Below are 88585 nucleotides of genomic sequence, written 5' to 3'. Positions count from 1 at the left end.
GGAGCGAGCCGGCAGGCCGGGGCTTAGCTGTTGGGCAGCAAGCGGCAGGTGATGCTCTTGATATAACGGGTTTCCGGGATTGCCGGGTGTACCGGATGGTCCGGGCCCTGGCCGCCGCGTTCCAGCAGCTGGATATTGCGGTCCAGGTGGCGGGCGCTGGTGAGCAGGATGTTCTGCAGGTCGTCTTCCGGCAGGTGCATCGAGCACGAGGCGCTGACCAGGATGCCGTCTTTGCTCAGCAGGCGCATGGCTTGCTCGTTCAGGCGGCGATAGGCGCCTTCACCGTTCTTCAGGTCTTTCTTGCGCTTGATGAAGGCGGGCGGGTCGGCCACGATCACGTCGAAACGCTCTTCGGAGGCTTTCAGTTCCTTCAGGGCTTCGAACACGTCGCCTTCGATGCAGGTCATCTTCTCGGCAAAGCCGTTCAACGCCGCGTTACGCTCCACGCCGTCCAGGGCAAAGGACGAAGCATCGACGCAGAACACTTCGCTGGCGCCGAACGCCGCTGCCTGCACGCCCCAGCCACCGATGTAGCTGAACAGGTCCAGCACCCGCTTGCCCTTGGCATACGGCGCCAGGCGCGCACGGTTCATGCGGTGGTCGTAGAACCAGCCGGTTTTCTGGCCTTCCATCACCGGCGCTTCGAATTTCACGCCGTTTTCTTCCAGGGCGACCCACTCCGGCACCAGGCCGAATACGGTCTCTACATAACGCTCCAGGCCTTCGGCATCGCGGGCCGCAGAGTCGTTCTTGAACAGGATGCCGCTTGGTTTCAGGACCTGGACCAGCGCCGCGATCACTTCATCCTTGTGCTGCTCCATGGCCGCCGAGGCGAGCTGGACCACCAGGATGTCGCCGAAACGATCCACCACCAGCCCCGGCAGCAGGTCGGAATCGCCGTAGACCAGGCGATAGAAGGGTTTGTCGAACAGCCGATCGCGCAGCGACAGGGCCACGTTGAGGCGGTGCACCAGCAGCGACTTGTCCAGGGGCAACTTGATGTCGCGCGACAGCAGGCGGGCGCAGATCAGGTTGTTCGGGCTCATGGCGACGATGCCCAGCGGTTTGCCGCCGGCAGCTTCGAGGATGGCCTGGTCACCGGCCTTGAAGCCATGGAGCGGGGTGGCCGCCACGTCGATTTCGTTGCTGTAGACCCACAGGTGACCGTTGCGCAGGCGTCGGTCGGCGTTGGCTTTAAGGCGTAGGCTAGGCAGGGACATGACGTCGCTCCGGGGAAAAAAGAGCGGAATTATAGCGGGAGTTGGCCGTCCCCGGCGTGCGATGTTTCATGTAAGTGATTGTACACTTGGCCCATGGCGTACAAGTTTTCCGCTAGAATCCTTCCCTAGCCCGGAGTGTGTACCCATGTCCCAAGAACTTTCACCCGAACAGATCCAGCAGGCCCTGCAAGGCATTAGCGTGCCTCCCCAACCGCAAATCATGGTGGATTTGCAGATGGAGCAGTACATGCCTGACCCGGATCTGGAGGTGATCGCCCGGTTGATCAGTCAGGATCCCGGTCTCTCCGGTGCGCTGCTGAAAATCGTCAATTCGCCTTATTACGGCCTGTCGAACAAGATCGCTTCGATCCAGCGCGCGGTGAACCTGCTGGGCAGCCGCTCGATCATCAATTTGATCAACGCGCAGTCGATCAAGGGCGAGATGGCCGATGAAACCATCGTGACCCTCAATCGCTTCTGGGACACCGCCCAGGATGTGGCGATGACCAGCCTGACCCTGGCCAAGCGCACCGGCGCCCAGGCGGTCGATGAGTCCTATGCCCTGGGGCTGTTCCACGATTGCGGCATTCCGCTGATGATCAAGCGTTTCCCCGACTATATGTCGGTGCTCGAGCGGGCCTACGCCAATGCCGGTCCGGGGCAGCGCGTGGTGGACACGGAAAACACCGAGCTGAACACCAACCATGCCGTGGTCGGCTACTACACGGCCAAATCCTGGCGCCTGCCGGAGCATGTGACCAACGCCATCGCCAATCACCACAACGCCCTGGCGATCTTCAGCGACGAGTCGACCCGCAACAGCCAGTTGAAAAACCTGCTGGCGATCCTGAAAATGGCCGAACATATCTGTGCGTCCCATCGGGTCCTGGGCAACGAAGCCGAAGACCACGAATGGAACGCCATCGGCCATCTGGTGCTCGATTATGTCGGCCTGTCCGACTATGACTTCGAAAACCTCAGAGAGAACATCCGCGAGCTCGGCGTGAACTAAGTCCGAGCACCGTCGTCGAGCCCCTTGCCATGCCTGAATTACCTGAAGTCGAAACCACCCGGCGCGGCATCGCGCCCCATCTGGAAGGCCAGCGGGTCAGCCGTGTAATCGTGCGCGACCGCCGGCTGCGCTGGCCGATCCCGGAAGACCTCGATGTGCGCCTGTCCGGGCAACGCATCCTGCTCGTGGAGCGGCGGGCCAAATACCTGTTGATCAAGGCCGAGGTCGGGACCCTGATCAGTCACCTGGGCATGTCGGGCAACCTGCGCCTGGTGGAGGCCGGCTTGCCGGCGGCCAAGCATGAACATGTGGATATCGAGCTGGAGTCCGGGCTGGCCCTGCGCTACACCGACCCACGCCGCTTCGGCGCGATGCTCTGGAGCCTGGACCCGCTCAACCACGAATTGCTGGTACGCCTCGGGCCGGAGCCGCTCACCGAGCTGTTCGATGGCGAGCGGCTGTTCCAGCTTTCGCGCAAGCGTTCCATGGCGGTGAAACCGTTCATCATGGATAACGCGGTGGTGGTCGGGGTCGGCAATATCTACGCGACCGAGGCCCTGTTCGCTGCCGGGATCGATCCGCGCCGTGAGGCCGGGAGCATTTCGCGGGGACGTTACCTGGCGCTGGCGATTGAAATCAAACGCATCCTGGCGGCGGCCATCGAGCGGGGCGGCACCACCTTGCGCGATTTTATCGGCGGGGACGGCCAGCCCGGCTATTTCCAGCAGGAACTGTTCGTCTACGGGCGTGGCGGCGAGCATTGCAAGGTCTGTGGCAACGGCTTGCGCGAGATTCGTCTGGGGCAGCGGGCCAGCGTGTATTGCCCACGTTGTCAGAGCTGACCTGACAAGCGCGCACAGGCTGTTATAGTTAGGACTTTGCCATCCATTGCTTTGCTGAAGGATAGTGCCATGAACCCGTTTCGCACCCTGGCCCTGGTTGTGGCCCTGAGTTTTGGTCTGCAGGCGTTGCCGGTTCTGGCGAACGATGGCACCAGTGGCGATCCTACCTACACGATCCAGAATCCACCGGCCTACGCAATGATCGCCGACTTGATCATCGCCCGTCCCTTGCTGGTAGGGGCGACCCTGGTCGGCACGGCGGTGTTCGTGGTGTCGTTGCCGTTCACCGCGTTCGGCGGCGTCAAGGGCATGGGCAACGCCGGCAAGTCACTGGTGCTCGCGCCTGGGAAAGCGGCCTTTGCCCGTTGCCTGGGCTGCACGGCCGAAGGTTTCGACGGCGATCAGTGACAGGCGTCGCCGCGCCCTGTAGAAGCCGTCTTGCTCAACGCCCCTCAGAACGACGCGGTCTTTTAGGAACTGCTTGTCGGGACGCCGCATCGCAGCAATGGGAGCCCTGAGTCTGGCGTTGTTCTTGCTGACGCCATCGCCAGCAAGCCGGCTCCCACAGGACCGCGTCTCACCACAAAAATATCGTGCTGCCGAGATCTCTGTGGGAGCTGGCTTGCCAGCGATGGCGGCCGAATAATCACCGCAGGACTCTAGGGCCTCATCGCCAGCAAGCCGGCGCCCACGCCGTGGTTGCGGGCTGTGCCGATCAGGCCTTGCCGGTGATTTTCCGGTACTTGGTCATCAACTCGTCTTCGGTTTCCGGATGGGCTTCGTCCAGTGGGATGCAGTCCACCGGGCAGACCTGCTGGCACTGCGGCTCGTCGTAGTGACCGACGCACTGGGTGCACAGGTTCGGGTCGATCACGTAGATCTCTTCGCCTTGGGAAATGGCGGCGTTCGGACACTCGGGTTCGCAGACGTCGCAGTTGATGCAATCGTCGGTGATGATCAGGGACATGGGCACTCCGGCCCGGACGGCAGGCCCGGGCGACATGAAAACTAATGCGTCAATTGTGCCGCATTGGCGCGCGCAGTGCACGCGCACCCGTCGAGGCAAGCGTAATCGCCAGCCTCGAGAGTGTCTGCAGCGGGGTTATTTCTTGAAGCGCAGGGTCAGTGCGTCGGCCACCGCCGGGTGGACGAACTTGGTGATATCGCCGCCCAATGCTGCGATTTCCCGGACCAACGTCGACGAAATGAACGAATAACGTTCCGACGGCGTCAGGAACAGGCTTTCGACGTCCGGGGCCAACTGACGGTTCATGTTCGCCAGCTGGAATTCGTATTCGAAGTCCGACACGGCGCGCAGACCGCGCAGGAAGACGTTGGCGTTCTGTTCCTTGGCGAAATGCGCCAGCAGCGTGGAAAAACCCACCACTTCCACGTTGGGCAGGTGCTGGGTGACCTCACGGGCCAATTCCACCCGTTGCTCCAGGGGGAACAGCGGGTTTTTCTTCGGGCTGGCAGCCACGGCGATGATCACGTGGTCGAACAGGCGCGCGGCGCGCTCGACCAAGTCGCCATGACCCTTGGTTATCGGGTCGAAGGTACCTGGGTACAACACTCGGTTCATCGCGTCGTCCTGGCGGGTATCCGTTTGCGGGAGTCGGATGGTATCGCAGCCTTTCCGGTCGGCCAAGTCAGGATACCGGGAAGAAAGCACTATAGACGCGACGAATAGTCCTCTTTTTCACGGGTTTTTCAAGCGCTCCGCGAGGGCAGTGGCCAACTGTGCTGTCAGACCGTAGACCGAAAGCTGTGGGTTGGCTCCTATGCTGGTGGGAAACAGCGAGCCGTCGTGGACCGACAGATTACGCAACTGATGGTGGCGCCCCAGGCTGTCGGTGACCGCGCTTTTCGCCTCTTCACCCATGGCGCAACCGCCCATGACGTGGGCGCTGCCCAGGCGCGTGCGGTAGAGCTCCAGGCTCAGTTCGTCGATCAGCTCGCGGGCCTTGGCCAGGGTGTTCACGTAGTCGGCATCGGCATGCAGCGGCAGTACCGATTGGGCGCCCGCCGCGAACTGGATCTCGGCCATGCTGTGGTAGGCCCGGCGCAGGCCGTCCCAGGCGTAGGCGGACACCTGATAGTCGAGCACCGGCGTACCGTCGCCCCGCAGTTCCACGCTGCCGCCGGGGCTGTCCGGGTGGAAACCGTCGCGCATCAGCGCCAGCATCATGTGGGTGTGTGGCAGTTGTTCCATGCGCAGGGCGCTTTGCGCACCGAAGCCGCCGAGCAAGGTGCTGGCCAGCGCCGGTTGCAGGGGTGGTACTTCGAGCTTGTAGGACATCGGCCCGGTGACGCCGGCATTCCACTGGAAATGGTCGGAATAGATCGACTGTGGGGCGCCGTAAAACGGATTGATGACCTCGGAAAATTGCCCGGCGGAGAAGTTCACCAGGTGCAGGAAGGTCCGTTTACCCAGCTGACCACTGGGGTCCGGTGCCTTGGAGCGCAGCAGCAGGCCTGGGCTGTTGATGCCACCGCCGGCGAGCACGTAATGCCGGGCCTTGACCCGGATTGTCCGGCCATTGGGGGCCACGCACCGCTCGTCCATCGCCACGCAGAGCAGGCCGGTGACCTGGTCGCCTTCGATCTGCAAGCGTTCGGCCCGGGCCAGATAGAGCAATTCGCCGCCTTTCTCCAGGGTTGCCGGAATGGTGGTGACCAGCATCGACTGCTTGGCGTTGGTCGGGCAGCCCATGCCGCAGTAGCCCAGGTTCCAGCAGCCGCGGACGTTGCGCGGGATGACTTTCCAGCTGTAGCCGAGGGCTTCGCAGCCGTTGCGGATCACGTCGTTGTTGGCATTGGGTGGCATCACCCAGGGGGCGACGCCGAGGCGTTGCTCCATTTTCTCGAACCAGGGCGCCATCTCGGCGCTGCTGTGGCCCTTGACGTTGTGTTCCTTGGCCCAGTGTTCGAGGGTCTGCTCCGGGGTGCGGAAACTCGAGGTCCAGTTGATCAGCGTGGTCCCGCCGACGGCGCGCCCCTGGAGGATGGTGATGGCGCCGTCCTTGCTCATGCGGCCGATGCCTTCCTGGTAGAGGCTGGTGTAGGCCTGGTCTTCGAGCATCTTGAAGTCGCTGCTGGTTTTCAGCGGGCCTTCCTCGATCAGCAGGACCTTGTAGCCGGCGGCGCTGAGGATTTCGGCGGTGGTGCCACCACCCGCGCCGCTGCCGATGATGGCGACATCGGCCTCCAGCGTCAGGTCCTGCTCCAGGCGGGAGCCGTCATAGGTTTTCCAGCCTCGGGCCAGGCCTTCGCGAAACAGATCGGGTACGGGCATGTGCAGCCTCTTTTATTGTTGTTGTGCAAGGTCTATGTAGGCGCGAGCTTGCTCGCGAAAAAATCGTCAACGATAACGTCGTGTATCCGGACGATTGCGGTGTCTCGGCTATTTTTCGCGAGCAAGCTCGCTCCTACACAGGGGGCTAGACTTTCGGTGGTCCGGGATAACCACAGTGGGCCCAGGCTTCGGCGCGGTTGTACCAGGCCATCATCACCAACTGCAGCAACGACGCGTGGCCCATGCGCAGCAGGCTCAGGTAGCTGTTTTCCCAGCGGTCGAGAAAGGCGTGGATCTGCGCGTCGCTGGCATTTTCCCAACTGCCCCAGATACCGGTCAGCGGCCCGCGGGTGATGCCCATGCCAAGGACGTCGAACAGTTGCCGGGTCAGCTTGAGCATTTCCGGTGACAGGTGGGCGAGGCTGTAGTCCAGGCTCGTCAAGGTCTGGTCGATGGCGGCGGGTATTTTCACGGCCGCGACGGCGCCTTCGAGCATCGCCGGGATCAGGGCCTGCAAAAATGGCAGGTCGTTGCTCTGCAATACGGCAAAACCACTGGCCGGACGGCCGGCCGAGCAGCCACTGAGGCTGGCGGCCAGCCCGGCGGTGCTGAGAAAGGCGCCGGCGCAGAGGCCGATTTTCAGCACGCCGCGACGGCTCAGGATGGGAGATTCAGACAGGCTTGGCATTCTTGTTATTCACCTGGGCAGTGGAACATCAACGAACGAAGAGTTTCTGGATCAGTTTCTGGATCGATTTGCCGTACGGCGGATAGATCAGCCGCGCCGCGTTGAAGCGCTGTTTGGTCAGCACGCCCTTGGCCTTGCTGAAGGTCAGGAAACCTTCGTGGCCGTGGTAATGGCCCATGCCCGAGGGGCCGATACCGCCGAAAGGCAGGTCTTCCTGGGGTACATGGAGCAGGGTGTCGTTCAGGCAGACGCCGCCGGAATGGGTTTCATCGAGCACCCGTTGCTGTTCAGCCTTGTTGTAGCCGAAGTAGTAGAGCGCCAGGGGGCGAGGTCGACGATTGATGTAGGCAAAGGCTTCATCCAGGCCCTTGTACGGCACGATGGGCAGCAACGGGCCGAAGATCTCGTCTTGCATCAACGTCATTTCATCGTTGACGTTCAGCAACAGGCTGTGGCCCATGCGCCGTTGCTGGTTCTGCTCGAACAGCGGAATCAGCAGCGCGCCCTTGCTGGTGGCATCGCTGAGGTAGCCGTTGAGCCGGGCCAGTTGGCGGTCATTGATGATGCTGGTGTAGTCCGGGTTATCGACCAGTGTCGGATAAAAACTGCGCACCGCCTGGCGGTAGGCTTCGACGAAGGACCCGACTCGCTCTTCCGGCACCAGCACGTAGTCGGGCGCCACGCAGGTCTGGCCAGCGTTGAGGGTCTTGCCGAAGGCGATACGTTCGGCGGCGTCCTTGAGGGGCACGTCCTGGGAAACGATGGCCGGCGACTTGCCGCCCAGTTCCAGGGTCACCGGAGTCAGGTTTTCCGCCGCGGCGCGCATCACGTGCCGGCCGATGCTGGTGGCGCCGGTGAACAGCAGGTGATCGAACGGCAGCTTGGAGAAGGCCATGCCGATTTCGGCTTCGCCGAGTACCACGCAGACCTGATCTTCGGGGAACACCCGGCCCAGCAGTTCCTTGAGCAACAGGCCGGTGGCCGGGGTCGCTTCGCTGAGTTTGAGCATCACCCGGTTGCCCGCCGCCAACGCCCCCACCAATGGGCCGATGCTGAGGAACAGCGGGTAGTTCCAGGGCACGATCACGCCGATCACCCCCAATGGCTGGTAGACGACTTTGGCCGAAGCCGGCTGGAAGGCCAGGCCGACCCGCCGACGTGACGGTTTCATCCAGCGCTTGAGGTGTTGGCGGGCATGGTGGATGCCTTGCAGGCTGGGCATGAGCTCGCCGAGCAGGGTTTCATCGGCGCTGCGGTTGCCGAAGTCCTGGCTGATGGCGTCGATCAGCGCCTGACGTTCGTCGCTGAGCATCTGGCGCAGGCTGTCGAGCCCTTGTCGGCGTTGCTCGGCGGGGGGCATGGGATGCGCGGCATAGGCGCGGCGTTGCGCTTGAAACAGGCGCTGGAGTTGGTCCAGTTGCTGCTGCGATTCCTGCAGATAGGCGATTTCGGCAGACATGGCGCGCTCCAGGGTGTGTGATTTTATTTTTAAACGAATGTTTAGAGCTATTGCTCCATAAAGTCAACAGGGAGTCTCAGTGCAATCTGATAGCGGCTGAGAATCATGGCGATTTATCCGCGCTCGGATAGGCCGTAAGATGGCCGGTACCGTCTTCTGGAAGTAAAGCTGAAGTCATGGCCCCTCGAATAAAAACCAGCGAGCGCATCGTCCAGAACAGCCTGGATCTGTTCAATCAGCAGGGCGAGCGCAGCGTCAGTACCAACCATATCGCGGCGCACATGGACATTTCGCCGGGTAACCTCTACTACCACTTCCCTAACAAGCAGGCGATCATTGCCGTGCTGTTCGCCGAGTACGAAGCCCTGGTCGACAGCTTCCTGCGTCCGCCCCAGGGGCGCGCCTCGACCATCGATGACAAACGTTTCTATCTCAAGGCCCTGCTGGCGGCGATGTGGCGTTATCGTTTCCTGCACCGCGACCTCGAACACCTGCTGGAAAGCGATGCCGAATTGGCCGCCCGTTATCGACGTTTTTCCCAGCGCTGCCTGATCCAGGGCCAGGCGATCTACGCGGGGTTTGTCGAGGCCGGCATCCTGGGAATGGACGCCGTGCAGACCGAGGCCCTGACCCTCAATGCCTGGATTGTCCTGACCTCCTGGGTACGCTTCCTGAGCACCACCCGCGAGAACGCCCATTACCTGAGCGAAGAATCGATCAAGCGTGGGGTCTATCAAGTGCTGGTGCTGGAGTCGGGTTTTGTCACCGCGCAGTCGCGGGCGGCGGTGGACAAGTTGCTCAACGAATTTTATGTGCCGTTGGCCCAGGCCCTGGAGGATGTGTCGGGGCCCATGCCCATCATGTAGGAGCGAGCTTGCTCGCGATGGGCATCAACGGTAACGCGGGGTACCTGATACCCCGCGGTGCTTGGACTACCATCGCGAGCAAGCTCGCTCCTACAGTAGTTATCTCTTACCCCTGTATGAGGAGTTCGCTATGCCCCTTGCGCAACTGATCAGCCCCCAGCAACTGGCCGAACGCCAGGCTCGGCCCGGGCTGGTGATCCTGGATTGCCGTTTTGCCCTTGAAGACCCGGACTACGGACAGCGCAGTTATGCCCAGGGGCATATCGAAGGCGCGCACCACGCCGACCTGGAGCGGGACCTGAGTGGTCCGGTGACCCGCGGCGTGACCGGGCGTCATCCGCTGCCGGACCCGACGGAGTTGGTCGAACGCCTGCAGGCCTGGGGCATCAGTGCCGACAGCGAGGTCGTGCTGTATGACGACGGTCCCGGCATGTACGCCGCCCGCGCCTGGTGGTTGCTGGCCTGGCTGGGGAAACGTGACGGCGTGTTCCTGCTCGATGGCGGCCTGAAGGCCTGGCATGCGGCCGGTCAGCCGCTGAGCCTGAATCCGCCGGCTGCTGGCCGTGGCGCCTTCGTGGGAACGGCGGATGTTTCGTTGCAGATCAGCGCCGAACACTTGCAGCAGCGTCTCGGGCAACCGTCGATGACCCTGCTGGATGCCCGTGCCTTGCCGCGTTTTCGCGGTGAAGTGGAGCCGATCGACCCGGTGGCCGGGCATATTCCTGGTGCCTCATGCGCGGCGTTCAACGAGAACCTCGATGCGGATGGGCGGTTTCTCTCGGCGGATCAGCTCAAGCAGCGTTTCGCCGCCAAGCTGGGGGATCGCTCGCCGCAGGAGTTGGTGGCGTATTGCGGCTCCGGGGTGACGGCGTGTCACAACCTGTTTGCCTTGTGCCTGGCGGGTTATCCGTTGGGAACCTTGTATGCCGGGTCTTGGAGCGAGTGGATTACCGATCCGCAGCGAGCCGTGGCGACGGGCGACTGATTATCCAGGCGGCTGAGATTTGTCTACCTACACGCCGGACTCCGTCACCGGCTTAATCCCCTCGAGCGTGGAGAGATGCACGCTGTAGAAACCTCTTTGATAAAACGCAGACAGGAGATTTTTATGGGACAGGCCGTGTTGAATAATAAACTCGATCCCAGGCCGCCAGGGGGGATGGACGAATCGGCAGGGACGGGAACCCCTGCCGAACCACGATACAGCGGGGAGATGGAACCGCTCGCCAAACACCTTGAAACACTGGCGAGCAATAACCATCAGAAGATGCTCGCGCTGGGTCGTAGTGTGTTGTCGGACAAAAGTGTCGAGACCTACGAGGCGTTCGAGGTGCGGGCGCTCGAACTGCATCAGGCCTCCCTGCAGCTGATTCAGGATGCACTGCACCCCACCTCGACTATTTCGACTCAGGCGCAGCTTATCTTCCGCCAGTTTGATGCCGGTGCACTCGATCAATTAGCTGATGAACAACTGGGCCGTTTTTCGGACAGCATTGACCACCTGCTTGGCTTGGTCACGGGCAGCGCCTCCTTAAATAGCCGTGAGCTCGGCCTGCGTCTGGTTCGCGAAGGGATGACCGACTTCGAAGGCTTTCTACAGAAGGCCGATGAGGAGATAGTCCAGTCCCTGGTCTCATCCAGGGGCGAGAGCGGGCGGCTGGCCGAGGTGTTGGAGCGGATCTATGCCAGGGACATAGATCTGGGGTCGGACCTGGACTTGGATACAGGCGTCGCTTTGGACATTGATACATGGGCCTTGCGAGGCCCTGAGTTCAAAGAGTTGGCAGACAGTGCCAGAAACACCTCGGAGCCCGGTGATGCGTTCTTGCACGGGCGTGAGATTGAAATGCTGGAAGACTGGCAAGTGGATCCGCAACTCGAAGCCGAGGTTTTTGCCTGGACCCATGATCAGCCTGATGGCTATTCGGATGGGCAGATAACCGTGCCTTTATTGAATGATATTGCCACGTCGCTTAGCGCTGTTATCTACCCTGAATATGCTTGATCGATAGCCCGGCGTGGCGCGTTCCGGTCAGCTTTCCCTATCGGCCAGCCATTGCGGAATGCGCCGCTCCAGGTAGTAAGTCAGCTTGCCCGGCGAACCGTCGACGAACCCGACATGCCCGCCTTTGGCCTGCAATTCGAGTTGGGTGCCGGGCGCCAATTCGTCCGGCTCGGGCAGGCTGTGGGGAAACACGAACGGGTCGTCCTTGGCCTGGATAATCAGCGTCGGGGTGCGAATCGCCCCGAGGAAATAGCGGCTGGAGGCGCGGCGATAATAATCTTGCGCATCGGCAAAACCGTGCAGCGGCGCGGTGACCCGGCCATCGAAGTCCCAGAAGGTCCGCATGCCCGTCAATGGCCCCAGATCGCTCAGGGTCGCCAGGCCCTCGATGCGTCCGTCGTGCTGGAACTGGCGCTGCTTGTTCTTGATGTAGGCCAGCATCTCGCGCATGAAGTGCGCCTGGTAGATCCGCGAAAAGCCCTGGCCGATGCGGTCGGCGCACTGGTCCAGGCGAAACGGCACCGACACCGCGACGGCGCCTTGCAGGCCGCTGTCTTCGCCACTTTCCCCCAGATGCTTGAGCAGCACGTTAGCGCCCAGGGAGTAGCCGACGGCATAGAGCGGCGCCAGCGGGCGCAGGGCCTTGAGGTGGGCGACCACCTCCGCCAGGTCCTCACTGGCCCCGGAATGGTAACTGCGTGCCAGCCGATTGGGCTCCCCCGAACAACCCCGCCAGTTCAGCGCCACGCTGGCCCAGCCCTGGTTGCCCAGCGCCTGTTGCAGGCCGGCGACATAAGGCGAGTTCGACGAGCCGGTGAGCCCGTGCAGGACCAGCACCAGCGGCGTTTCGGCGGCATGCGGGCCGTGCCAGTCGAGGTCGAGGAAGTCGCCATCTTCAAGCCACAGGCGTTCGCGCCTGCGGTCGAGGTGGACGGTCTTGCGCCAGAGCGGCCCCCACAAGGTTTGCAGGTGCGGGTTACCCAGGCCCGGGGCGGGGGTGAAGGTGTGGGGGTTCTTGGATGACGGCACGGGGTGGTGTAATTGCCTGTGAGATCAGTCGGGACTTGGGCTCTGACACCTCGCCCCGCTGGTTTGCAAGGGCTGGTGTGAGGATTCGAGCTTCACGTTAGCGCATAACCTGAGGTTACGGCTATGCGGCATGACTATCCGTTGTTTGAGAGGCGCGACGGCGGGTCGATCCTTGTGTTGCTGGCGTCCAGCGCGCGAACCTGGCAACTGGGTCCCTGGACCTGAAGATCAGGCAAGGCTTGCTGAGTGACGCTCGGGCCGGTACTGGTCACCACCCAACTGTCGGCCGCAAAGTGCGCGTTCAAGGCGGCCTTGATCATTTCGCGGGTCAGCCGCTGGGCCTGTTCGGCGTAGTCCGTCAGGCTCAGGGGCAGGTCGTGACGAGCGATCACCAACAGCGCCTGCAGGATGTCCGCATTGCTGGCGCCATCCAGCGCCATGTCACCGCGCAGGCTCAGCTTGATGTTCTGCAGTTCCTGCTCGGTCGGGCCTTCCTCCAGCAGTTGTTCGAACATCCGCTTGACCCGCCGGATCACGGCTTCGCGGTATTCGGGAGGGGTCGAGAGGCTGATGTGGAACGGGCCACGGGCTTGCCAGTTCTTGAGTTGGGCTTGTGCTGAATAGGTGACGCCATGCCGTTCGCGCAAGGCATGCATCAGACGGCTATCGAAGCCGCCGCCAAAAATCAGGCTGGCGACGTAGAGGGCGACGTAGTCGGGATGCTGTCGAGGCGGGGCGATCTGGGCGAAATCCAGATGAACCAGGGTGGTCGGCCGTTCGATATGGGTGGTGCCGACGAGGCTGTCTTCAGGCTGGGCGCTGGCGGTTTGTGGCAACGCCGGACCTTTGGGCAAGGCGTCGGAAATTTTCACACTGATGATCTGCGCCTGCTCCAGTGAGATATCCCCGACCAGCACGATGATGGCGTTGCCCGCGCTGTAAGCCTGGTTGTGAAAGTCCCGCAGTTGCTCGGCAGTGATTTTTTCGAGACTTTCCCGGGTGCCGTAGAGGGGCCGGGCATACGGGTGCCTGGGGTAGAGCGGCGGTGCAAGGCGATGACTGACCCAGGTGTCGAAGGCGACGTCCTGGCGCATCTGTCGGTCGAGGATCTCGCTTTTTACCCGGCGAATGGCATCGCCGGTGAAGCTCGGCTTGCTCAGCACTTCGCTCAACAACTGCAGGGCCGGGGTCCGGATGGTTTCATCGCTGAGGCTGCGCAGGCTGACAAACCCATGGTCGCGGTCGATGCCATTGCCGAGCTGCACCCCCAGGCTGTCGAACGCGGTCAGGATCGCGTCGACATCCTTACCCTCCGACCCTTCGTTGAGCAGGCTCAGAGTCATGGCCGCCAAGCCGGGTTGCTCGTCGTCGTAACGGCTGCCGGCGGCAAAGCTCACGGCCACATCGAGCAACGGCAGGCCATGGGTTTCAACGAAGAGCACCTTGCTCCCATTGAGGGTTTTCCAGCCGCGAATAACGCGGGTCGTGGGGGTGGGCGCCAGGTGTTGGACTTCGCTCAGCGATTGCAGGGGATTGACGCTCGACGGTTCGGCGCCGACGGCTGCCCGGGGCCCTTGGATCGCCAGGGTGGTGATGAGTGTCAGCAGGACGCCGGATAACACCGGATTAGCCTTATTCATGCGGGGTTCTCCCAGGGTTGGCCAGGGCGACGCTGAGTCGCTCGCGGGTCAAGTAGGTTTGTGCGGCGTGTTGGATATCCAGGGGCGTGACGGCCTTCAGGTGCTCTTGTTCTTGTTCTTCCAGGGCCCACGACAGGCCGGCGCTTTCCAGGCCGCCGAGCTTCTGCGCCTGGTTTTCCAGCGAATCGAGGGCAAAGACCCGCTGCGCCATCATCCGGGTGCGCGCGCGTTCCAGCTCCTGCGCGCTGACAGGCGTCTGTTTGAGCTCGTCGAGCAGTTGCCACAGACGTGCCTGAATATCGTCCAGGCTGGGGTTTTTCTGGGTGTCCAAGTCGACGAAAATCTTCAACAAGGCATCTCCCCGGTTGAAGGCCTCATAGCGGGAGTGAGCCCGGGTGACCAGCTCTTCGCGGAACTTCAACTGCCTGAAAATCCGCGAGCCGGAGCCGACGCCCAGCAATTCGTTGAGCAGGCGCAAGGTGTGGGCGGTCTGCGGATCGGCGGCGGTGACCAGGCTGGGCACGTTGAACGCCATGATCAGGCTGGGAAACTCATTGCGGGTCTGCAGCGTGATCCGCCGTTCGCCCGGCTCGTTCAGCTCCAGCGGGCTGCGGATCTCGGGCAGCGTTCGGCTGGGCAGGTCGGCGAAGTAGCGCCGGGCCAGGCTTTCGACTTCCCCGGGGGTGATATCGCCGACCACCACCAGGGTGGCGTTGTTCGGCGCGTACCAACGGGCGTACCAGCGTTGCAGTTGCTCGACGTTCATGCGTTGCAGGTCGTGTTGCCAGCCGATGGTCGAGGTGCGATAGCCGCTGGTGGTAAAGGCGATGCTGCGCATCTTTTCGTCGAGTATTTCCCCGGGGGTGTCGTCGACGTTCTGGAACCGCTCGTTTTTGATCACCTCGATCTCACGCCGGAAGGCGGCTGGGGACAGTTGAGCGGAACTCATCTGGTCGGCCATGATTTCCAGCGCAACACCCAGCACATGACGCGGCATCAGGTATTCGTAGGTGGTGGCGTCATGGTTGGTGAAGGCGTTGATCCGTGCACCCAGGCGCTCCATGATCTGGAACGCCTGGGTCGGGCAGACTTTGCTGCTGCCCTGGAACAACAGGTGCTCCAGGGCATGGGAAAGCCCCGATTCGCCGGGCGGTTCGTGACTGGAGCCGACTTTGTACCAAAGCTGGGTCGCCACGACGGGGGCTCGATGATCTTCGCGCACGATGATTTTCAAACCGTTGTCGAGCATCAGTTCGTGGGTGCTGGGGGAGGGCGAGGCGAGGGCAATGACCGGCAGCAAAAAAAGCAAACCGAGAGCACGCCGGGAGGAGGGCCGTTTCATCCGTCAGGGTCCTTGTGAATGTCAAAGGAACACCTTGATCCGGTTGAGGGATAAGCGGGCGGTAGCGGGATAGTGAGGGCGGTCCGAGGCTCAGCTCGAACCGCCGCTCAGGTTATTGGCCGGCGACGCTGCGGTGCCACAGCGCGTAGTGGACGCGTCCGGACTTCTGCTCGCGGTGCAGGCGCCAGTTGCCCGGCAGGCCGAGGCCTGAGGGCGCGTTTTCGCTTTCGGTGTAGACCCAGGCGTCATCGGCCAGCCACTGGCGTTCTTCCAGCAGCGCGCAGATGCCGGGCAACAGGTTCTGGTTGAACGGCGGGTCGAGAAACACCAGGTCGAACGCCGTGGCCGTCTGGGTTTCCAGGTAGCGCAGGGCGTCGGCGGTCTGCACCTGGCCGACGCTGCAACGCAGGGTGCCCAGGTGCTCGCGCAGGTTGGCCACCGCCAGGTTGCTGGCATCCAGCGCCTGGCCCATGGCGGCGCCACGGGACAAGGCTTCGAGGAACAAGGCGCCGCTGCCGGCGAACGGGTCGAGCACCTTGGCCCCGGCGACATAGGGCGCCAGCCAGTTGAACAGGGTTTCGCGCACACGGTCCGGGGTCGGCCGCAGCCCCGGGACATCCGGGAAGCTCAGGCGCCGGCTGCGCCATTCGCCGCCGATGATACGCAGTTGATTCACACCGTTATGGGGGTGAGCGGGTTTCTTGCTGGGACGCGATGGGCTGGCCATTAATGCTCCGGGACCCCGAGCGGCTGCTCGGCGGGTTTGTCAGTCGGTGGCGGCAGCGGCTTTTGCGGTACCGTGGGGCCTGCGGTGACGACGATCATCTTGTCGACACTCAGGTGTTTGTTCATGGCGGTCTTGATCTGCTCGATGGTCAGCGCCTGGGTCTGCTGGACGAAATTTTCCAGGTAGTCGAGCGGCAGGTCATAGAAACCCATCAGGCCCAGTTGGCCGACGATGCTGCTGTTGCTTGCGTTGGAGAGCGGGAAGCTGCCGGCCATTTCGCGCTTGGCGTCGTCGAGTTCCTTCTGGGTCGGGCCGTTTTTCAGGTAGTCGGCGACCACGTCGTCCACCAGCTTGAGGGTGCCTTCGCTCATTTCGGCGCGGGTTTGCAGGTTGATCTGGAACGGACCGCGCACCTGCATCGGCGAGAAGCCCGAATAGACACCATAGGTCAGGCCACGTTTTTCGCGGACTTCGCTCATCAGCCGGGTACCGAAGCCGCCACCGCCGAGGATCTGGTTGCCCAGGGACAGGGCCGCGTAGTCCGGGTCGGTGCGGTCGATGCCCTGTTGGGCCATGAGGATGGTGGTCTGCTTGGACGGGAACTCGATATGCCCGACGCTGGCTTTCGGTTCCTCCGGCTGGGCGATCTTCGGCAAGGCCGGGCCCTTGGGCAGGGCACTGGAGACCTGGGCGGCGATGCCTTCGGCTTCTGTGCGCGACAGGTCGCCGACCAGTGCGATCACCACGTTGCCGGCCGCGTAGGCCTTGGCGTGGAAGGCGCGCAACTGCTCGAGGGTGATCGGCGGGATGCTCTGGGCCGTGCCTTCGCTAGGGTGCGCGTAAGGGTGATCGCCATACAGGCGCTTGGACAGGTCCAGGCTCGCCAGCTTGCCGGGGTTCTGCTTCTGGTATTCGAAACCGGCCAGCAGCTGGTTCTTGATCCGTGCCAGGGAGTCGGCGGGGAAGGTCGGCTTGCCCACCACTTCGGCGAACAGCTTCAACGCCGGCTCGCGTTTGTCCGGGGCGCTGAGGCTGCGCAGTGAAGCAATTGCCATGTCCTTGTAGGAACCGTTGCTGAAGTCGGCGCCCAGCCCCTCGAAGCCCTGGGCGATGGCGCCGACGTCCTTGCCGGCCACGCCTTCGTTGAGCATGGCGTTGGTCAGGGCGGCAAGGCCGGCGGCGTTGCCGTCCTGGCTGCTACCGGCGGCGAAGGTCAGGTTGAGGTTGAACATCGGCAGTTCATGGGCTTCGACGAACAGCACCTTGGCGCCTTCGGCGGTTTTCCAGGTCTGCACGTTGAGGGTGCGGTGCGCCGGTGCCTTGCCGTCCAGCTCGGCCAGGGATTGCAATTTATGGCTGGACTTGGCCGCGTCCAGGGCCTGGCTGGCCTGGGAGTTGCGCGAATCGAACAGATAAAAGCCGATACCGCCCGCCGCGACGGCAAAGGTCAGGGCGAGCAGGACGAAACGTGGCCCCTTGGACTGACTCATTGGGCGCTCTCCTCGGGCAATACATGGGCGACGCTGAGGCGCTCGCGGGTGAAATAGGTACGGGCGGCGTTCTGGATATCCTGCGGCGTGACGCTTTGCAGGTCGGACAGCTCGGTGTCCATCATTTTCCAGGACAGGCCGACGGTTTCCAGGATGCCGATGGCGCTGGCCTGGCTGGTAATGGAGTCACGCTCGTAGACCAGGCCGGCGATCACCTGGGCACGCACGCGCTCCAGTTCTGCGGCGCTGGGTGCCTGGGTTTTCAACTGGTCGAGCAGGCGCCAGAGGCCGGCTTCGGTATCGGCCAGGGTCTTTTTCTTCTGGCTGTTGGGGGTGGCCGAGAGCAGGAACAGAGTGTCGCCACGGGTGTAGGCGTCGTAGCTCGACGAGCCGCCGGAGATCAGCTCTTCGCCGCGCTCCAGTTGCGACGGCAGGCGGGCGCTGTAGCCACCATCCAGCAGGGCGGCGATCAGGCGCAGTGCGGTGACCGAACGCTTGTCTTCGGCGGTGGCGAAGCTCGGCACGTTGAAGGCGAGCATCAGGCTCGGCAACTGGGTCTTCACGTGCAGGGTGATCAGGCGTTCGCCCGGCTCATCCAGTTCCCGCGGGATTTTTGCCGGCGGCGTGTCACGCCGGGGGATGGCGCCGAAATAACGTTGGGCCAGGGTTTTGACTTCGTCCGGGGTGACGTCGCCGACCACCACCAGGGTGGCGTTGTTCGGCACATACCAGGACTGGTACCAATGGCGCAGCTCCTCGATTTTCATGCGGTCGAGGTCGGCCATCCAGCCGATGGTCGGCGTGTGGTAGCCGCTGGCCGGGTAGGCCATCGCCTTGAAGCGCTCGAAGGCCTTGCCCATGGGTTTGTCGTCGGTGCGCAGGCGGCGTTCCTCCTTGATTACCTCGATTTCCCGGCTGAACTCGTCGGCCGGCAGGCGCAGTGTGGCCATGCGGTCGGCTTCCAGCTCCAGGGCCACGCTCAGGCGGTCGCGGGCCAGGACCTGGTAATAGGCGGTGTAGTCGTCGCTGGTGAAGGCGTTTTCTTCGGCGCCCAGGTCACGCAGGATCAGCGAGGCTTCACCCGGGCCGACCTTGGAACTGCCCTTGAACATCATGTGTTCCAGGGCGTGGGACAGGCCGGTCTGGCCCGGTGTCTCGTAGCTCGAACCGACTTTGTACCAGATCTGCGAAACCACCACGGGGGCGCGGTGATCTTCGCGGACCACGACCTTCAGGCCGTTGTCGAGGGTGAATTCGTGGGTGGGTTGCGGGTCGGCGGCCAAGGCGGCCAGGGGTAGACAAAGCGTGCTGAGCAACAGGCCAGCGGCACGGCGGGCTAGAGCATTCATTCGTTTTCAAACCTGTAGTACGGCCCGCGTGATCTTAGCGTCGGCGGGCGAGGAGGTGCTAGGATACTGCGTTGCGCGCGAACAATCTGGTCAAAAGGCAGTCTGTTACGCATCAGAATATTATTTTGCCGGCGCGCCACCTTGGCGCGTCGCTACCGTGAGATAGCCGTCCTCCATGTTTGGTTCCAACGACGACAAGAAGACCCCAGCCCCGGCTGGCGAGAAAAAAAGCCTGTTCGGATGGCTGCGTAAAAAACCGCAGGAAGCCGTCGTCGAACAGCCACAACCGACCCCTGAGACCACGCCCGCGCCAGTGAGCGAGGCGTTGCCGGTTGCCGCCGAGCCGTTGTCGGTCAGCGCTGCGCTGGTTGAAACACCCGCCGCCGCGCCGGTTGCCCCGGTGCATGAGCCCTGGCTGAGTTTGCCGGTGGCCGAAGAGCCGGTCGCCCTGGTCGAGGATGTGCAGGCCCCGCATATCACCCCGCCGATTCCGCTGGGCGCCGTGCCGCCGGTCGCCGAAGTGGCTGCGCCAGAGCCGTTCGTCGCCGAACCGCTGCCCGCGCCGGTCATTGTGCCGGTTGCCGAAACTCCAGCTCCGGTAGTCTCTGCACCTGCACCTGCACCTGCACCTGCACCTGCACCTGCACCTGCACCTGCACCTGCACTGGCACCTGCACCTGCACCTGCACCTGCACCTGCACTGGCACCTGCACCTGTCCTGGCACCTGCGCCAGTCGTGGCGCCCGTGGTTGCGCCAGCTCCGGTGGCTGTCGTGGTGGCCGAGCCTGTGGTCGCCGAACCGGCCAAGCCGGTCAGCGAAGAAACCAAGGTCGGCTTCTTCACCCGCCTCAAGCAGGGCCTGTCCAAGACCAGCGCCAGCATCGGCGAAGGCATGGCCAGCCTGTTCCTGGGCAAGAAGGCCATCGACGACGACCTGCTCGAAGAGCTGGAAACCCGTCTGCTGACCGCCGACGTGGGCGTCGAAGCCACTTCGGTGATCATCCAGAGCCTGACCCAGAAGGTCGCGCGCAAGCAGTTGACCGACAGCGATGCGCTCTATGCCTCGCTTCAGGCCGAATTGACCGCGATGCTCAAGCCGGTCGAACAGCCGCTGAACATCGTTTCGCAACAGAAGCCTTTCGTGATCCTGGTCGTAGGCGTCAACGGCGCCGGCAAGACCACCACCATCGGCAAGCTGGCGAAGAAGCTGCAACTCGAAGGCAAGAAAGTCATGCTGGCGGCCGGTGATACCTTCCGTGCGGCGGCGGTGGAGCAATTGCAGGTCTGGGGCGAACGCAACCAGATCCCGGTGATCGCCCAGCACACCGGCGCCGACTCGGCCTCGGTGATCTTTGACGCGGTACAGGCGGCCAAGGCGCGCGGGGTCGACGTGCTGATCGCCGACACCGCCGGTCGCCTGCACACCAAAGACAACCTGATGGAAGAGTTGAAGAAGGTCCGTCGGGTGATCGCCAAGCTCGATGTCGAGGCGCCCCACGAAGTGCTGCTGGTGCTCGATGCCGGGACTGGGCAGAACGCCATCAACCAGGCCAAACAATTCAACCAGACGGTCCAGCTGACCGGCCTGGCATTGACTAAGCTCGATGGGACCGCCAAGGGCGGGGTGATCTTTGCCCTGGCCAAGCAGTTTGGCCTGCCGATTCGTTACATCGGCGTCGGCGAAGGCATCGACGATCTACGCACGTTCGAAGCCGAACCCTTTGTCCAGGCCCTTTTCGCTGAGCGGGAGCGTTCATGATTCGTTTCGAACAGGTCGGTAAGCGCTATCCGAACGGTCATGTCGGCTTGCATGAACTGAGCTTTCGGGTGCGTCGTGGTGAATTCCTGTTCGTGACCGGGCATTCCGGCGCGGGCAAAAGTACCCTGTTGCGCCTGCTTCTGGCGATGGAGCGTCCGACCACCGGCAAACTGCTGCTGGCCGGGCAGGACCTGGGCCAGATCAGCAACGCGCAGATTCCGTTCCTGCGGCGGCAGATCGGCGTGGTGTTCCAGAACCACCAGTTGCTGTTCGACCGCACGGTGTTCAACAACATCGCCTTGCCGTTGCAGATCCTCGGCCTGTCCAAGGCCGAGATCGTCAAACGCGTGGATTCGGCCCTGGAGCGCGTGGCGCTGTCGGACAAGACCGACCTCTACCCCGGCGACCTCTCCACCGGTCAGCAACAGCGCGTCGGCATTGCCCGCGCCATCGTCCATCGCCCGGCCCTGCTGCTGGCGGACGAACCCACCGGTAACCTCGACCCGCGCCTGGCGGCGGAAATCATGGGCGTGTTCGAAGACATCAACCGCCTGGGCACCAGCGTACTGATCGCCAGCCACGACCTGGCTCTGATTGCTCGCATGCGCCACCGCATGCTGACCTTGCAACGCGGCCGATTGATCGGCGACGGGGAGGCTGGAGAATGAGTGCCACCCGCAGTCCGAAAGTGGCCGAACGCGTAGCGCCGAAGGCCTCCGAGCCGCAGAAGCCGAAGAAAAAACGCGACGAAGACGACGGCCCGGATTTTGGCACCTTGCTGCACGCCTGGATCGAAAGCCACCGCGCCAGCCTGGTGGACAGCCTGCGCCGCCTGGGCAAACAGCCGATCGGCAGCTTTTTCACTTGCCTGGTGATGGCCGTGGCCCTGAGCCTGCCGATGGGCTTGTCGTTGCTGCTGAACAATGTCGAGCGCCTCGGCGGCTCCTGGCAGCGCGCCGCACAGATTTCCCTGTACCTGCAACTGGATGCCAGCCCGACCGAAGGCGAGCACCTCAGCGAACAGATCAAGGCCATGGCCGGCGTGGCGGATGCCGAGTTCATCAGCAAGGAAAAGGCCCTGGACGAGTTCCAGCAACAGTCCGGCCTGGGCGAAGCCCTCAAGGAATTGCCGCAGAACCCCTTGCCGGGGGTGGTGCTGGTGACGCCGAACGAAGTCGACAAGGCGACCCTGGAGGCATTGCGCCAGCGCCTCGCCGAGTTGCCCAAGGTGCAACAGGCGCAACTGGACCTGGTCTGGGTCGAGCGCCTGGCGGCGATCCTCAAGCTGGGCGACCGGTTTGTCTTTGGCCTGACGGTGCTGCTGGTGTCTGCATTACTTTTGGTGATAGGCAATACCATTCGTCTTCATATTGAAAACCGCCGCACCGAGATCGAAGTGATTAAACTGGTCGGCGGCACTGATAGCTATGTGCGTAGGCCTTTTCTCTATATGGGCGCGCTTTATGGCTTTGGTGCCGGGCTTTTGTCCTGGGGCGTGCTGGCTTACGGCTTGAACTGGCTGAATGACGCAGTGGTCGGGCTGGCCGGTCTCTACGGCAGCAATTTCGCCCTGGCCGGTGTGCCGGTTGCCGATGGTCTGTCATTGTTGCTTGGGGCAGTGCTCTTGGGGTATATCGGTGCTTGGATTGCGGTCGCACGGCATTTACGTGAGCTGGCACCGAAGTAGTTAATGTCAGATTAATGTGGTTTCGTTTGTATTGACCGTATCGGTGGTTTAGGGGACTTGTCCTACGGTTCCCGGTCAATTTTCGCAGTGCATCACTGCACGAGTTATGTGAGTCGGAGGTTTTTTCGTATGACCACTTCTTTGCAACCTGTCTACGCGTTGGCCCCGGGTGCGAACCTGGAAGCCTACGTGAACACGGTGAACAGCATTCCATTGCTGACGCCGGAGCAGGAGCGTGAACTGGCCGAGAGTCTCTATTATGAGCAGGATTTGGGGGCGGCTCGGCAGATGGTGCTCGCCCACCTGCGGTTTGTCGTGCATATCGCCCGTAGCTATAGCGGCTACGGTCTGGCCCAGGCTGACCTGATCCAGGAAGGCAACGTCGGCCTGATGAAGGCGGTGAAGCGTTTCAACCCGGAAATGGGTGTGCGCCTGGTGTCGTTCGCCGTGCACTGGATCAAGGCGGAAATCCACGAGTTCATCCTGCGCAACTGGCGCATTGTGAAAGTGGCCACCACCAAGGCCCAGCGCAAGCTGTTCTTCAACCTGCGCAGCCAGAAGAAACGTCTGGCCTGGTTGAACAACGAGGAAGTCCACCGCGTGGCGGAAAGCCTTGGTGTGGAGCCCCGTGAAGTGCGTGAGATGGAAAGTCGTCTGACCGGCCAGGACATGGCCTTCGACCCGGCGGCGGAAGCCGACGACGACAGCGCGTTCCAGTCTCCGGCCAACTACCTGGAAGACCACCGGTATGACCCGGCGCGTCAGTTGGAGGATGCCGATTGGAGCGAAAACTCCAACAGCAACCTGCATGAAGCGTTGGAAGTGCTGGATGAGCGTAGCCGCGACATTCTCTACCAGCGCTGGTTGGCGGAAGAGAAGGCCACGCTGCATGACCTGGCGCAGAAGTACAACGTTTCGGCCGAGCGTATTCGCCAGCTGGAAAAGAGTGCGATGAACAAGCTGAAGCTGTCGATTGCCGCTTAAGCGCTGACGCCATGAAAAACGCCCCGATCTGATCGGGGCGTTTTTGTTTGGGGGAGCACAGGGCCCATTGTGGCGAGCGGGCTTGCCCGCGCTGGGCTGCGAAGCGGCCCTGAAATCGTAGAACTCGTTGTATCTGACACAACGAGGTGATTGGTTTTGCGACTGCTACGCAGTCGAGCGCGGGCAAGCCCGCTCGCCACAAAGGTGTGTTCCCGCAACAATCCAGGATTTGTCGATTACAACGCCCAGGGCGCCTTGCGCGAGTTGTTCAGCCCCACCAGGTACTCATCCCCACCCAGCTGGCTCATCTGCTGGCGAATCCAGCCCGCCCGGCGCGCCACATAGGTGCTCGGATGACTGGCGCTCCACTCCCGCGGATTGGGCAGCACCGCCGCCAGCAAACTGGCCTGCTGGCGCGACAAGGACGCCGCGCTCACGCCAAAGTGGTGCCGCGCCGCTGCTTCCGCGCCGAACACACCGTCGTCCCACTCCACGCTGTTCAGGTACACCTCGAGAATCCGCTGCTTGGGCCACGTCAGCTCGATCAGCGCGGTAAACCAGGCCTCCAGCCCCTTGCGAAAGTAACTGCGCCCCGACCACAGGAACAGGTTCTTCGACACCTGCTGGCTCAAGGTGCTGGCGCCGCGAATCGAGCCACCGCGCTCGTTGTGCTCGAAGGCCGCCTGGATCGCATCGAAGTCGAAACCCCAGTGTTCGGGGAATTTCTGGTCTTCACCGGCCATCACTGCGACTTTCAGCTCGTCGGAGATCTGCTCCCAGGGCTTCCAGGTACGTTGCAGGTCGATAGGCTCGCCGTCGGTCCAGGACTCGATCTTGCGCTCGACCATCAGCGCGGTACCGGGCGGCGGCACCCAGCGAAACAGCAGCACCAGCAGCACACTGCCAATGGCGAACCATTTCAGGACGATGAGAAGGCGGCGGAAAAGGAATTGCAGCATAGAGATGGCTTGGCCGGGGCGTGGGAGCGGGCCATTATACAGACCCTGTGCCCCCTGAATGGAGTTCGTCATGTTGCGTGGTTTTCTGCTGTTGGCCGCCTTTTTCGGTTTTACCGGCGTCGCCCTCGGTGCCTTTGCCGCCCACGGCCTGAAAGACCGCCTGAGCGCGGAATACCTGGCGATCTTCCACACCGGCGTGACCTATCAGTTGGTGCATGCCCTGGCCCTGTTCGGTGTTGCGCTGCTGGCGACCCATATTCCGGGGCGTTTGGTCACCTGGGCCGGCTTTTCGTTCGCCGTCGGGATTATCCTGTTCTCCGGCAGCCTGTATCTGCTGACCCTGACCGGTATCAGCAAGCTGGGCATCATCACCCCGTTCGGTGGCCTGGGCTTTCTGATCGGCTGGTTCTGCCTCGGTCTGGCCGCCTGGCGCCTGCAGGCGGCTTGAGCTGACCGCCAGGTCGACGAATGGCTTGGGTCGCCCGGACTGATCGGGCTAGAATGCTGACCCCTAAAAATGATGGCAGCCCGGCGCATGCGCATTCAATTGAACGGTGAACCCTTTGAACTGCCCGACGGCGAAACCGTCGCGGCGTTGCTGGCCCGGCTCGACCTGGTCGGGCGGCGGGTGGCGGTGGAGCTGAACCTGGACATCGTTGCGCGCAGCCAACATGCCGAAACCGCCCTGCGTGAAGGCGATCAGGTCGAAGTGGTACACGCCATCGGCGGCGGTTAACCCAAACCCCGTGAAAACTACTGCGCTCGGTAATACTGCGTTAAAAACAGGCTCGGACTGCTCATTTACAGCCAGTAAACTCCGCGTCCTCGCCTGTTTTTGCCTTGTCTTCCCTTCGCTCGCTACGTTTTCACGCGGTTTGTTCCATTTAAGGACGATCCACCCTGCAAGCCCTCAACCTTTCAAGAGGATTTCCGAATGAGCACTGTTCGCAGCGACAAGCCCTTCGTGCTGGCCGGCCGTACCTATCAGTCGCGCCTGCTGGTGGGCACCGGCAAATACCGTGACATGGAAGAAACCCGCCTGGCCATCGAAGCCTCGGGTGCCGAGATCGTCACCGTGGCGGTGCGCCGGACCAACCTGGGCCAGAACCCGGGTGAACCGAACCTGCTGGATATCCTGCCGCCGGATCGCTATACCATCCTGCCGAACACCGCCGGTTGCTACGACGCCATCGAAGCCGTGCGCACCTGCCGCCTGGCCCGTGAGCTGCTGGACGGCCACAACCTGGTGAAGCTGGAAGTCCTGGCTGACCAGAAAACCCTGTTCCCCAACGTGATCGAAACCCTCAAGGCCGCCGAAGTGCTGGTCAAGGAAGGCTTCGACGTGATGGTCTACACCAGCGATGACCCGATCATCGCCCGGCAACTGGCGGAAATCGGCTGCATCGCGGTCATGCCGCTGGCCGGCCTGATCGGTACTGGCCTGGGGATCTGCAACCCGTACAACCTGCAGATCATCCTCGAAGAAGCCAAGATCCCGGTGCTGGTGGATGCCGGTGTCGGTACCGCGTCCGACGCCACCATCGCCATGGAGCTGGGTTGCGAAGCGGTGCTGATGAACTCGGCCATCGCCCACGCCCAGCAGCCGATCCTGATGGCCGAAGCCATGAAACACGCCATCGTTGCCGGCCGCCTGGCCTACCTCGCCGGGCGTATGCCGAAAAAACTCTATGCCAGCGCCTCCTCGCCGCTGGATGGTCTGATCAAGTAAGAGCCTTTGATGACTGAATCGAACGACACGCCAATCCAGCCGGAAGAAGGCGAAGAGCGCCAACACCGCCGCATCAAGAGTTTCGTGATGCGCGCCGGGCGCATGACCGAAGGCCAACAGAAGGGCCTGGAGCAGGGCACGCCGCTGTTCGTCCTGCCGCTGGCCGATGCGCCGGTGGATTTCGACCAGGTGTTTGGCCGCTCGGCGCCCCGCTCGCTGGAAATCGGCTTCGGCATGGGCCATTCCCTGCTGGAGATGGCGGCGGCAGCGCCGGAGCAGGACTTTATCGGTGTTGAAGTGCACCGTCCGGGTGTCGGCGCGTTGCTCAATGGCGTGCTGACCCAGGGGCTGAAAAACCTGCGGGTCTATGACTGCGACGCCATCGAAGTGCTCAACCGCTGCGTGGCGGACAACAGCCTGGATCGTCTGATGCTGTTTTTCCCGGATCCGTGGCACAAGAGTCGCCACCACAAGCGGCGTATCGTCCAGGCGTCCTTTGCCGAGCTGGTGCGCAGCAAGCTGAAGGTCGGCGGGATTCTGCACATGGCCACCGACTGGGAACCGTATGCCGAGTACATGCTGGAAGTGATGAATGTCGCGCCGGGTTACCGCAACCTGGCCGAAGACGGCAAATGCGTGCCGCGTCCGACCGAACGCCCGATCACCAAGTTCGAGCGCCGTGGCGAGCGACTGGGGCATGGGGTGTGGGACCTGAAGTTCGAGAAGCTGGCCTAAACCATTGTGGCGAGCGGGCTTGCGACAATACCGGTCAGTTAAGGAAGTTTGAAGTCGAGCACGGTCTTGTGGCGAGCGGGCTTGCCCGCGCTGGGCTGCGAAGCGGCCCTAAAACTATTAATCGCGGTGTATCAGGTACACCGAGGTGCCTGGGTTTTCGGCTGCTGCGCAGCCGAGCGCGGGCAAGCCCGCTCGCCACAAATTTTGGCCAGGCTGGGGATTGTCCTTGGCTGACTGGCATGGGGTTACCCGTTTGCCCTTTTCCCTGGCTCAGCGCCGATCCGCCACCACGCCGATCAACACCAGCACCACCAACAACACTGGCGCCAGGCTGTAGTTGTTGAACTGGCTCAAGCCGCGCACCACCCACGGCGTGGCATAGATCAAGGCCGCGCCGCTGCCGATCATGCACAGCAGGGCCAGCAGCGGGACGCGCAAGGCGCCGGCGATGCTGCCCAGGCGTTGATCGATCCAACCCTTGATGTCCGCGCCAAACAGCACCAGCAGGCAGCCCACCAGCGCCAGGGCGATTTCCGACAGGTTGCTGCGGCTCCAACGCGATACCGTGGCGAGCAGGTCGAGTACCAGGTCCATGGGGTTTCCTTAGGTCAAAAAGTATTGCAGCAGGTCGTTGAGAAACAGCTGCCCGCGGGCCGTGGCCGCCAGGCGTGACGGTTCGACCTGCAACAGGCCACTTTGTTCGGCTTCGGCACGCGCTTCGTTCAAGTTGTCGAGACTAAGCCCGGTACGTTGCGCAAACAAGACGGCGTCGACACCCTCGGTCAGGCGCAGGGCATTCATCAGGAACTCGAACGGCAGCTCTTCGTTGGCCAGGGCTTTCTCCCCGGCCTGGAAGGCCTTGGCCGGGTTCAGGTAGTCCTTCGGCAGGCGGGTTTTCCAGGTCCGTACGATGCGCCCGTCCGGATGGCTGAGCTTGCCATGGGCCCCGGCACCGATGCCGATGAAATCACCGAAGCTCCAGTAGTTGAGGTTGTGCCGCGCCGCCCGCCCCGTCTGGGCATAGGCCGAGACTTCGTACTGGGCGTAGCCGTGCTCGGCCAGCAGCGCCTGGCCGGCTTCCTGGATATCCCACAGGGTGTCGTCTTCCGGGAGCACGGGCGGCTGATTCCAGAACACCGTGTTCGGCTCCAGCGTCAGCTGATACCAGGACAGATGCGTGGGCTTCAGGGCAATGGCCTGGCGCAGGTCGGCCAGGGCATCCTCCAGGGATTGATCCGGTAAACCGTGCATCAAGTCCAGGTTGAAGTTGTCGAACCCGGCCTGGCGCGCCATATCCGCTGCCCGCACGGCTTCGCCGCCGGTGTGGATACGGCCGAGGGCCTTGAGCTTCTCTTCCTGGAAACTCTGGATACCGATCGACAACCGATTGATGCCCAGCTGGCGATAGGCGATGAATTTTTCCTGCTCGAAGGTCCCCGGGTTGGCTTCCAGGGTGATTTCGATATCACCGGCAAATGGAATGCGCGCCTCGACGCCCTTGAGCAAGCGTCCCAGCGCCTGGGCGCTGAACAGGCTGGGGGTACCGCCACCGAAGAAGATCGAACTCAACTCACGGCCATACACCGCGTGCAGGTCCTGGTCGAGGTCGGCCAGCAGCGCGTCGACGTACTCTTCTTCCGGCAGCACCGGGCTGGCGGCATGGGAGTTGAAGTCGCAATACGGGCATTTGCGCACGCACCAGGGAATATGGATGTACAGCGCCAGGGGCGGCAGTTGCGGCATGGCCGCCCGGGGTGTTGGCGCGCTGCCGTGGATCAGCGGCGGCGCGGAGTCGGGCTGGGTCATTTCAAGCCCAGGCGCTGGCGCAACAGGACCATGGCGCGGGCGCGGTGGCTGAGCTGGTTCTTTTCAACGGGACCCAGTTCGGCGCTGGAGCAATCACGCTCCGGTACCCAGAACAGCGGATCGTAGCCGAAGCCGTGTTCACCGCTGGCGGCGCGGAGGATGCGCCCGTGCCACAGGCCTTCGCAGAGGATCGGCAGCGGATCGTCGGCATGTCGCACCAGGGCCAGCACGCAGACGAACTGCGCGCCGCGCTCAGCCTCAGGAACGTCCTTCAAGGCGTCGAGCAGCTTGGCGTTGTTCGCCGCATCGCCCTGGCCATCGGCATAACGGGCCGAATAGATGCCCGGTGCGCCACCGAGAAAGTCCACCGCCAGGCCCGAGTCGTCGGCCAGTGCCGGCAGGCCGGAAATGCGTGCGGCATTACGGGCTTTCAGGATGGCGTTTTCGACGAACGACAGACCGGTTTCTTCCGGCTCGACGCTGCTGAACTCACCGATCGAGCGCAGTTGCACCGACCCGCCGAGCATGGCCTGGAGTTCTTTGAGTTTGCCGGCGTTGTGGCTGGCCAGTACCAGTTGGCTGAAGTTCATCATTCGCCTGGGAAAAGTTCCTGATTGAAGCTGAAAGTGTGGGCATCACCGGCGACGGTGACGGTAATCTCGAAAATGCGGTTTTCCGGCTGCGGGACCGGGTACTGCGCCAGGTAGTAGATGGCGCCCGGCTCGGTGATCTGCTTGAAGTTCAGCGCGACGCTCTTGCCGGTCAGGTCCTTGACCTTGCCGCTGACCTGGGCGACCAAGGGTTTGTCGGCCTTGACCACCGAGACATTGATCACGCCCTGGTCCTTGCTGCGCACCAGCTCCACGCCCCGGGCCACGTCCGGTTGGATGTAGGTGGAGTTGAAGGTGTTGTAGTGCACGGCGATGTCACCGAACACTTCCTGGCGATCGCCCTTGATGGCCTCAGCGGCCATGGCCGTGACGCCGAAACAGGCCGCCAGCAGAAACACAGCTGAACGCAGCATGGTCATTCTCCTCGAAAACGTGCGATTTATACCGCGATCCGATGATCGGCGAGACCTGGACTGCTGACGCGATAAATGCCGATCTCACCCAATAGATTAGGCCATAGCTTACTGGCCCACCCATGGCGGTGCTGTTGATCCACGGCAAGCCGGTTGATCACCTTGGCCGAGCGTTCGCTGCACAGGGCCTCGAAGTCTTCGAAGGTGCAGAAGTGGATGTTCGGCGTGTTGTACCAGGTGTACGGGAGGAAATCGGACACCGGCATCCGTCCCTTGCTCGCCAGGTACCAGCGGCAGCGCCAGTGACCGAAGTTGGGGAAGGTGATGATGCACTGACGGCCGACCCGGAGCATTTCGTCGAGGATCTTGTCCGGGTAGTGCACGGCTTGCAGGGCCTGGGTCATGACCACGATATCGAAGCTGTTGCTGGCAAAGTTGCCGAGGCCCTTGTCCAGGTCCTGCTCGATGACGTTGATGCCCTTGGCCACGCAGGTGGCGATATTCTCCGGGTCGTTTTCCAGGCCATAGCCGGTGACCCGCTTGTTGTCGCGCAGCCAGGCCAGCAGCTCGCCGTCGCCGCAGCCGAGGTCGAGCACGCGGCTGCCGGCGGGGATCCAGTCTTGGATGATTTCCAGGTCGGCTCTCATGGCGTCCTCACAGCGTAATTCGGTTCATGTAGTTGCCGAACGCCTGCAGGTAACGCGGGATCGGAATCAGGAAGGCATCGTGGCCTTGCGGTGCGTCGATTTCCAGGTAGCAGACATCCTTGCGCGCGGCCATCAGCGCATCGACGATTTCCCGTGAACGGGCCGGCGAGAAACGCCAGTCGGTGGTGAAGGACATCACGCAGAAGCTGGCGGTGGCGCCGGCGAAGGTGTGTGCCAGGTTATCGCCGAAGTTGGCCGCCGGGTCGAAGTAGTCCAGGGCCTTGGTCATCAACAGGTAGGTGTTGGCGTCGAAACGTCCGGAAAACTCCTCGCCCTGGTAACGCAGGTAGCTCTCGACCTGGAATTCCACGCTATGGAAGTCGTAGTTGAGCTTTTCGCTCTTGAGGCCCCGGCCGAATTTCTCGCCCATGGAGTCATCGGACAGGTAGGTGATATGCCCGACCATCCGCGCCAGCATCAGGCCGCGTTTGGGGATCACGCCTTGTTCCTGGAAGGAGCCGCCATGGAATTCCGGATCGGTGAGGATCGCCTGGCGCGCCACTTCGTTGAAGGCGATGTTCTGCGCCGACAATTTGGGGGCCGAGGCGATGGCGACGCAATGGCGCACGCGATCGGGGAAGGTGATGCTCCATTGCATGGCCTGCATGCCGCCCAGGCTGCCGCCGATCACGGCGGCCCATTGGTGGATACCGAGGCGGTCGGCGAGGTGGGCCTGGCTGTGGACCCAGTCTTCCACGGTCAGCACCGGGAAATCGGCGCCGAAGGGCTTGCCGGTCTCCGGGTTGATGCTGCTCGGGCCGGTGGAACCGTTGCAACCGCCGAGGTTGTTCAGGCTGACGACGAAGAACTTGTTGGTGTCGATGGGCTTGCCCGGGCCGATGCAGCTGTCCCACCAACCGGGCTTGCGCTCGTCGGGGCTGTGGAAGCCGGCGGCGTGGTGGTGACCGGAAAGGGCATGGCAGATCAGCACGGCGTTGCTCGCCGCGGGATTGAGAGTGCCGTAGGTTTCGTAGATCAGGTCGTAGGCCGGCAGGGAACGGCCACAGGCCAGGGCCAGGGGCTCGCTGAAATGTGCCGTTTGCGGCACGACCAGCCCGACGGAATCGTGGGGAAAGACAGTGGACATCGACCCTGCTCACGCTTGAATGAGGCGTAAGTCTAATGAGCAAGGGGGTTAGCGGCAAGCAGGGAGACTGTGGCGCCTGGATCGCGAGCAAGCTTGCTCCTACACGTTCTCGGTCGTACACCGCTGGGTGGTTCGACACAGGCACTGTAGGAGCAAGCTTGCTCGCGATGAACGATAACGCGGACTACCCGCCCGCTCACCGCTATCAGATCAACCGGAACAGCACTTCCGGCATGCCGCTCATGACCGCCAGTGGCGGAATCACATAGCTCTGGATCAGCTGGATCACCAGGAACGCCAGGATCGGCGAGATATCCAGGCCACCCAGGTTCGGCACGATCTTGCGGAACGGCGCCAGGGCCGGGCCGCTGATCTGGTACACCAGCTCGGCGGCCGGGCTACGGCTGTCGGGTGCGACCCAGGAGAGGATCACGCTGATGATCATGGCGTAGAAGAACACCTTGAGGAACAGCGAAGTGATACCGATGACCGACCAGATCAACAGGTAGGCGACATTACCGGTGACGCCATAGCTGAGCAGCAGGATCACCGCCATCAACAGCATCTGCACGATAATCGCCAGCACCAGCGAGGACATGTCCAGGCCGAACAGGCTCGGAATGATCCGACGCAGCGGCTTGAGCAGGGGCTGGGTGGCCTTGACGGTGAACTGGCAGAGCGGGTTGTAGAAGTTGGCTCGGACCAGTTGCAGGATGAAACGCAGCAGGATCACCAACAGATACAAGCTGCCCAGGGTTTGAATGACAAAAATGGCAGCGCTATTGAGTGCAAACATTAAGGGTTCCCTCGAGGATTACTGACCGAGTTGCTCAGCCATTTCGGCCGAACGGTGGGCGGCGGCGCCGAGCGCCTTTTCTACCAGGGCTTCGAAGCCCCCGGCCTGGAAGGTCTTGATCGCGGCTTCCGTGGTGCCGGCCGGCGATGTCACGCGGCGGCGCAGCTCGGCGGCTTCAACGTCGCTGGCGACGGCCATATGGGCGGCACCCAGGGCGGTCTGCAGGGTCAGTTGGCTGGCGATATCACGGGGCAGGCCGAGTTTTTCGCCGGCGGCAGTCATGGCTTCGATCAGCAGGAAGAAATACGCCGGGCCGCTGCCGGACACCGCGGTGACCGCGTCCAGTTGCTGCTCTTCGCTCAGCCACAGGGCCGTGCCCACGGCCGACAGCAGGGTCTGTGCCTGTTGGCGCTGTTCGGCGGACACCTGCTCGGTGGCGAACAAACCGCTCACGCCCTGGCGCAGCAGCGCCGGGGTGTTCGGCATGCAGCGCACGATCGGCTGCTCGCCCAGCCAGTGGTTCATGCTCGCGCATGTGATGCCGGCGGCAATCGACACCACCAGCTGGTTGGGGCTGAGGCTTGGACGCAAGGCTTCGCACACGGCTTTCATGGCTTGCGGCTTGACCGCCAGGACCACCACGTCAGCACCGAGGATGGCCTCGGCGTTGTCGGCGAACACTTCGATACCGTGTTCGGCCTGGACCCGCGCACGGGTCTCGGCGCCCGGGTCACTGGCGCGAATCAGCGCGGCGTCCAGGCCCTCGGCCCGCAGGCCGCCGATCAGGCTGGCGGCCATATTGCCGGCGCCGATAAAAGTGATTCGGTTCTTGCTCATGACGGATCCTTAAAACGAGTGTGTGAGGCCATTTCAGGCCTGGCCATAATCGCGGGCGCCAAACAGTGCGGTACCGATCCGCACCCAGGTGGCGCCTTGGGCAATGGCCGACTCGAGATCGTGGCTCATGCCCATGGAAAGTGTGTCGAGCGGCAGGTTGAGGCTGTCTTGCAAAGTCCGCACGGTGGCGAACGCGGCGTCTTGTTCGGCACGCTCTTCGGTCGGTTCGGGAATCGCCATCAGCCCGCGCAGCTTCAGGTTCGGCAAGGCGCTGATCGCTGCGGCCAGTGCCGGCAGGTCGGCCGGAGTGCAGCCGGATTTGCTGGCCTCGCCGCTGACATTGACCTGGATGCAGATATTCAGCGGCGCCAGGTCGGCCGGGCGCTGTTCGGACAGGCGTTGTGCAATTTTCAGGCGATCCACGGAGTGCACCCAATCGAAATGCTCGGCGATGGCGCGAGTCTTGTTCGATTGAATGGGGCCGATGAAGTGCCAGCACAAGGGTAGGTCGGTCAATTCCAGCTGTTTGCCCAGGGCTTCCTGCAGGTAATTCTCGCCGAAGTCCCGCAGGCCCGCGGCATAGGCTTCGCGCACGGCGGCGGCGGGCTTGGTCTTGCTCACGGCGAGCAGGCCGATGGTGGCGCCGTCACGCCCGGTGGCCTGGGCGGCGGCAGCGATGCGGGCTGCAACGGCGGTGATGTTGTCTGCTATCGTGGTCATTCAAATTCGCCAGCAGGTCAAAAGTCTGCGGCATTCTACCTGTATTGGGGAGTCTCATGGATATCACCGAGCTGCTGGCCTTTAGCGCCAAACAGGGCGCGTCGGACTTGCACCTCTCGGCGGGCCTGCCGCCGATGATCCGGGTCGACGGCGATGTGCGGCGGATCAACCTGCCGGCGCTGGACCACAAGCAAGTCCACGACCTGATCTACGACATCATGAACGACCGTCAGCGCAAGGACTACGAGGAGTTCCTGGAAACCGACTTCTCCTTCGAAGTGCCGGGCGTGGCGCGCTTCCGGGTCAACGCCTTCAACCACAACCGGGGTTCGGGCGCGGTGTTCCGGACCATTCCCTCGAAAGTCCTGACCATGAGCGACCTGGGCATGGGCGAGGTGTTCCGCAAGATCACCGAGGTGCCGCGCGGGCTGGTGCTGGTGACCGGGCCGACCGGTTCGGGCAAGTCGACCACCCTGGCGGCGATGATCGACCACCTGAACAACAACAAGCACCACCATATCCTGACCATCGAGGACCCGATCGAGTTCGTTCACGAATCGAAGAAGTGCCTGGTCAACCAGCGTGAAGTGCACCGTGACACCCAGAGTTTCTCCGCGGCCCTGCGTTCGGCCCTGCGGGAAGACCCGGACGTGATCCTGGTGGGTGAGATGCGCGACCTGGAAACCATCCGCCTGGCGCTGACCGCCGCGGAAACCGGTCACCTGGTGTTCGGTACCCTGCACACCACCTCGGCGGCCAAGACCATCGACCGGGTGGTTGACGTGTTTCCGGCGCAGGAGAAGTCCATGGTCCGCTCCATGCTCTCGGAGTCCTTGCAGGCGGTCATTTCCCAGAGCTTGCTGAAGAAGGTCGGTGGCGGGCGTATTGCCGCCCACGAGATCATGCTCGGCACCCCGGCGATCCGTAACCTGATCCGCGAGGACAAAGTGGCGCAAATGTACTCCTCGATCCAGACCGGCGGCTCGCTGGGCATGCAGACCCTGGACATGTGCCTCAAGGAGCTGCTGACCAAGGGCCTGATCACCCGGGATAACGCCCGGGAGAAGGCAAAGATCCCGGATAACTTCTAGCGCGAACCCTGTGAGCTTCTACGCTGTCACACAGGTGTCTGCCTGATGTAACGCGGAGAAGTTCATGGAGTTCGAGAAACTGCTGCGCCTGATGGTCGAGAAGGGCGCGTCCGACCTGTTTATCACTCCGGGCCTGCCGCCGTCGTTGAAGGTCAACGGTCAGATCCTGCCGGTGACCCGTGTCCCGCTGACCCAGGAACAGACCCAGGACGCGGTCTTCGGCCTGATGACCGAGCGCCAGAGGCTCGACTTCACTCACCTGCACGAATGCAATTTCGCGATCCATCCCAAGGGCGTGGGGCGCTTTCGTGTGAGCGCGTTTTACCAGCGCAGCCAGCCGGGTATGGTGCTGCGGCGCATCGAGACACGGATTCCCGAGCTGGCCACGCTGAAGCTGCCGCCGATCATCGAGCAACTGGCGCTGCTCAAGCGCGGGCTGGTGATGCTGGTCGGGGCGACCGGAACCGGCAAGTCGACCACCCTGGCGGCGATGATCGGCCATCGTAACCAGCAGGGCAGTGGCCATATCGTCACGGTCGAGGACCCCATCGAGTTTGTCCACGAGCACCAGAACTGCATCGTTACCCAGCGTGAAGTGGGGATCGACACCGATTCCTACGAGGTAGCGCTGAAAAACACCCTGCGCCAGGCCCCGGACCTGATCATGATCGGCGAAGTGCGCACCCGGGAGACCATGGGCCATGCCCTGGCCTTCGCGGAAACCGGGCACCTGTGCCTGGCGACCCTGCATGCGCCGAATGCCGACCAGGCGCTGGAGCGGATCATCAGCTTCTTTCCCGTGGACCGGCACCCGCAGCTCTGGATGGAGTTGTCACTCAACCTGCGGGCAATTGTCGCCCAGCAGTTGATTCCGACGCGGGACGGTCTCGGGCGGCGCGCGGTGGTGGAGGTGCTGCTGAACACGCCGCTGATGGCCGACCTGATTCGCAAGGGCGGGATCAAGGAGCTCAAGGCACTGATGAAGCGCTCGACCGAACAGGGCATGCAGACCCTGGATCAGGCGTTGTATGCGTTGTATCAGGAGGGTGTGATCAGCCACCGCGATGCCTTGGCGCACGCGGATTCAGCCAATGACCTGCGGCTGATGATCAAGCTGGAGAAGGGCGCGGGTGGCGAGGCTAAGGACAATCTGAGCCTGGGGCCGGTGTGACGGGGTAGGGGGTTTTGTTGTGGTGAGCGGGTAGCCGCTCACCACACGCAGATCAGCGCTGCACAACCCGCATATGGTTCTGCTCTTTCGGGATCACGCGCTTGGCGATCACGTAGTGGCTGTCCCAGTACGGCTTCTTGAGGGTATCGATGGTCACCGACTTGCCGCGACGCGGCGCGTGGATGAACCGGTCGTTGCCCAGGTAGATGGCGACGTGGTTGACCTTGCGGCTCTTGAGGGTGAAGAACAGCAGGTCGCCGGGCTTGAGGTCCTTGCGCGCGACTTTCTGCCCGTGGCCGGCGGCCATGGCATTGGAAGTACGTGGCAGATCACTGGCCGCTACGCCGTTGAAGGCATACTTGACCAGGCCACTGCAATCGAAGCCCTTGCTCGGGCTGCTGCCACCCCAGCGATAGGGCGTTCCCAACACGTTTACCGCACGGCTGAGCACGGTGCTGCTCTGCTTGGCGTTCGGTGCCGCCGGATTGATGGCGGCAACGGTATGATGCGCCTTGCCATGGCTGTTGTGCTTGCCAGGGCGCTTGACCACAGGAGCGGTCAGGTCGGTTGCATGGGCAACGGTAGCCGGTGATTTGGCAGTGTGACCGTTGACGGAAGGAAGACGTTGCTCACGGTTGGTGGCGTGGGCGGCCAGTGGCATTAATAGGCAGATGGTTAGCCATGTCTTGAAAAATGGTCGCATTAGGCAAGGCTCTAATAGGTAATCGCGCAACTTTATAACAGCTTTTTGGTCACTTCTGGGCCCGTTTGTCGAATCAATACAGGGGTTTAAAGTGGCCCGCGGCCGCAAAAACCGACCCATGGGTCACGTGAAAGTCAGGCCCTGCAAGGCTTTCAGCGATTTTTGGTAAGGGTTTGTTACACGCTTTGAGACAGTAAAAAAGTCACACGGTTTTACGAAATATTTATCTATTGGGCTTGGAGAGGGCGTTGATGAACACCTATCGGCAGGACGGCACACCGGCGAATACCCATAACGTTTTACTCGGGTATTTGCTGTGGATTTTTGGTTTTACCGGTTCTCACCGCTTCTATTACGGCAAGCCGATCACCGGGACGATCTGGTTTTTCACCTTTGGGGTGTTCGGGATCGGTTGGTTGATCGACGTGTTCCTGATTCCGAGCATGGATCGCGAGGCGGACCTGCGTTTTACCGCTGGGCCGCTGGATTACAACGTGGCCTGGTTGCTGCTGACGTTCCTCGGGATTTTGGGCGTGCACCGGATGTACCAGGGCAAATGGCTGACCGGGTTGCTCTATCTGTTGACGGGCGGGTTGCTGGGGTTTGGCGTGTTGTATGACTTCTGGACGCTGAATGACCAGATTTCGTTGAGGAACAATGGGCGGGGTTGAAAACGGGGTTCTAATTGCAGGAGCGGCCGGTCGACGTTCGATTGCTTGCGATGGAGGTCCAGGCGGCGCGGGGCATCAGGTGCTCCGCGTTATCGTTGAAATCTATCGCGAGCAAGCTCGCTCCTACAGGGTACGCGGTCAAATGTAGGAGCGAGCTTGCTCGCGATCAGCCGTCACGCGGTACTACGCCTGGTGCGTGATCCGTCCATCCATCAGCGTATAACGCACCGTTCCCGGCAACGCATGGCCGATAAACGGGCAGTTCTCGCCCTTGGACAACCAGTGCTCACCGGCCACGGTCGAGGTGCTTGGATCGAACAGCACCAGATCCGCCGCCGCCCCCACAGCCAGCTTGCCCGCCGGCAGGCGCAACGCCTCGGCAGGACCTGCGCTCAAGCGTTGTAGCAGGGTCGGCAGGTCCAGCAGGCCATCTTCCACCAGGGTCAACGCCAGCGGCAGCAGCAACTCGACGCTGCTGATACCCGGCTCGGTCTCGCCGAATGGCGCCAGCTTGGCATCCCGCTCATGGGGTTGGTGATGGCTGGAGATGGCACTCACGACACCGGACTTCACCGCCGCACGCAAACCGTCGCGGTCGGCGCGGGTGCGCAGCGGCGGTTGCACGTGATACAGACTGGAGAAGTCGATCAGCGCTTCATCGGTCAGGATCAACTGGTACAAGGCGACATCCGCCGTTACCGGCAAGCCACGGGCCTGTGCCTGGGCGATCAGGGCCACGCCGCGGGCACTGGTCAGTTGGCTGAAGTGCGCACGCACGCCGCTCTGCTCCACCAGCAGCAGGTCCCGGGCCAGGGCCACGGTCTCGGCGGTTTCCGGAATCCCCGGCAAACCGAGGAAACTGGCCGTCGGGCCTTCATGGGCCAGGCCGCCGTAGGCCAGGTCACGGTCCTGGGAGTGGAAAATCACCGTCAGGTCGAAGGTCGCGGCATATTCCAGTGCCCGGCACAGGGTGCGGGTGTTGCGCAAACTCTCCAGGCCGTTGCCGAAGGCCACGCAACCGGCGTCGCGCAAGGCCACCAACTCGGCCAACTGCTCGCCTTCCAGCCCCTTGCTCAGGGCGCCGATGGGGAACACCTTGGTGTTGCCGGCTTCGCGGGCGCGGTCGAGGATCAGTTCGGCCACCGCCGAGGTGTCCAGCACCGGTTTGGTCTTGGGTGGGCAGCACAGGCTGGTGACACCACCGGCCGCCGCCGCACGGGTTTCGCTGCTGATGCTGCCCTTGCGGCTGTAGCCCGGCTCGCGCAGGGAGACGTTCAGGTCCACCAGCCCGGGGGCGGCCACCAGCCCTTTGGCGTCGATGACTTCAACGGCGGCGAAACCCGTCGGGGCGGCGCCGATGGCAATAAGCTTGCCGGCTTCCAGGTGCAGATCGGTCACTTGATCCAGGCCGCTGCTCGGATCAATGACGCGGGCGCCGAGTATGCTGAGTTTCACTGGGCGTTCTCCTGCTCGAATTGGCGCTGGGCGGTCTGCCCGCTCATGGCCATGGACAGCACGGCCATGCGTATGGCGATGCCATAGGTGACTTGGTTGAGGATGACCGAATGGGGGCCGTCGGCCACCGCCGATTCGATTTCCACGCCACGGTTGATCGGGCCCGGGTGCATGACGATGCAGTCCGGCTTGGCCCCGGCCAGGCGCGCGGTGGTCAGGCCGAACAGGCGGTAGAACTCGCCTTCGCTGGGCAGCAGGCCGCCGGTCATGCGTTCACGTTGCAGGCGCAGCATGATCACCACGTCGACATCCTTCAGGCCTTCGGCCAGGTCGGTGTAGACCTTCACCCCGTATTGCTCGATGCCGATCGGCAGCAAGGTCTTGGGCGCGATCACGCGGATATCCGGGCAACCGAGGGTCTTGAGCGCCAGCATGTTCGAGCGCGCCACCCGCGAGTGCAGGATGTCGCCGACGATGGCCACCGAGAGGTTTTCGAAGCTGCCCTTGTGCCGACGGATGGTCAGCATGTCGAGCATGCCCTGGGTCGGGTGCGCGTGGCGGCCGTCGCCGCCGTTGATGACCGCGACCTGCGGGCACACGTGTTCGGCGATAAAGTGCGCGGCGCCAGACTCGCCGTGGCGTACCACGAACATGTCGGCGGCCATGGCCTCGAGGTTGCGCAGGGTGTCGAGCAGGGTTTCGCCCTTGCTCGCCGAGGAGGTGGACACGTTCAACGTGATCACGTCCGCCGACAGCCGCTGGGCGGCCATTTCAAAGGTGGTGCGGGTGCGGGTGGAGTTCTCGAAGAACACGTTGCACACGGTCTTGCCGCGCAGCAGCGGGACCTTCTTCACCGCCCGGGCGCCGACTTCGAGAAAGGAGTCGGCGGTGTCGAGGATTTCCGTCAACAGCTCGCGGCGCAGGCCGTCGAGCGACAGGAAGTGGCGCAGCTGGCCCTGATCATTGAGCTGCAGGGGGCGCTTGGCGTCTAGAGGCGTCATCGCAAAGGACTCTTTTTTAGGTGCTTAAAGGGCCAGGTCTTGAAGTTCAAGTTGGAGCGGCGCGGGGCCGGACAATTTTACCCGTTCCGTGGGCGCCAGCGACAGTGTTGCGCCGACCACATCGGGGCGGATCGGCAATTCGGCAGCGTCGAGGTCCAGCAGGCTGACCAGGGTCACGCTGGCCGGGCGGCCATAGTCGAAGAGTTCATTGAGGGCGGCGCGGATGGTCCGGCCGCTCATCAGTACATCGTCGATCAGCACCAGGTGCTGGCCTTCGATCTCGAACGGCAGCTCGGACGGGCGCACCTGCGGGTGCAGGCCGTTCTGGCTGAAGTCGTCGCGGTAGAAGGACACATCCAGGGTGCCCAGGGGCGAAGTGCTGTCGAGGGCCTTGAGCAGCGCCTGGGCCACCCACACGCCGCCGGTACGGATGCCGATGAAGCGCGGCTCGGCAATGGCGCGCTTGCTCAGGTGGGCGTTGAGATCGACAGCCATCTGGCTGATCAGGTCGGCGGGATTGGGCAGGCTCATGGTTGTTCCTTCAAGGGCCCTTGCGGGTAATCAAGGCGAGGTTGAAAGGTTCGGGCGCCGCCGCTGGTCAGGATTCGGCGGGCGTCGGGTGTTCTTCGATCCAGCTTTGCAGCAGCAGTTTGGCCGCGATAGCGTCCACCGGGTTGTCGCGATAGGTGCCTTTCTGGCCGCCACGGGCCATGCGTTCGCCCTTGGCCTCGAAGGTGGTCAGGCGTTCATCCTGGGTGAAGAACGGCACGTTGTAGCGACCGTTGAGCCGACGGGCGAATTTCTCCGCGCGGGCGCACATGTCGCTGGGGCTGCCGTCCATGTTCAGCGGCAGTCCGACCACCACGGCGTCGGGTTTCCACTCCTTGATCAGGGCTTCGACCTGGTCCCAGTCGGGAATACCGTTCTGCGCCCTCAGGGTGCACAGCTCGCGGGCTTGTCCGGTGATCATCTGGCCGACGGCGACGCCGATCTGTTTGGTGCCGTAGTCGAAACCCAGCAGCAGGCGGATGTTGGCCATCAGGCGTGGCCCGCCTGGCTGGTGAGCAGGCTGAGGTTGATGCCCAGGTGCGCGGCGGCGGCGGCCAGGCGTGCATCGCTGTCGGTTTCGAAGAGGATGTCCGCGGAGAACGGGCAGGTCAGCCAGGCGTTGTCGGCCAGTTCCGCTTCCAGTTGCCCGGCTTCCCAGCCGGCGTAACCGAGGGCGATCAGGCTGCGGGATGGGCCCTCGCCGTCGGCAATGGCGAACAGTACGTCCTGGGAGGTGGACAGCGCCAGGCCTTCCAGTTCGACAGTGGCCTGGTAGGTCTTGCCGATGGGGTGCAGGACAAAACCGCGGTCGGTCTGCACCGGGCCGCCGGTATAGATCGGCACATGCTGGCAGAGGGCGGGCGACTCGGTGTCCGGGCGCAGCTGTTCGAGGATATCGGCCAGGCTCAGGGATTGCGGGCGGTTGATCACCAGCCCCATGGCACCCTGCGCACTGTGCTCGACTATATAAGTGACGGTCTGCGCGAAATTCGGGTCGGCCATGTGTGGCATGGCGATCAGGAAGTGATGCTTGAGGTACGTCGGCGTGAGGTTTTTCATGAGCCCTAGTGTGGCCGTGGGCGAGCGAGCTGACAAGCCGTGTGACGCGCGGACTTGTTGTACGGCGGATTCTGACAGGGACACAACCTATGGGAGGGTGGTGCCTTGGGTCAGTTGCTGGAAAGCTTGTCGCCCGGGGCAAAGCGCCAGGTACGGATGATCTCCAGGCGGTCGATGTCCGACAGATCGCCGGTAAACGGCGCGAACGGCGCGGCCAGTCGTACGATACGCTGCGCCGCCTGGTCCAGCAGCGGTTGCCCGGAAGACTCCAGCACCAGCACTTCATACAGCGAGCCGTCGCGGTTGATCGAGACCATCAGCCGCAAATTGCCGTAGATCTGCTGGCGACGGGCTTCTTCGGGGTAATTGAGGTTGCCGATGCGCTCGACCTTCTTGCGCCAGTCATCCTTGTACCAGGCGCCTTTGTCGCGCATGGTCGAGGCCGCGCTCAAGCGATGAATCCGCGGGCGCTTGGCGTACAGCTGTTGTTCCTTGGCCAGTTCCGCTTCGAGGCTGGCGATGTCACTGGTCAACTGCGAACTGTCGAACGTCGGTGCCTGCTCCTGGGGCGCCGCCTCGGTCTTGACCTGTTCGTGCTTGATGACGGCTTTCTTCGGCTTCGGTGCCACGGTGGTGACCACGGCCTTCGGCGCCGCTTCGGTGACTTCCTGCTTGGCCGGCGGTGGCGGGGTGACCTGGTTGATGCTGTTGTCCTGGAACGGCGCGACCTCGGTAGTCTTGGGAATCGCCTTTTTATCCAGGGTGCCGCTGCCTTGCTGGTTGTCCTGGGCGAGGAAATCGGCCTTTTCCGGCGGTTTCACGCTCTTGAAGGTGGACAGGGTGATTTCCAGCGTCTTGCTGATCTGCTTGGGCTCGACGAAGCTGAAGCCCACGCCGAGGAGCAGCGCGAGGTGGATCAGCGCGGCGAGGAAAAGCGTGAAGCCGAGCCGATCCGCCGGGCGTACGCCGGCGCGGGACAATTCAGGAGGCAGATCGGCGGGAAGCGTCATGACCAGGAAACCAACATCGCACGTATCGAAAGCCCGGCATGATAACGCAATGTTGGTTTTTTCTCGGCTGTTCTACATCAACGGGCTTGCAGCTTGCGCTCAATGGCATCCATCAGCAGGCCGCCGATGTCCGTGCCAAAGGCGTTGTCGATCTCGCGGATGCAGGTCGGGCTGGTGACGTTGATTTCCGTCAGGTGCTCGCCGATCACGTCCAGGCCGACGAACAGCAGGCCTTTTTCACGCAAGGTCGGGCCGACCTGGGCCGCGATCCAACGGTCACGATCGGTCAGCGGACGGGCTTCACCACGACCGCCGGCCGCCAGGTTGCCACGGGTTTCGCCGGCGGCGGGGATCCGTGCCAGGCAATACGGCACCGGCTCGCCATCGACCATCAGGATGCGCTTGTCGCCGTCCTTGATGCCCGGCAGGTAGGCCTGGGCCATGATCTGCTGGGTGCCCAGGGCAGTCAGGGTCTCGAGGATCACCGACAGGTTCGGATCGCCGACCCGGTGGCGGAAGATCGAGGTCCCGCCCATGCCGTCCAGCGGCTTGAGGATCACGTCACCGTGTTTGGCGGCAAATTCGCGCAACACATCGGCGCGGCGGCTGACCACGGTGGCCGGTGTGCACTGCGGGAACTGGGTGGCGAAGAGTTTTTCGTTGCAGTCGCGCAGGCTCTGCGGCTTGTTGACCACCAGCACGCCAGCGCGCTCGGCCTGTTCCAGCAGGTAGGTGGAGTAGACGAACTCCATGTCGAAGGGCGGGTCCTTGCGCATCAGGATCACGTCCAGGTCGCTCAAGGCCGTGTCGGTCTCGGCTTCCAGCTCGAACCAGTGCTCGGGGTTGGCGAACACTTTCAACGGGCGCATGCGACCCCGCGCCACGCCGGCGTCCTGGTACAGGTCCTGCTGCTCCATGTAGAACAGGGTCCAGCCGCGGGCCTGGGCGGCCAGCAACATCGCCAACGAACTGTCCTTTTTATAGGAAATGTTGGCGATGGGGTCCATGACAATCCCGAGACGAACGCTCATGGGCTATATCCTCTATGGGCCGTGATGGCCGAAATGACTTGAAAAAGTGGCGTCAGAGTGGCGCTACGCCGATTCGCGGTCAAGGAAAAACCACCTGTCCCGGTGGGGCCGGGGGTGGTTGATAGATTGCATCTTGAGACTGTGCTAAAAAGGCTCGCATGCCGCTCGAAGCGCTTACACATCAAGGGCTTCGCGCCTCAATACCGGTTAGATGCAGTCAATCGAGTCGCTGTGGCGATGGTAGAGCAGATATGGAACAGCATTCCACAGCCTTGAAAGTGATGGTCATCGACGACTCCAAGACGATTCGTCGAACCGCCGAGACGCTGTTGAAACACGTGGGTTGCGAAGTGATCACGGCCATCGACGGTTTCGATGCGCTGGCCAAGATCGCCGATCATCATCCGGGTATCATCTTCGTCGATATCATGATGCCGCGCCTGGATGGCTACCAGACCTGCGCCCTGATCAAGAACCATCGAGCGTTCAAGTCCACGCCGGTGATCATGCTGTCCTCCAAGGACGGCCTGTTCGACAAGGCCAAGGGGCGTATTGTCGGTTCTGATCAGTTTTTGACCAAACCGTTCAGCAAGGAAGAACTGCTGGCTGCGATCAAGGCCCATGTGCCGGGGTTCGCGGCGGTAGAACAAGCACATTGACGGGAGGCCGGTTGGCCGCCCGCCTTATAAGCAGTGGGGAACACCATGGCACGTATCCTGATCGTCGATGATTCGCCGACTGAAATGTACAAACTGACCGGCATGCTGGAAAAGCACGGTCATGAGGTGCTCAAGGCCGAGAACGGCGCCGATGGCGTGGCCCTGGCCCGCCAGGAAAAGCCCGACGCGGTGTTGATGGACATCGTCATGCCGGGCCTCAATGGCTTCCAGGCTACCCGGCAGCTGACCAAAGACAGTGAAACCAGCCATATCCCGGTGATCATCATCACCACCAAGGATCAGGAAACCGACAAGGTCTGGGGCACGCGCCAGGGCGCCCGCGACTACCTGACCAAGCCGGTGGAAGAAGAAACCCTGATCAAGACCCTGAACAGCGTCCTCGCCGGCTGACGGCCCGCGCCCATGAGCCCGTCGCAGACTGCCTTCCAGCTGTTGCTGGAAATCGACCAGCGCTGCCGCGTACTGGCCGCCGACCTGCCGTCGCAACAGGCGCGCCAGGACATCTGGAGCGGCATCGGCTTTCGCCTCGGCGAGCACTGGTACGTGGCGCCCATGGGCGAAGTCAGTGAAGTCCTGCATGAGCCGCGGCATACCCAGTTGCCGGGGGTGAAACCCTGGGTCAAGGGCGTGGCCAACCTGCGCGGGCGCCTGCTGCCGATCATGGACCTGTGCGGCTTCTTCGGGCATGAGTTGTCGGCGTTGCGCAAACAGCGGCGGGTGCTGGTGCTGGAATACAAAGACGTGTTCGCCGGCCTGATGGTCGACGAAGTGGCCGGCCTGCAACACTTTCCCCTGGGCGGCCAGCAAGGCCTGGCGGTAGCGCCGCCGGACGCGGCGGTGGCACCTTTTGTCCAGGGCCGTTTCGAGCGTGAACGTAGTTGGTGGGTATTCAGCCCGTTTGCCCTGGCGCAGGCGCCGGGGTTCCTGGATGTGGCCTTACAGGCAGGGGCCTGATCGATGACAAACGCTAAACCGGGCAAACCGCTGGAAGCTTCGCGCAGTCGTTCGCAGATCATCGTGCTGTTTATCGCCCTGATCGTGTTCATCATGCTGCTGTTCGCCAACTTCGCCTACCTGAACACCCAGTCCACCTACGACAAGCAGTACATCAGCCATGCCGGCGAGTTGCGGGTGCTGTCCCAGCGCATCGCCAAGAACGCCACGGAAGCGGCGTCGGGCAAGGCCGCGGCGTTCAAGCTGCTGAGCGATGCCCGCAACGATTTCGCCCAGCGCTGGGGTTACCTGAAAAAAGGCGACCCGGCCACCGGCCTGCCCGCCGCGCCGCCCGCCGTGCGCACGGAAATGCACGCCGTGCAGCAGGACTGGGAAAACCTGCTGAGAAACACCGACGCCATCCTCGCCAGCGAACAAACCGTGCTGTCGTTGCATCAGGTCGCCGCGACGTTGGCCGAGACCGTGCCGCAGTTGCAGGTCGAATACGAAAAGGTCGTGGAAATTCTCCTCCAACGCGGTGCCCCGGCAGCCCAGGTGGCCATGGCCCAGCGCCAGTCGTTGTTGGCCGAGCGGATCCTCGGCGCGGTGAACACGGTACTGGCCGGCGACGAAACCTCGTCCCAGGCCGCCGATGCCTTCGGTCGCGATGCCGCCCGTTTCGGCCAGGTCCTCAATGGCATGCTCCAGGGCAATGCGGAGCTGAAAATCACCCAGGTCGAAGACAAGGACGCCCGGGCCCGACTGGGAGATATCGCCGAGCTGTTCGAATTCGTCTCGGGCTCGGTGGATGAAATCCTCGAAACCTCGCCGCAGCTGTTCCAGGTCCGAGAATCCGCCGGGAATATCTTCAGCCTGTCGCAAACCCTGCTGGACGAAGCCTCGCACTTGGCCAACGGTTTTGAAAACCTCGCCGGCGAGCGCTCCCTGGACACCATCGGCGGTTATGTCCTCGGCCTGCTGGCCCTGACCTCGATCATCCTGATCGGCCTGGTGATGGTCCGCGAGACTAACCGCCAACTGCACGAGACCGCCGAGAAGAACGAACGCAACCAGCACGCGATCATGCGCCTGCTGGATGAAATCGAGGACCTGGCCGACGGCGACCTGACCGTGACCGCTTCGGTCACCGAGGATTTCACCGGGACCATTGCCGACTCCATCAACTATTCCGTCGACCAGTTGCGTGATCTGGTGGCCACCATCAACCTCACCGCCGGCCAGGTCGCCGCCGCCGTGCAGGAAACCCAGGCCACCGCGATGCAACTGGCCGAGGCTTCCGAGCACCAGGCCCAGCAGATTTCCGAGGCCTCCACCGCCATCAGCGACATGGCCGAGTCCATCGACCAGGTCTCGGCCAACGCCGCCGAATCGTCGGCGGTGGCCGAGCGCTCGGTGGAAATCGCCAACAAGGGCAACGAGGTGGTGCACAACACCATCCATGGTATGGACAACATTCGCGAACAGATCCAGGACACCGCCAAACGGATCAAACGCCTCGGTGAGTCGTCCCAGGAAATCGGCGACATCGTCAGCCTGATCGACGACATTGCCGACCAGACCAACATCCTCGCCCTCAATGCGGCCATTCAGGCTTCCATGGCCGGTGATGCCGGGCGCGGTTTCGCGGTGGTGGCCGATGAAGTCCAGCGCCTGGCGGAACGTTCGTCGGCGGCGACCCGGCAGATCGAGACCCTGGTGCGGGCGATCCAGACCGACACCAACGAGGCGGTGATCTCCATGGAACAGACCACCACCGAAGTGGTGCGCGGCGCGCGCCTGGCCCAGGACGCCGGGGTCGCCCTGGAAGAGATCGAAGGGGTGTCCAAGACCCTGGCGGCGCTGATCCAGAGCATTTCCAACGCGGCCCAGCAACAGACTTCGTCGGCGGGGCAGATTTCGCTGACCATGAACGTGATCCAGCAGATTACCACCCAGACTTCATCCGGCTCGACCGCCACCGCCGACAGCATCGGCAACCTGGCGAAAATGGCCAGCCAGCTGCGGCGCTCGGTCTCCGGGTTTACCCTGCCGGCGACGCAAGCTGCGCGTGAAAACAGTTAGTGGAGTCGTCATGAGCGATCAGCACGACTATGTGGCCCTCGAATGGGTCAAGGGCGAAATCGCCGATACCCTGAAACAGGCGCGCCAGGCCCTCGATGCATTCGATGAGCCGACCCATTCGGCCCAGGACATCGCCGAATGCCTGGAGTGCATTCACCAGGTCCATGGCAGCTTGCAGATGGTCGAATTCTACGGCGCGGCCCTGCTCGCCGAAGAAACCGAAGCCCTGGCCCTGGCCGTGCAACAGGGGCGGGTGGTCGATCTGCCGGAAGCCCTCAAGCTGTTGCGCCAGGCCCTTGGCCAGATGCCGTTGTATCTGGACCGGGTCCACAGTGCACGGCGGGATCTGCCGCTGGTGGTGCTGCCGCTGCTCAACGACCTGCGCAGCGCCCGCGGCGAAAGCCTGCTGTCGGAAACCAGCCTGTTCAGCCCGGCCCTGCCAGAGTTGTCGCCGCTGGACGAGGCAAGCCTCGCCGAGTTGACCCCGGCGGAACTGCCAGCCTTGTTGCGCAAACTGCGGCAAATGCTGCAGACCGCCCTGGTCGGCTTGCTGCGTGAACAGGACGATGAGACCAACCTCGGCTATATGGCCAAGGTTTTTGCGCGCCTGGAAGGCCTGTGCCTGGAGGCGCCGCTGGGGGCGCTCTGGCAAGTCGCTTCGGCACTGGTCGAAGGCATGCTCGCCGGCGTCATCGCCAACAGTCCGGCCCTGCGCAGCCTGCTCAAGGACTCCGACAAGGAACTCAAGCGCCTGCTGGAACAGGGCATTGCCGGGATCAATCAGCCGGCACCGGAAGAATTGCTCAAGAGCCTGCTGTTCTATATCGCCAAGGCGCGGCAGCCGACGGCGCAGATGCTTGCCCTGAAAGAACGTTATGGCCTCGACGAGGCGCTGCCGGATACGGCGGTGGTCGATGAGGAGCGCGCCCGCCTGGCCGGCCCGGACCGCGATGCCATGCGTTCGGTGGTGGCGGCGTTGTGCGAGGAACTGGTGCGTTGCAAGGAGCGCCTGGACCTGTTCGTACGCGGCGACCGCCAGCACACCGATGAACTGTCGAGCCTGCTGGCGCCCTTGCGGCAGATCGCCGATACCCTGGCGGTGCTCGGCTTCGGCCAGCCGCGCAAGGTCATCATCGACCAGACGGCGGTGGTCCTGGGGTTGGTTCAGGGCCAGCGCGAACCGAATGACGCAGTGCTGATGGATGTGGCCGGGGCCTTGCTCTATGTCGAAGCGACCCTGGCCGGAATGATCGGCACCGTGGAACCGGAAAGCCGCGAAGAAAGCCGCCTGCCCACCACCGACCTGACCCAGATCCACCAGTTGGTGGTCAAGGAGTCGCGGATCTGCCTGCAACAGGCCAAGGACCTGATCATCGAGTACATCGATGCCGACTGGGACCGCGAGCGCCTGCAGCCTTTGCCGGAATTGCTGACCCAGGTCCGTGGCGCCCTGTCGATGATCCCTCTGAGCCGGGCCGCGAGCCTGCTGGAAACCTGCAATCGTTATATCCACGATCATCTGCTGCACGAGCCGCAACCGCCGTCCTGGCAGCAACTCGACCGCCTGGCTGACGCCCTGACCAGCATCGAGTACTACCTTGAACGCCTCGGCGAAGACCACGAGGCACCGGGCGAACGGGTGCTGGACCTGGCCGAGGACAGCCTCGACGCCCTGGGTTATACGCCTGCCGAGCAGGACGTTCCGGTGCTCGAGGATGTGCTGAGCCCCAACGAAGCCCTGGTGATGCAGGACTTGCAGACGCTGGACAACCCGCAGGTGGTGCAGTCCCTGGCCGATGTCCTGGCCAGCCCGGTGTCGGCCCTCAACCCGCCGGCCCGGCAGGTCCCGGGCAGCCTGCTGCCGCCGCCGGGTGATGAAGCACCGGTTGACGATGAATTGCGTGAAGTGTTCCTCGAAGAATGCGCCGAAGTGCTCGATGTGCTGCGCGAGTACCTGCCGCGCTGGGCGCTGAATACCGAGAGCAAGTCGGCCTTGACCGAGTTGCGTCGGGCTTTCCACACCCTCAAGGGCAGCGGCCGGATGGTTCGGGCGCTGGTGCTCGGCGAACTGGCCTGGGCCGTGGAGAACCTGCTGAACCGCGTGCTCGAACACAGCGTCGAGGCCGATGCTCCGGTTCATCAGTTGCTCGACGATGTGCTGCAGGTGTTGCCGGAACTGGTCAGCGAGTTTGCCGGACAGGCCCAGCGTCAGCGCGACGATGTCGACCTGTTGGCCGCCCGCGCCCATGAGTTGGCGGGGTCGACCGAGGCCAGCCCTATGGAAGGGGGAGAAACCGAGGATGAGTCCATTGATCGGCAGTTGCTGGATATTTTCCGCAACGAGGCCGAGACGCATCTGGACAGCCTCAACCATTTCCTCGAACAAGCCACCGAGCATGTGCCGCTGGCCGCCAGCGACGAATTGCAACGGGCCTTGCACACCCTCAAGGGCAGCGCCTACGTCGCGGGGGTGCGGCCGATCGCCGAACTGACGGCACCGTTTTACCATCTGGTGCGTGAATTCAAGGCCCACCTGTTGCCCCTGGACCTGGACGAGGTCGAGTTGCTGCTCGAAGCCGAGGTCCTGTTACACCAGGGCCTGAAGCAATTGGCGGACGATCCGCTGGCCGCCATCGACGGTGCCGCACAGTTGATCCGGCGTGCCGAGACGCTGCTCGCGGCCCGGCTGGAGTCAGTGTTCAGCGCGGCCAGCAGCACCAAGCGCGACCCGCAGTTGATCAACAACTTCCTGGCCCAGGGCATGGATATCCTGCTGGACGCGGAAAACCTGCTGCTGCGCTGGCAGCAGCACCCTGGCGAGCGCCAGGAGCTCAACGAATTGCTGGACGAACTGACCACCCTCGGCCAGGGCGCCCACAGTGCCGACCTGCACCCGGTGGACGAACTCTGCGAAGCCTTGCTGGACCTGTACGGTGCGGTGGAGGAAAGCAGCCTGGCGGTCAGCGAGCGGTTTTTCCATGAGGCGCAAGGCGCCCATGAAGCGTTGATCAACATGTTCGACGAGCTGGCCGCCGGCCAGGAAATCAAGGCGCAGCCGGAACGGCTCAGGGCACTGCGCGAGCTGCTCGACGAGGCCCTTGACCCTTCCGCCACCGGCTTGATCAAGACCGACGGCAGCCGTGCCCTGAGCATCGCCGAGCTGGGGGCCGCCACCGCCGAGGCGAGTCTGGCCCTGGATGAATTGGACCTAGACGATGAGATCGTGGTGATCTTCCTCGAAGAGGCCACGGATATCCTCGACAGTGCCGGGCTGGCCTTGCAACGTTGGCTCGACGACCCGGACAACGCCGCGCCGCTGCTGTCCCTGCAACGGGACCTGCACACCCTCAAGGGTGGCGCGCGCATGGCCGAGATCGGCCCGGTGGGTGATCTGGCCCACGAGCTGGAAAATCTGTATGAAGGGCTGGTGGACCGGCGCCTCAGCCATTCCCCGGAACTGGCGTCGCTGTTGCAGAAAAGCCATGACCGTCTGGCGGTCCTGCTCGACCAGCTCAAGGGCCATCAGCCCCTGGGGGATCCGAGTGCGCTGATCGAGTGCTTGCGCCTGTTCCGCCAGGGCAGCACGGCGCCGCAGGAAGTGAGCGAAGCCGTCGACGCGCCAGTGTCTGTGGCCAGCAGCGACCCGGAACTGTTGGAGATCTTCCTCGAAGAAGGCTTCGATATCCTCGAAAGCTCCGGCGCGGCCTTGCTGCGCTGGCAGGCTGAGCCGGCGAATCGTCAGGACGTGGAAACCTTGCTGCGCGACCTGCACACCCTCAAGGGCAGTGCGCGCATGGTGGAAATCGTGCCGATCGGCGACCTGGCCCACGAACTGGAGTTTCTCTACGAAGGTCTCTCGGCGGGCCTGCTGCAACCGGGGATTGAGTTGTTCTGCCTGTTGCAGGCCGGCCACGATCGCCTGGCGCAGATGCTCGATGCGGTGCGGGCTGAACAACCGGTGTTGCCCGCCGATGCGCTGATCCAGGATATCCAGGCGTTTGGCCGGCAGTCGCCGATCAATCTGCCGGTCGTGGCGCCGGTGGTCGCGCCAGCCGCGCCCAAACCCGAGGCACCGACGGTCGCGGAGGCCGAGCGGGCGGCCCAGGACATGGTCAAGGTGTCGGCGGATATGCTCGAAGACCTGGTCAACCTGGCGGGCGAGACCTCGATCTTCCGTGGCCGTATCGAGCAGCAGGTCAACGACGCCCGGGTTGCGCTCAACGAAATGGAGACCACCATCGAGCGCATGCGTGACCAGTTGCGGCGCCTCGACACCGAGACCCAGGGCCGCATTCTCAGCCGCCAGCAGGTGGAAGCCGAGCGCCTGGGCTATGAAGAATTCGACCCGTTGGAAATGGACCGGCACTCGCAGTTGCAGCAACTGTCGCGGGCCTTGTTCGAGTCCGCCTCCGACTTGCTGGACCTCAAGGAGACCCTGGCCGGGCGCAACCAGGACGCGGAAAACCTGCTGGCGCAGCAGGCGCGGGTCAACACCCAGTTGCAGGAAGGCCTGATGCGCACGCGCATGGTGCCGTTCGAGCGCCTGGTGCCGCGCCTCAAGCGCATCGTCCGGCAGGTGGCCGGGGAGCTGGGCAAGGAGGTCGAATTTGTCGTCGGCAATGCCGAAGGCGAGATGGACCGCAATGTCCTGGAGCGCATGGTTGCGCCCCTGGAGCATATGCTGCGCAACGCCGTCGACCACGGCCTGGAAAATGCCGAGGGCCGTCGTGCCGCCGGCAAGCCGGAGCAGGGGCTGATCACCCTGGACCTGTCCCACGAAGGCGGCGACATCGTTTTCGATATTCGTGACGACGGCGCCGGGGTGCCGCTCGAAGCTGTGCGGCGCAAGGCGATCAAGCGCGGGCTGCTGGAACCGGACATGCCCATCAGTGACCGCGATGTGTTGCAGTTCATCCTGCAACCGGGCTTTTCCACTGCGGAAAAAATCACCCAGATTTCCGGGCGCGGCGTGGGCATGGACGTAGTGCACGAAGAGGTACGGCAACTGGGCGGGACCATGCGCATCGACTCCATTCCGGGGCAGGGTGTGCACTTCCAGATTCGTCTGCCATTCAGCGTTTCGGTGAACCGTGCGCTGATGGTGCAATGCGCCGACGAGCAATATGCGGTGCCATTGAACACCGTCGAAGGCCTGGTGCGGGTGCTGCCGGGTGAGCTGGAAAGTTATTACCAACTCAGTCCGCCGCGCTACGAGTACGCCGGCCAGACCTACGAATTGCGCTACCTCGGCGAGCTGCTGCAAACCGTGGGTAAGCCGAAGTTGCTGGGCCAGAACCTGGCGCTGCCGGTGTTGCTGGTGCACTGCAACGATCAGCGCATGGCGTTGCAAGTGGACGCCCTGGCCGGTTCGCGGGAAATCGTGGTCAAGAACCTCGGGCCGCAGTTCGCTGCGGTGCCGGGGCTGTCGGGGGCGACCATTCTGGGCGACGGTCGCGTGGTGCTGATTCTCGATTTGCTCGCCCATGTGCGTAGCGCGTTGGCGCGGCCGCCGGTACAGGCCATGTCCAGTGGCAGCGGCGCCGATGCCACGCTGGTGCGCCCGACCCTGGTGATGGTGGTGGATGACTCGGTCACGGTGCGCAAGGTCACCAGCCGCCTGCTGGAGCGCAACGGCATGAACGTGCTGACGGCCAAGGACGGGGTGGATGCCATGATGTTGCTGGAGGAGCACACCCCGGACCTGATGCTGCTGGACATCGAAATGCCGCGCATGGATGGCTTCGAGGTGGCGACGCGGATTCGCAACGATGAGCGTCTCAAGGACCTGCCGATCATCATGATCACCTCGCGCACCGGCCAGAAGCACCGCGACCGGGCCATGGCCATCGGCGTCAACGAGTACCTGGGCAAGCCGTACCAGGAGTCGGCGTTGCTGGAGAGCATTGCCTATTGGAGTCAGCTTCATGCATGAGCACAGCACCAGCAGCCTGACGGGGTTGATATTGCCCCTGGCGGACCGTTACCTGCTGCTGCCCAATGTCGCGGTGGCGGAGCTGATCGACTACCAGCGCGGCGAGCCGGCCAGCGATGCGCCGCCGTGGTATCTGCGGCAGGTGACGTGGCGCAATCAGCAATTGCCGCTGATCAGCTTTGAAGCGGCTTGCGGCTCGAAGCTGGTGGTGGGGGATCGGGCGCGGATCGTGGTGCTCAATGCTTTGGGCGGGCGGCCGGAATTGAAGTTTATTGCGTTGGTGCTCCAGGGGATTCCGCGTTCGTACAAGCTCGACAGCCAACTGAGTTTTGTCGATGTGCCGCTGTGTCGGTTGGAGAAGGCGGCGGTGCAGGTCGGCGAGTGGGTGGCGAAGGTGCCGGACCTGCTGGGGTTGGAGCAGTTGGTGTTGGAGTCGGGGTTGGCTTGAGATCCACTCAATCACTATGAAGTGTCTTGTCTGACCGCTCGCTAGCAGCCCGAATCAGGCTTGCGAACTGTTGATCCGCCGTGGCGATATCTTCAAGTTGACGCTGCTGATGAAAGCACTCGTATTGCACTTCTGCGTGTTGCCTGGCCATTTCTTGAGAAATTTGGCCTGCGTTGTCGAGAATGTCACGGTCGTTTAGGGTTAGGAAACCATCGAGTTTTTTCACCCAGCTATTCATTGTCATGGGAATGCGGCGCATCGCCTGACCTTCGGCAAACACGAGGTACTGCTCAATCAGGTTGTTCAAGGCACTGAGTTCTTCTTCCTTGAGGTAGTTTTTGGCATTGGCGATATCCTGCTTGCGTACTTTAGCGCCACGCCAGTTAGTCAGGCCCATGTGGGGTTTGCTACTGTCCGCTCGGCTATGCACAAGCTCGGCAGCCGTTTGGCCGGTGATAGCCCAGTGAACCTTGTTCTGCACTGATTTGAAGAAGCTAATGCTGGCTTCCTGAGTGGGGTCGTAATCCACGCTGGTGGCATAGATATCGGTGATCTTCTGGTAGAAGCGCTTTTCGCTGGTCCGAATATCTTGGATGCGCCGCGTCAGCTCTTCAAAATAGTCGAAAGGCTGATTGGGATTCTTCAGGCGCTCATCATCGAGCACAAAACCTTTGACGATGTACTCGCGCAACTGCCGGGTAGCCCATTGGCGGAATCGTGTTGCCATGTGGCTTTGCACCCGATAACCCACTGAAATGATGGCATCCAGGTTGTAGTGTTGAAGGTTACGCTTTACCTGGCGTGTGCCTTCCTGACGAACTACTAAGAAATCCTTAGTAGTTGAGTTTTGATCAAGCTCACCCTCCCTGAAAATATTTTTCAGGTGCATCAGGACGTTTTCTGGCGTGGTGCTGAACAGCTCGGCCATCAATGCCTGCGTCAGCCAGACGGTTTCATCGACAAATCGCACGTCGAGCTTGGTTTGCCCGTCTTCGCTCTGATAGATGATGAATTGCGAGGTGTTGCTATCCGCGCTCATGACTCAAGCCCTCCCTTGATTCGCCGCTTTTCCAACACCTGCGCTGATTCAGGGTGGAATGAGAATCTGGCGATTGTCCTAGACTTTCCCGAGCACAAACCACCACCTCCAACGATAAAGATATGACAAAAGGTGTACCGATAATCACCGGCGAGCCAATGAAGAGGCCAATGTCTTTTGTTTTTTGACACTGTCATGGCTTTGAGCATGCCCACTCTCTGGGTGAGCATGCTCTATGTCACATCAATGGCGGATACAGAGTATCCCGGGTGGCATTCCTACGCAGAGCACGGGGATCATCAGCTTATGGGCCTTTGGTTTAACGCCGAATCCACGAATGCCCGCGCCATCTCGATCAGGTGCACGACGCCCAGCACCACCTTTCGATTTGACCCACTGAGGTTTTCCACCGCTTCGTAGGCGGTAGCGGCTGCCGCTTCCAACAGCTCATAAGCGGTGACGAGGGATTCTTCGGAACGCACATCAACCCGGATCTGATACAGGCTTTCAGGCAGTTTGCAGGGAATGGGCGGTTCTGCGGGTGGCAGGTTGTAGTGAGCGAATATGCGCTCGATATCGGCGTCTGTCGGGTTAAGTGTGACGGGTGGATCGGGGGTGATCTTTGACATGGTTCTAAGCTCTCTCAACATGGGTTGAGCTGCTACTGAGTCGCGACTAAACGATGGGGTGGCAGCTGTACGCAGGTTAGTCGACCGGCGAGCTAAGAAACCGGCGCACCCGAAGGTGCCCTGCGCACAGCCACCATAAAATACAGGCAATAAGATGCACCTGAGACGGTGGCGCGTTGCGCCTTAACTCAACACTGGGCGACTAAACCCGATCACTGAATTGGCAGTGACGAACGAAGACTAGACCAGGTGTTTTGGCAGGCGCAAGCCGCCGGGATTTTCTAGGAAATTTCACTCAAGCGAAAGAGCCAAGTCCTCGTTTCGCCCCCGAAAACCGTTTGCGATTGCCATCAAATGGCCCTTAATCAGTCCCAAAAAGGGACCTGTCGTTCCCTTTTTGGGACTCTTTGGCGCGGCCATGCAAACCCTCTCCAGGCGGCCGTTCGTGAATTTCTATGGTTTGGGAATTTTCACAACCTTGATGTCATCGATGTCTATCTTACGAGACACGCCGGGCCCATCCCCGACAACCGCACCGACCAAGATATGGGCTCTGTTACCGTAGTAGCCAAAGCCGATTCTATGACTTTCGAGCCACTGGCCGGTTGGAGTGTGCTCATCTATGAAAAATGTGCTATAGCCCAGCGATATGTTCGCTGCAATCGCCACCGCGATCGATGTTGCTTCCTCGGGCTCCGGTGGGTGAACGCGGTATTTGACGGATGTTAAAAGCGTCCCTTTCTCCTCGCCAGGAAGGGTCAACATCTTGGCGAGGGAGGGCAGAAACGTGTCAGGGGGTCTCCATTCCAGCTTGCCGGACCAGAAGGTATTCGGGCCTAGCGGGCCTTCTTCCGTTTTGAGTATCCCATCCAGAGAGCCAACATCATTTTCCCATCCGTTCCTGTCTCCATTTTCGAAATCGGTTCCATAGTCTTCTTCATCAACGTTCATATGCTTTCTCCGGTCATGGGCGCTTTTGACCCTGCTCGTGGAGCTAGACATTGGAAGTCACAGCGCAGTTTTTAGTAGGCGCTGGAGACGGTCGTGTGGCTACTGTCAGAACTGACAGGGTGAAGCGATTAACCGACAAACGGTTTGCATTGTCGCCGCCCTCGAAGCCTTGATCATGCCCAGCGTCGATCACTTCTATTCATCGGGATCATCGGGAACTCGCACAACCTTGATGTCATCGATGTCGATCTTACGGGACACGCCGGGACCGTCTCCGTAATTCGTACCGATCAAGATATGGGCCCTGCTACCGGAGTAGCGAAGTAGGGCGTCACCTGTTTGGCGCCACTCGCCGGTTGGGGTGTTCGCCTCTATCCAAGTAGTGCTAGAGCTCTCCGATATGTTCTTTGTAATTACGAGCGCGATCGCTGGTGAATCCCCAGGCTCCGGGGGGTGAACGCGGTATTTGATGGATACGAAAAGGCTGCCTTTCTCCTTCTCTCCGACTGGAAGGTTCAACACCTTGTAGAGAGAAGGCTGAAAGATGTGTGGGGGTCTCCATTCCAGCTTGCCGGACCAGTAAGTGTTCGGGCCGAACGGGCCTGCTTCTGTTTTGAGTATCCCATCTGGGGATCCAACCTCATTTTCCCACCCGTTCCTATCTTCATGTTTGAACTCGGTTCCATAGTCTTCTTCATCAACGTTCATATGCTTTCTCCGGTCATAGGCGCTTTTGACCCTGCCCATGGAGCCAGACATTGGAAGTCACAGCGCTGTTTTAGTAGGCGCGGGAAACAGTCGTCTGGCTACTGTCAGAACTGACAGGTTGAAGCGGTTAACCGACAAACGGTTCGCATGGGCGGAAGCTGCCTTGAGGGCCTCTTCGTGCCCCAGCGGGGACAAATCTCCCCGGTCACTTCATTAGAATCCACCCCATACAAGAACCATTACCCTGAGCGTAACGATCCGCCGCTGGGCTTGATTGATGCCCTGTCGATTCACTCCTACTGTCTACTCCACGAAAGCGAACCCGTGGAGTGAGCATGACAACCCCCAATTCCCCCGACTCGCGCTGGACGCGGCGGCGCACCGAGAAGCAGCGTCGTCTCGAGCAGGTGCGAGCCCTCGCCGATGGTGTGGTGTTGCCGACCGACAAGATCGTCGCCGCCCTCGAAGCCCTGATCATGCCCGGCGACCGGGTGGTGCTGGAGGGCAATAACCAGAAGCAGGCCGACTTTCTCTCCCGCTCCCTGGTGAAAGCCGACCCGGCCAAGCTCCACGATTTGCACATGATCATGCCCAGCGTCGGTCGCGCCGAGCACCTGGACCTGTTCGAGCGCGGCATTGCCCGCAAGCTGGATTTCTCCTTCGCCGGCACCCAGAGCCTGCGCATCAGCCAGTTGCTGGAAGATGGCCTGCTGGAAATCGGCGCGATTCACACCTACATCGAACTCTATGCCCGGCTGGTGGTGGACCTGATCCCCAATGTGGTGCTCAGCGCCGGCTTCATGGCTGACCGCGCCGGCAATATCTACACCGGCGCCAGCACCGAGGACAGCCCGGCGCTGATCGAGCCGGCGGCGTTCAGCGACGGGATCGTGATCGTCCAGGTCAATCAACTGGTCGATGACGTCAGTGAACTGCCCCGGGTGGATATCCCCGCGTCCTGGGTCGACTTCGTGGTGGTGGCCGACAAACCTTTCTATATCGAGCCGCTGTTCACCCGCGACCCGCGTCATATCAAGCCGGTGCATGTGCTGATGGCGATGATGGCGATTCGGGGGATCTACGAAAAACACAACGTGCAGTCCCTCAACCACGGGATTGGTTTCAATACCGCCGCCATTGAGCTGATCCTGCCGACCTACGGTGAATCCCTGGGCCTGAAGGGCAAGATCTGCCGCAACTGGACACTCAACCCGCACCCGACGCTGATTCCCGCCATCGAAAGTGGCTGGGTCGAAAGCGTGCATTGTTTCGGCACCGAACTGGGGATGGAAAACTACATCGCGGCGCGGCCGGATGTGTTCTTCACCGGGCGTGACGGCTCGATGCGTTCGAACCGGATGTTCTGCCAGTTGGCCGGGCAGTATGCGGTGGACCTGTTTATCGGTGCGACCTTGCAGGTCGACGGTGACGGGCATTCGTCCACGGTGACCCGGGGTCGCCTGGCCGGGTTCGGCGGAGCGCCGAATATGGGGCACGATCCGCGTGGTCGCCGTCACGGCACCCCGGCCTGGCTCGATATGCGTCTCGATACCGGCGATGCGCCTGAAGCCTTGCTCGAACGGGGCAAGAAGCTGGTGGTGCAGATGGTCGAGACCTTCCAGGAGGGCGGCAAACCGACGTTTGTCGAAACCCTCGATGCCGTGGAGGTGGCGCGCAAAAGCGGGATGCCCCTGGCGCCGATCATGATCTACGGCGACGACGTCACCCATTTGCTCACCGAAGAGGGCATCGCCTATTTGTACAAGGCCCGTTCCCTGGAAGAGCGCCAGGCGATGATCGCTGCCGTGGCGGGTGTCACGGCCATCGGCTTGCGGCATAACCCCAAGGACACAGCGCGGATGCGCCGCGAAGGCTTGATCGCCTTGCCTGAAGACCTGGGTATTCGGCGCACCGACGCCAGCCGCGAACTGCTGGCGGCCAAGAGCGTGGCCGATCTGGTGGAGTGGTCGGGTGGTCTCTACAACCCGCCCGCCAAATTCAGGAGCTGGTAAATGCACGCCTTCAATCTGCAAGCCCAACCCCTGTCCCTGGCCGAGCGCCTGGCGGATTTCGCGGTGGAAGCGCTGATCGACGAAGCCGACCTGTCGCCTAAACCGGCGTTGGTGGATCGTCGCGGCAATGGCGCGCACAGCGATCTCCATCTGGGTCTGATGCATGCTTCGGCGTTGTCGTTGTGGCCGATGTTCAAGGAGATGGCCGAGGCCGCGATATCCAGCCGAGAGCAGACCTTGTGGCGAGCGGGCTTGCCCGCGCTGGGCTGCGAAGCAGCCCCAAAACCTGCAATCGCGGCGTATCAGGTGGACCGGGTGGGTGGGGTTTACGACGGCTACGCCGCCGAGCGCGGGCAAGCCCGCTCGCCACATTCTGTATCCGCAATCGGTTTGCCATTGCGTGAAGCTCTCGGCCGTATCGGCCGCGAAGGCGAGCAGGCGATGCTCAAGACCACCGGCGGCGTGAATACCCATCGCGGTGCGATCTGGGCCCTGGGCCTGCTGGTGGCCGCCGCCGCGCTGGAACCCGAATCGGTAAAGGCCGGCGCATTGACGATCCGCGCCGCACGCCTCGCTTTGCTCGACGATCGCCATGCCCCCCACAGCACCAGCCACGGCACCCAGGTCGCCCAACGCTACGGCGCTCGCGGTGCCCGCGAAGAAGCGCAGTTGGGTTTCCCGGCGGTTACCCAACTCGGCCTGCCCCAACTCAAGCGCAGCCGCCTCGCCGGCCACGGCGAACAGAACGCCCGCCTCGATGCGCTGTTGGCAATCATGACCAACCTGGCCGACACCTGCGTGCTCTACCGCGCCGGCGTGCCGGGTTTACAGGCCATGCAACAGGGCGCCCGCGCCGTGCTCGAAGCCGGCGGTAGCGCCAGCCTGCCGGGACGTCGCTGCCTGCATGAATTGGATCAACAGTTGTTGGCGATGAACGCTTCACCAGGCGGCGCGGCAGATCTGCTCGCCGCCTGCCTGCTGATCGACCGCCTCGAACAGGAAGCCTTGTGATGGAAAAGTTGTCCTTTGAATTCCCCGCCGGGCAACCGCCCAAAGGCCGCGCGCTGGTGGGCTGTGTCGGCTCGGGAGACCTGGAGGTGCTGCTGGAACCCGGCCACCCCGGCACCTTGTCGATCCAGGTGACGACCTCGGTCAATGGCAGTGCTTCACGCTGGCAACACCTGTTCGAGCGCCTGTTCGACGGCCAGTTGCCGCCGGCCCTGACCATCGATATCCACGATTTCGGCGCCACCCCCGGCGTGGCCCGCTTGCGTTTGGAACAAGGTTTCGAGGAGATCGGCCATGACTGACAGCGAGCGTTTGCTGCACAAGCACAGCTTCGTCGAGCTCGGCGCCCGGCAACGGGCCCGGGCCTTGCTCGACAGCGGCAGTTTCCGCGAGTTGCTTGACCCCTTTGCCCGGGTCATGTCGCCCTGGCTCGAACGCCAGGGCGTGGTGCCCCAGGCCGATGACGGCGTGGTGATCGCCAAGGGCAGCATCGACGGTTTGCCGGTGGTCATCGCGGCCATCGAAGGGGCGTTCCAGGGCGGTAGCCTCGGTGAAGTGGGCGGCGCAAAAATGGCGGGCGCCCTGGAGCTGGCGGCTGAAGACAATCGCAACGGTATTCCGACCCGCGCCGTGTTGCTGCTGGAAACCGGCGGCGTGCGTTTGCAGGAGGCGAATCTGGGGCTGGCGGCCATCGCCGATATCCACGCGGCGATTGTCGACCTGCGTCGTTATCAGCCGGTGATCGGCGTGGTCGCCGGTAGCGTCGGGTGTTTTGGTGGCATGTCCATCGCGGCGGCGCTGTGCAGTTATCTTGTGGTGACCCAGGAGGCCCGCCTGGGCCTCAACGGCCCGCAGGTGATCGAGCAAGAGGCTGGGCTGGAAGAATACGACTCCCGCGACCGGCCGTTTATCTGGAGCCTGACCGGTGGCGAGCAGCGGTTTGCCAGCGGGCTGGTGGACCGTTATGTGGCCGATGATGTGGCGCAGATCCAGCAACAGGTCGCCGGATTGCTGGAGGCCGGTTTGCCCGAGGTACAACGCAGTCGGCAGGCGGACTGGTATCTGCAACGGCTGGCCGAGCTGGAGGCCGAGCCGCAAATCGATCCGGCCACGGTACGCCGTCTTTTCCAAGGAGATCGCCCATGAGTACTTATTCCCTGCGCGGTTTGCACTGGTTCCAGGCACTGGCTTCGGGGGCATCCGAAGTGTCCGGCCTGCCGCCCTCATTAAAAGTTGCGGACGGCCAGTTGGCCGGTCAGCCGGTGCGTTTTCTGGCGGTGGTGGCCGATCCGGCTAACCGTTTTGCCCGCGCCCGTCATGGCGAAGTCGGCCTGCTGGAAGGCTGGGGCCTGGCCAAGGCCGTGGACGAGGTGATCGAGGCTGACAGCGGCCGTGCGACCAAGCGCGCGTTGATCGCTATTGTCGATGTACCAAGCCAGGCTTACGGACGCCGCGAAGAAGCGCTGGGCATTCATCAAGCCCTGGCCGCTGCGGCGGACAGTTATGCCCGGGCCCGTCTGGCCGGGCATGCGGTGATCGCGCTGCTGGTGGGCAAGGCGATGTCCGGGGCGTTCCTCGCCCACGGTTATCAGGCCAATCGGCTGATTGCCCTGCGGGACCCGGGGGTGATGGTGCATGCCATGGGCAAGGCGTCGGCGGCCCGGGTGACCTTGCGCAGCGTCGAAGAGCTGGAAGCCCTGGCCGCCAGCGTGCCGCCCATGGCCTATGACATCGACAGCTACGCCAGCCTTGGCCTGCTCTGGAAAACCCTGGGTGTGGAACAGATTGAACAGCCCACGGCGGCCGACCTGGCGCAGGTGGAGGATTGCCTGGCCGCAGCCATCCACGATGTGGCGCAGAAGGGAACCGACTTGAGCGGGCGCCTGGGCGCGAGCAATCGGGCGGCGTCGAGCCGGGTTCGGCAGCTGTTGCGCGAGCAGTGGTGAGCGGCGATGCGCGCTGACGACGAGTTTCTGCCTCACGACCTGCTCTGGGGGCTGACCCCGGCGCAGTTGCCGGAGGGTGCGCCGGGCTGGGTGGCCGAAGCGTTGCGCCTCGGTCAACCGGTGGTGGTGCGGCGGGCCCTGACGGCAGCGGATCAGGTGCCGGTGGGCGTGCGCGGGGCGTTGCGTGAGCAGCGTTTCGCCACGCTGATGCCGCGGGCGTTGGTCGAGCGTTGCGTGCGCCCCGAAGCGCTCATCGATATTGAAATCTGCGCGCAAGACTGGCCGGCCTTGCAGGCGCTGCATTACCTGCGGCCATTGTTGAAGGCGTCGGGCCTGGTCTGGGGCGTCAGTGGCAGTGCCGGTTTCGAGTTGGCCAGCGGCTTGCCGACCTTGCACCCACAGAGCGACCTGGATTTGATTCTGCGTGTGCCGCAAGCGCTGTCGCGTCGGCAGGCCAGCGGTTTGTTGCAGCAACTCGACAACCCGTTCTGCCGTGTCGACCTGCAACTGCAAACCCCTCTGGGTGCACTGGCATTGGCGGAATGGGCGGGCACGGCGCAGCGGGTCATGCTCAAGCAGGCCGGCGGCGTTAAGTTGCTGCTCGATCCCTGGGATCTGCGCGAGTGCGTGGCATGAGCGGCCTGCTGGTGTTTCCCGGCCAGGGTGCGCAACAGCCCGGCATGCTGCAGCGCTTGCCCGATGCCGCGATCGTGCGTGGCTGTCTGCACGAGGCGAACGAGGTATTGGCTGAGGATGTGGGGTTGCTGGATACGCCGCAGGCCCTGGCCTCCACCCGGGCGGTTCAGCTATGTCTGTTGATCGCCGGTGTGGCCTGTGCCCGGCTGTTGCTGGAGGACAGCGCGCCGCCGGCTTATGTCGCCGGCCTGTCCATCGGCGCCTACCCGGCGGCGGTATTGGCCGAGGCCCTGACGTTCAGCGATGCCCTGCGTCTGGTCAGCCTGCGGGGTGAGCTGATGCAGCAGGCTTATCCACAGGGTTACGGGATGACCGCGTTGATCGGCTTGGAGCTGGCGGCTGTGGATAAGTTATTGGCCCAGGTGCACAGCGAACGCACACCGGTCTATCTGGCGAATATCAACGCCGATAACCAATGTGTGATCGCCGGCAGCGACGCGGGCATGAGCGCGCTCGTCGCCCTGATGGGCAAGGACGGCGCGGCCCGGCGCCTGGCGGTCAGCGTGCCGTCCCATTGCCCGCTGCTGGATGAACCGGCCGAGGTCCTGGCCGCCGCCTTCGCCAAGGTATCGATGCAGGCACCACGCCTGGGTTATCTCAGCGGCAGCAGCGCGCGGCTCCTGCGCAGCGCCGAACAGATTCGCGATGACCTGGCATTCAACATGCGCCGGGTCGTCGATTGGCGCGGCACCGTACAAAGCGCCTATGAGCGCGGTGCTCGCCTGCAGATCGAGTTGCCTCCGGGTTCGGTCCTGACCGGCCTGGCGCGCCGGGTATTCGAGCAAGGCACCGTCATCGCGTTCGACGGCGCCCGGCTGGACACCCTCAGGGCGCTGCTGGATGAGGAGGGACGCCGTCACCGATAAACACCGGCTGCTGCTTCGAAGGACAAAAACAACAACTTCGACAATGCAATGAGAGGACAACAAGAATGATTATCTACGGTGTGGCGCTGCTGGCGATCTGTACGCTGGCGGGGGTGGTTCTGGGTGACATGCTGGGCGTGTTGCTGGGTGTCAAATCCAATGTCGGCGGGGTCGGGATCGCTATGATCCTGTTGATCTGCGTCCGTTTGTGGATGCACAAACGTGGCGGCCTGACCAAGGATTGCGAGATGGGCGTCGGTTTCTGGGGCGCCATGTACATTCCGGTGGTGGTCGCCATGGCCGCCAACCAGAACGTGGTTGCCGCGCTGCACGGCGGCCCGCTGGCGGTGCTGGCGGCGATCGGCTCGGTGGTGGTTTGCGGTTGCGCCATTGCCTTGATCAGCCGGACCCATAAAGGTGATCCGTTGCCGGCTGAGCCGGTCGCGCTGACAGCGGCCTCCACCGCTGCGGGAGGTCGCTGATATGTGGGAACTCCTTAACAAGGACCTGGGACAGAATGCGCTGATCACCGCTTTTGCCGGTGTGGGTCTGGTGATGTGGGTGTCGGTGGTGCTGTCCAAGCGCCTGACCTATGGCCGGATCCACGGTTCGGCGATTGCCATTGCCATCGGCCTGGTGCTGGCGTGGATCGGCGGTACGTTGACCGGCGGGCAGAAGGGCCTGGCGGATGTGGCGCTGTTTTCCGGTGTCGGCTTGATGGGCGGGGCGATGTTGCGCGACTTCGCCATCGTCGCCACGGCATTTGAGGTCCAGGCGACCGAGGCGAAGAAGGCTGGCCTGGTCGGTGCACTGGCGTTGCTGCTGGGGACCGTGCTGCCGTTTATTGTCGGTTCGAGCATGGCCTGGGTCTTTGGTTACCGCGATGCGGTGAGCATCACCACCATTGGCGCAGGGGCGGTGACTTATATCGTCGGGCCGGTGACCGGGGCGGCGATTGGCGCGAGTTCCGAAGTGGTGGCGCTGTCGATTGCGACGGGGCTGATCAAGGCGATTCTGGTGATGGTCGGCACGCCTGTCGCGGCGCGTTGGATGGGGCTGGACAATCCGCGTTCGGCGATGGTGTTCGGTGGTCTGGCGGGCACGGTCAGTGGGGTGACCGCGGGGCTGGCGGCGACGGATCGGCGGCTGGTGCCTTATGGCGCGCTGACGGCGACTTTCCATACCGGGTTGGGCTGTTTGCTTGGGCCTTCGGTGTTGTTCTTCATCGTGCGCGGCCTGGTGGGTTGACACGCTTTTGTAGGAGCCGGCTTGCTGGCGAAGAACGATAACGCGGTCTGCCTGAAACACCGCAGCGCCTGCTTCGCCAGCAAGCCGGCTCCTACAGGTTTTGTGTCGGTCCGGGATGAGGGTGTTTCAGGTCAACCGATGGGCGTACATCCGACATTCCGCCAGGAGCGCCAACAGGTTGGGATCACGCTCCTTGGCCTTGAGGAACACCACGCCGATATGCTGCTGCAGGCGATAACGCGCCTGCAGCGGTATCAGCTTGACCCGGTTCTCGTACACCGCCGCAATCCGTCCCGGCAGCAAGGCATAACCGACCCCGGAACTGACCATGCTCAGCAGCGTGAAGATGTCATTCACCTGCATCGCCACCTTCGGTTCAAACCCCGCCTGCTCGAACACCCGGTTGCCGTCCCGGTGCGTGGCGAAGCCCTGGGTCAGGGTGATGAAGGTCATGTCCCGCAGGTCGGCCAGGTCCACTTCGCTCTGTTGGGACAGCGGCGAGTCGGCGGGTGTCGCGAGGAAAATATCATCGGAAAACAGCGGCAGGTGCTCGCAGTCCGAGTCGTTGCTGGTCTCATCCAGTGACACCAGGATCGCATCCACTTCCATGTTCTTGAGCTTGTAGAACAGGTCGAAGTTCGAGCCCAGGATCAGGTCGATATTGAGCTCGCTGCGACGGATCTTCAGGCCCATGATCAATTGCGGCACGGTTTTCACCGTCAGCGAATAGAGCGACCCGAGCTTGAAGCGCTCGGCGGAGAAACCGGCGGCTTCGCGGGTCATGCGCACACTTTCGACGACGTCCTGAATCAGCTTCTGCGCGCGTTCCTCCAGCACATAGGCACTTTCCAGCGGAGTCAGGTTACGCCCTTCGTGCTTGAACAGCGGGCAACGCAGGGCGTTCTCCAGGGAGTGGATGGCCCGGTGCACGCTGACGTTGCTGGTCTGCAACTCGGCCGCCGCCCGCGCCAGGTTGCCGGTACGCATGAAGGCCAGGAACACCTCCAGCTTTTTCAGGGTCAGCTCTTCGTCGATCAGCATGGCGCGGGCTCTTTTTCGAATGCCCCGATTGTGCCCAAGTCCTGGGGTTTTGGCAGGGGCTTTTTCAGAACCAGTTGAGCCCCAGGGCACTGCTCGACAAACCCAGGGCGACGCCGACGATGATCAACCATATGGCATTGACCCGGCTGAAATAGACCACTGCGGCGCTGACCAGTGTCAGCAGCAGGCTCAAGCTGCTGGTTTCCATACTGCGGATCAGGATGTAGCTGGCCGCCAGGATCAGTCCCACCGAGACCGGCAGCAAGGCCCGCTTGATTCGCTGCACCCATGGGGTTTCGGTGTGTTTCTCCAGCCAGCCGGCGCCGAACCAGGTCAGCATCGAACACGGCAGCAGCTTGGCTGTCAGCGCGACCAGTGCCCCGGGCAGGCCGGCGGCCTGCTGGCCGATAAACACCAGGAACATGCCGTTGGGCCCCGGCAACGCCTGGGACAGGGCGAAGAAGGCGACGAACTGGGCGTCGCTGATCCAGTTCATCTGGGTCACGGTGTAGCGATGGATATCGCCCAGGGCCACGGTGTTGCCGCCAATGGCCATCAATGACCAGAGCGCGCATTGGATCATCAGGTGAAAGAGTACGGTCTGCATGGCTCAGGCTCGCGGGTCGACAAAACGCAGGGCAATCGACAGCGGAATGCAGATCAGCAAGACACTCCATAACGGCAGTACCAGCACCCCCATCAAGACAAAGGTCAGGCCAAAGGCGCAGTAGTTGGCGAGGTTGCGCGGCATGGCCTTGAGCAGGCGCAAGGTGGTGCCGAGCATCAGGCCGGTGGCGATCGGCATGACGGCGCCGAACACCTGCTGCACCGCGTCGTTGCTCCACCAGCGGGCGTAGGCAAAGCCCGCCAGCACGGTGATGATCGACGGAAACAGGTACAAGCCGAACAACGCGGCACAGGCCCCGGCCAGACCGTGCTGGCGCCGACCGTAGATGATGCTGACATTGCCGATATTGGGGCCGGGGAAGAATTGGCCGGTGGTCAGCAGTTCGTTGAAGCTCGGCTCGTCGACCCAGCGCCGCCGGTCGACCATCATCTGCCGGGCCCAGGGCATGACGCCGCCAAAGCCGAACAGGCCGACCATGGCGAAGTTGTAGAACAGTTGCCAGAGGCTGGGGGAGGGCGCAGGGGGGGTGAGTGCGGGCGCGGACATCAGCATGGGCTCCGTTGAACAGTGTGAAACCGTTGATTGAGCAACGGGCCATCAGTAAAACCGGTTCGGCCATGACACGCCAGAGGGGGACGGCCCGGCTTTGTATTTTCTGTCAGGGAGGGTCTTTTTTTCTTAATCTATGGAGCGATATATAGAAGATGGAGGTTGTGTTTTTTCGTGGGAAGGTACCTGGATACAGGCTCTTCCTGACGCTGTCATACCAAGACCCTTGTGCTTTTGCCCGTCAGGCCTGAGCCTTGGGCGCAGTTGTATCGACCAAGGGAGGTAAGTGGCAGATGTATCACGGGGAACGACTCAATGCCTGGACCCATCTGGTCGGGGCCGTCTTGGCCTGTATCGGGGCGATCTGGTTGCTGGTGGTGGCAAGCCTCGACGGCAGCCCCTGGAAGATTGTCAGCGTGGCCATTTATGGCGTGACCCTGATGTTGCTGTACAGCGTGTCGACGGTCTATCACAGCGTGCGCGGGCGGGCCAAGGTGATCATGCAGAAGGTCGATCATCTGTCGATCTACCTGTTGATCGCCGGCAGCTATACACCGTTCTGCCTGGTGACGTTACGCGGGCCCTGGGGCTGGACGCTGTTCGGGATTGTCTGGGGCCTGGCGGTGATCGGCATGTTGCAGGAGATCAAGCCGCGCTCCGAAGCGCGGATCCTGTCCATCGTGATCTACGCGGTGATGGGCTGGATCGTGCTGGTGGCGGTCATGCCGTTGCTGGCGGCGCTGGGGACGGCGGGGTTCGTCTGGCTGGCGACCGGCGGGGCGCTGTATACCCTGGGGATTATTTTCTTTGCCCTGGACCATCGGTTGCGGCATGCCCATGGGATCTGGCATCTGTTTGTGATTGCCGGCAGCGTGCTGCACTTCGTGGCGATTTTCTGGTACGTGATCTAAACCCGCGGCGCGCTCGCCCCCTGTAGGAGCGAGCTTGCTCGCGATCCGCCGGCAGGCGGATGCTGCTGCGCCTGGAAGGACGCCATCGCGAGCAAGCTCGCTCCTACAGGGGCGTGTGTATCAGAAATCGCCCCACAACTGCTGCGCCACCGCCAGCGCCACCACCGGCGCGGTTTCGGTACGCAGCACCCGTGGCCCCAGGCGTGCAGGCAGATAACCGGCTTGTGCGGCCTGTGCCACTTCGCTGTCCGACAACCCACCCTCCGGCCCGATCAGGAACGCCAGCGTCCCCGGCTTGGGGTGACTGGTCAGCGGTTCGGCCACCGGGTGCAGCACCAGCTTGAGGTCGGCCTCGACCTGTTTCACCCACTCGGCCAGCAATAGCGGCGGATGAATCACCGGCAGCGTGGAGCGACCGCACTGTTCGCAGGCGCTGATCGCGATCTGCCGCCAGTGGGCCAGGCGTTTGTCGGCGCGTTCATCCTTGAGGCGGACTTCGCAACGCTCGCTGACGATGGGGGTGATTTCACTCACGCCCAATTCGGTGGCTTTCTGGATCGCCCAGTCCATCCGCTCGCCCCGGGACAGGCCCTGGCCGAGGTGGATATGCAGCGGTGATTCGGTTTGCCCGGCGAAGCTTTCGTTGAGCTGCACGCGTACGCGTTTCTTGCCGACCTCCAGCAAGCTGCCGAGAAACTCCGTGCCCGAACCGTCGAACACTTGCAGGGCGTCACCTTCGGCCATGCGCAGTACGCGGCCGATGTAGTGGGCCTGGGCCTCGGGCAGTTCGTGTTCGCCGAGGCTCAGGGGGGCGTCGATAAAGAAGCGTGAGAGTCGCATTTGAAGTCTCTGTTGAAAGTCGTATTCGAGGCGGTTGACGATGGACCTATGGCGAGCGGGAAAGCCCGCTCGCCACACATCTTCCCTGTCCTCTAGCCCGGATCACGAAAATCCGGATGGAAATTGGCCGGCACCGCCACGCTGATAGCGCTGCGGGTAGCGATATCAATCCCTTCGCTCGCCACCTCGGCCAGGAAATCGATCTGCTCCGGGGTGATCACGTACGGCGGCAGGAAATACACCACGTTGCCCAGCGGCCGCAGCAAGGCGCCGCGCTCCATGGCGTGCTGGAAGACCTTCAAACCACGGCGTTCCTGCCACGGATAGGCGGTCTTGCTCGCCTTGTCCTGGACCATCTCGATCGCCAGGGCCATGCCGGTCTGGCGCACTTCGGCCACGTGCGGATGGTCCACCAGGTGCGCGGTGGCACTGGCCATGCGTTGGGCCAGGGCCTTGTTGTGCTCGATGACGTTGTCCTGCTCGAAGATATCCAGGGTCGCCAGGGCTGCGGCACAGGCCAGTGGATTGCCGGTGTAGCTGTGGGAATGCAGGAACGCCCGCAGGGTCGGATAGTCGTCGTAGAAGGCGCTGTAGACGTCCTCGGTGGTCAGGCACGCCGCCAGCGGTAGATAGCCGCCGGTCAGGGCCTTGGACAAGCACAGGAAGTCCGGACGGATACCGGCCTGTTCGCAGGCGAACATGGTCCCGGTCCGGCCGAAGCCCACGGCGATTTCATCGTGGATCAGGTGCACGCCATAGCGGTCGCAGGCCTCGCGCAACAGCTTGAGGTAGATCGGGTGGTACATGCGCATGCCGCCGGCGCCCTGGATCAGCGGCTCGACGATTACCGCGGCAACGCTGGCGTGGTTTTCCGCCAGGGTCTGCTCCATGACCAGGAACATGTTGCGCGAGTGCTCTTCCCAGCTCATGCCCTCCGGACGCAGGTAGCAATCCGGGCTGGGCACCTTGATGGTGTCCAGCAGCAACGCCTTGTAGGTCTCGGTGAACAACGGCACATCGCCCACCGACATCGCCGCCACGGTCTCGCCGTGATAGCTGTTGGTCAGGGTGACATAACGCTTCTTGTCCGGCAGGCCGCGGTTGAGCCAGTAATGAAAGCTCATCTTCAGCGCGACTTCGATGCAGGACGAACCATTGTCGGCATAGAAGCAGCGGGTCAGGCCCTCGGGCGTCATCTTCACCAGGCGTTCGGACAACTCGATGACCGGCTGATGGCTGAAACCGGCGAGGATCACGTGTTCGAGCTGGTCGACCTGGTCCTTGATGCGTTGGCTGATGCGCGGGTTGCAGTGGCCGAACACATTGACCCACCAGGAACTGACCGCGTCGAGGTAGCGCTTGCCGTCGAAGTCTTCCAGCCAGACGCCTTCGCCGCGCTTGATGGGGATCATCGGCAATTGCTCGTGATCTTTCATCTGGGTGCAGGGATGCCACACCACCGCGAGATCGCGTTGCATCCACTGGTTGTTCAGGCTCATTTCCACTCTCCGGCAGGCAGTCCGCGACGCAGGCGGACACACAATCGCGCAAGCCTATGCAATGCGCGACCGCAGGACAACCCATGGGCGCATTGGCAGAGCCCGACGCGGACCGAATAAACCCCGGTGCCCGGGTGTTTGCCCCAGGATCGACCTTAATATTTTCTTAACCCGCTCGTCTCAGACTCATAATCGTATTTCTCGATATTTCAAAGCGAAATTTTCCGCTTTAATTCGATAGGTAAATCATTAGTCTTGGGCGCAACACTTACAGGATTACGGCAATGCAGCTACGCAACTCATCCTCTCGCTACGGTGCTGTCAGCATGTTCCTGCATTGGGGCGTTGCCCTGGTGGTGTTTGGTCTTTTTGCGCTGGGCTTGTGGATGGTCGGGCTCGACTACTACAGCGAGTGGCGCAAGGCGGCTCCGGATCTGCATAAAAGTATTGGCCTGACCCTGTTCGCGTTCATGGTGCTACGGTTGATCTGGCGTTTCATCAGCCCACCACCACCGGCACCGGCCAACCATGGGCGGCTGACCCGCCTGGCGGCCAAGCTCGGTCACGCGTTTCTCTATCTCAGCCTGTTTGCGTTGATGTTTGCCGGTTACCTGATTTCCACCGCCGAAGGTGTCGGGATCCCGGTGTTCAACCTGTTTGAAGTCCCGGCCTGGATTTCCAGCATCCCCGATCAGGCGGATGTGGCCGGTACGGTGCACTTGTACCTGGCCTGGACGGTGGTGATCTTTGCCGGTCTCCATGGTCTGGCTGCTCTGAAACACCACTTTATCGACCGTGATGCGACGCTGACCCGCATGCTGGGTCGCAAAGCCTGATGTTCAACCTCGACTCAAAAGGAATAGAAGTATGTTGAAAAAGACTCTCGCCGCTCTGGCAATTGGTTCTGCACTGTTTGTTGCCGGTCAGGCGATGGCGGCGGATTACGTGATCGACAAGGAAGGCCAGCACGCTTTCGTTGACTTCAAGATCAGCCACCTGGGCTACAGCTACATCACCGGTACCTTCAAGGACCTGGACGGCAAGTTCAGCTTTGACGCGGCCAAGCCTGAAGACAGCAAGATCGAAGTCAACGTGCGTACCGCCAGCGTGTTCACCAACCATGCCGAGCGTGACAAGCACATCTCCAGCAAAGACTTCCTGGACGTTGCCAAGTTTGCCGATGCCAAGTTCGTTTCCACCAGCGTCAAATCCACCGGCAAGAATGCCGATGGCAAGGACACTGCCGACGTGACTGGCGACCTGACGATGCACGGCGTGACCAAGTCGATCGTGGTCAAGGCGACTTTCCTGGGCGAAGGCAAGGATCCATGGGGCGGCTACCGTGCCGGTTTCGAAGGCGTAGCGCACATCAAGCGTTCGGACTTCGGCAAGATGATGGATCTGGGTCCAGCGTCTGATGCGGTAGAACTGTACGTCACCTTTGAAGGTGTGAAAGCGAAATAACCTGTAGGAGCCGGCTTGCCGGCGATGGCGGTCGATTGGGCGATGCAAGGCTCACTGCCGCATCGCCAGCAAGCCGGCTCCTACAGTCCATGGGTGTCCTTGTGATCCCCCATAAAAAACGCCCCCGGCTCTCACGAACCGGGGGCGTTTTCATTGCGCTACAAACTCAGCGATTGCGAGTCAACAACGCCGGTTTCTCACCGCGTGGACGGCCTGGCAACTGATCCAGTTGCTCTGGTGTCGGGAAGCGATCGGTCTTCGACTCTTTATGAATGATCTTCGGTCCCGGGCCGCGCGGGTTCTGCACCGCTGGCTCTTCCCGTGGCTGATCATCACGAGCCGGACGACGGTTGCGCGACTCTTCACGACGGGCTTGCCCATCACGTGGAGCGCCATTGCGCGGGCCGCTGCGCTTGGCCGGAGGCGTCCCGGTCGTCGCGCCGTTGCTGCTGCGCGGACCATTCTGACGACCTTGCGGCTGACCGGTACGCGGAGCGCCTGCACCCGCAGCGCCGCCTTGAGCCGGAGCCCCCGGACGACGACCACGACCCTGGGCCGGCTTGGCCTGAGGCACGTAGTCAACGCGGTTACCGAAGTTATCCACATCGTCATCCAGGAACTCGTCTGGAGCACGATCAGCGGCCGCGCGCGGCGGCTGGCTTGGCTGACGCTGTTCGCGGGCTGGAGTGCCTTCACGAGGCTTCTGCTCACGGGCCGGACGCTCGCCGCGACCGTTGGTAGGCGCTTTTTCCTTGCCGCCCTTGTCTTTGCCTTTGTCCCGACGACCGCCACCACCGCCGCCGCCGTTCGGGCCATCGCCCTTCGGACCGCGTGGAGGGTTACGTGGGTTGCGCACGTCCGGACGCTCGCGCACTTCCGGTTTCTCGGCTTCCACGGCGCTCGCATCAAAACCCATCAGGTCGCCATCGGCGATTTTCTGCTTGGTCATGCGCTCGATGCTTTTCAGCAGCTTCTCTTCGTCCGGTGCGACCAGGGAAATGGCCTCGCCCGAACGACCGGCACGGCCAGTACGGCCGATACGGTGCACGTAGTCTTCGTCGACGTTCGGCAGCTCGAAGTTGACCACGTGTGGCAGCTGGTCGATATCCAGACCGCGAGCGGCGATATCGGTGGCCACCAGGATACGCACTTCACCGGCCTTGAAATCGGCCAGGGCTTTGGTGCGGGCGTTCTGGCTCTTGTTACCGTGGATGGCGACAGCGCTCAGGCCGTGCTTGTCCAGGTACTCGGCCAGGCGGTTGGCGCCGTGCTTGGTCCGGGTGAAGACCAGCACCTGTTCCCAGGCGCCGGCGGTGATCAGGTGCGCCAGCAGCGAGCGCTTGTGGCTGGCGGCCAGGCGGAACACGCGCTGTTCGATACGCTCGACCGTGGTGTTCGGCGGCGTGACTTCGATGCGTTCCGGGTTGTGCAGCAGCTTGCCGGCGAGGTCGGTGATGTCCTTGGAGAACGTCGCCGAGAACAGCAGGTTCTGCCGTTTGGCCGGCAGGCGCGCGAGGACCTTCTTCACGTCATGGACAAAGCCCATGTCGAGCATGCGGTCGGCTTCGTCCAGCACGAGGATTTCCACGTGGGACAGGTCGACGCTGCCTTGGCCACACAGGTCGAGCAAACGGCCCGGGCAGGCGACGAGTACGTCGACACCACGGGACATGGCCTGAACCTGTGGGTTCATGCCGACGCCGCCGAAGATGCAGGCGCTGACGAATTTCAGGTCGCGAGCGTAGACCTTGAAGCTCTCGTGAACCTGGGCAGCCAGTTCACGGGTCGGGGTCAGGACCAGCACGCGCGGTTGGCGTGGGCCGTGACGCTGGGATTTGTCCGGGTGACCGTTGGGAAACAACCGTTCCAGAATCGGAAGGGCGAAGCCCCCGGTTTTACCCGTACCTGTCTGTGCCGCGACCATCAGGTCGCGACCTTGCAACACGGCGGGAATAGCCCGCTGTTGCACCGGAGTAGGCTCGGTATAGCCGGCTGCCTCGATGGCAGCGACCAAAGCCTCGGAGAGACCGAGGGAAGCAAAGGACATGAGTAATCCTGTTCAGTAAGGGCTTGGCCCGATGGGAATCTTGCCTGGCGCGAATGGCGTTTCAGGTTCTGGTAAGAGGAAAGCGGCCCGCCTGTTGAGCAGGCCTGGCGAGTTTTCTTACAGACCCCTGGGGCGCATCCCGTCCGGTCCTGCTGGGCCTTGAGGCTCTACGCACTGCTCGCGCGGGCCGTTGGGCGGCGCTGGTCGCAGTGTCGGAATACCTGGTGCAAGGTCGAGCGTCCGGGCGTGAGCCTGGCGGGAAGGCCGGAGTATAACAGAGCTGAGGCTGTGCGCCGCTTTCCTGCTGCTCAACGGTTTGCGCTTTTGTTCTCAGGGGGCTTTGCTGGCCTTGCCGGCATAACGGGCAACCAGTTCGGCATAGGCCGGTTCACGTTTGAAGCGCCGCAGTTCGGCGCCGAAACGCTGCAACAGCAGGTCCATCCCGGCGTTGCGGCGGATTGCCAGGTATTGGCTTTCTCGGGCAATCACCGTCGGATACTGGTCGATCTGCCCTTGCAACCGAAGCTGTTTCAGGAGGCGCTGGCCGACCCGGCGATCGGTGATCAGCAGATCGATGCGGCCCAGGGCCAGTTTGCCGAAGTTGGCTTCGTGGCTGGGCCCGTCTTCGCGCTTGAGTTGCGCTGTGCCCTTGAACACCGAACCGTACAGATAGCCGGGCGAGGTGCCGATGGTCAGGCCCTTGAGATCGTCGAGGGTGTTGAAGGGGTGAGGGTGGGCCTTGGCGTAGAAGAACACGAACTCGACATCCGATAACGGTTCGCTGGGGTAGAGCAGGCTGCTGTCGCGCTCGTGGTTATGGAAGATATCCAGGGCGCCATCCGCCTGACCTTGTTCCAGCAGCATCAGGCAGCGTTTCCAGGGCAGGAACTGCCACTCCACCTCGACTCCCAGGCGCTGGAAGACAATGGCCGTGGTTTCGTAGTCTAGCCCTTTGGCCTGGCCGTTTTCCTCGTAGACGTAGGGTGCCCAGGGTTCGGTGACAATACGCAGCTTCTCACCTTGAGCGGCGAAGCTCAGGCAAGCAAAAAACACGGCTGTCAGAAGCTGGGTAATGACGGGCATGACTGGAGAGTACGACGCCAGAGCTACGAATAGAAGCTCTGGAGCGCTTGTTTCGGTTTTACACGGGGGGGCGGACCTTGAGCAGGTGGTGACGGATGCTCTCCCGACGTTTGCCCAGTAACAGGCGCACGGTCACACTGTCGAACCATCGGGTCAATTGCTCATTGGTTAGCGGTTGCTTGAGGCGTTTCTCCAGACTCTCCCGGGCTCTCTCCCACCAGGCCGTGCCACATGCCTGATCGAACTCGTTGGCGTGCTCGTAGCAGCCATAGAGCAGTTCGCGGAAGAACTGGCGTTGCTGTTTTGGCAACGTCAGGGTCATGAACTTGTTGCGCATGCGTTGCCCGCGGGGCGGGCGTGGCAGGCGACCATTGACCCGGCAAGCGTCGTCGAGTGCTTCGCGGCTGAGGGGGGCGGCGCCGTGCTTGCACAGCCAGGCCTTGATCTTGGCGCGGAACAGCATCTTGCGGCCCCAATAATGGTGGATCAGGTCCGGGCACTCACTGATGTTGCAGGTGCGATAGGCGGCCAACGAGAGGCAGAACTCTTCCAGCGTGTAGGCACCCTGAGCGAAAGGAAAAAGTTCATCCATCAACTGTATGGATCGCTCCATGATGCCAATGTCTTGCCGGTTCAGGCCGATCACCCCGGAGTTGAGGGTCATCATCTGATCGTCGGCCAGGCCCTGTTCGTTGAGGCGGGCTGAAAGCGCTGTGTACAGCGTCATCTTCTTGTCGGTGCCGTAGGCGCAGTAGAACTCGTTGCACAGCAGAGTGCCCGGCGTTACGCGCTTGAACAGCTCCATGGGGGAGCAATGGAAGAAGGTGTCAGTGTCGATCAGTATCGCTTGCTCGGTTTCTTCGAGGACTCTGAGCATTGCCATGTGCTTGATTCGGAAATGATATCCATAGGGGCCACTCCAGCTTTTGCGAGTGGCTTCGTCCAGCGTGCGGACGCGCACCGGCAATAGTCGATAAGGCTCGGGATTGTCGCTGAAGACCTGGATGTCGAGTTCCGCGTCGGGTGTCTCGCGCAGGCGAGCCAGTGCACTGGCAATGCTGAACACCGCCTCCTGATGATAAGTCTCTTTGCCGAAGACCAGGTAGACAAGCTGTGGGCGGTTGGAGGGCGTCGTAGTCATTGGCAACGATCTTATTCTCGGAGAGGGAGTACAGCCCCCGGATTTCCAGGGGCTTGCAGCTTTTAGCGGGGCAGCTTCAGGTTGTTCCAGATCGCCAGGCTCGGTTCCGCCTGGTTCAGGGTGTAGAAGTGCAGCCCTGGAGCACCACCTTCCAGCAGGCGGTCGCACATCTGGCTGATCACTTGCTCGCCGAAGGCCTGGATGCTCTTGGTGTCATCACCGTAGGCTTCCAGTTGCTTGCGGATCCAGCGTGGGATTTCTGCGCCGCAGGCGTCGGAGAAACGTGCCAGTTTGCTGTAGTTGGTGATCGGCATGATGCCCGGCACGATCGGGATATTCACACCCATCGCCCGTACGCGCTCGACGAAATAGAAGTAGCTGTCGGCGTTGAAGAAATACTGGGTGATCGCACTGTCGGCGCCGGCGTTGGCCTTGCGCACGAAATTCTGCAGATCGTCTTCAAAGCTGCGTGCTTGCGGGTGCATTTCCGGGTAGGCGGCGACTTCGATATGGAAGTGGCTGCCGGTTTCTTCACGAATGAAGCTCACCAGGTCATTGGCGTGCAGCAATTCGCCACTGGCCATGCCCATGCCGGAAGGCAGGTCACCGCGCAGGGCAACGATGCGCTGGATGCCGGCGTCCTTGTATTGCTGCAACAGGCCGCGCAGGTCGGCTTTGCTGTCGCCGACGCAGGACAGGTGCGGTGCGGCGGGAATCTTTACTTCGCTCTCGAGCTGCAGCACGGTGTTGATCGTGCGGTCGCGGGTCGAGCCACCGGCACCGTAGGTGCAGGAGAAAAAGTCGGGGTTGTAGCTGGCCAGCTGACGGGCAGTGGCGAGCAGTTTTTCCTGCCCAGCATCGGTCTTGGTCGGAAAGAACTCGAAGCTGTAGCGACGATCTTGGGACATAAAGGCAGCCTCTAGCTACGAGCGGCAAGCCGCAAGCTGGAGAACGGCGCAGAGCCTGTTTCCCGTGCTTGAAGCTTGCTGCTCTTCGCAGCTGATAACGATTAAGGATATCGACCTCAGGCCTCAAGCTTCAAGTGAGAAACCGCTCTTCACTCGCCGCTTGAAGCTCAAGGCTTGCCGCTGCTTTTAGTAACGATAAGCGTGCGGCTTGAACGGACCTTCGACGGCCACGCCGATGTAGTCGGCCTGGGTCTTGGTCAGTTGGGTGACCACGCCGCCGAAGCCGCGAACCATTTCCAGGGCCACTTCTTCGTCGAGTTTCTTCGGCAGCACTTCCACGGTCAGGCGCTCGGCTTTCTGAGCGACGGACAGGTCGGCGTACTTCTGGCCGAACAGGAAGATCTGCGCCAGTACCTGGTTGGCGAACGAGCCATCCATGATGCGGCTTGGGTGACCGGTGGCGTTGCCCAGGTTCACCAGGCGGCCTTCGGCCAGCAGGATCAGGTAGTCATCGTTCTGTGGATCGAAATCACCATGACCGGTGCGGTGGATCTTGTGCACCTGTGGCTTCACTTCTTCCCACGCCCAGTTCTTGCGCATGAAAGCGGTGTCGATTTCGTTGTCGAAGTGACCGATGTTGCAGACCACGGCGCGCTTCTTCAGGGCCTTGAGCATGTTCGAGTCGCAGACATTCACGTTACCGGTGGTGGTCACGATCAGGTCGATCTTGCCCAGCAGGGCAGCGTCGATGCTGGCGGCAGTGCCGTCGTTCTGGCCGTTGATGAACGGCGAAACCACTTCGAAACCGTCCATGCAGGCTTGCATGGCGCAGATCGGGTCGACTTCGGAAACTTTGACGATCATGCCTTCCTGACGCAGGGACTGGGCCGAGCCCTTGCCCACGTCACCGTAGCCGATGACCAGTGCTTGCTTACCGGACAGCAGGTGGTCGGTACCGCGCTTGATGGCATCGTTCAGGCTGTGACGGCAGCCGTACTTGTTGTCGTTCTTGCTCTTGGTCACCGAGTCGTTGACGTTGATGGCCGGGATTTTCAGCTCGCCCTTGGCCAGCATGTCCAGCAGACGGTGCACACCGGTGGTGGTTTCTTCGGTCACGCCGTGGATTTTTTCCAGCATGGCCGGGTATTTCTTGTGGATGATCTCGGTCAGGTCGCCGCCGTCGTCGAGGATCATGTTGGCGTCCCAAGGCTGACCGTCTTTCAGGATGGTCTGCTCGATGCACCACTCGTACTCTTGCTCGGTTTCACCTTTCCAGGCGAAAACCGGGATGCCGGCGGCGGCGATGGCGGCAGCGGCCTGATCCTGAGTCGAGAAAATGTTGCAGGACGACCAGCGCACTTCGGCACCCAGGACAACCAGGGTTTCGATCAGCACGGCAGTCTGGATGGTCATGTGGATGCAGCCGATGATCTTGGCGCCCTTGAGCGGCAGCTCACCGGCGTACTTGCGGCGCAGACCCATCAGGGCCGGCATTTCCGATTCGGCGATGATGGTTTCGCGACGGCCCCAGGCAGCCAGGGACATGTCGGCGACTTTGTAGTCGTTGAAATCTGCAGGCGTGTTGACAGCGCTCATGAAGAGCCTCCATTCGTAGTATGCGAATGGGCGCCGTTGTGCGTTTAGTGTTCGTGCAGGGAACCCTGAGCGAACAACGCCCCATCCGAGCCTGACAGGTCGAACCTGCTGCAGCGCCCCTCGGACAGGTGGCGGGAAAACGGTATCAAGAGAAGATGACCGTTTTGAAACGGTTGAGATTATAGCTGCACAAAACGGACTTCCCAAGGGTTTCTGTCGGCAACATGAAGATTGTCGATAGCAACCATAGTCGACCCTCAATGGAGCTTGGCCGTCGGCTCTGCCATGATGATCGGCATCAATCGGCAAGACGGTCAGGAGTGAGCATGAATTTCCACACCCGCAAATGGGTCAAACCCGAAGACCTCAACCCCAATGGCACGTTGTTCGGCGGCAGCCTGCTGCGCTGGATCGACGAGGAAGCGGCGATCTATGCCATCGTCCAGCTGGGCAACCAGCGCGTGGTGACCAAGTACATCTCCGAGATCAACTTCGTCAGCGCCTCGCGCCAGGGCGACATCATCGAGTTGGGCATCACGGCCACCGAGTTTGGCCGGACCTCCATCACCCTGACCTGCGAAGTGCGCAACAAGATCACCCGCAAAAGCATCCTGACCGTGGAGAAGATGGTCTTCGTCAACCTCGGCGAGGATGGCCTGCCAGCACCCCACGGGCGCACCGAGATCCGTTACGTGAAGGACCAGTTCAAGGAAGACACGGAGGCCGAGGAGTGACGACCTGCCGTGAAAGACCCTGACGTTTAGGCCGAAGTATTGGCCAACGCCTGATGGCGGCGCTGCAGGAAAATAAAGAACAGCGCCGCCAGCAACGTGACGCAGCCGCTCAAGGCTCCGGTCCATGGCAGGTCCGCCAGGTCGATCCCGCTGCCCACCACCAGCCCGCCGATCCAGGCGCCGGTGGCGTTGCCCAGGTTGAAGGCGCTCTGGTTCAGGGTCGAGCCCAGGTTCGGCGCCTCATGGGCCTGGTCGATGATCAACAGTTGCAGGATCGGGCACAGGGCAAAGGCAAAAATCCCCCACAGCACCAGCGTGATCGCCGCCGGAATCACCGAGCGGCTGGTCTGGCTGAACGCCGCCAGCACGATCACCACGGCCAGGGCCATGCCCACCAGCGAAGGCAGCAACCGGCTGTCGGCCAGGCGGCCGCCGAGCATGCTGCCCGCCGTCAGGCCGACGCCGAACAACAGCAGCATGAGCGTGACGCCGTGAGGGCTGACGCCGGTGACGTCCTGCAGGATCGGCGCGATATAAGTGAAGACGCTGAACAGGCTGGTGGAGGCCAGCACACTCATGCCCAGGGCCATCAGCACATTGGTCTTGCCCAGGACACGGAACTCGCTGGCGAGGTTGGCCTTGTCCATGGCGATATGTTTCGGCAGCCAGGCCCACTGCGCGATGGCCGCGATCACACCGATCACCGACACCGCCCAGAAGGTCGAGCGCCAGCCGGCGTATTGCCCGAGGGCGGTGCCCAGCGGTACGCCGAGCACATTGGCCAGGGTCAGGCCGGTGAACATCATTGCAATCGCCTGGGCCCGCTTGTTGGGGGCGACCAGGCCGGCGGCCACCACCGAACCGATGCCGAAGAACGCCCCATGGCACAACGCCGTGACCACCCGCGCCGCCATCAGGGTGGCGTAGTTCGGCGCCAGCGCGCAGAGCATATTGCCGAGGATGAACATCAGGGTCATGCCCAGCAGCGTGGCCTTGCGCGGCATGTTCGCGGTGCCGATGGCCAGGATCGGCGCGCCGAAGACCACGCCCAGGGCGTAGCCGGTGATCAGCAGGCCGGCGTTGGGAATACTGACACCGAGGTCACGGGCGACATCGGGCAGCAGGCCCATGATGACGAACTCGGTGGTGCCGATGCCAAAGGCGGCAACGGCGAGGGCAAGCAAGGCGAGTGGCATGCGATTGATCTCTCGGGGCAGCGGGGTCGGGTGTACGCATGCCACTGGCCCGATCGCGAGCGATCGAGCAGAAGCGGAAATTATTGGAATAGGTCTATGCGCATGAAGTGCGGCGTGGTGCGGTCAGTATAAACAGCCGTGGGAAGTTGGCGAATCGGTTTCTGTGGAGTGTGCGGTTATGCGCTAGTGTTGTGGGCGACGCCGTAGGGCACTCTTCAAGGACCTTGTTATGACCGTTGCTTTCTGGTGTGTATTGATCGCGATTTTCCTGCCTTACCTGTGTACTTCCATCGCCAAATTCAGCGGCGGCAAGTTCGGCCCGCGCCAGAACCATGATCCGCGGGCCTTTCTCGCCGGTCTCGAAGGCTTCGCCAAGCGGGCCCATTCGGCGCAGTTGAACAGCTTTGAGGTGACCCCGGCCTTTGCGGCGGCGGTGATCATCGCCCATCTCGCCGGCACGGCGTCACTGGTGACCATCAATGTGCTGGCGGTGCTGTTTATCACCAGTCGCCTGCTCTACATCATCTGCTACCTGGCGGACTGGGCGATGCTGCGCTCGCTGGTCTGGTTTGTCGGGATGGCCTTGGTCGCGAGTTTCTTTTTCGTGTCGGTGTGATATTCAGTCAGACTGCGCTGCTCCCTTCGCCAGCAAGCCGGCTCCTACAAGGCCGGCGCCTGGGGCAATGCCAGGCCCTTGGGCCACAACATCCAGATATTGCCTTTCTGTTTCATGTCTCCGGCCAGTTGCCCCGCCGCATCGCCAGTGCCCCAGAACAGGTCGGCACGGACCTCGCCGGCAATCGCGCCGCCAGTATCCTGGGCGGCCACCGGGCGTATCAGGGCGCTGCCATCCGGCTTGGTCGTCGACAACCACAGCAAACTGCCCAACGGAATCACCTTGCGATCCACCGCCACGCTATAACCGGCGGTCAGTGGCACATTCAGCGAGCCGCGCGGCCCTTCGTTGCTGTCCGGGTTGCGGGCGAAGAACACATAGCTGGGGTTGCTGCCAAGCAATTGCGGGATACGCGTTGGATGTGCCTTGGCCCAGGCACTGATGGCGCCCATGGTGACGTCTTCCTTCTTCAGTTCGCCCTGTTCCACCAACCAGCGGCCGATGGCGCGATAGGGGTAGCCGTTCTGGTCGGCGTAACCGATCCGCAACTGCTGGCCGTTGTCCAGGCGAATCCGGCCCGAACCCTGGATCTGCAGGAATTGCAGGTCCATCGGGTCGGTCAGCCAGGCCAGCACCGGGGCCTTGACGCCCTGGGTGGCGATCAGCGCCGCATCGTCATAGGGTTTCACCACGCGGCCTTCCAATCGCCCGCGCAGGCGCTTGCCCTTGAGTTCGGGGTAGAGGCTGTCGAGTTGCACGACGATCAGGTCGTCCGGTACGCCATACACCGGCACCGTGGCCTTGCTGGTCTGGGTCAGGCTGCCGGGGTAGACGGGCTCGTAGTAACCGGTGATCAGGCCGTCGGCACTGTTCTGCGCCGAGCGCAGGCCGTAGACCTCGAGGTTCTTCTGGAGAAAGTCGCGAATGGCCGCCGGGGTATTGGCCACATTGGCGGCCGCGAGGCAGGTCGGGCCCCAGTTGGCGTCGGCCTTGAGCCGGGCACAGGCGCTGCGCCACGAACTGAAACCCGCTTGCAGGTCGGCGTCGGATACCGTCGGCAGCGCTTGCCAGTCAGCCTTGAGGTAGGTGGTCACCGGGACCGGAACCTGGAGCGCAGGGGGTTCCTTGCGGTTGCAGCCGGCGAGCAGGGCGAGTACGCAGAGGCTTGCGGCCAGTCGTTTGAAAGAGGTGTTCATACAGCGGTGAATTCCTTGGGTGATTGCCTGTTCAGATTTTGTTCAGCAAATCCACTGGTTTAGTGTGGTTAAAAAAGTTCAAGCCCTTGGTCTTTGACGAGCAGACGAGGATACTGGCCGCCGTTTCCCGTGACCTGAAGCCATCATGACTCTTAAAAGACTTTCAGTTGTATTGCTGGCCTGCCTGACCCTCAGTGCTTGCGGCGGCGTCGACCCGAACTCTCCGTTGGGCCAGCGCAAGGCCATTTTCAAGCAGATGCTCAAGACCAGTGAAGACCTGGGCGGCATGCTGCGAGGTCGGATTCCTTTTGACGGGCCGCGTTTCGTCGCGGGCGCGAACCAGCTCGACAGCCTGTCCCATGAACCGTGGAAGCACTTCCCTCAGGTCAAGGAAACGGAGCATACCAGCGCTCGGGATGCGGTCTGGCAGAAGCAGGCGCATTTCCAGGAGCTGGCGCGCTCGCTGGAAGGGGCGACCGGTGAGCTGCGGGTCGCCAGTCAGGTCCAGCCCTACAAGGTCAGTACCCTGAGGCCGCTGGTCGAGAAGGTCGAGGATGCTTGCGATGCCTGTCATAAGGAATTTCGCGATCATTGAGAGCAAAAGCGGCGCAGCCTGATGTAGGCGCTGGCAAGCCAGTTCCTACAGGTTGTGCGGTGTTTTCAATTTCAATGGCCTACTTGTCCAGCTCGTCCAGCGCGCTCTGCAAATCCTTGCGCGACTCGGCGAGCTTTTCCTTACGTTTGTTGATCTTGTCCGGATCGCCCTTTTTCATCGCCTTGTCGAGATCGGCCTGACGGCGGCTGACTTCGTGCTTGGCGTCGAGCACCTTGTTTTCCCGCTCTCTTTTCAGCGATGCATCGGTGCAATGGGTGTTCACTTCGTCCAGCGCCTTCTCCAGGCCGGCCTGTTGTTCGCTGTTGCCCTGGGCCTTGGCGATCTCGAGTTGGCTGCTGATGGCCTGGCGCTTGGCCGCGCAACCGGTCAGTTCGGCAGGTTCGTCGGCGGCCAGCAAAGGGCCCGCCAGGGCGCTGCACAAGGTGAAAATCGCCAGCGGTGGAAAAAATCGCATACACACTCCGAACTGAAATACTGATTGAAAAACAGTCACTCTGAAAATAGATGGCCGTGCTGTCTGTATGAATAATCTGAAGTAGACAGGGATAGTCTCTTTAAAATCCCGCGATACCGGTATTACGTAATGATTCGGCCAGGGCCTGCACTTCCGGGTCGCGGAAAAACGCGCTCAGTTGCAGGGCCCGTTCTGCGCCGACACCGGGTATGGCCTGCCATGCCTCGACCGTACGGTCTGCCAATAGCGGCCAGGGCGGGTCCAGTGGTGCCGCCGCGCTGGGAGGCAGTCCCAGTGCTTTGAGCCAGCGTTCGAAAGGCCGTTGCCGCGCCAGTTGCAGCGTCTCCTGCCATCGCGCCTGGCTGCGCGGGCCGAAGCCGTCAATGGTAGCAAGCTCTTCCCCCTCCAGGGTCAACCAATCGAGCAGCCGTGTGACGTGGCCGCTCGCCAGCAGTTTTTCCCAGGTGCCGCCGCCCAGGTGCGGCAGATCCAGCCCCTGCTTGCCGCTCAGCCAGCGCAGGCGGGCGAGAAACTGGCTTTCGCAGCCTGGGCCATATTGCCAGCAACTCAGGGGGTGGTAGTGCGAAGGATCGGGAATGGACAGCGGCTCACGTTCGCGGCTGCGCCAGACCACGCTGTCCAGGCGCGGGATGGTCAGGCCGGCGAGGCTGATCGCCACCTGGTCGCCGGGGCGGATGTCCAGGGCTTGCCAGCGTGGCAGCGAGCCGAGGCTGACCCGCTTGATCTGGCGGTCATCGAGTCGCATCGCCGTCAGCTCCAGCATCGGGGTAATCCGCCCGGTTCGTCCGACGTTGAAGCTGACCTTGCGCACGTGGGCCAAGGCCTGGGCGTGGGGGTATTTCCAGGCCACGCTCCAGTAGGGTGGCTGGGCCTGCCAGGCGGAGGCGGCGGTGCGCCGGCTCTGGCGCAGAACGACGCCATCGCTGGCGAACGGCAACGGCTGGCGGTACCAGTGATTGCGCCAGTGCTGCGCTTCGGTGAAATCGACGATGGGCCGGCTGTAGGCCTTGCTGTCCGGGAAACCCAATACCTGCAAGCCGTCCAGACGCTCCTCCTGGGTCGCCGGGCCCTCTGGCCAGTCCCAGACAAACAGGCCGATGCCTGCCGCCTCTGTACTGCCGAGCTGGTGTCGGGCCATCAATCCGGCCACTGTGCCACGGGCATTCAGGCTGCCTTGATGGGCCTGCACGTGATTGGGCAAACGCCAATACAACTCGCCTTGCAGTACCAGGTCTCGGGCCACCGGCAAGGTCTCGGGGATCGCCGGGATCTTGTGTGCCGAGGCGGTCCAGTCCTGTCCGCTCAATCCATCGCCGCGGCTGATGGCCTGATGCAGTCGGCCCTGGCGATACACCAGGGTCACGGCCACACCATCGACCTTGGGTTGAATCCACAGGCCTTCGCGGCCTTTTATCCAGCCACGGACGGCTTCGGCGTCCGGCAGTTTGTCGAGGCCGGTGTGGGCGGTCGGATGACGGACGGCGCCGCCCGCGCCCGCCGGGGTATCCGGCTTGGCCAACGGCAGCCGGAAACAGCCGCGCCACTGTTCAAGTCGTTGTCGGGATTGGTCGTAGAGTTCGTCGGCCACCGGCGAGAGGCCTTGGCGATGGTAGCTGCGGTTCCATTCGAGCAACTGCTCCTGCAGGGCGTCGACTTCTCGCCGGGCGCGTTCCGCCTGCCAGTTTGGGCACGGGTCGGCATGGGCCGCGAAGTAAAAGATGAACAACAGAAAACCACTGAAGAAGCGCATCGTGAGCATCCTTGCTCGGGCTAAAATTCAAGCCTAGATCACGACGGGTATAAAAAAGCCCCGCACGGGGCGGGGCTGTTTTACCGGGTGTGTCGGCTTACTTGAGCAGGCCGCCCAATGCCTTCATGCCCGTATCCATGGCCTGGGCCTTGGCATCCTGGGCAGCAGGGGCTGCTACCGGCTGTGGCGCCGCGGCCGCCTGGCCGTTGAGCTTGGTGCAGCCCTTGGACGCCTGGTCCATGGCCATTTGCAGGCCGCTGACCTTCAGGTCGTCGCCCTTGGCTTTGGCGGCATCGATCTTGGCTTGCAGGTCCTGGATCTGTTTGTTGCAAGGGCCGGAACCTGCGGTGGTGGCTGTCGCGGGTGCTGCGGCAGTGCCGCCCAGTTGCGAGGTCAGGCCACCGGCCAGGGTGCTCAGATCGGCCGCTTGGGCGGACAGGGAAAACAGGCCGAGCAGGATGGCGGCAGGGGCGAGAGTGGAGAGACGCATGGCAAACCTCAATGTTCGATTGACGGCGCTAAAGGGAGTCTCGAACAGGCGCCGTACAATATCCAAGTGGGAAAGGGTTCGAGAGGGGGCGGGATTTTAGGCAGACATGCCCTGGCGTGCAAGGTTGCACAGGCATGAAAAAGCCCCCCAGGGCTGGCCGTGGGGGGCTTTTGTGACGCAGGCTGCATTACAGGCCGGCAGCGGCTCGCAGAGCATCTACACGGTCGGTCTTTTCCCAGGTGAAGGTGGTGAAGGTGTCGTCGCCGACGGTCTTCAGTTCCGGGGTGCGACCGAAGTGGCCGTAGGCCGCGGTTTCCTGGTACATCGGGTGCAGCAGGTCGAGCATGGTGGTGATGGCGTATGGGCGCAGGTCGAAGATCTCGCGAACCAGCTTGATGATCTTGTCATCGCCGATCTTGCCGGTGCCGAAGGTGTTCAACGAGATCGAGGTCGGCTGAGCGACGCCGATGGCGTAGGAAACCTGGATTTCGCAACGGTCGGCCAGGCCGGCGGCGACGATGTTCTTGGCTACATAACGACCGGCGTAGGCGGCGGAACGGTCAACCTTGGATGGATCCTTGCCGGAGAATGCGCCACCGCCGTGACGGGCCATGCCGCCGTAGCTGTCGACGATGATCTTGCGACCGGTCAGGCCGCAGTCGCCCACTGGGCCACCGATGATGAAGTTGCCCGTCGGGTTGATGTGGAACTGGGTGTCCTTGGTCAGCAGATGGGCCGGCAGCGCATGCTTGACGATCAGCTCCATCACGCCTTCGCGCAGGTCCTTGTAGGACACTTCAGGGTTGTGCTGGGTCGACAGCACGATGGCGTCGATCGCCACAACCTTGCCGCCTTCGTAACGGCAAGTCACTTGCGACTTGGCGTCCGGGCGCAACCAAGGCAACAGGCCGGATTTACGGGCTTCGGCCTGGCGCTTCACCAACTGGTGGGAGAAGGCGATCGGGGCGGGCATCAGCTCGTCGGTTTCGTTGCTGGCGTAGCCGAACATCAGGCCCTGGTCGCCGGCACCCTGGTCTTCCGGCTTGCTGCGGTCAACGCCCTGGGCGATGTCCACGGACTGTTTGCCGATGATGTTCATCACGCCGCAGGTGGCGCCATCGAAGCCGACGTCGGAGCTGTTGTAGCCAATGTCGAGGATCACGTTACGAACGATGTCTTCGAGGTCGACCCAGGCCGAAGTGGTCACTTCACCCGCGATGATCGCCACACCGGTTTTCACCAGGGTTTCGCACGCGACACGGGCGAACTTGTCTTCAGCAATGATGGCGTCCAGCACCGCATCGGAGATCTGGTCGGCGATTTTGTCCGGATGCCCTTCGGACACGGACTCGGAGGTGAAAACGGAATATTCGCTCATATCGATGGTTTTCCTGAGTTACCGATGGTGAGGGTGCCAGCCGGTCGCTGAAAATGGCGAACCTGAATCTGGAAACCATTACGTAAGCCTACATAGAGGCTGTCCTCGGGCACGAGCCCCGCAGCGATGGCCCAACGGGCCAGATCGTCCTGTTCGAACCCCAACCAGAGATCACCGCAGGCCTCCCTGGCCCAGCTCTGGTTGTGGCTACACAATTCTGTTACTAGCAAACTACCGCCAGGTTGCAGCAGGCCGGCCATCTGTTTGAGGGCCTCGGCGGGCGCGGCGAAATGGTGCAAGACCATGTTCAGCACCACGCAGTCGGCTTGTAACTTGGCGTCTTGCAGTGCATCGGCCAGTTGCAGACTGACATTAGTCAGTGCCTCACGCTCACACACCTCGCGAGCCAGTTCGAGCATGGCCGGGCTGTTGTCCAGCGCGGTGACCTGGAGGAAACGCCGTGCCAGTTCCGGCAGGAAAGCGCCGTCGCCGGGGCCGACTTCCAGAGCGGTGGCCTGGGGGCCGAAGCTCAGCTTGTCGAGCAGCGTCAGGACGCTTTCGCGGTACTGCGGCAGGCCGGCGATCAAGTCTTGCTGGGCGCGGAATTTCTCCGCCACCCGTGAGAAAAAGTCCTGGCTGGCGGCGGCGCGCTGGCCGTGTACCACGCCGATGCGGGCTTGAACGTCGCCCGGCAGGTCGAGCTCGTCGACTTCTTCAAGCAGCGCCGCGTGCAACTTGCCGCCCAGGCGCTCGGTGTGGGGCAGGGCGCGGCGGTAGAAGATCGCATTGCCTTCGCGGCGGGTGGCCACCAGGTCGGCCTGTGCCAGCACCTTCAGATGGTGACTCATGCCCGATTGGCCGATGCCGAAGATCTGCGCCAGCTCCAATACGCCGAACGAATCGTTGGCCAGGGCCCGCAGGACGTTCAGGCGCAACGGATCGCCGCCGGCCTTGCACAGGGCGGACAGGTCTTCGCTGGCGTCATGACGAATCGCGGGCACGAGTAAATTCATAAGGCCAGCAGTCTAGTGACCCCCCGGTCGCCTAGCAAGACCAATATCAAAAAGTTTTGATATTGGATGATGGGTGGCACTTTCAGGCCTTCGCGGTGCCCTACAAGTTGGCAGCGGAAAGGATTCATCCGAGGAATGCGCAACTATCCGCAGGAAAAACGCCCCGCAGTGACTATCTGTCATTGCCCCCTGGCGGTCCCTGAGGGAAAATGCTCGCCTTTTTTCCGTTTCGTTTTATTCATTCTCAATTCAACATCTTCAGGAGATCAGCGATGCCCAGCCGTCGTGAGCGTGCCAACGCCATTCGTGCCCTCAGCATGGATGCCGTGCAAAAAGCCAACAGCGGCCATCCCGGTGCCCCCATGGGTATGGCGGATATTGCCGAAGTACTGTGGCGTGACTACCTGAAGCACAACCCGAGCAATCCGTCGTTCGCCGACCGTGACCGCTTCGTGCTGTCCAACGGCCACGGCTCGATGCTGATCTACTCGTTGTTGCACCTGACCGGCTACGACCTGTCGATCGACGACCTGAAAAACTTCCGTCAACTGCACAGCCGCACCCCGGGTCACCCGGAATACGGCTACACCCCGGGCGTGGAAACCACCACCGGCCCGCTCGGCCAAGGCTTGGCCAATGCCGTGGGTTTCGCCCTGGCGGAAAAAGTCCTGGGCGCGCAGTTCAACCGTCCTGGCCACAAC

The 88585-nt window shown here is 62.4% G+C and carries 88 protein-coding genes, 3 pseudogenes and 1 riboswitch (1 of these 92 running past the window's edge); of the genes and pseudogenes, 40 read left to right on the top strand and 51 right to left on the bottom strand.

All coding sequences use genetic code 11. The features are described from left to right. Nucleotides 1-23: 23 nt before the first annotated feature. Nucleotides 24-1220, bottom strand: coding sequence for a class I SAM-dependent rRNA methyltransferase (locus HX866_RS31495; protein ID WP_121135338.1), 1197 nt, complete (start codon nucleotides 1218-1220; stop codon nucleotides 24-26). Between the two features lie 199 nt (nucleotides 1221-1419). Here HX866_RS31495 and HX866_RS31490 point away from each other — a divergent pair, with 199 nt between their 5' ends. From HX866_RS31490 to HX866_RS31480, 3 genes are all read left to right on the top strand, one after another. Continuing rightward, nucleotides 1420-2232 (top strand): HDOD domain-containing protein, encoded by an 813-nt coding sequence (locus tag HX866_RS31490; RefSeq protein WP_177098346.1) that lies wholly within the window; start codon nucleotides 1420-1422, stop codon nucleotides 2230-2232. Between the two features lie 29 nt (nucleotides 2233-2261). After that, on the top strand, nucleotides 2262-3074 hold the full coding sequence (gene mutM / locus HX866_RS31485) for a bifunctional DNA-formamidopyrimidine glycosylase/DNA-(apurinic or apyrimidinic site) lyase (RefSeq protein ID WP_177124340.1): 813 nt from the start codon (nucleotides 2262-2264) through the stop codon (nucleotides 3072-3074). A gap of 69 nt (nucleotides 3075-3143) precedes the next feature. Continuing rightward, the gene (locus HX866_RS31480) at nucleotides 3144-3482 is read left to right on the top strand and encodes a multidrug transporter (protein WP_177105020.1); all 339 of its coding nucleotides are present in this window, start codon (nucleotides 3144-3146) and stop codon (nucleotides 3480-3482) included. A 307-nt stretch (nucleotides 3483-3789) separates the two neighbouring features. Here the strand turns inward: HX866_RS31480 and HX866_RS31475 are convergent, their stop codons facing one another. The 5 genes from HX866_RS31475 to HX866_RS31455 form a co-directional block, all read right to left on the bottom strand. After that, nucleotides 3790-4041, bottom strand: coding sequence for a YfhL family 4Fe-4S dicluster ferredoxin (locus HX866_RS31475; protein ID WP_177098251.1), 252 nt, complete (start codon nucleotides 4039-4041; stop codon nucleotides 3790-3792). 135 nt (nucleotides 4042-4176) lie between these two features. Next, the gene (gene coaD, locus HX866_RS31470) at nucleotides 4177-4656 is read right to left on the bottom strand and encodes a pantetheine-phosphate adenylyltransferase (RefSeq protein ID WP_100944586.1); all 480 of its coding nucleotides are present in this window, start codon (nucleotides 4654-4656) and stop codon (nucleotides 4177-4179) included. 117 nt (nucleotides 4657-4773) lie between these two features. After that, nucleotides 4774-6369 carry a GMC family oxidoreductase gene (locus tag HX866_RS31465; protein WP_177098252.1) on the bottom strand — a complete coding sequence of 532 codons (1596 nt, stop codon included), beginning with the start codon at nucleotides 6367-6369 and terminating at the stop codon, nucleotides 4774-4776. 145 nt (nucleotides 6370-6514) lie between these two features. Next, entirely contained in the window at nucleotides 6515-7057 is a 543-nt protein-coding gene (locus tag HX866_RS31460) for a twin-arginine translocation pathway signal protein (protein ID WP_177141086.1), read from the bottom strand. A gap of 28 nt (nucleotides 7058-7085) precedes the next feature. Beyond that, the gene (locus HX866_RS31455; protein WP_177105017.1) at nucleotides 7086-8516 is read right to left on the bottom strand and encodes a coniferyl aldehyde dehydrogenase; all 1431 of its coding nucleotides are present in this window, start codon (nucleotides 8514-8516) and stop codon (nucleotides 7086-7088) included. Between the two features lie 176 nt (nucleotides 8517-8692). Here HX866_RS31455 and HX866_RS31450 point away from each other — a divergent pair, with 176 nt between their 5' ends. The 3 genes from HX866_RS31450 (at nucleotide 8693) to HX866_RS31440 (ending at nucleotide 11387) form a co-directional block, all read left to right on the top strand. Further along, entirely contained in the window at nucleotides 8693-9382 is a 690-nt protein-coding gene (locus tag HX866_RS31450; RefSeq protein WP_177098255.1) for a TetR/AcrR family transcriptional regulator, read from the top strand. Between the two features lie 130 nt (nucleotides 9383-9512). Next, a complete protein-coding gene (locus tag HX866_RS31445; RefSeq protein WP_177124344.1) occupies nucleotides 9513-10367 on the top strand; it encodes a sulfurtransferase in 855 nt (284 codons plus the stop codon). 75 nt (nucleotides 10368-10442) lie between these two features. Next, the gene (locus tag HX866_RS31440) at nucleotides 10443-11387 is read left to right on the top strand and encodes a hypothetical protein (RefSeq protein WP_177141085.1); all 945 of its coding nucleotides are present in this window, start codon (nucleotides 10443-10445) and stop codon (nucleotides 11385-11387) included. A 27-nt stretch (nucleotides 11388-11414) separates the two neighbouring features. Here HX866_RS31440 and HX866_RS31435 read toward each other — a convergent pair whose 3' ends face one another. The 6 genes from HX866_RS31435 to HX866_RS31410 form a co-directional block, all read right to left on the bottom strand. Beyond that, a complete protein-coding gene (locus HX866_RS31435) occupies nucleotides 11415-12416 on the bottom strand; it encodes a hydrolase (RefSeq protein WP_177098258.1) in 1002 nt (333 codons plus the stop codon). Nucleotides 12417-12550: 134 nt separating this feature from the next. Then, nucleotides 12551-14056 (bottom strand): M16 family metallopeptidase, encoded by a 1506-nt coding sequence (locus HX866_RS31430; protein WP_177141084.1) that lies wholly within the window; start codon nucleotides 14054-14056, stop codon nucleotides 12551-12553. Continuing rightward, complete coding sequence (locus tag HX866_RS31425) at nucleotides 14049-15398, bottom strand: M16 family metallopeptidase (protein WP_177141083.1); 1350 nt, start codon at nucleotides 15396-15398, stop codon at nucleotides 14049-14051. The genes HX866_RS31430 and HX866_RS31425 overlap by 8 nt, the downstream gene beginning before the upstream one ends. Nucleotides 15399-15510: 112 nt before the next feature. Next, nucleotides 15511-16125, bottom strand: coding sequence for a 16S rRNA (guanine(966)-N(2))-methyltransferase RsmD (gene rsmD / locus HX866_RS31420; protein WP_177141082.1), 615 nt, complete (start codon nucleotides 16123-16125; stop codon nucleotides 15511-15513). Beyond that, complete coding sequence (locus HX866_RS31415) at nucleotides 16125-17615, bottom strand: M16 family metallopeptidase (RefSeq protein WP_177141081.1); 1491 nt, start codon at nucleotides 17613-17615, stop codon at nucleotides 16125-16127. The genes rsmD and HX866_RS31415 overlap by 1 nt, the downstream gene beginning before the upstream one ends. Then, the gene (locus tag HX866_RS31410; RefSeq protein WP_177141080.1) at nucleotides 17612-18964 is read right to left on the bottom strand and encodes a M16 family metallopeptidase; all 1353 of its coding nucleotides are present in this window, start codon (nucleotides 18962-18964) and stop codon (nucleotides 17612-17614) included. Before HX866_RS31410 ends, HX866_RS31415 begins: the two co-directional genes overlap by 4 nt. Nucleotides 18965-19139: 175 nt before the next feature. On the opposite strand from HX866_RS31410, the gene ftsY reads away from it, so the two are divergent. The 4 genes from ftsY to rpoH all read left to right on the top strand — a co-directional run bounded on the left by ftsY (nucleotide 19140) and on the right by rpoH (nucleotide 23394). After that, complete coding sequence (gene ftsY, locus HX866_RS31405) at nucleotides 19140-20723, top strand: signal recognition particle-docking protein FtsY (protein WP_177141079.1); 1584 nt, start codon at nucleotides 19140-19142, stop codon at nucleotides 20721-20723. Next, nucleotides 20720-21391: a cell division ATP-binding protein FtsE gene (gene ftsE / locus HX866_RS31400; protein WP_177098265.1), complete on the top strand. Its 672-nt coding sequence runs from the start codon at nucleotides 20720-20722 to the stop codon at nucleotides 21389-21391. Before ftsY ends, ftsE begins: the two co-directional genes overlap by 4 nt. Then, nucleotides 21388-22410 carry a permease-like cell division protein FtsX gene (ftsX, locus tag HX866_RS31395; protein ID WP_177098266.1) on the top strand — a complete coding sequence of 341 codons (1023 nt, stop codon included), beginning with the start codon at nucleotides 21388-21390 and terminating at the stop codon, nucleotides 22408-22410. The genes ftsE and ftsX overlap by 4 nt, the downstream gene beginning before the upstream one ends. A 129-nt stretch (nucleotides 22411-22539) precedes the next feature. Then, nucleotides 22540-23394, top strand: coding sequence for an RNA polymerase sigma factor RpoH (gene rpoH / locus HX866_RS31390; RefSeq protein ID WP_177098267.1), 855 nt, complete (start codon nucleotides 22540-22542; stop codon nucleotides 23392-23394). A 236-nt stretch (nucleotides 23395-23630) separates the two neighbouring features. On the opposite strand, the gene mtgA is transcribed toward rpoH, so the two are convergent. Continuing rightward, entirely contained in the window at nucleotides 23631-24353 is a 723-nt protein-coding gene (gene mtgA / locus HX866_RS31385; protein WP_177098268.1) for a monofunctional biosynthetic peptidoglycan transglycosylase, read from the bottom strand. Nucleotides 24354-24423: 70 nt separating this feature from the next. Between mtgA and HX866_RS31380 the strand changes: the two genes are divergently transcribed. The 4 genes from HX866_RS31380 to trmB all read left to right on the top strand — a co-directional run bounded on the left by HX866_RS31380 (nucleotide 24424) and on the right by trmB (nucleotide 26817). Beyond that, complete coding sequence (locus HX866_RS31380) at nucleotides 24424-24801, top strand: DUF423 domain-containing protein (RefSeq protein ID WP_177098269.1); 378 nt, start codon at nucleotides 24424-24426, stop codon at nucleotides 24799-24801. An 87-nt stretch (nucleotides 24802-24888) separates the two neighbouring features. Then, nucleotides 24889-25089: a sulfur carrier protein ThiS gene (gene thiS, locus HX866_RS31375; RefSeq protein WP_177098270.1), complete on the top strand. Its 201-nt coding sequence runs from the start codon at nucleotides 24889-24891 to the stop codon at nucleotides 25087-25089. Between the two features lie 198 nt (nucleotides 25090-25287). Further along, nucleotides 25288-26082, top strand: coding sequence for a thiazole synthase (locus HX866_RS31370; RefSeq protein WP_100944605.1), 795 nt, complete (start codon nucleotides 25288-25290; stop codon nucleotides 26080-26082). 9 nt (nucleotides 26083-26091) lie between these two features. Then, nucleotides 26092-26817 carry a tRNA (guanosine(46)-N7)-methyltransferase TrmB gene (trmB, locus tag HX866_RS31365; RefSeq protein WP_177126276.1) on the top strand — a complete coding sequence of 242 codons (726 nt, stop codon included), beginning with the start codon at nucleotides 26092-26094 and terminating at the stop codon, nucleotides 26815-26817. A gap of 270 nt (nucleotides 26818-27087) precedes the next feature. Here the strand turns inward: trmB and HX866_RS31360 are convergent, their stop codons facing one another. From HX866_RS31360 to HX866_RS31320, 9 genes are all read right to left on the bottom strand, one after another. Continuing rightward, on the bottom strand, nucleotides 27088-27411 hold the full coding sequence (locus HX866_RS31360; RefSeq protein ID WP_060781995.1) for a DUF3392 domain-containing protein: 324 nt from the start codon (nucleotides 27409-27411) through the stop codon (nucleotides 27088-27090). A gap of 9 nt (nucleotides 27412-27420) precedes the next feature. Next, complete coding sequence (gene hemW / locus HX866_RS31355; RefSeq protein ID WP_177098347.1) at nucleotides 27421-28560, bottom strand: radical SAM family heme chaperone HemW; 1140 nt, start codon at nucleotides 28558-28560, stop codon at nucleotides 27421-27423. 59 nt (nucleotides 28561-28619) lie between these two features. After that, on the bottom strand, nucleotides 28620-29216 hold the full coding sequence (rdgB, locus tag HX866_RS31350; protein WP_177098271.1) for an RdgB/HAM1 family non-canonical purine NTP pyrophosphatase: 597 nt from the start codon (nucleotides 29214-29216) through the stop codon (nucleotides 28620-28622). Beyond that, entirely contained in the window at nucleotides 29213-29647 is a 435-nt protein-coding gene (locus HX866_RS31345) for a DUF4426 domain-containing protein (protein WP_177098272.1), read from the bottom strand. Before HX866_RS31345 ends, rdgB begins: the two co-directional genes overlap by 4 nt. Before the next feature lie 26 nt (nucleotides 29648-29673). After that, nucleotides 29674-30294: a methionine biosynthesis protein MetW gene (metW, locus tag HX866_RS31340; RefSeq protein ID WP_177098273.1), complete on the bottom strand. Its 621-nt coding sequence runs from the start codon at nucleotides 30292-30294 to the stop codon at nucleotides 29674-29676. A gap of 7 nt (nucleotides 30295-30301) precedes the next feature. After that, nucleotides 30302-31441: a homoserine O-succinyltransferase MetX gene (metX, locus tag HX866_RS31335; RefSeq protein ID WP_177098274.1), complete on the bottom strand. Its 1140-nt coding sequence runs from the start codon at nucleotides 31439-31441 to the stop codon at nucleotides 30302-30304. A 205-nt stretch (nucleotides 31442-31646) separates the two neighbouring features. Next, complete coding sequence (locus tag HX866_RS31330; protein WP_177098275.1) at nucleotides 31647-32237, bottom strand: YggT family protein; 591 nt, start codon at nucleotides 32235-32237, stop codon at nucleotides 31647-31649. Nucleotides 32238-32255: 18 nt separating this feature from the next. After that, complete coding sequence (proC, locus tag HX866_RS31325) at nucleotides 32256-33074, bottom strand: pyrroline-5-carboxylate reductase (protein WP_177098276.1); 819 nt, start codon at nucleotides 33072-33074, stop codon at nucleotides 32256-32258. Between the two features lie 33 nt (nucleotides 33075-33107). After that, complete coding sequence (locus HX866_RS31320) at nucleotides 33108-33794, bottom strand: YggS family pyridoxal phosphate-dependent enzyme (RefSeq protein WP_177098277.1); 687 nt, start codon at nucleotides 33792-33794, stop codon at nucleotides 33108-33110. A gap of 56 nt (nucleotides 33795-33850) precedes the next feature. Between HX866_RS31320 and HX866_RS31315 the strand changes: the two genes are divergently transcribed. Both HX866_RS31315 and HX866_RS31310 read left to right on the top strand, forming a co-directional pair. Then, nucleotides 33851-34885 (top strand): type IV pilus twitching motility protein PilT, encoded by a 1035-nt coding sequence (locus HX866_RS31315; protein WP_103494437.1) that lies wholly within the window; start codon nucleotides 33851-33853, stop codon nucleotides 34883-34885. A gap of 64 nt (nucleotides 34886-34949) precedes the next feature. Continuing rightward, nucleotides 34950-36056, top strand: coding sequence for a PilT/PilU family type 4a pilus ATPase (locus HX866_RS31310; RefSeq protein WP_177098278.1), 1107 nt, complete (start codon nucleotides 34950-34952; stop codon nucleotides 36054-36056). A gap of 52 nt (nucleotides 36057-36108) precedes the next feature. Here the strand turns inward: HX866_RS31310 and HX866_RS31305 are convergent, their stop codons facing one another. After that, nucleotides 36109-36759, bottom strand: coding sequence for a C40 family peptidase (locus tag HX866_RS31305; protein WP_177098279.1), 651 nt, complete (start codon nucleotides 36757-36759; stop codon nucleotides 36109-36111). 251 nt (nucleotides 36760-37010) lie between these two features. Here HX866_RS31305 and HX866_RS31300 point away from each other — a divergent pair, with 251 nt between their 5' ends. After that, complete coding sequence (locus HX866_RS31300; RefSeq protein ID WP_177098280.1) at nucleotides 37011-37430, top strand: TM2 domain-containing protein; 420 nt, start codon at nucleotides 37011-37013, stop codon at nucleotides 37428-37430. 183 nt (nucleotides 37431-37613) lie between these two features. Here HX866_RS31300 and HX866_RS31295 read toward each other — a convergent pair whose 3' ends face one another. The 7 genes from HX866_RS31295 to gshB form a co-directional block, all read right to left on the bottom strand. After that, nucleotides 37614-38885 carry a dihydroorotase gene (locus HX866_RS31295; protein ID WP_177141078.1) on the bottom strand — a complete coding sequence of 424 codons (1272 nt, stop codon included), beginning with the start codon at nucleotides 38883-38885 and terminating at the stop codon, nucleotides 37614-37616. After that, entirely contained in the window at nucleotides 38882-39886 is a 1005-nt protein-coding gene (locus tag HX866_RS31290) for an aspartate carbamoyltransferase catalytic subunit (RefSeq protein ID WP_121135302.1), read from the bottom strand. Before HX866_RS31290 ends, HX866_RS31295 begins: the two co-directional genes overlap by 4 nt. 24 nt (nucleotides 39887-39910) lie before the next feature. Further along, complete coding sequence (pyrR, locus tag HX866_RS31285; RefSeq protein ID WP_177126279.1) at nucleotides 39911-40417, bottom strand: bifunctional pyr operon transcriptional regulator/uracil phosphoribosyltransferase PyrR; 507 nt, start codon at nucleotides 40415-40417, stop codon at nucleotides 39911-39913. A gap of 67 nt (nucleotides 40418-40484) precedes the next feature. Further along, nucleotides 40485-40925 carry a Holliday junction resolvase RuvX gene (ruvX, locus tag HX866_RS31280; protein ID WP_177098283.1) on the bottom strand — a complete coding sequence of 147 codons (441 nt, stop codon included), beginning with the start codon at nucleotides 40923-40925 and terminating at the stop codon, nucleotides 40485-40487. Continuing rightward, complete coding sequence (locus HX866_RS31275) at nucleotides 40925-41494, bottom strand: YqgE/AlgH family protein (protein ID WP_177098284.1); 570 nt, start codon at nucleotides 41492-41494, stop codon at nucleotides 40925-40927. Before HX866_RS31275 ends, ruvX begins: the two co-directional genes overlap by 1 nt. A 110-nt stretch (nucleotides 41495-41604) precedes the next feature. Further along, complete coding sequence (locus HX866_RS31270) at nucleotides 41605-42504, bottom strand: energy transducer TonB (protein ID WP_177098285.1); 900 nt, start codon at nucleotides 42502-42504, stop codon at nucleotides 41605-41607. A gap of 77 nt (nucleotides 42505-42581) precedes the next feature. After that, nucleotides 42582-43535: a glutathione synthase gene (gene gshB / locus HX866_RS31265; RefSeq protein ID WP_121135297.1), complete on the bottom strand. Its 954-nt coding sequence runs from the start codon at nucleotides 43533-43535 to the stop codon at nucleotides 42582-42584. A gap of 251 nt (nucleotides 43536-43786) precedes the next feature. On the opposite strand from gshB, the gene pilG reads away from it, so the two are divergent. Genes pilG through HX866_RS31235 form a run of 6 tightly spaced genes read left to right on the top strand, consistent with a single transcriptional unit; the run spans nucleotide 43787 to nucleotide 53610 of the window. Continuing rightward, entirely contained in the window at nucleotides 43787-44194 is a 408-nt protein-coding gene (gene pilG / locus HX866_RS31260; RefSeq protein WP_040071472.1) for a twitching motility response regulator PilG, read from the top strand. A 45-nt stretch (nucleotides 44195-44239) separates the two neighbouring features. After that, nucleotides 44240-44605, top strand: a complete 366-nt coding sequence (pilH, locus tag HX866_RS31255) for a twitching motility response regulator PilH (protein ID WP_121135296.1) — start codon at nucleotides 44240-44242, stop codon at nucleotides 44603-44605. A gap of 12 nt (nucleotides 44606-44617) precedes the next feature. After that, on the top strand, nucleotides 44618-45169 hold the full coding sequence (locus HX866_RS31250) for a chemotaxis protein CheW (protein ID WP_177098286.1): 552 nt from the start codon (nucleotides 44618-44620) through the stop codon (nucleotides 45167-45169). Nucleotides 45170-45172: 3 nt separating this feature from the next. Further along, a complete protein-coding gene (locus tag HX866_RS31245; RefSeq protein ID WP_177098287.1) occupies nucleotides 45173-47230 on the top strand; it encodes a methyl-accepting chemotaxis protein in 2058 nt (685 codons plus the stop codon). 10 nt (nucleotides 47231-47240) lie between these two features. Continuing rightward, entirely contained in the window at nucleotides 47241-53162 is a 5922-nt protein-coding gene (locus HX866_RS31240) for a hybrid sensor histidine kinase/response regulator (RefSeq protein ID WP_177141077.1), read from the top strand. Next, a complete protein-coding gene (locus tag HX866_RS31235) occupies nucleotides 53155-53610 on the top strand; it encodes a chemotaxis protein CheW (protein ID WP_177098289.1) in 456 nt (151 codons plus the stop codon). Before HX866_RS31240 ends, HX866_RS31235 begins: the two co-directional genes overlap by 8 nt. A 7-nt stretch (nucleotides 53611-53617) precedes the next feature. On the opposite strand, the gene HX866_RS31230 is transcribed toward HX866_RS31235, so the two are convergent. The 4 genes from HX866_RS31230 to HX866_RS31215 form a co-directional block, all read right to left on the bottom strand. Continuing rightward, complete coding sequence (locus HX866_RS31230) at nucleotides 53618-54649, bottom strand: virulence RhuM family protein (protein ID WP_177126286.1); 1032 nt, start codon at nucleotides 54647-54649, stop codon at nucleotides 53618-53620. A gap of 299 nt (nucleotides 54650-54948) precedes the next feature. Further along, the gene (locus HX866_RS31225) at nucleotides 54949-55278 is read right to left on the bottom strand and encodes a DUF6124 family protein (protein ID WP_177098291.1); all 330 of its coding nucleotides are present in this window, start codon (nucleotides 55276-55278) and stop codon (nucleotides 54949-54951) included. Nucleotides 55279-55731: 453 nt separating this feature from the next. Beyond that, the gene (locus HX866_RS31220) at nucleotides 55732-56229 is read right to left on the bottom strand and encodes a hypothetical protein (RefSeq protein ID WP_177126288.1); all 498 of its coding nucleotides are present in this window, start codon (nucleotides 56227-56229) and stop codon (nucleotides 55732-55734) included. Nucleotides 56230-56424: 195 nt separating this feature from the next. After that, nucleotides 56425-56937: a hypothetical protein gene (locus tag HX866_RS31215; protein WP_177126290.1), complete on the bottom strand. Its 513-nt coding sequence runs from the start codon at nucleotides 56935-56937 to the stop codon at nucleotides 56425-56427. Nucleotides 56938-57272: 335 nt separating this feature from the next. On the opposite strand from HX866_RS31215, the gene mdcA reads away from it, so the two are divergent. The 10 genes and pseudogenes from mdcA to madM all read left to right on the top strand — a co-directional run bounded on the left by mdcA (nucleotide 57273) and on the right by madM (nucleotide 64713). Continuing rightward, on the top strand, nucleotides 57273-58949 hold the full coding sequence (gene mdcA / locus HX866_RS31210; protein ID WP_177104994.1) for a malonate decarboxylase subunit alpha: 1677 nt from the start codon (nucleotides 57273-57275) through the stop codon (nucleotides 58947-58949). Continuing rightward, nucleotides 58950-59168: pseudogene (locus tag HX866_RS34970) on the top strand (triphosphoribosyl-dephospho-CoA synthase); the annotation flags it as partial. It lies immediately after the preceding gene. Nucleotides 59169-59333: 165 nt separating this feature from the next. Further along, nucleotides 59334-59960: pseudogene (locus tag HX866_RS34965) on the top strand (triphosphoribosyl-dephospho-CoA synthase); the annotation flags it as partial. Next, nucleotides 59960-60259, top strand: coding sequence for a malonate decarboxylase subunit delta (locus tag HX866_RS31200; protein ID WP_177141075.1), 300 nt, complete (start codon nucleotides 59960-59962; stop codon nucleotides 60257-60259). The pseudogene HX866_RS34965 and the gene HX866_RS31200, both read left to right, overlap by 1 nt. Next, nucleotides 60252-61103 (top strand): biotin-independent malonate decarboxylase subunit beta, encoded by an 852-nt coding sequence (locus tag HX866_RS31195; protein ID WP_177126298.1) that lies wholly within the window; start codon nucleotides 60252-60254, stop codon nucleotides 61101-61103. The genes HX866_RS31200 and HX866_RS31195 overlap by 8 nt, the downstream gene beginning before the upstream one ends. Then, nucleotides 61100-61903 carry a biotin-independent malonate decarboxylase subunit gamma gene (mdcE, locus tag HX866_RS31190; RefSeq protein ID WP_177141074.1) on the top strand — a complete coding sequence of 268 codons (804 nt, stop codon included), beginning with the start codon at nucleotides 61100-61102 and terminating at the stop codon, nucleotides 61901-61903. Before HX866_RS31195 ends, mdcE begins: the two co-directional genes overlap by 4 nt. A gap of 6 nt (nucleotides 61904-61909) precedes the next feature. Then, entirely contained in the window at nucleotides 61910-62539 is a 630-nt protein-coding gene (locus HX866_RS31185) for a malonate decarboxylase holo-ACP synthase (RefSeq protein ID WP_177141073.1), read from the top strand. Further along, nucleotides 62536-63465, top strand: coding sequence for a malonate decarboxylase subunit epsilon (mdcH, locus tag HX866_RS31180; RefSeq protein WP_177141072.1), 930 nt, complete (start codon nucleotides 62536-62538; stop codon nucleotides 63463-63465). The genes HX866_RS31185 and mdcH overlap by 4 nt, the downstream gene beginning before the upstream one ends. A 65-nt stretch (nucleotides 63466-63530) precedes the next feature. After that, nucleotides 63531-63947: a malonate transporter subunit MadL gene (madL, locus tag HX866_RS31175; protein WP_177098301.1), complete on the top strand. Its 417-nt coding sequence runs from the start codon at nucleotides 63531-63533 to the stop codon at nucleotides 63945-63947. Nucleotide 63948: 1 nt separating this feature from the next. Next, nucleotides 63949-64713, top strand: a complete 765-nt coding sequence (madM, locus tag HX866_RS31170) for a malonate transporter subunit MadM (RefSeq protein WP_177126305.1) — start codon at nucleotides 63949-63951, stop codon at nucleotides 64711-64713. A 126-nt stretch (nucleotides 64714-64839) separates the two neighbouring features. On the opposite strand, the gene HX866_RS31165 is transcribed toward madM, so the two are convergent. The 3 genes from HX866_RS31165 to HX866_RS31155 form a co-directional block, all read right to left on the bottom strand. After that, nucleotides 64840-65754, bottom strand: a complete 915-nt coding sequence (locus HX866_RS31165; protein ID WP_177141071.1) for a LysR family transcriptional regulator — start codon at nucleotides 65752-65754, stop codon at nucleotides 64840-64842. A 64-nt stretch (nucleotides 65755-65818) separates the two neighbouring features. Further along, the gene (locus tag HX866_RS31160; protein ID WP_177098304.1) at nucleotides 65819-66361 is read right to left on the bottom strand and encodes a chromate transporter; all 543 of its coding nucleotides are present in this window, start codon (nucleotides 66359-66361) and stop codon (nucleotides 65819-65821) included. A gap of 3 nt (nucleotides 66362-66364) precedes the next feature. Further along, a complete protein-coding gene (locus tag HX866_RS31155; RefSeq protein ID WP_177141070.1) occupies nucleotides 66365-66928 on the bottom strand; it encodes a chromate transporter in 564 nt (187 codons plus the stop codon). 296 nt (nucleotides 66929-67224) lie between these two features. Between HX866_RS31155 and trhA the strand changes: the two genes are divergently transcribed. After that, on the top strand, nucleotides 67225-67842 hold the full coding sequence (gene trhA, locus HX866_RS31150) for a PAQR family membrane homeostasis protein TrhA (protein WP_177141069.1): 618 nt from the start codon (nucleotides 67225-67227) through the stop codon (nucleotides 67840-67842). A gap of 120 nt (nucleotides 67843-67962) precedes the next feature. Here the strand turns inward: trhA and HX866_RS31145 are convergent, their stop codons facing one another. Together HX866_RS31145 and HX866_RS31140 are read right to left on the bottom strand one after the other, a co-directional pair. After that, nucleotides 67963-68682, bottom strand: a complete 720-nt coding sequence (locus HX866_RS31145; protein WP_177098307.1) for a 16S rRNA (uracil(1498)-N(3))-methyltransferase — start codon at nucleotides 68680-68682, stop codon at nucleotides 67963-67965. A gap of 92 nt (nucleotides 68683-68774) precedes the next feature. Further along, the gene (locus tag HX866_RS31140; RefSeq protein WP_177141068.1) at nucleotides 68775-70181 is read right to left on the bottom strand and encodes an adenosylmethionine--8-amino-7-oxononanoate transaminase; all 1407 of its coding nucleotides are present in this window, start codon (nucleotides 70179-70181) and stop codon (nucleotides 68775-68777) included. Between the two features lie 284 nt (nucleotides 70182-70465). Here HX866_RS31140 and HX866_RS31135 point away from each other — a divergent pair, with 284 nt between their 5' ends. Both HX866_RS31135 and HX866_RS31130 read left to right on the top strand, forming a co-directional pair. Continuing rightward, the gene (locus HX866_RS31135) at nucleotides 70466-71017 is read left to right on the top strand and encodes a cytochrome b (protein WP_177098309.1); all 552 of its coding nucleotides are present in this window, start codon (nucleotides 70466-70468) and stop codon (nucleotides 71015-71017) included. A 31-nt stretch (nucleotides 71018-71048) separates the two neighbouring features. Then, nucleotides 71049-71645 (top strand): YceI family protein, encoded by a 597-nt coding sequence (locus tag HX866_RS31130; RefSeq protein WP_177098310.1) that lies wholly within the window; start codon nucleotides 71049-71051, stop codon nucleotides 71643-71645. A gap of 166 nt (nucleotides 71646-71811) precedes the next feature. Here HX866_RS31130 and HX866_RS31125 read toward each other — a convergent pair whose 3' ends face one another. From HX866_RS31125 to HX866_RS31105, 5 genes and pseudogenes are all read right to left on the bottom strand, one after another. After that, nucleotides 71812-73692, bottom strand: a complete 1881-nt coding sequence (locus HX866_RS31125) for a DEAD/DEAH box helicase (RefSeq protein ID WP_177098311.1) — start codon at nucleotides 73690-73692, stop codon at nucleotides 71812-71814. Between the two features lie 286 nt (nucleotides 73693-73978). Further along, a pseudogene (locus tag HX866_RS31120) lies at nucleotides 73979-74775 on the bottom strand (substrate-binding periplasmic protein); the annotation flags it as partial. Between the two features lie 58 nt (nucleotides 74776-74833). Continuing rightward, nucleotides 74834-75916 (bottom strand): hypothetical protein, encoded by a 1083-nt coding sequence (locus HX866_RS31115; RefSeq protein ID WP_177098313.1) that lies wholly within the window; start codon nucleotides 75914-75916, stop codon nucleotides 74834-74836. 62 nt (nucleotides 75917-75978) lie between these two features. Beyond that, nucleotides 75979-76824, bottom strand: a complete 846-nt coding sequence (gene metF / locus HX866_RS31110) for a methylenetetrahydrofolate reductase [NAD(P)H] (RefSeq protein ID WP_177098314.1) — start codon at nucleotides 76822-76824, stop codon at nucleotides 75979-75981. 186 nt (nucleotides 76825-77010) lie between these two features. After that, on the bottom strand, nucleotides 77011-78420 hold the full coding sequence (locus HX866_RS31105; protein WP_121135269.1) for an adenosylhomocysteinase: 1410 nt from the start codon (nucleotides 78418-78420) through the stop codon (nucleotides 77011-77013). A gap of 21 nt (nucleotides 78421-78441) precedes the next feature. Then, nucleotides 78442-78548, bottom strand: a riboswitch (S-adenosyl-L-homocysteine riboswitch). 198 nt (nucleotides 78549-78746) lie between these two features. On the opposite strand from HX866_RS31105, the gene HX866_RS31100 reads away from it, so the two are divergent. Then, entirely contained in the window at nucleotides 78747-79154 is a 408-nt protein-coding gene (locus HX866_RS31100; RefSeq protein ID WP_177098316.1) for an acyl-CoA thioesterase, read from the top strand. 26 nt (nucleotides 79155-79180) lie between these two features. Here HX866_RS31100 and HX866_RS31095 read toward each other — a convergent pair whose 3' ends face one another. Next, nucleotides 79181-80350, bottom strand: a complete 1170-nt coding sequence (locus HX866_RS31095; protein WP_177098317.1) for an MFS transporter — start codon at nucleotides 80348-80350, stop codon at nucleotides 79181-79183. 229 nt (nucleotides 80351-80579) lie between these two features. On the opposite strand from HX866_RS31095, the gene HX866_RS31090 reads away from it, so the two are divergent. Continuing rightward, a complete protein-coding gene (locus HX866_RS31090) occupies nucleotides 80580-80966 on the top strand; it encodes an MAPEG family protein (protein WP_177098318.1) in 387 nt (128 codons plus the stop codon). Nucleotides 80967-81010: 44 nt separating this feature from the next. Here the strand turns inward: HX866_RS31090 and mltA are convergent, their stop codons facing one another. Next, nucleotides 81011-82162 (bottom strand): murein transglycosylase A, encoded by a 1152-nt coding sequence (mltA, locus tag HX866_RS31085; RefSeq protein WP_177104982.1) that lies wholly within the window; start codon nucleotides 82160-82162, stop codon nucleotides 81011-81013. 145 nt (nucleotides 82163-82307) lie between these two features. On the opposite strand from mltA, the gene HX866_RS31080 reads away from it, so the two are divergent. Beyond that, nucleotides 82308-82757: a c-type cytochrome gene (locus HX866_RS31080; protein WP_177126135.1), complete on the top strand. Its 450-nt coding sequence runs from the start codon at nucleotides 82308-82310 to the stop codon at nucleotides 82755-82757. 79 nt (nucleotides 82758-82836) lie between these two features. On the opposite strand, the gene HX866_RS31075 is transcribed toward HX866_RS31080, so the two are convergent. The 5 genes from HX866_RS31075 to HX866_RS31055 form a co-directional block, all read right to left on the bottom strand. Next, on the bottom strand, nucleotides 82837-83232 hold the full coding sequence (locus HX866_RS31075; RefSeq protein WP_177098321.1) for a DUF1090 domain-containing protein: 396 nt from the start codon (nucleotides 83230-83232) through the stop codon (nucleotides 82837-82839). Between the two features lie 100 nt (nucleotides 83233-83332). Further along, a complete protein-coding gene (gene ligB / locus HX866_RS31070; RefSeq protein WP_177141067.1) occupies nucleotides 83333-85003 on the bottom strand; it encodes an NAD-dependent DNA ligase LigB in 1671 nt (556 codons plus the stop codon). A 97-nt stretch (nucleotides 85004-85100) separates the two neighbouring features. Next, complete coding sequence (locus tag HX866_RS31065; protein WP_177098323.1) at nucleotides 85101-85493, bottom strand: DUF1090 family protein; 393 nt, start codon at nucleotides 85491-85493, stop codon at nucleotides 85101-85103. 187 nt (nucleotides 85494-85680) lie between these two features. Beyond that, on the bottom strand, nucleotides 85681-86871 hold the full coding sequence (gene metK / locus HX866_RS31060; RefSeq protein WP_177098324.1) for a methionine adenosyltransferase: 1191 nt from the start codon (nucleotides 86869-86871) through the stop codon (nucleotides 85681-85683). After that, entirely contained in the window at nucleotides 86868-87884 is a 1017-nt protein-coding gene (locus HX866_RS31055; protein ID WP_177098325.1) for an ArsR/SmtB family transcription factor, read from the bottom strand. The genes metK and HX866_RS31055 overlap by 4 nt, the downstream gene beginning before the upstream one ends. Nucleotides 87885-88156: 272 nt before the next feature. Between HX866_RS31055 and tkt the strand changes: the two genes are divergently transcribed. Beyond that, a protein-coding gene (gene tkt, locus HX866_RS31050; protein ID WP_177098326.1) for a transketolase crosses the window boundary here: on the top strand, nucleotides 88157-88585 show its beginning. Its footprint extends 1569 nt past the window's final position; the window shows 429 of its 1998 coding nt (coding positions 1-429); it begins with the start codon at nucleotides 88157-88159; its stop codon lies beyond the right edge, outside the window.

It is taken from the genome of Pseudomonas gingeri (genome assembly GCF_013386165.1).
GTDB classification, from domain to species: Bacteria; Pseudomonadota; Gammaproteobacteria; order Pseudomonadales; family Pseudomonadaceae; genus Aquipseudomonas; species Aquipseudomonas gingeri_C.
Note: the sequence above shows the minus strand (reverse complement) of the source record. Positions and strands in the feature narration are given on the sequence as shown.

What these genes read in the sequence shown, in the direction of transcription:
- HX866_RS31495 (WP_121135338.1), bottom strand. Translation starts at nt 1,220, where the DNA reads ATGTCCCTGCCTAGCCTACGCCTTAAAGCCAACGCCGACCGACGCCTG.
- mutM (WP_177124340.1), top strand. Translation starts at nt 2,262, where the DNA reads ATGCCTGAATTACCTGAAGTCGAAACCACCCGGCGCGGCATCGCGCCC.
- HX866_RS31480 (WP_177105020.1), top strand. Translation starts at nt 3,144, where the DNA reads ATGAACCCGTTTCGCACCCTGGCCCTGGTTGTGGCCCTGAGTTTTGGT.
- HX866_RS31475 (WP_177098251.1), bottom strand. Translation starts at nt 4,041, where the DNA reads ATGTCCCTGATCATCACCGACGATTGCATCAACTGCGACGTCTGCGAA.
- coaD (WP_100944586.1), bottom strand. Translation starts at nt 4,656, where the DNA reads ATGAACCGAGTGTTGTACCCAGGTACCTTCGACCCGATAACCAAGGGT.
- HX866_RS31465 (WP_177098252.1), bottom strand. Translation starts at nt 6,369, where the DNA reads ATGCCCGTACCCGATCTGTTTCGCGAAGGCCTGGCCCGAGGCTGGAAA.
- HX866_RS31460 (WP_177141086.1), bottom strand. Translation starts at nt 7,057, where the DNA reads ATGCCAAGCCTGTCTGAATCTCCCATCCTGAGCCGTCGCGGCGTGCTG.
- HX866_RS31455 (WP_177105017.1), bottom strand. Translation starts at nt 8,516, where the DNA reads ATGTCTGCCGAAATCGCCTATCTGCAGGAATCGCAGCAGCAACTGGAC.
- HX866_RS31450 (WP_177098255.1), top strand. Translation starts at nt 8,693, where the DNA reads ATGGCCCCTCGAATAAAAACCAGCGAGCGCATCGTCCAGAACAGCCTG.
- HX866_RS31445 (WP_177124344.1), top strand. Translation starts at nt 9,513, where the DNA reads ATGCCCCTTGCGCAACTGATCAGCCCCCAGCAACTGGCCGAACGCCAG.
- HX866_RS31440 (WP_177141085.1), top strand. Translation starts at nt 10,443, where the DNA reads ATGCACGCTGTAGAAACCTCTTTGATAAAACGCAGACAGGAGATTTTT.
- HX866_RS31430 (WP_177141084.1), bottom strand. Translation starts at nt 14,056, where the DNA reads ATGAATAAGGCTAATCCGGTGTTATCCGGCGTCCTGCTGACACTCATC.
- HX866_RS31425 (WP_177141083.1), bottom strand. Translation starts at nt 15,398, where the DNA reads ATGAAACGGCCCTCCTCCCGGCGTGCTCTCGGTTTGCTTTTTTTGCTG.
- rsmD (WP_177141082.1), bottom strand. Translation starts at nt 16,125, where the DNA reads ATGGCCAGCCCATCGCGTCCCAGCAAGAAACCCGCTCACCCCCATAAC.
- HX866_RS31415 (WP_177141081.1), bottom strand. Translation starts at nt 17,615, where the DNA reads ATGAGTCAGTCCAAGGGGCCACGTTTCGTCCTGCTCGCCCTGACCTTT.
- HX866_RS31410 (WP_177141080.1), bottom strand. Translation starts at nt 18,964, where the DNA reads ATGAATGCTCTAGCCCGCCGTGCCGCTGGCCTGTTGCTCAGCACGCTT.
- ftsY (WP_177141079.1), top strand. Translation starts at nt 19,140, where the DNA reads ATGTTTGGTTCCAACGACGACAAGAAGACCCCAGCCCCGGCTGGCGAG.
- ftsE (WP_177098265.1), top strand. Translation starts at nt 20,720, where the DNA reads ATGATTCGTTTCGAACAGGTCGGTAAGCGCTATCCGAACGGTCATGTC.
- ftsX (WP_177098266.1), top strand. Translation starts at nt 21,388, where the DNA reads ATGAGTGCCACCCGCAGTCCGAAAGTGGCCGAACGCGTAGCGCCGAAG.
- rpoH (WP_177098267.1), top strand. Translation starts at nt 22,540, where the DNA reads ATGACCACTTCTTTGCAACCTGTCTACGCGTTGGCCCCGGGTGCGAAC.
- mtgA (WP_177098268.1), bottom strand. Translation starts at nt 24,353, where the DNA reads ATGCTGCAATTCCTTTTCCGCCGCCTTCTCATCGTCCTGAAATGGTTC.
- HX866_RS31380 (WP_177098269.1), top strand. Translation starts at nt 24,424, where the DNA reads ATGTTGCGTGGTTTTCTGCTGTTGGCCGCCTTTTTCGGTTTTACCGGC.
- thiS (WP_177098270.1), top strand. Translation starts at nt 24,889, where the DNA reads ATGCGCATTCAATTGAACGGTGAACCCTTTGAACTGCCCGACGGCGAA.
- HX866_RS31370 (WP_100944605.1), top strand. Translation starts at nt 25,288, where the DNA reads ATGAGCACTGTTCGCAGCGACAAGCCCTTCGTGCTGGCCGGCCGTACC.
- trmB (WP_177126276.1), top strand. Translation starts at nt 26,092, where the DNA reads ATGACTGAATCGAACGACACGCCAATCCAGCCGGAAGAAGGCGAAGAG.
- HX866_RS31360 (WP_060781995.1), bottom strand. Translation starts at nt 27,411, where the DNA reads ATGGACCTGGTACTCGACCTGCTCGCCACGGTATCGCGTTGGAGCCGC.
- hemW (WP_177098347.1), bottom strand. Translation starts at nt 28,560, where the DNA reads ATGCCGCAACTGCCGCCCCTGGCGCTGTACATCCATATTCCCTGGTGC.
- rdgB (WP_177098271.1), bottom strand. Translation starts at nt 29,216, where the DNA reads ATGATGAACTTCAGCCAACTGGTACTGGCCAGCCACAACGCCGGCAAA.
- HX866_RS31345 (WP_177098272.1), bottom strand. Translation starts at nt 29,647, where the DNA reads ATGCTGCGTTCAGCTGTGTTTCTGCTGGCGGCCTGTTTCGGCGTCACG.
- metW (WP_177098273.1), bottom strand. Translation starts at nt 30,294, where the DNA reads ATGAGAGCCGACCTGGAAATCATCCAAGACTGGATCCCCGCCGGCAGC.
- metX (WP_177098274.1), bottom strand. Translation starts at nt 31,441, where the DNA reads ATGTCCACTGTCTTTCCCCACGATTCCGTCGGGCTGGTCGTGCCGCAA.
- HX866_RS31330 (WP_177098275.1), bottom strand. Translation starts at nt 32,237, where the DNA reads ATGTTTGCACTCAATAGCGCTGCCATTTTTGTCATTCAAACCCTGGGC.
- proC (WP_177098276.1), bottom strand. Translation starts at nt 33,074, where the DNA reads ATGAGCAAGAACCGAATCACTTTTATCGGCGCCGGCAATATGGCCGCC.
- HX866_RS31320 (WP_177098277.1), bottom strand. Translation starts at nt 33,794, where the DNA reads ATGACCACGATAGCAGACAACATCACCGCCGTTGCAGCCCGCATCGCT.
- HX866_RS31315 (WP_103494437.1), top strand. Translation starts at nt 33,851, where the DNA reads ATGGATATCACCGAGCTGCTGGCCTTTAGCGCCAAACAGGGCGCGTCG.
- HX866_RS31310 (WP_177098278.1), top strand. Translation starts at nt 34,950, where the DNA reads ATGGAGTTCGAGAAACTGCTGCGCCTGATGGTCGAGAAGGGCGCGTCC.
- HX866_RS31305 (WP_177098279.1), bottom strand. Translation starts at nt 36,759, where the DNA reads ATGCGACCATTTTTCAAGACATGGCTAACCATCTGCCTATTAATGCCA.
- HX866_RS31300 (WP_177098280.1), top strand. Translation starts at nt 37,011, where the DNA reads ATGAACACCTATCGGCAGGACGGCACACCGGCGAATACCCATAACGTT.
- HX866_RS31290 (WP_121135302.1), bottom strand. Translation starts at nt 39,886, where the DNA reads ATGACGCCTCTAGACGCCAAGCGCCCCCTGCAGCTCAATGATCAGGGC.
- pyrR (WP_177126279.1), bottom strand. Translation starts at nt 40,417, where the DNA reads ATGAGCCTGCCCAATCCCGCCGACCTGATCAGCCAGATGGCTGTCGAT.
- ruvX (WP_177098283.1), bottom strand. Translation starts at nt 40,925, where the DNA reads ATGGCCAACATCCGCCTGCTGCTGGGTTTCGACTACGGCACCAAACAG.
- HX866_RS31275 (WP_177098284.1), bottom strand. Translation starts at nt 41,494, where the DNA reads ATGAAAAACCTCACGCCGACGTACCTCAAGCATCACTTCCTGATCGCC.
- HX866_RS31270 (WP_177098285.1), bottom strand. Translation starts at nt 42,504, where the DNA reads ATGACGCTTCCCGCCGATCTGCCTCCTGAATTGTCCCGCGCCGGCGTA.
- gshB (WP_121135297.1), bottom strand. Translation starts at nt 43,535, where the DNA reads ATGAGCGTTCGTCTCGGGATTGTCATGGACCCCATCGCCAACATTTCC.
- pilG (WP_040071472.1), top strand. Translation starts at nt 43,787, where the DNA reads ATGGAACAGCATTCCACAGCCTTGAAAGTGATGGTCATCGACGACTCC.
- pilH (WP_121135296.1), top strand. Translation starts at nt 44,240, where the DNA reads ATGGCACGTATCCTGATCGTCGATGATTCGCCGACTGAAATGTACAAA.
- HX866_RS31250 (WP_177098286.1), top strand. Translation starts at nt 44,618, where the DNA reads ATGAGCCCGTCGCAGACTGCCTTCCAGCTGTTGCTGGAAATCGACCAG.
- HX866_RS31245 (WP_177098287.1), top strand. Translation starts at nt 45,173, where the DNA reads ATGACAAACGCTAAACCGGGCAAACCGCTGGAAGCTTCGCGCAGTCGT.
- HX866_RS31240 (WP_177141077.1), top strand. Translation starts at nt 47,241, where the DNA reads ATGAGCGATCAGCACGACTATGTGGCCCTCGAATGGGTCAAGGGCGAA.
- HX866_RS31235 (WP_177098289.1), top strand. Translation starts at nt 53,155, where the DNA reads ATGCATGAGCACAGCACCAGCAGCCTGACGGGGTTGATATTGCCCCTG.
- HX866_RS31230 (WP_177126286.1), bottom strand. Translation starts at nt 54,649, where the DNA reads ATGAGCGCGGATAGCAACACCTCGCAATTCATCATCTATCAGAGCGAA.
- HX866_RS31225 (WP_177098291.1), bottom strand. Translation starts at nt 55,278, where the DNA reads ATGTCAAAGATCACCCCCGATCCACCCGTCACACTTAACCCGACAGAC.
- HX866_RS31220 (WP_177126288.1), bottom strand. Translation starts at nt 56,229, where the DNA reads ATGAACGTTGATGAAGAAGACTATGGAACCGATTTCGAAAATGGAGAC.
- HX866_RS31215 (WP_177126290.1), bottom strand. Translation starts at nt 56,937, where the DNA reads ATGAACGTTGATGAAGAAGACTATGGAACCGAGTTCAAACATGAAGAT.
- mdcA (WP_177104994.1), top strand. Translation starts at nt 57,273, where the DNA reads ATGACAACCCCCAATTCCCCCGACTCGCGCTGGACGCGGCGGCGCACC.
- HX866_RS31200 (WP_177141075.1), top strand. Translation starts at nt 59,960, where the DNA reads ATGGAAAAGTTGTCCTTTGAATTCCCCGCCGGGCAACCGCCCAAAGGC.
- HX866_RS31195 (WP_177126298.1), top strand. Translation starts at nt 60,252, where the DNA reads ATGACTGACAGCGAGCGTTTGCTGCACAAGCACAGCTTCGTCGAGCTC.
- mdcE (WP_177141074.1), top strand. Translation starts at nt 61,100, where the DNA reads ATGAGTACTTATTCCCTGCGCGGTTTGCACTGGTTCCAGGCACTGGCT.
- HX866_RS31185 (WP_177141073.1), top strand. Translation starts at nt 61,910, where the DNA reads ATGCGCGCTGACGACGAGTTTCTGCCTCACGACCTGCTCTGGGGGCTG.
- mdcH (WP_177141072.1), top strand. Translation starts at nt 62,536, where the DNA reads ATGAGCGGCCTGCTGGTGTTTCCCGGCCAGGGTGCGCAACAGCCCGGC.
- madL (WP_177098301.1), top strand. Translation starts at nt 63,531, where the DNA reads ATGATTATCTACGGTGTGGCGCTGCTGGCGATCTGTACGCTGGCGGGG.
- madM (WP_177126305.1), top strand. Translation starts at nt 63,949, where the DNA reads ATGTGGGAACTCCTTAACAAGGACCTGGGACAGAATGCGCTGATCACC.
- HX866_RS31165 (WP_177141071.1), bottom strand. Translation starts at nt 65,754, where the DNA reads ATGCTGATCGACGAAGAGCTGACCCTGAAAAAGCTGGAGGTGTTCCTG.
- HX866_RS31160 (WP_177098304.1), bottom strand. Translation starts at nt 66,361, where the DNA reads ATGCAGACCGTACTCTTTCACCTGATGATCCAATGCGCGCTCTGGTCA.
- HX866_RS31155 (WP_177141070.1), bottom strand. Translation starts at nt 66,928, where the DNA reads ATGTCCGCGCCCGCACTCACCCCCCCTGCGCCCTCCCCCAGCCTCTGG.
- trhA (WP_177141069.1), top strand. Translation starts at nt 67,225, where the DNA reads ATGTATCACGGGGAACGACTCAATGCCTGGACCCATCTGGTCGGGGCC.
- HX866_RS31145 (WP_177098307.1), bottom strand. Translation starts at nt 68,682, where the DNA reads ATGCGACTCTCACGCTTCTTTATCGACGCCCCCCTGAGCCTCGGCGAA.
- HX866_RS31140 (WP_177141068.1), bottom strand. Translation starts at nt 70,181, where the DNA reads ATGAGCCTGAACAACCAGTGGATGCAACGCGATCTCGCGGTGGTGTGG.
- HX866_RS31135 (WP_177098309.1), top strand. Translation starts at nt 70,466, where the DNA reads ATGCAGCTACGCAACTCATCCTCTCGCTACGGTGCTGTCAGCATGTTC.
- HX866_RS31130 (WP_177098310.1), top strand. Translation starts at nt 71,049, where the DNA reads ATGTTGAAAAAGACTCTCGCCGCTCTGGCAATTGGTTCTGCACTGTTT.
- HX866_RS31125 (WP_177098311.1), bottom strand. Translation starts at nt 73,692, where the DNA reads ATGTCCTTTGCTTCCCTCGGTCTCTCCGAGGCTTTGGTCGCTGCCATC.
- HX866_RS31115 (WP_177098313.1), bottom strand. Translation starts at nt 75,916, where the DNA reads ATGACTACGACGCCCTCCAACCGCCCACAGCTTGTCTACCTGGTCTTC.
- metF (WP_177098314.1), bottom strand. Translation starts at nt 76,824, where the DNA reads ATGTCCCAAGATCGTCGCTACAGCTTCGAGTTCTTTCCGACCAAGACC.
- HX866_RS31105 (WP_121135269.1), bottom strand. Translation starts at nt 78,420, where the DNA reads ATGAGCGCTGTCAACACGCCTGCAGATTTCAACGACTACAAAGTCGCC.
- HX866_RS31100 (WP_177098316.1), top strand. Translation starts at nt 78,747, where the DNA reads ATGAATTTCCACACCCGCAAATGGGTCAAACCCGAAGACCTCAACCCC.
- HX866_RS31095 (WP_177098317.1), bottom strand. Translation starts at nt 80,350, where the DNA reads ATGCCACTCGCCTTGCTTGCCCTCGCCGTTGCCGCCTTTGGCATCGGC.
- HX866_RS31090 (WP_177098318.1), top strand. Translation starts at nt 80,580, where the DNA reads ATGACCGTTGCTTTCTGGTGTGTATTGATCGCGATTTTCCTGCCTTAC.
- mltA (WP_177104982.1), bottom strand. Translation starts at nt 82,162, where the DNA reads ATGAACACCTCTTTCAAACGACTGGCCGCAAGCCTCTGCGTACTCGCC.
- HX866_RS31080 (WP_177126135.1), top strand. Translation starts at nt 82,308, where the DNA reads ATGACTCTTAAAAGACTTTCAGTTGTATTGCTGGCCTGCCTGACCCTC.
- HX866_RS31075 (WP_177098321.1), bottom strand. Translation starts at nt 83,232, where the DNA reads ATGCGATTTTTTCCACCGCTGGCGATTTTCACCTTGTGCAGCGCCCTG.
- ligB (WP_177141067.1), bottom strand. Translation starts at nt 85,003, where the DNA reads ATGCGCTTCTTCAGTGGTTTTCTGTTGTTCATCTTTTACTTCGCGGCC.
- HX866_RS31065 (WP_177098323.1), bottom strand. Translation starts at nt 85,493, where the DNA reads ATGCGTCTCTCCACTCTCGCCCCTGCCGCCATCCTGCTCGGCCTGTTT.
- metK (WP_177098324.1), bottom strand. Translation starts at nt 86,871, where the DNA reads ATGAGCGAATATTCCGTTTTCACCTCCGAGTCCGTGTCCGAAGGGCAT.
- HX866_RS31055 (WP_177098325.1), bottom strand. Translation starts at nt 87,884, where the DNA reads ATGAATTTACTCGTGCCCGCGATTCGTCATGACGCCAGCGAAGACCTG.